The sequence below is a fragment of the Stenotrophomonas sp. genome, from assembly GCF_050737575.1.
Classification (GTDB): Bacteria; Pseudomonadota; Gammaproteobacteria; order Xanthomonadales; family Xanthomonadaceae; genus Stenotrophomonas.
This window is the reverse complement of the sequence record NZ_JBOHXW010000003.1, coordinates 1-115343: the sequence shown is the minus strand read 5'-3', so window position 1 is coordinate 115343 and position 115343 is coordinate 1. Positions and strand designations below refer to the sequence as shown.

The window sequence follows — 115343 nt, the reverse complement described above, 5'->3', positions numbered from 1 at the left end:
CGGGTCTGCCTGCGAAACACTGGTTCGCGCCCCGTTTGAGCGCCCTCGCGTAAGCGAGGGCCGGGGCGCGGAGCGGGGGTTGAGAGGAAAGCGTTTCTCCCAATCACTCCAACAACAAACGGTTGTTCCGCAGCGTCACTTCACTGCCCTCGCCTTCCTGCATCACCCGCACGCTGGCGCCTTCGCGCTTGAACCCCGCAGGCAGACCCAGCTCGACCACCACCGTTCGCGGCTGCAGATCCAACGGCGCTTCCAATGCTGGAATCGCCACGCGTGCCACTTCACGTCCCCGCGCGTCTTCAATCACCGCGTGACCGGCCGTCGTGGCGATATGCCCGAGGCTGTGCACGGTCAGCTGTACGTGCTTGCCCTCCACGCGTAGATCACCGCGACCAATGCCAAGATCCGCGCGCGTTTCCACCGGCGTGCCCGGTGTCACCAACTCAAACTCGAACACCTGCGTCTGCTTCGGCATGAAGCGCAACGCCGTGCCCACACTTTTCTCCAGCGGCACCTCGCGTACCTGCGGGGTGCCGTCGATGACGCCGTCGCCGTCACGGTCCACGCCGCTGCGGATCTGCCACATGCCGGCGGCGATATTCCAGCCGGTGAGGGTCGCGTCCTGTGCTTTGTCACTGACGTTGTATGCGATCACCTTGAAGCGTTCGCGCGAAGGTGCGTGCACCGCCAGCGCCACTTGTTCGGCGCCCGCAGGCTGTGCGAATTGCCAGCTCACGGTGTGGCCAGGCCAACTCTGGTTGCGCTTGAGTGCAATACCGCCCAGCCGTACCCGCTGCAGGAACTCGCTGGGGGCTTCGACACGGTCACTCCACCAGTGGCCTTCGGTGTTCATGTACTCGCGTTGCGCCTTGGCCTGGATGCCGTCGGCGTGCAGCTGCTGCAGGTAGCGCAGGTCACCGGTGAGCTGCCATGCGGTGATGTTGGCGAAGCCAGCGCCGCCCTTGTCGGCATCGGCGATCAATTGCTTGCCCCAGTCCTGTTGCCTGCCGAGCGCATCGATGTAGTTTTCGCCAAGGTTGGCCAGCGCGCCGGGGCCTCCGCGCAGCACGCGGTAATCCAAGGCCTTGAGGTACCTGTCATCGCCGCTCCAGCGCCATGCCGCCCAGAACGTATGCATGATGTCGCCGCTGCCCGAGCCTTGATTCAACTCGCCGCCGCGCGTTTCGCCGGTCGCCCAGTTGATTTCATTGGGCAGCGCCCAGCGGCCCTTGTCGTCGGTGTACGCATGGGCGAGATAGCCATCGGCCAGGCCGGTGACCAGTTTGCGGCCGGTCGGGTCGGCGTTGTAGTCGCCGATCAGAAACGCCGGGTGCAGTGCCGGGAAGGAGTACGGCTTCTGCCATTGCCAGTTCGGCTCGCGGTAGACCTTGTTGCCGCCAAACCAGTTGCTGGAGAACAACAGGTTGCCCTGCGGGTTGCGCAGGATGATGCGCTCATCGAACGCCTTCACCGTTTCCATCAGCCGCTCGACCGTGAGCGGATCGCCCCAGTTGAGGTAGAGCATCGCGCTGTTGGCGTTGATGCCTTCCTCGTAGGCGTGCAGCTCGTCGGTTTCGATGGTGCTCAGGCCGTTGGCGAACATGCCGTTCTTGTAGACCGCATCGGACAGCGCGGTCAGCGACGCATTCAAGCGTTCCGGTTGCACGCCCATCAAGGCCAGGCCGGGCCATTGCTGGGTGAGGTCGGTGTCATCGGAAATGCCGCCGCCGAAATCGCCATACGGCACCTGCCGCTCGTCAATCCACCAGTCGACGAAGCGGCGCACCAGCTTCAGGTCTTCCAGCTGATTGAACGCCCACGCTGGCACGTCCTTGGGCGCTTGCGGTGCGCTGAACGGTGGTTTGCCCTGGCTGTTGTAGCTGATGTAGTTCCAGTACAGGCGGCCCAGTTCGTGGTCCGGGTCCACCCGCAGCAAGTCACTGAGGTCGGCGTAGACGCGCGCGTACAGCCGTTGGCGTTTGGACGTGGTGTGTTCCTCGACCAGGAAACCCCAGTTGTCGCGCACTTGATTGAAGCGATCAGCAACGTGTTCCTTGATCGCCTGCTTGCGGTCCTTGAACACCAGCCGCACTTCGGCGCCGTCCAGCGACGCGGCATGGAAGCCCGGCGCGGCCGAGGCAATCGACAACCACAGGCTGTCGGCGGTGAGGATGCGGTCGCGCAGATCCAGCCACAGCGTGCGCGCTTCACCGGGCTTCACTGAGACCGACACGTCGATCATGTCGCGCGCCGGCCAGATCGGATCCTTGATGCGGATGTTGAGCGGGATCAACCCATCATGCGTGGCCGGCAGATCCAGTGCGGGAAGGTCGATGGCCACGCCGTCCAGGCCGTCGTGCATGTTTTCCCAACTGTGTGCCCAGCTGCGGATCAGCGGCTGCGCGGCCGGGGCGTCGCCAACGCCGGAGGGAATCAGCACGTGCACGATCGGCATCGGCGTGGCCGGCAGCGGATCGGCCGTGCGCTTGCGTGAGCCCGCGCCCTTGGGCAGCGCCATCACCGTACTGCGCTCAGCCGGCGCGAAGCGGCCGTTGATGTAGTCGCGCAGCGTGGCGACGTTGCGGTAATCGGGCAGCACGTTGCTGTCGATCAGGTAGCGCTGTTTGACCGTGCCTTCCGGCTCGGCGGTGTTGCTGACGTGATAGCCCCAGATTTCCTGGATCGGCGTTTCCTGTTCCACGTTGTGGAAGTGCAGCGCTCCGCCCTGCTGCTCGGCAAACGTATCCACGCTGCGCACCACGCCCTTGGGCCGGGTGAACAACGTGCCGGTGGTGCCGTCCAGCGTGCCGAACGCCGCACCGCGGATTTCGACGCGGTTGATGCGTTCGTCCTCCGGCACCGTCAGGTCCAGCTGCTGGCCGCCTTCGACATACGTGTTCCAGTCCGGCAGTTGGAAATAGTCATTGCGACCAGCCAGGCGCGAACGGTTGTAGACACCCGGCCAGGTGGTTTCGGCGATGCCGTCGGTGCCTTTCCACATCCACTGCTTCTTGTCCTTGACGTCGCCGAACTCGATCTTGCGCACCGTCGTCACCGGCGTGGACAACGCCGGCGGCGCGGCGCCTTCCCAGCCATAGCGATGCCACCACGCACGTTGCGAGGTGGCGACCTCGGCACTGCTGCGCGGCTCGGCATTGCGGGCCAGGGCGGCGATGCCGGCGCCGTCGAGCATGTGGTCGTAGACGCGGATCTCGTCGAAGTCACTGCCGCGCAGGAAGTTGTAGCGGCTCTGCACCTGATACGGCGCCATCACCCGCCCGGCCAGGCCCAGTTGATCGAGCGCGGCATCGTAGTCGCCGGTGGTTTGTGCGCGGGCCACTTCCCTGCCATCCACAAACAGCTTCACGCCGTGGTCTTCGTCCCAGGCGAAGGCGATGTGCTGCCATTGGCTCGGTGGCGGAATGTGGTCCAAGGCGAAGGAGACGCGGGTGCGTGCGAGGTTGGCATCGGTCACGAAGGCATCAAAGCCGTGGCCGTTCCAGTCGATGCGCAGCCACGCCATGTCCCAGCTGCTGTGGTCGGCATAACCGACGCGGAAGATCACGAACGGCGCTTCACCGGCCGCGTAACGCGCGCGCCAGAAGAACGACAGCGTGCCGCGTTCGGCCTGGATATTGCCCGGTGCATTCCACGACAGCACGCCGTCGTCCTGCCACTGGATGGCGCGGCCATGCGCACCGTCATCGATCAGGCGGACCTTGTCCTGGAAGTTGGGGACCGGGTCGCCCTGTGCGTGGTCGGCAACAACGCCCTGTTCGGCGGAGACGCGGAACAGCAGCTGCGGTGAAGGGTTCTGCGCTGCTGCAGGGAGAGCCGCAAGCAGCGCGGAAGCCAGAATCAATGTGCGAAACGTGGAACGGTCGGAGCGTGGTGACATCGTGCGTCTCTTGGAGACGTGCGGGAGTGAACGGTTCCGCACGCGGTGGGCCAAGTTAGCGACGCCAACGCGTCTGCACATTCTGCGTCGCACCATCATTGCCCTGCCCCGGCATTGCGCCGGGGCAGGTTTACCGCATCAGAACTTGTAACGCAGGCCCAGCGTGTACTGGCGGCCGGTCTCGCTGTATTCCAGCGGCAGCGATACCGACGGGTTGGACACCCACGACTCCTGCGCCTCGTTGGTCAGGTTGGCACCTTCCAGGCTGATCTCCAGCTGGTCGCTGATGCGGTAGCGGATGGACGCATCAATGAAGGTGGTGCCGGTCTGCCCATGTACGCCGCGACCGTCGCTGTCGAAGCCCTTCTCGGTACCCGGCACCTGGATCAGGTAGTCGTCACGGTTGGTGGCCGACACGCGCCCCGACCAGGTCTCGCCTTCGTAGAACAACGTGGCGTTCCACGAATTCTTGGACAAGCCGGTGAGGTCGGTCTTCTGCGCCATGACGCCTGCGCCGGTCACGTACTGGATCTTCGATTCCACGTAGGTGTAGTTCAGCTGCGTGCCGAAGTTGGACCACTTGCCCGGCAGGAAGGTGAACGGCTGCGTGTAGTTGAATTCCACACCGGTGAGATCGCCGCCGGGCGTGTTGACCGGCGTGCTGAACACGAAGTCGTCGGTGACGCTGACGTTGAGGTCGTCCAGCAGGCTGGCCGGCAGGCCGCTGCTCGAATACGGACGGGTTTCGCGGGTGTTCTGGATGAAGCTCTCGATGTCCTTGTAGAACAAACCAACACCGAGCATCGCGCCTTCGTTGAAGTACCACTCAAAGCCAAGGTCGGCGGTCTTGGCGCGCACCGGATCCAGCAACGGATTGCCGCCGCTGACCGTCTTGGCACTGCCGCTGACGCTGACGTTTACACCCGGGGTCAAGCTGCCCAGACCCGGACGCGACATCACTTTGGCCGCGCCAAAGCGGATCAGGAAATCCGGGGTGATTTCCGCCACCAGGTTCAGCGACGGCAGGAAATCGTTGTACTCACGGCTGACCGTGGTGGTGATCGGCGTGCCGCTGGCCGATGCCACACCGGTGGAGCTTTGCTTGGTTTTGACGTAACGCGCGCCGATGTTGCCCGACACCGGGATCGAGCCGATATCGAAGTTGAACTTGCCCATCAACCAGCCGCCACGGTCCTGCTCTTCCACGCTGCGGATGCTGGCCGCGTAGTCCGCCAGCGCATAGATGCCCTCGCCGCTGAGGATGTCGAATTCATTGGCGATGCCGTTGAAGTTCGGCACTACCCACTTGCCCGGCGAGCCGGACATGCCGCTCAGACTGGCCAGCTGGGTCATGTTGACCGGAACGATCTTGCTGCCGTTGAACGTCGGCACGGCGGTTTCGTTGCCAACGCGACGGCGCTCCATCGAATCGAAGCTGAAGTTCTTGGCCTGTACGCCACCTTCCAGCGTGAACGACGGGCCGATCACCCAGGCAAATTCCACCTGGCCGTTGTCGAAATCGTTGGTGACGTAGTTCTGGCGCAGGCGGATCGTGGACAGCGTCCAGCCATTGGGATCGGTCGGGTCGATGCCGTAATTGAACACCGGCTTGTTGGCGTTGCCACGGTAGTCGTAGCTGTAGCCAGCGACGTTGAGCTTGTCCATCATCACCGTGGCCTGGATCGGGTTGTCGTGCTTGGAGCGCGACGTACCCACCTTGCCGGTGATGGTGAAGTTGTCGGTCAACCGGTGTTCGCCATCCAGACTGATCTGATAGAACTCGGTGGTCCATTCGTCGTGGCGGTTTTCAGCGCGGATGTCGACGTTGTCCATCTCCGCATAGACCAGCGCGCCGTTGCGGACTTCGCCGTTGTTGACCAGGATTTCCTTCTTACCCTTGTCATCGGACTTGCTCAGGCCATTGGCCTCGATGTACTTCTCATCGCGCTTGGCGTCGATCTTGGAATACAGCGCGTCCAGGCTGAAGGTGGTGCGGTCGCTGGGCTTGAACTGCAGCGCACCGGTCACGCCCAGACGCTTCTGGTCATGCTCCATCAACGTGTAACGCGGGAAACGCGGCGCGTAGACATCCGAGCGCAATGCATCCTTGAACGGCGAAGCGGCGCTGAAGCCGCCGTTGGTGTTGCCACCGGCCCAACGCACGGTGCCGGTGCCCTCTTCCACCGTCTCACGCTCGGAATACGCCACCGACAACAGCGCGCCGAACTTGCCATCGGCCCAGCTGTTGGAAATCAAACCGGCAAAGCGCGGCATCGCCGACTGCGAGGCGTCGTTGTAACCGGCCTGCACGTTGCCGACGATGGTCAGCCCGTCATAGTCGAACGGGCGCGCGGTGCGCAGGTCCACGGTGGCGCCGAGCGAGCCTTCTTCCACATCGGCCGAGGCGGTCTTGCGCGCGATCAGCTGGGTGAACAGGTCCGAGGCAAACACGTTGAAGTCAAAACCACGGCCGCGGTTGGTGCCGCCCTGCCCGTCGCTGCTGCCAACCGTGCTCAGGGCTTCCAGGCCGTTGATGCGCACGCGGGTGAAATCCGGGCCCAGGCCGCGCACCGAGATGTTGCGGCCTTCACCGCCATCACGGGTGATCACCACGCCGGGAATGCGCTGCAGCGATTCGGCCAGGTTGCTGTCCGGGAACTTGCCAATGTCTTCGGCGACGATGGCATCGACCACGCCGGCCTCGCCACGCTTGATATCCAGCGCTTTCTCGACGCTGGCGCGGTAGCCAGTGACGGTCACGGCGTCCAGCTGGGTGGCGGCTGGGCCGGCATCCTGGGCGCCAACCGTGCCCGCCTGCAGGGCCAGACTGATGCCCAATGCCAGCAAGGTAACCGGTGTCTTTTTCTGTGCGTTACGTGGATACATATGTTTCCCCTCTCCAAGGTCTACATGCGAATCGATTGTTCTGGTATGTGCTGCTGATATGCGAATCGACGTTCGAAATAGGCGGCTGATGGCGGATGACACCGCTAGTCAAAACGGAAAGTAACAGCTGCGTGAAAGGGGAGCATCTTGCAGTGCAGCAGGGCATAAAAGCGCTGGAAACCCCTGTCCCAAGGACATTCCGGGGCAATACGGCGACCAGGCCGAGGGACAAACCACTCCGAATGACACCGCTAGTCAAACGTCCATGCCATCATGCCGGCCGGATCGACGGTGAGCAGGAGTCCTGATGAGTTCCACCCGCATTGTCTGTTTTGGCGAACTGCTGCTGCGCTTGGGTGCCCCCGGCAACCAGCTGCTGCTGCAGAGCCCTTCCCTTGATGTGCATGCCGGCGGTGCCGAGGCCAATGTCGGCGTGTCGCTGGCGCACTTTGGCCACGACGTGGCGATGATCAGCGTGGTTGCCGACAACCCGCTGGGCGCTGCCGTGACGGGCGAACTGCGCCGCCACGGCGTGGACACCGGCCGCGTGCGCCGCGTTGACGGCCGCATGGGCTTGTACTTCCTGACCACCGGCGCCGGCCACCGGCCCAGCGAAGTGGTGTATGACCGCGCCGACTCGGCCTTTGCCAACGCCCGCGCCGACAGCTACGACTGGCCCGCGCTGCTGCACGGCGCGCACTGGCTGCACCTGTCTGGGGTGAGCCCGGCACTGGGCCTGGAAGCCGCACAGGCGACGCTGGCGGCAGCGCGCGCGGCCTGTGCGCTGGGCATCAAGGTGTCCTTCGACGGCAACTTCCGGCCCAAGCTGTGGGAGCGGTGGGGCGGGGATGCCAAGGCGATCCTGCGCGACCTGTTTGATTGCGCGCACATCGTGTTTGCCGACTATCGCGACATCGGTGTGGTGCTGGGCGGCGAGTTCGCACAGGCCGACGCACAGGCGCGCGTGGACGCGGCTGCAGCGATGGCCTTCGCCGCGTTCCCGCGCCTGCAGTACATGACCTGCACGCAACGCACCACGCACAGCGTCGGCCACCATTCGCTGGGCGCGATGCTGCTCGGCCGCGACGGCACCCGTGCGGTGGCACCGCAGGAAGAGCTGACCGATATCGTCGACCGCATCGGCGGCGGTGATGCATTCGCTGCCGGCGTACTGCACGGCCTGATCGAAGGCCTTGATGCCGATACCACCATCCGCTTCGGGCTGGCCGCAGGCTGCTTGAAGCATTCCATTCCCGGTGATTTCAACCCGGTCGGCGTGGCCGACGTGATGGCCCTGATGGGCGAAGGAAAATTCGATGTCCGGCGCTGATCCACGCGTACGCGCGATTCTCAAACTGGCGCCGGTGATTCCGGTGTTCACTCCAGACAACATCGACGATGCGGTGCAAGTGGCCAACGCATTGCTGCTTGGCGGCTTGCCGGTGATCGAAGTAACGCTGCGCACGCCCAATGCGATGGAAGCGATCAAGGCGATGGTCGAAGCGGTGCCCGATGCGGTGGTCGGCGCCGGCACGGTGCTCAATGCCAAACAGCTGGAACAACTCAAAGCCGCAGGCGGGCGCTTTGCAGTATCGCCGGGCGCAACCGACCGTCTTTACGCGGCAGCGCGCGACGTAGACCTGCCGTTTTTGCCGGGCGTTGCAACGTCATCGGAACTGATGCGCGGCCTGGAACACGGGCTGGATACGTTCAAGTTCTTCCCGGCGGTGCAGGCCGGCGGCGCGGCCATGTTGTCTGCATGGAACGGCCCATTTGGCGACGTGCGTTTCTGCCCGACCGGCGGCATCAGCGCACAGACCGCGTCGCAGTTTCTGCATCTGCCGAATGTGTTGTGCGTGGGCGGCTCATGGTTGACCACGCGTGAGCTGCTGCAGGCGCGCGATTGGAAGGGGATCGAACAATTGGCGCGTGAGGCGGCGGTGTTGCCGGGTTGATGGTGACGCGGGGTAGGGTGCTGCTGCATATGGTTGATGCAGCTTCGCCCACACCAGAAGGCCTGCTTCTAAAGCTTCAACCGCCGATACAAGGTGCTGCGGTTCACGCCCAAGCGCTTCGCCGCCCGGCTGACATTGCCATCGCACGCATCCAGCGCATGACGCATCGCCTCCAGCGTCAACGCCTGCAGATTGCTTTCGTTCTGCAGGGCAGGGGACATACGCGGTGCATCGCGCAGATAGTCCGGCAACATCTCCACCTCGATCTGCGCATCGGCATCGGTCAACGCCACCAAGGTGCGCAGGCAGGCCACCAGTTGCCGCAGATTGCCGGGCCATTCGTATGTCGCCAGCAACTGCATCGCATGGGCCGAAAGCACACGTCCTTGCGCGAGTGGTTGCCACAAGGCCTGCACCAGCGCCGCGCGATCCTCGTTCTCGCGCACCGGCGACAACCGCAGTACATGATCGGCAATGCGGTAATACAGATCCGAACGGAAACGTCCTTCGGCCATCGCCTGCTGCAGGTCGCAATGGGTGGCGCAGATCAGGGTGAAATCCAGTTTGACCGGCTTGCCACCGCCCAATGGTGACAACTCGCGGTCCTGCAATACACGCAGCAACCGCGGCTGCAATGCCAGCGGCATGTCACCGATTTCGTCCAGGAACAACACGCCGCCCTGCGCTTGCCGCAACAGACCCTGGCTGCCTTGACGACGGGCGCCGGTGAACGCGCCTTCTTCGTAGCCGAACAGTTCGGCTTCGATCAATCCTTCCGGCAACGCCGCGCAGTTCACTGCAACGAAGGGTTTGGCTGCGCGGCTGCCCTGTGCATGCAGCGCGCGCGCGGCCACTTCCTTGCCGGTGCCGGTTTCGCCCTGCAGCAACACCGGCAAGCCGGCTTCCAGCACACGGCCGGCGCGGAGGAGTTGTTCGCGTTGTTGCGCATCGAACACCGTGGCACTTGCCGGCGCCAACAATGTGCGTCGCGGGGCGGACATCGGCACGCGCGACGTGGCCGCCGGTTGCCGCGCACGCACGTCATCCACGCTGCCGCGCAGGATGCGACCGCTGCGATCCTGCAACAGGCCGTCATCGCGCATCCGCGACAGCGGTGCGTCGAACAAGGCTTCGTAGGACGCGCGGCCGATATCGCCATGCTCCAGTCCGAACAAACGCAGGCCAACGCCGTTGGCCGCTACCAGGCGGCCATTGCGGAAGCCGAGCACGCCTTCGCCTGCGGTATCGAGCAGGGCAGGGTCGTGATGCAGCCGCAGCAGTTCACATTCGGCCAAACCGTCCTCAAAGAAGCGGTGCTCGATGCGGTTGGCGGCCAGCCGCGCCAGCCCCAGCGCATGCTGCTGTTGCACGCTGGCCGGGCCGGTGATATCGAGCACGCCGGCCACCTGCCCGTAAGGATCGAAGATCGGCATGGCCGAGCAACTGAGGATGCCGTGCGGGGCGAAGAAGTGTTCGCCGCCGCGTACTTCCATCGCGCGGCCTTCAACAATGGCGGTGCCGATGGCATTGGTGCCCACCGCAGCCTCGCTCCAGCACACGCCCGGCATCAGCGCCACGCGCCCGGCCTTGTCGAGAAAGCCCGCGCTGCCTTCGGCGTTGAGGATCCAGCCGGCCGCATCGGTGAGCAGCACGATGCTGTCGGTACTGGCCGCATGCGTGCCCAAGCCGTCGATCTCGGCGCGTGCCAGCCGCCACAACCGTTCATGGCTGTCGCGCAGTTCACGCAGGTTCTGGCCGGGCAGGGGCTCCAGCTGCGGCTCTGCGTCCACCGCCAGACCGCTGCGCTGACAGCGCCGCCACGATTGCAGGATGGTGTCGGGCACGGTGCCCACGGGCAGAGTGCCGCGCTCGAAGAACGAACGTCGGGCATTGCCCACGCGGTGTTGCGGTGCCAGCGCCATGACAACTCCTGTGTCGCAAATTGCGACAGGTGTTCAACCCTGTGTCCCGATTAACAACACACCCGGCAGCTAACTGCAACGCGGGCACCCGCAGCGGTACAGCAAGGCCCGGGCAAGAAGCCCATCCCCACGGCGTTTGCCGGATGACGCGGCGCAGCACAACGAAGTTGGCATCGACCTTGCGCCCTGTGTTGACCACACCGCCGCGTGCGGCCCCGATCAACGCAATCTGGAGATGCCCGATGAATGCTGTTCCTTCCGCCAAGCCCCTGGCCACCGATCCGCAGTCGCTGTTCAAGCCGCGCTACGGCAACTACATCGGCGGCCAATGGGTGGCGCCGCGCAGCGGCCAGTACTTCGACAACGCCACGCCGGTCACCGGCAAGGTGTTCACCGAAGTGGCCCGCTCCAATGCTGACGACGTTGAACTGGCGCTGGACGCCGCGCATGCCGCCAAAACCGCCTGGGGCGCGACCTCCACCACCGAGCGCGCCAATATCCTCAACCGCATCGCCGACCGCATCGAGGAAAACCTTGAGCTGATCGCGCATGCCGAGACCTGGGACAACGGCAAGCCGATCCGCGAGACGCGCAATGCCGACATCCCATTGATGGCCGACCATTTCCGTTACTTCGCCGGTGCGCTGCGTGCGCAGGAAGGCAGCCTGTCGCAGATCGACAACGACACCGTCGCGTATCACTTCCAGGAGCCGCTGGGCGTGGTCGGGCAGATCATCCCGTGGAACTTCCCGCTGCTGATGGCGGCGTGGAAGCTGGCCCCGGCGCTGGCCGCCGGCAACTGCGTGGTGCTGAAGCCGGCCGAACAAACCCCGGCCTCGATCCTGGTGCTGATGGAAGTCATCGGCGACCTGCTGCCGCCGGGCGTGCTCAACATCGTCAACGGCTTTGGCCTGGAAGCGGGCAAGCCGCTGGCCAGCAGCCCGCGCATCGCCAAGATCGCCTTCACCGGCGAAACCGGCACCGGCCGCCTGATCATGCAGTACGCCAGCCAGAACCTGATCCCGGTGACGCTGGAACTGGGCGGCAAATCGCCCAACATCTTCTTCGCCGACGTGATGGCCGAAGACGATGATTTCCTCGACAAGGCGGTGGAAGGCTTCGTGATGTTCGCCTTCAACCAGGGCGAAGTGTGTACCTGCCCGTCGCGTGCGCTGGTGCAGGAATCCATCTACGAAAAATTCATGGAACGCGTGCTGGCCCGCATCGCCGCGATCAAGCAGGGCAACCCGCTGGACCCCAACACCATGGTCGGCGCGCAGGCATCGGAAGAGCAGCTGAAGAAGATCCTGTCCTACATCGAGATCGGCAAGGCCGAAGGCGCCGAAGTGCTGATTGGTGGCGAGCAGAACCACCTGGGCGGCGACCTGGCCGACGGTTTCTACGTCAAGCCAACGGTGTTCAAGGGCCACAACAAGATGCGCGTGTTCCAGGAAGAAATCTTCGGGCCGGTGGTGTCGGTCACCACGTTCAAGACCGAGGAAGAAGCCCTGGCCATCGCCAACGACACGCCGTACGGGCTGGGTGCCGGATTGTGGAGTCGCGATGCATCACGCCTGTATCGCATGGGCCGTGGCATACAGGCAGGCCGGGTGTGGACCAACTGCTATCACGCCTATCCGGCGCACGCGGCGTTTGGTGGCTACAAGCAATCAGGCATCGGCCGCGAGAACCACAAGATGATGCTCGACCACTACCAGCAGACCAAAAACCTGTTGGTCAGCTACTCGCCGAAGAAACTGGGTTTCTTCTGAACCGCACACCGGCACGCGTGCCGGTTTGATGACGATCAAGGCACCGGCAACGGGCCGGTGCCAGAGTTCACTCCACGCCGTAGAAGGAGATGCATGCATGAACAGAACCATGAAGGCTGCTGTCGTACGTGAGTTCGGCAAACCGTTGGTCATCGAGGAAGTGGTGGTGCCGCGCCCGGCAGCGGGCGACATCCTGGTCAAGATCGAAGCCTGTGGCGTGTGCCACACCGACCTGCACGCGGTGGAAGGTGATTGGCCGGTCAAACCCAATCCGCCGTTCATTCCCGGCCATGAAGGCGTGGGCCATGTGGTGGCGGTGGGCGCCGGTGTCAGCCACATCAAGGAAGGCGACCGCGTCGGCATTCCGTGGCTGTATTCGGCCTGCGGTTATTGCGAGCACTGTCTGGGCGGCTGGGAAACGCTGTGCGAAGCGCAGCAGAACAGCGGCTACTCGGTGAACGGCGGTTTCGCCGAATACGCGCTGGCCAATGCCAATTACGTCGGTCATCTGCCCAAGGAAGTGGGCTTTGTCGAGATCGCGCCGATCCTGTGCGCAGGCGTCACCGTCTACAAGGGATTGAAGGTCACCGACACCAAGCCCGGCGACTGGGTGGTGATTTCCGGCATCGGCGGTCTGGGCCACATGGCGGTGCAATACGCCAAGGCGATGGGCTTGAACGTGGCCGCGGTGGATATCGACGACGGCAAGCTCAAGCTGGCCGAACGCCTGGGCGCGACCATCACCGTCAACGCGCGCAACACCGATCCGGCGGCATTCCTGAAGAAGGAAATCGGCGGCGCGCACGGTGCATTGGTGACCGCGGTATCGCCGAAGGCCTTCGAGCAGGCGCTGGGCATGGTCCGTCGAGGCGGCACGGTGTCACTCAACGGCCTGCCGCCGGGTGATTTCCCGCTGGACATCTTCGGCATGGTGCTCAACGGCATCACCGTGCGCGGCTCCATCGTCGGCACCCGCCTGGACCTGCAGGAATCATTGCAGTTCGCCGCGGAAGGCAAGGTCGCCGCGACGGTCAGCACCGACAAGCTGGAGAACATCAACGACGTGTTCAAGCGCATGCACGCTGGTGCGATTGAAGGTCGCGTGGTGTTGGATTTGAGTGCTTGATTTGAGTGTTTGAGAGAGGTGGCAGGGTCACGTTGTTGAGGCGGTTGTATTGCCGACAAACGTGAAAGACGCACCCCTCTCCCCAACCCCTCTCCCGCAAGGGGAGAGGGGCTAAAGCCAGCCCGCTTCAGCTGTTGCTGTTGCTGTTGCTTTGGCTACTGCTCTACTCCTCTCCCCTTGCGGGAGAGGATGCCGAAGGCAGGAGAGGGGAAGCGGCAAAGCCGCGCACTTAATGCTGCAGCACTTCAAGCCAATGTGAAGCACAACTTCTCCCACAAACGTGGAGAGAAATTAGAAGCAGCGGCACGCCTCATCCACTATCCAAACCTAACGCACATGCACCGCCGCAGTCGGCATGCGATCCAACGCCAACCACGCGTCCTCGATCACATCGCGCACCTGTTCCCAGCGCAATCGCGATTCCCCGCGTGATTGTTCCCAGTGCTCCGCCAACTCCACTCCGGTATCGGCACTACCGCGCGGCCAATCCGCCGCATGGGTCACCAAGGCAAATGCATACGCAGGTTGCAGATCGCGCCAGCGCTGTGCGCCGCGCCGTCGTCGGGCGTAATCATCCAGGCTGTACTGCACGAAGTCCTGGGCGACTTCACCTGCATCGTGCTTGTTGCGGCTCAGGCGCGCGCGGCGCATCACCGTGGGGTCCGCGCTGAACAGCGTGGGCGGGGCCCGGTACTCCGTACGGTCAAGACGAAACATGGCACTAATCTCCTGCTGGGGGGACACAGTTACCCCCGCCTCCGTCAGCAGGCCGTGATACGCCCGTTACCGGTTGGTGAAGCGCTCGTGGTTGGGGTGAGTGAATGGGCGTTGATGATGAAGAACGAGAGCAACCTCACCCCTCCCCAATCCTCCCCTTGCCTGCGACAAAGGGAGGGAGCGGCTGTACCTGCACTGTCAGTTCGCAGTGAGGGCAGCCTCTGCCCCCTCTCTTGCGCATCGCGCAGGGGAGGGCTGGGGAGGGTGCGGTTGCTTCAAGCCTTACCCCCAAACCCCCACCTACCGCCCCCATTCCCACTGCAACCCCAGCGTATAGCTGCGATCCGGCCCCGGCTCGAAGTAACGCTGGTTGCCGTCGTTGACGATCACCGAGCCGATGTAGCGTTGATCCAGCGCGTTATCCACACGTGCAAACACCCGCAGCGGGCCGTGTGCGGTGGGCCACTGGCGGGCTGCTTCCAGGTTCAACAGGCCGTAGCCCGGCGCGCGGGTGTCGCCTAGATCACTGACGCCGATGTCGCTGGCGGCCACCACTTCGGCCGCCCATTGCCACGGGCCCGGACGCCATTGCCAGCGCGCGCTCAATTGCTGGCGCGGTACACCGGGCAAGTCGGTGCCGGCGGCCACCGGATTCAGCGGCACGGGGCAGGGCGCGGGCAGGCCAGTGCAGGTCAGGTAGCCGGCGCGCACCGTGGCCTGCAGCCAGGTCCAGGCCAGCTGCAGTTGCTGGTCATGCGCCAGCGGCTGCCACCAGCCCAGCTCCACGCCTTGGCGCCGGGTCGCGCCGATGTTGCGATAGCTGCTGCGGCCGCCGCTGTTGCGGGCTACGGCCAGTTCGTCGTCGGTGTCGGCGCGGAACAGCGCCAACTCCAGCCGCGCGCCACTCTGCGAGCGCCATTTGCCGCCCAGTTCGTAATTGCGACTCAGTGCCGGCGACAGATCCAGCGCCAGCCCGGCGCCGCCATCGGCGCGATAGCCCAGCTCGTTGAAGGTCGGCGTTTCAAAGCCGCGACCGGCCGAGGCATACAGGCGCAGGTTGTCGTTGGCGCTGAACACCACACCCGCCACCGGCGTGGTCGCCGAGTAGTCGCGGCGTCCGCTGTCATCCGGGTTGCTGGCGGTGATGTAGCGGTCATCGGAACGGAACCGCACCTGGCTGTGCCGCGCACCCACCAAGGCCGACCATCGCGGGCTGAACTGCCACCACGCCTGCGCGAACTGATCCACGTTCTCGACCCGATCATGCTGGTTGCGGCGCAGTTTTCCTTTGATGCCCTGCGCGTCGCCGATGAAATTCTCGTAGCCGCTGCGGTGCTGGCGTTGACGGTCGACGTTGGCGCCGATCACCAGTTCCAGCGGCTTGCCGGCCAGTGCACCATGCCAGGCCCAGCGCGCGTCCAGTCCGCCGTAATCGCTGTCCAGATCAATCACGCCGCCGGAATGCAGGGGGCTGTTCTGCGGCCCCGGTGGAATCGCCAGGAATTGCTCGACGCTGCGCTGCCCGGCGTAGCCCATCAATCGCCAGGTCTGCTGCGCGCGGTCGAGCGTGTAGACCGCACCGGCCTGCGTCTGCTGCACCGACTTGCGGGTGTTGTACTGGTTGGCCACCGCCGTGGCCTGGCGTGGGTTCGCACGCACCTGCTCGCGGCTCAGGCCCAGCGGGTCCTGCGCGTGCGGCGCGTCGAAAGCGTTGATCAGCAGCTCCAGCCGCTGGCCGGGTGCCAGCTCAAACCCCAGCCGCGCATTGAGCGATTCGCGCCGCGCCGCGCTGTGGTCGCGCCAGCCATCGGTGCGGAAGTGGTTGGCCGCCACGTTGTAGTGCATGGCCGCCGCCTGACCGGTGAGCTGCACGCCGGTGCTGAGCGTGTTGTTGCTGCCGACGCTGCTGCGCAGCCGCCACGGATCACCGCGCTGGCCGTCGGCACTCCACAGCTGCAGCACGCCCCCGGAGGAATTGCCGTACAGCGCCGAGAACGGCCCACGCAGCACGTCGACCCGCTCGGCGCCCAACAGGTTGAAGTGCGACAGCTGGCCCTGGCCGTCGGGCATGGTCGCCGGAATGCCATCCACCAGCAGCCGCACGCCGCGCACGCCGAACGTGGAACGCGCGCCGAAGCCGCGGATCGACAGCTGCGTGTCCTGTGCATAGTTCTGCCGCTCGCGCGCCAGCAGGCCCGGCACGCCGCCCAGCGCCTCGGATATCAGCGCACTGCGGCCGTTGCCGTCGGTCTCTACCGTGGTGGTAGAGGCGGGCAGATCGAAATCGTCCACCGCATGCACCTTGGCGGCCTGCACTTGCACAGTGCCCAACATGGCTGGCATTGGCTCGGCGGCGTGCGCAGGCAGGGCCAGCAGCAGTCCAAAAAAGGCGAAAAAGCGTTTACCTATTCCCATCGCGCCATGATCACCGAAACTGCGTGACCGCCGCATCCGGCCGGCAACCGAAGTTCCACCTGAAACCCCTGCGGCCAGCAACGCCCGGCCCTGCTACGATGGCGCGGTTCTGGCCGCCGTTTGTACTTCCAGCGCCGAACGCCCTCACTCCCCGCCACTGATACGAGTACCGCCGTGTCCTTCTTTGCAAACGTCGAACAGGTTCCTGGCGACCCGATTCTGGGTCTGACCGAGGCTTACAACGCTGACAGCCGCCCGACCAAGGTCAATCTTGGCGTGGGCATCTATTACGACGAGAGCGGCCGCATTCCGCTGCTGCGCGCCGTCAAACAGTACGAGCAGCAGTTGGTGGCTGAAGGCAAACCGCGCGGTTACCTGCCCATCGACGGCCTGCCGGCCTACACCTTGGCCACCCAGAAGCTGGTGTTCGGCGAAGGCTCTGATCTGCTTGCCGCTGGCCGCGTCGCCACCTCGCAGACCATCGGCGGCAGCGGCGCACTGCGCATCGGCGCCGACCTGCTCAAGCGTCTGCTGCCGCACGCCACCATCGCCATCAGCAATCCGAGCTGGGAAAACCACCGCGCCGTGTTCGGCGCCGCCGGTTTTGACGTGGTCGATTACACCTATTACGACGACGCCAGCCACGGCCTGAATTTCGCCGGCATGGTTGCCGACCTGCAGAAGCTGCAGCCGGGCTCGGTGGTGCTGCTGCACGCCTGCTGCCACAACCCGACCGGCGCTGACCTCAGCACCGAGCAGTGGAAGCAGATTGCCGCGCTGCTGAAAGACCGCCAGCTGTTCCCCTTCATCGACATGGCCTACCAGGGCTTCGACAAGGGCATCGAGCAGGACGGCCAGGCCGTGCGCATCATTGCCGAGGCAGGCATCGACAGCTTCATCGTCGCCAACTCGTACTCCAAGTCGTTCTCGCTGTACGGCGAGCGCGTGGGTGCGTTGTCGGTGGTGGGCCCGGATGCCGCCTCGACCAAGGCCGTGCAATCGCAGGTCAAGCGCATCATCCGCACCATCTACTCCAGCCCGTCCACCCACGGCGCCGCCCTGGTGGCCGGCGTGCTGGGCAGCGCCGAGCTGCGTGGCGTGTGGGAAGCCGAGCTGACCGAAATGCGCGAGCGCATCCACGCCCTGCGCGCTGGCATGGTGCAGAAGCTGGCCGCGCTGGGCGCGCCGGAATTCGGCTTCATCCAACAGCAGGCCGGCATGTTCTCCTACTCGGGCCTGAGCAAGGCACAGGTAGACACGCTGCGTGACGACTACGGCATCTACGCCGTCGGCACCGGCCGCATCTGCGTGGCCGCACTGAGCCAGAAGAACCTGGACTACGTGGCCAAGGCCGTTTACGAAGTCAGCCGCGGCTGAGGTTTCGTAGCGCCGATGTAAGCAAAAGCTCGGGGAAACCCGGGCTTTTGTGTTTTCCGGGTTGGAATCCGGGGTGTGGATGGTTAGTGGATAACGCCACAGAAGCATCCACCCCGCGCCGAAGGTGCAGGGAAGGGCCGGGGAGGGATCAGCTTTTACCCACAGCCCCCTGTGGATATCTCCCCAACCCCGCGCGTCTGCTCTGACCAGACACTTATCCACAGCGCAATCGCCGATACGGCGCACTCCCCAAGCGAACCCAGCCACGCCTGTGGATAAAATTTGCAGAACCCCGCAAGCGCCGATGTCCTTTCCTGTCCAGAACAGGACAACCCAACGCCATCGGCTCGTAAAAAAACGGACAACCCGCGACAATAGCGCCCCTTTCGTCTGAAGGTAGCTCCCGTCCATGTCCCGTACGTCGCTCACCCGCTTCCTGATCGAAGAACAGCATGCCCAGCGCATCAATGCCGACCTGCGCCAGTTGGTGGCCGTGGTGGCGCGCGCCTGCACCAGCATCTCGATCGCGGTGAGCAAAGGCGCCTTGGGCGGCGTGCTGGGCGATGCCGGCACCGGCAACGTGCAGGGCGAGGCGCAGAAGAAGCTGGACGTGATCTCCAACGAAATCCTGCTCGAAGCCAACGCCTGGGGCGGTCATCTGGCCGCCTGCGCATCGGAGGAAATGGACCACAGCCAGCTGGTGCCGTCGGAATATCCACAGGGCGATTTCCTGCTGTTGTTCGACCCGCTGGACGGCAGCTCCAACATCGACGTCAACGTCTCGGTGGGCACCATTTTCTCGGTGCTGCGCGCGCCCAAGGGTGTGGATAAGCCTGGGGATGAACACTTCCTGCAGGCCGGCACCCAGCAGGTGGCAGCCGGTTATTGCATCTACGGGCCCAGCACGATGCTGGTGCTGACCGTCGGCCACGGCACCCACGCCTTCACCCTGGACCGCGAAACCGGCGAGTTCGTGCTGACCCAGCGCGGCATGCAGGTGCCGGCGGACACCCAGGAGTTCGCCATCAACATGTCCAACCAGCGCCATTGGGAAGCGCCGATGCAGGGCTATGTGGCCGATCTGCTGGCCGGCAAGGAAGGTGCGCGCGGCAAGAACTTCAACATGCGCTGGATCGCCTCGATGGTGGCCGACGTGCATCGCATCCTGACCCGCGGCGGCATCTTCATCTACCCGTGGGACAAGAAGGATCCGACCAAGGCCGGCAAGCTGCGGCTGATGTACGAAGCCAACCCGATGTCGCTGCTGGTCGAACAGGCCGGCGGCGCCGCCACCAACGGCCGCGAACGCATCCTCGACATCGCCCCGGACCAACTGCACCAGCGCGTGCCGGTGTTCCTCGGCTCCCGCAACGAAGTGGCCGAAGCCACCCGTTACCACCGCGAGCACGACACCAAGGCCTGATAGCGTCGGCTTTGGCTTTGGCTTTGGCTTTGGCGTCGGCTTCGGCGTCGGCGTCGGCTTCGGCTTTGGCTTCAGCTTCGGCTTCGGCTCAAGCCCCTCTCCCGCTGCAGCGGGAGAGGGGTTGGGGTGAGGGCGCTCTACCGCTCCACTACTGAAACACCCCGATAAAGCCCGCCAAGCACCGCCCGGCACTACACAGACATCGTCATTCACGCCACCATTGGCGTCAGTTCCCCAGAGAACCTGCCGATGCGTTCATTGACCATCGTATTGCTGTCGCTGTTGCTGGCTCCCGCACTGGCCTGGGCACAAACGCCCGCCACGCTCGAACAAGCCGACGCCGCCTGGAACCAACTGCGCCTGCAGGGCGATGCCCAATCACTGGCGCCATTGCTCGCCGAAGACTGGCTGCTCACCCACTCCGACGGCCGCATCCAGCACAAAACCGACTACCTGCAGGAACTGGCCACGCGCCAGCGCCGCAATAGCCGCATCGACAACGAAGACGTGCAGATGCGTCGCTACGGCGACACCGCCATCATCACCGGCACCAGCGTCCAAGCGGCTGTCAGCGACGGCAAACCGTGGCAGGGACGCTTCCGCTTCACCCGCGTGTGGGTGCAGCGCGACGGGCACTGGCAGATGGTGGCCTCGCATTCGTCGCGGCTTGCGGAGGCCGCGCCATGAGCGGCGTGGATTTCATCGAGGTCTACGAACAAACGCGGTCGGCCGACGACGATTTTGACGAAGGCGAAACCGAGTTCCTGTTCCAGCAGCGCAAGGTCACGCCACGTATCGGCAACCTATTGATCGCCCCAACCGTGTTCACCCTCTCCCATCGCGGCAATCGCCCGTAGGCGGGGGATAAGTTCATCGCGACGAGCTGGATGTTGTTCCAGTCGGCGCAGCCGCTTTACGGCCAATACCACCGGTTCCCATCGCAGTCTGTAGGAGCGGTACTGGCCGCGAAGCTGACCAGAATTCTCTCAGCATGGCACTGCAATTGCAGATGCATCGTCGACTACCGGCTTCGCGGCCAAGGCCGCTCCTACCCGGCTCAGAACAACTCACCCTGCAATGAAGGCTTTTTCGGCGCCAACGGTGCGACGAATTTGCTGCAGTCCAGCCACGGCCATTGCTGACGCGATGCGTTGAAGCCCAGCCGTCGGCTGGCGAGTTTGAAACGGTTGGCCAATAGCTCCGCATACGCACCTTCGCCGCGCATGCGCTTGCCGAACGCGCTGCTGTAATCCTTGCCACCACGCAGTTGGTTGATGGTGCTCATCACGTGATCCGCGCGCTGTGGGTAATGCGCCTGCAGCCAATCACGGAACAGCGGCGCCACTTCATACGGCAGGCGCAGCAGCACGTAACCGGCACTGCTGGCACCGGCATTGCGCGCTGCTTCCAGCACGGCTTCCAACTCCGCATCGTTGATCCACGGAATCACCGGCGCCACCATCACGCCCACCGGAATGCCGGCATCACTGAGCCGCCGCATCGCGCGCAGACGTGCATGCGGCGCAGACGCACGCGGTTCGAGTTTTGCCGACAGGTGCGAGTCCAGCGAAGTCACCGAGAAATGCACGCTCACCAGCTTCTGCTCGGCCAGTGGCGCAAGCAGATCGATGTCGCGTTCGACCAGTGCGTTCTTGGTAATCAGCGAAAACGGATGCCGGGTTTCCTGCATCACTTCGATCAATTGCCGGGTGATGCCCAACTTGCGTTCGATGGGTTGGTAGGCGTCGGTGTTGATACCGAGCGCGATGGGTTGCGGCACGTAGCCCGGCTTGGCCAGTTCGCGACGCAGCACGTCGGCGGCGTTGGTCTTGGCGAAGATCTTGGTTTCAAAATCCAGCCCCGGCGACAGGTTGAGGTACGCGTGCGTGGGCCGCGCGAAGCAATACGAGCAACCGTGCTCGCAGCCCCGGTACGGATTGACCGATTGGCTGAAGCCCACGTCCGGCGAGTTGTTGCGGCTGATGATGCTGCGCGCGATTTCCGGGCGCACGTCGGTGCGCAGGCGCGGTTCGGCGAACTCCTCGCTCTCGTCCACCGACCAGCCGTCGTCAACGGCTTCGGCTATCTGGGTTTCAAAACGGCCGGCGAGGTGACTGGTGGCACCGCGGCCTTTGATCGGGGTAGGCATGCGCCTACGCTACCGCGCGCCTGTCGCAGATTCCGCGACGGGCCGCATTCAGCGGCTCCCGGCTTCAGCCGGTCTTGTGCTTGGTGGCGCCGCTGCCTTGGACGATCAACGTGACCCTGATCCGGCCGCTGAGCGCCGCACCTTCCCACGCTACCGTGCTAAGGGAATCCACCGAGTTATCCACAACATGATGAATGTGCTCGGCGCGGTTCTCTCGCTGGGCAGCAATGACGCCAGCAGTGAGCCTGGCGAGGATTCTGCTGCTGAGAGGCCTGCAATCTCAGGATTGTCCGAGATTGGATCGCTGATCCGCGCCGTGTCGACGGCAGTTCCCTCCGCAGCGCCCCGGTTATCGGGTACGGCCGCTGAAAAGTTACCCACAGCGTTGTCCACGGCACGCGTGACCGTCGGTGATGGCTAGAATCGGCGCATGCGCGAAACCCTGCAGGTCCTCTGGACCACCCTCACCAGCATTCCCCACCTGGCCCAGATTCTGGCCGCCACCTATGTCGTCTATCTGCTGGTGCTGGCCTGCTACATCGTCCTGCAGAAGCGCGAACCGGTGGCCACGCTCAGTTGGATCCTGTCGCTGGCGGCATTGCCTTACATCGGTCTATTCGTTTTTTACCTGTTCGGGCCGCAGAAAATCGTGCGCCAACGCCTGCGCCGTGGCCGCTCCCGCGAAGGCATGAGCACCTACGAAACCCTGTGTCCGCCCGACCAGCACTGCGCCGAGCTGGCCCGGGTTGGCCAGGCCACCACCGGCCTGTCGCCCAGCAGCGCCACCGACGTGGATTGGCTGGTGGACGGTGCAGCCACATACGCGGCCATCATCGACGCCATCGGTCAGGCGCGCCGTCATGTGAATCTGGAGTACTACATCTTCGAGCCCGACCACGCCGGCACGGCCATGCGTGATGCCTTGGTCGAGCGCGCCAAGGCTGGCGTGAAGGTGCGGCTGCTGCTCGATGCGGTGGGTTCGGCGCGTATCCGCAAGCACTTCCTGCAGCCGCTGTTGGACGCCGGTGGCGAAGTGGCCTGGTTTCATCCACGACAACTGCTCAAGCCATTCAAACGCCCGTGGTTGAACCTGCGTACCCACCGCAAACTGGTGGTGATGGACGGCGAGGTAGCCTTCACCGGCGGCATCAATGTCACCGACGAGGAAGACGACAGCCGCAACCCCAACGCCTATCGCGACCTGCATATGCGCATCCGCGGGCACGTCGTGCACAGCCTGCAGCTGGTCTTTCTGGAGGACTGGATCTACGCCACCGGGCAGAGCGACAGCGTGTTCCAACGCACCGATTTGTTCCCGCCCGACGTTCCCACCCGCGCGCAGGGCAGCATCCAGGCGCAGGTGCTGATTTCCGGCCCGGATTCGGCGTGGGAACCGATCCACCGCCTGCATGTGGCCGCCATCCAGGAGGCCAAGCGCCGCGTCTGGTTGGTGACACCGTATTTCGTGCCCGGCGAAGCCGCGCGCATGGCGCTCACCTCGGCCGCGCTCGGCGGGCTGGACACGCGGTTGATGGTGCCCAAGCAAAGCGATTCCAAATTTGTCACCTTGGCCGCACGCTCGTATTTCGACGAGCTGCTGGAAGCCGGCGTGCGCATCTTTGAATACGGCCCGCGCATGTTGCACAGCAAAGCCTTCATCGCCGACGACCACACCTGCATCGTCGGCACCGCCAACTTCGATCACCGCAGCTTCCGCCTCAATTTCGAGCTGTCGATGATGTACACCGACCGCAAGCTGACTGCCGAACTGGACGCCATCCTGCGCGAGGAATTCAACAGCGCGACCGAAGTGCGATTGAACCGTCGCCGCCCGCTGTGGCGCGAACGCCTGCCTGAAGCCTTCGCACGGCTGGCCTCGCCGCTGCTCTGATCGGATTCGCCGCTTCAGGAAATACCGTTTGTCCACAGCCATCTGTGGACAACTCTCTGGACATGGTGCGCCGGGGTTTTCCCTTCCAGCGCATCATCGACTCCGCGAATTCGCATGGAAACGATGGGGCAGGGCTCGGCTGCATGCAGGCAATCTTTCCGCCGCATGCTGCATTACAGATATCCACAATTACCTGTGGACAACTGCTTGAGCGAGCGGGCGCGACCGCCTCGTCCAGCAGCAGCGTCATCCAGACGCGCGTCCACATTGGGTTTCGCGAGTACGCACTGCACGGCGCGGCCCTTCGGCCGACGCCGTGCATCATGGATATCCACAATCAGCTGTGGACAACTATTTGGACGGATGCACGCGATCTCTACTGCCGACGGCAACAGCGCGGCATGCGCGTTTTTCCGCAGGGAGTTCCACGGGCATGGTCCGTTGCATGCAGACGCTCCAAGCCGGGTGGTGAAGATATATCCACAGCGGCCTGTGAACAACTGCTTGAACGAAGCGGCAGCCGCGCTACTACTCACTTCAAAGCACATCTCACATGGAACTTCTTTCCGGGAGATCCGCTTTCGCGGCACAACGCCCTGCCGCACATGCCATGCATTGCGGATATCCACAGTTCCCTGTGGACAGTTTTTTGAACAACGTCGGCTCATGCGCTCGGCCCGAGTAAAGCCCGTACGCGACACGTTCCCGCTTCGAGTAACGCTGAGCATGCCAATCCCGATGCCTGCGTGCCGGAACCCGCGACGCGCGGCTGCAGTGCTCAATGTGATGGGCGCAAAGGCGCATCCGCCTCCCGTGTGCTGCCGCCAAGGGGGAACCGTCATCCTTCCTCGCTCGGCAACTCGCGCAGGCCAAACAACAGAGTTATGCACAGCTGCCCCGACCAACGGTAGGGGTTCGGCGCGCAGACGGCACACGCCCGGAAACTGCAATTCAGCATCTCCAAAATCAGCTCGAAATCACGCCATAACACGTGGAACAGCAGCGCCCGGCGCCGTTACACTGCACCTCTCTACGGGGAGGTCGTGTCCATGTACTGGCTGTTTCTGCTGCTCGCACTCGGTGCATTCGTGCTCGCCATTTCGACAACACAGATGTGGCTGTTGGTGCTGTCGTTGTTCGCCTCGCTGCTGTTCACGGTGCTGTGGGTAAAAGGCTTGTTTGCCGCCCGCGTTGGCGGCGTGGTCAGCGACGCACCTCGGCCGTTGCATGCGGCCGAATTGCAGGCACTGCGTGATCAACTGCGTAGCCAGAACGCGGCGCAGGAACCGGCGCAGGACAGCCCGACAACAAAGAACGATCCCGCACAGCCATGACCAGTCTCAGCGTCAACGTCAACAAGATCGCCGTGTTGCGCAACTCGCGCGGCGGCACCGATCCGGATGTGGTGCGCGCGGCGATGACTTGCCTGCGCGCCGGCGCCCACGGCATCACCGTGCACCCGCGACCGGACCAACGCCACATTCGCGCCGATGACGTGTTCGCGCTATCCGAACTCACGCGTCAGCACGGCGTCGAGTTCAACATCGAAGGCAACCCGTTCGCGCCACCGCGCGAGGGATATCCCGGCCTGCTGCAGCTGTGTGAGCAGACCCGCCCGGCGCAGGCCACTTTGGTGCCCGACACCGACGGCCAGCTCACCTCCGATCACGGGTTTGATTTCGCCCGCGATGGCGAACGTCTGCGCCCGTTGATCACGGAATTGAAGAGCTATGGCTGCCGCGTCAGCCTGTTCGTCGATGCCGGCAACGCAGACATCGCACAAGCGGCCGCACTCGGTGCCGACCGCATCGAGTTATACACAGGCCCGTATGCCGAAGCCTTCGCCAACGGCAACCTGGAACAGGCACCCCCCCAGTTCGTCACCGCCGCGCGCCGCGCACAAGCCGCCGGTCTGGGCGTCAACGCCGGCCACGATCTGTCGCAGGCCAATCTCTACCATTTCCTGTCGCACGTCCCCGACGTGCTGGAAGTTTCCATCGGTCACGCCCTGATCGGCGAAGCGCTGTACGACGGCCTGGAAACCACTGTCACCGAGTACCTGAAACTCATCACTCAGGCCGACAGCCCCGCCACCTGAGCGATACCGCAGGGCAGCGGGGCAGGGCGGCCCACGCTTCCACGAAGAACACGGCGTATCCGCCCGTGTTCCAGCCCAGAGATCCACAACCACTCACAACCTCGGCCGCAGACCGCGCGGCGGGATCAACTGTGGATAACTGAGAGGCTGTGGATAAATTCCACATCTTCGCGGCTGAAGCCGCACCTACAGATCACAACAAACCCTTCCGCCGCGAGCGCTCACTGCCGCTGGAGGAGCGGCTTCAGCCGCGAAGCCGACAATGCTTATCGCGCGCTCAGCACCTAGCACGCGGCCGATGGATACCTGCAGTAACCGAGCCATGCGCAGCATCGCTCTCACCCAATCCACCAACGCGTATCCGTTCAAAAACCGCAAAAAAAAAAAGACGCCTCCGAATAACGGAGGCGTCTTCCAGTCGCGTCATGACTTGGTGTTACGTCACTGCACGAAACCGATCTTCTTCATCTGAGCATTCTTCGCCTGGGCAAGAATCTTGGCCATGACGTCGTACTCCGAATCCGGGCTGGCTTCGATGCGAAGTTCCGGCTGGTTGGTCGGATCCTTCTGTACTTCTTCTTCCATCTTCTGCTGCAGGTCGCCCACGTTCACCGGACTGTTGTTCCAGTAAACCTGGTTGCTCGCATCCACACGCAGATCAATCGGCGGCGGCGGCTCGCGCACCTGCGGCGGCGGGTTGATAACCCGCTGCGGCAGATCCACGGCGATCGGGTACGTCATGATCGGCGCGGTCACGATGAAGATGATCAACAGCACCAGCATCACGTCCACGAGGGGCGTGACGTTGATGTCGGCCATTGGGCCCTTGTTACCACCACTACTGAATGCCATCGCTTATTGCCCCTTTACTTTGGTAGCAACGAAGCCGACGTCCAACATGCCCTGACCCTGCGCGATCTTTGTTACTTCATTGATCACGCTCATCTTGGTGGTTTTGTCACCACGAAGATTCAGCGGCGGCTGCGGCGTTTGCTGGGCAGCGGTAGCGAAACGCGATTCCAAGGTCTCCTTGGAGACCTTCTCGTCGTTCCAGTAGAGCGTCCCGTCTTCCGTGACGGCAACCGTGATCGGATTCGGACGCTTTTCAGCATCTTCCGGATTCTGAATCAGGTTGGCCTCGGGCAACTCCACCTTGACCTTGTGGGACATCAGGGGAGCCGTGATGATGAAGATGATCAGCAGCACCAACATCACGTCCACGAGGGGCGTCACGTTGATGTCGGCCATTGGGCCGCTGCTGTTGCCACTACTGAAAGCCATAACGGGCTCCGTCTATATCGTTGCGATGACTGCTCGGCTTACTGGATTAGCGAACGCGCGAACCAGTGGCGAAGAAGTCGTGCAGGTCGTGAGCGAACGTATCGAACTTGCTGATCGTGGCGCTGTTGATCTTGCTGAAGAAGTTGAAGGCGAACACGGCCGGGATAGCCACGAACAGACCGATGGCGGTCATGATCAGTGCTTCACCCACCGGGCCGGCAACGGCGTCGATCGAGGCAGAACCGGTAGCACCGATCTTGATCAGCGCGCCGTAGATGCCCCACACGGTACCCAGCAGACCAACGAACGGAGCGGTTGCACCGACGGTAGCCAGAAGGATCATGCCGCCCTGCAGACGGTTCGATTCGCGGGTCACGGCCTGACGCAGGGCGCGATCAACGAATTCCGAACGGCTCAGGGTTTCGCCGGCACCAGCCTGCTGGTGATGGGCAGCGGCCTGGGCAGCGTCCAGAGCGATCTTGGAGAACGGCTCCGAAGCCGGCTGTTCTTCCATGGCGCGGATTGCGTCCTGAGCGTTCGGGGCATCCCAGAACAGGCCCGGCACGCGATCAGCGGCCGACTTCAGGCGGGTGGTACGGAAGATGTTGATGACAGTCCAGTACCAGGACATTGCCGACATCGCCACCAGGGTGATCAGCACGACCCAGGAGACGGCGAAATCGCCCGGCTTGGAGGTCATTTCGTGGATCAGATGCTCGAAGCCCATCTGCGAGAGCGCGTTGTTTGCGTTGCCCCCGGCAGCGGCGGCGATGAAAATTTCCTGCAGCATGACGCTTACCTTTGTTGTGTGTGGTGTTAAAGGGTGTTGCTAATGTCGAGCTGTTGGGCGGGCGACCGCAAGGGCCGCCACGCCGATCAGCTCAGCGCAAAGTTGACTGGGACGCGGACGCGACCAGCTGCCTTCGACCCACCACTCTGGGCGGGGTTGAACTTCCACTTGCGCGCCGCTTCCATTGCAGCTCGGTCGAGGTCGCGGTTGCGGCTGGATTTCTCGACGGACACATTGGTGACGTTGCCGTTGGCATCGACATCAATGATCAGGATGACCTCGCCCTGAATACCTGCGCGGAATGCGGCCGGCGGGTAACGCGGCGGGTTCATTGCCTTGGACGAGATGTCCACGCTGGCCTGGATATCGACCGGCGGTGAAGGCGGCGACGGCGGCGACGGCGGGGTCACCACGTCGTTGGGACGCGGCTCCGGTACGTCGATCACCGGGGCTTCCGGCGGCGGCGGCAGCGGCGAGGGCTTCGGCGGCGACAGGTTCTTGACCGGCGGCGGCGGAGTGTCCTGCGGCGGCGGCGGCGGCGGCGGCGGCGGTGGCGGCGGCGGTGCGTCGACCAGCGTCACCATGACGTTGCGTTCCTTTTCCGCTGCGGCCTTTGGGGCCACGGCAGGAATAAGAAGCATCATCAGAGCTGCCAGATGAAGTGCGATTACAAAGGCGATACCGGCAATGCGAGGCCAGCTGAGCCCCGTATCTTTTTCGCCGTCATGCCTGTGGTGGAAGACCAGTTGTTCCGTCATGCGCCAAGAACTCGTTAGTGGGGCCGGAACGACGCTGTTTTGTCGCCCCTGATTCAGCGGTGCATGACACCGCAGGAACCTCCAAGCTTATACCAATCCTGACCAGCTGCGCATCACAAATACAGCTGTTCAGGCGTTATTCCTGCTTACTTCAGGTTGATGATTTTGTCAGCATCGCCAGGGTTTTTGACACCCTTTGCCTTCGCATCGCGCGCGGCCTGCTTGGCTTCGGGAATACGACCTTCCGCATGCAGAACACGTGCCAGATTGAGATACGTCTCGCCATCCTTGGACAACGGCGCGGCGTTACGCCATGCCTCGATCGCCTGCGGCACCTGATCGGTGTAGTAGTACGACTGCGCCAGTGCCAGGTAGGTCTGGTAATCCGGCTTGAGGATGCCCTTGGACATGCCCTCGTTGATCACCGCAATGACGTCCCGTTCCTTGTTCTCGGTGTTGGCATAGATCGAATACAACTGCTTGTATTCGCGCTCTTCGGTGAGCTGTCCAGCCGCACGCAGTTTGTCCATCACTGCAGCAGCCTTGTCCATCTGATCGGCCTGCATGTACATGCTGGCCAGGTTGAGCTGGGCTTTCTTGTCGGCCGGGTTCTTGGCCGCCAGTGCCTCGGCTTCCTTCACCGCTTCACCGGTCTGGCCAGCTTCAGCGTAGGCCGCCATCAGCAGCTGGTTCCAGTTGTCCTTCGGCTCGGGCGAGGCGGCGATGGCCGCTTTCAGCACCGGAATGGCCTCGGCGTACTTTTCGCTCTGGTACAGCGCCTGACCCTTGATGATCAGTTCTTCCGGCTTATTCGACTTGGACTCGGCGAAGTACTTGTCCAGGTTGGCCAGGCCTTCGGCGTACTGATCGTCCTGCAACTGCAACTGGGCCAGCATCAGCAGGGCTTGGTAGTGGCCGTTGTTGTCCAGCGCGTTGAGGGTGACGGCCTGCTGCAGGTACTGCTTGGCTGCGGCGGAGTCTTCCAGGTTGTACGCGGCCTGCGATGCCAGCTGGTTGGCAACAGCCTTGTCGTAGTCGTTGGCATCGGCAGCGGCGATGATTTCATCGGCCAGCGTGCGGGTTTCTGCGTACTCGTCCTTGTTGTAGGCGGCGAACAGCTTGTTGAGCTTGCTGCCCATCTTCGAGGAGGCCTTGCCCTTGGGTTCTTCGCGGGTGGCTTCCGGGAACAACACTTCGGCCTTGGCCGAACCACGATTGCCACGTTCACCGCGTTCGCTGGAACGCGACTGCGCCGAAGCGTCAGCCACCACAACACCACCAAGCGCGGTCGCGATGAGGACGGAAAGCACGGCTTGTTTAGGGCTGCGGAAGATCATGGTTCACCTCATTGAAACCGCCGGGGCGGCAAGAATTCAGACAATCGGAAAGAAACCGAGCTCGCAAACGTATCAGAAAATATTTAACGGAGAAATCACTTCCGTTGGTGTACTGCAACAATCTCCCGTTTCATCCGCATCTCGGGGTTATCCCGGATTGCCGCGCTTGCCGGTAAATCGGCTCCAGTGCGGGCGCGTCACGTTGTAATTCGCGGATGCGATTGGCCGGGTCGGGGTGGGTCGACAACCATTGCGGAGAACGGTTTCCACTGGCCGCCATCATGTTCTGCCACAGGTTGACCGCCTGCGCCGGATCAAAACCGGCCTGGGCCATCAGCCGCTGGCCGACCACGTCGGCCTCGCTTTCCTGGGTGCGCGAGCCGGGCAGCAGCACCAGGGTCTGCGCACTCATGCCGCCGAGTTGGCTGACCGTGTTGGCGGCCGTGTTGCCGTAGGCGGCGCCGGCCAGCGCGCTTGCCACCTGCAGCAGACCCGAAGCGCCGAGCTGCTTGGTGATGCGTTCTTCGTGATGGCGCGAAATGACATGACCGATTTCATGGCCGATGACTGCAGCGAGCTGGTCCTGGTTGCGGGCCACGGTGAAAATGCCGGTATTCACACCAACCTTGCCGCCGGGCAGGGCAAACGCATTGGGTTCTTTGTCGGCAAAGACCACTGTTTCCCAACGTACGCCACGGTACTGAGGAGGCAACTGGGCGATAAGTGCGTTGACCACGCACTGCACATACGCGTTCTGTTTGCCGTCGCGGTTGACGGTCTCCTTGGCCTTGGTCTCGGCGAATGCCTGTGCACCCAACTGATCCAACTGCTGCTGGGAAACGCCACCTACCACCTGACGTCGCCCAGTGGGAGACGTGGTGGTCGCACATGCGCTGAGAAGCAGCGCGGCAACGGTGGCAAGGATGACGGCTTTCATGGAAGAACCCCCACATTCATGACTGCAGTGTGCGAGTGCAGTGCTTAATTTTTCGTCAATCGCAATAGAGAATCATTGCGTACCGAAAATAACCAAAGCCGCCAACGCGATCGCGTTGTTGATCGAATGGGCGCCGATGGCTGCCCAAAGCGTGCCGGTGCGGCGATACAGCCAGGCAAATGCCGCGCCCATTCCGCCATAGATCAGCCACAACTGGATCATCGCCGGCAGTGTGTTGGGGCTGGTGCCGGGAATTTCGTGGACCAGCGCGAACGCAGCACTGCTCAACAGCATGCCCAGCCACGGCCGGTCTGCCGCCCACAGGCGCCCAAACAACACGCGTCGGAACAGCAGCTCTTCGTAGGCCGGCGCCAGAAACACCGCGAATGCCACCAGGAAAGCGGGGTAGTTGGCCAGCGCCTGCTCCATCAGCGGCAGGTTGGTCGGAACCGGTTCAATACCAAACTGCTTGGCGATCATGCCGATCAGGCTGCTGCCGGCAAATACGCATGCGGCCACCAGCACGGTCCACCCCCACGTTGCCGGCCGCAACGCGGCCACCCGCGATTGCGTGCGCTCGGCTGGAGTTGCGCGACGGCGCCAGAAATACAGCAACAACGCTGCGCCACCGGTGCCGATCAAAGCGATCAACATCTGCGCCAAGGCACCGGGTTGACCCAGCAGGTCGGCCATGTCCGCTGCGGCCGGCGTCCCCGCACCAGTGCGCGCCGCTTCCATGCCCACTTCGATACCGCGCCACAGTCCCCACACCACGCTGCAAACCAAGCTCAACGCCAACAAGGCGCCGATGGCAATCAGCAGATCCAGGCCAAAACCTGCCACCGGCGAACCGGGACGGCGGGTGGCAGGCGGCAAGGAAGCCGTAGGGGAAGTAACCGGAACCGGGGGAGGGAGGGACATCGCAGGCCTGTGGGTAGCAGCTGACGGGCAAAAAAAACGGGCGCCGCGAGAAGCAGGCGCCCGCTGTTGCGTCTGGATTGTGTCAGATATCCAGATTCATGACTTTCAGCGCGTTGTCCTCGATGAAATCACGGCGTGGTTCAACCACGTCCCCCATCAAGGTGCTGAAGATCTGATCGGCTTCCACCGCATCTTCGATGCGAACCTGCAGCAGACGGCGTGTATCCGGGTTCACGGTGGTGTCCCACAACTGCTCCGGATTCATTTCACCCAGACCCTTGAATCGCTGGATCTGGCGGCCCTTCTTGGCTTCTTCCATCAACCAGGCCTGCGCCTGAGCGAAGCCGCTGACCTCGGTGCTCTTGTTGCCACGGCTGATGCTGCCGCCTTCGCGGATCAGACCATGCAACAGCTGCGATGCTTGGTGCAGCGGACGCAGTTCGCCAGATTCAAATGCCGACAGCGGCAGCACCTGGATGTGTTCTTCGCCCATGTGACGGCGGGTGACCAGCACGGCGGCCGGACGGTTTTCGTTCGGCTCCTGCAGCACCAAGCTGAAACGTGGCGTGCCGAGGCTGCCCTGGTTCAAACGCTTGGCCAATGCATCCAGGCCTTCGCCTTCGCCGGCAGTGCGCAGATGCTGCAGATCCATCGGCGTGAAATCGACCAGCGCCTCCAGCACTTGGCGATCGTAGCGGTGCGCATTGCGATCAATGGCGGCCTGCGCGCTGGCGTAGGTCAGCAGCAGTTTTTCCAGTGCCACGCCTTCGATCGGCGGCTCGCCGGTGGCCGGCGTCAACGCGGCGTTTTCCACTGCACTGTTGGCCAGGTACGCATCCAGCGCCGGGTCGTCCTTGAGATACAACTCGGTCTTGCCCTGCTTGATTTTGTACAGCGGCGGCAGGCCGATGTAGACGTAACCACGCTCGATCAGCTCAGGCATCTGACGGTAGAAGAACGTCAACAGCAGCGTGCGGATGTGCGCGCCGTCGACGTCGGCGTCGGTCATGATGATGATCTTGTGGTAACGCAGCTTGTCCGGGTTGTATTCGTCGCGGCCAATGCCGGTGCCCAGTGCGGTGATCAGCGTACCGACCTGGTCCGAGGCCAGCATGCGATCGAAACGGGCACGTTCCACGTTGAGGATCTTGCCGCGCAACGGCAGTACCGCCTGGTTCTTGCGGTTACGGCCCTGCTTGGCCGAGCCACCTGCCGAGTCACCCTCGACGATGAACAGTTCGGACAGCGCCGGATCTTTTTCCTGGCAGTCGGCCAGCTTGCCGGGCAAGCCGGCGATATCCAGCGCGCCCTTGCGGCGGGTCAGATCGCGCGCCTTGCGGGCGGCTTCACGGGCACGGGCGGCATCGACGATCTTGCCGGCGATGATCTTGGCTTCGTTCGGATTTTCCTGCAGGAACGCTTCCAGACGCTGGCCGAAGGCATTTTCCACCGCCGGACGCACATCGGAGCTGACCAGCTTTTCCTTGGTCTGGCTGGAGAAGCTCGGATCGGGCACCTTCACCGACAGCACCGCGATCATGCCTTCGCGCATGTCATCGCCGGTCAGGCTGATCTTGGCCTGCTTAGCAATGCCGTTCTGCTCGATGTAGTTGTTCAACACGCGGGTCAACGCAGCGCGGAAACCCGCCAGGTGGGTACCGCCATCCTTCTGCGGGATGTTGTTGGTGAAGCAGTACATCGACTCCTGATAGGAATCGGTCCACTGCAACGCAACTTCAACCGTGATGCCGCCGTGCTCGCCGGTGACCGAGATGACATTCGGATGCAACGGGGTCTTCAGCTGTGCCAGATGCTCCACGAAGCTGCGGATGCCGCCTTCGTAATGGAAATCATCATGACGGCCTTCGCCGCGCTCGTCGGTCAGCGAGATCTTGACGCCGGAGTTGAGGAACGACAGTTCGCGCAGGCGCCGGGTGAGAATTTCGTAATGGAATTCAACGTTGTCGTTGAATGCCTTCACCGACGGCCAGAAGCGCAGTGACGTACCGCGCTTGCTGGTTTCTTCCAGCTTCTTCAGCGGATACACCGCGGCACCGTCGCTGAATTCCTGCTGGTAGTGGTAGCCACCCTGGTAGATATCCAGCACCAGCTTCTGCGACAGGGCGTTGACCACGCTGACACCAACGCCGTGCAGACCGCCGGAAACCTTGTAGCTGTTGTCGTCGAACTTGCCGCCGGCATGCAGGACGGTCATCACCACTTCGGCAGCAGACACTTCGCGATCGAGCTTCTTGCTCATCTGCTCGTGCTTGCCGACCGGAATACCGCGACCGTTGTCCGATACCGACACCGAGCCGTCGGCGTGGATGGTCACCGACACATTGTCGGCGTGACCCGCCAAGGCTTCGTCGATGGAGTTATCGACAACCTCGAACACCATGTGGTGCAGACCGGTGCCGTCATGGACGTCACCGATGTACATGCCAGGACGCTTGCGGACCGCTTCCAGACCTTCCAAAGCGGTAATGCTGTTTGCGTCGTAGTTGCCGTTATTGGCCGGGATGTTCTGTTCTTCGGTCATTGCGCTGGCCATGGGCTCCGCAGGTCACACACCCGCCCCGGTTGGGGCAGATGCACGAGAGATAGGGGATTGCGTCCCGATTATACCCGCCGGGCAGATTTCCGCCCTGAAGCGTCAGTTCAACGCCAGAACCGCGCCATGTTCCACGTGGAACACCGCCGCGGGGCGCAATTCGGACTCCAACGCAGGAGGGACTTCCGTCGCGGTAATAAAAACCTGCGCCGGTGTCGCCGCCAAACGCTGCAATACGCGCTGCTGGTGATTGCGATCCAGCTCCGATCCCAGATCGTCCAGCGCAATTACCGGCCATTCGCCGCGTTCGGCCGCGTAGTCGTCAGCCTGTGCCAGCAGACAGGCCAATGCGGTCAGCTTGGCTTGGCCACGCGAAAGCGCGTCGCGCCCCGGAATCTGCGCAAAGCCTACCGTCCAATCGGCCCGATGAGGACCGACCGAGGTGTAACCCGCCATCCGGTCGCGGTCGCGAGCCAGCAACAATGCGTCGGCCAGGGACATTTCGTTGCGACGCCACCCCGGCTGCAGCTCCATCGTCTGCAACTGCAGGCCTGGCGCCAACTCAGCGGCAAGCGTGACGGCGCGCTCCTGCAAGCGCTCCAGATACTGTTGACGACGGGAAGTGAGGGGCGTTCCGGCCTGTGCCAGCTCCAAATCCCAGGCATCCAGCTGTTTTCCGGGCGCTCCTGCCTTGAGCAGCGCGTTGCGCTGCTTCAGGGCACGCGTGTAACGGCGCCAAAGCGGTAGGAAGTCAGGTTCCACGTGGAACAATCCCCAATCGACGAAACGTCGACGCGGCTCGCTGCCACCACTGACCAATGCGTGGCTTCCGGGCTCGAACGTCACTACCGCCAAAGCGGCACAAAGGGTGCCCAGCTGGGGAACATCTTCGCCATCCAGCCTGCCTTTCCAGGTTTGCCCGCTATGACGCAGCCCGGCGCGGCGCGTTATGCCCCCCGAATCGGTGCCTTCCTGCCATTCCACGAACACATCCAGGCCTTCAGCACCTTTCTGCACCAGGCCATCACGCACCCGCCCGCGAAAACTGCGGCCGTAGGCCATCAAATGCAGGGCTTCAAGCAGGCTGGTCTTGCCCGCGCCATTGGCGCCGGTGATCAGGTTGATACCAGGGCGGGGCGATAACTCCACCGAATCGAACCGACGCACGCGGTTCAAGGCAACACGGACGATATGCATTGACGCTCGAAAGAAATCGCGATGCCGCTACGACGCTCGTGGCTGGCAGAGGCGCAGCTTAAAGCATCCGCATGGAGCACGTTCTTCAAACGCGGGGGCGGCAGATCCACTCCACGTGGAACAACCCAAGATTTCTTCAAATCTGAAGAGCGATGCCGTCCACACCTCTGCAGATTTCACGAAATCGCGCCTTAATTTCCAAAAGGGCAGCTCTGGGGGTAAGCCCTGTGTATAAGTAGGGCGACCTGTGGATAAAAAAGCCTCTTAGCGGGTCCAACCCAGTTATCCACAGATATCCACAGGCCCAAAGGGCAGTTTTACAGGGGGTTTCAAGGCTAATAACCTTATTTAGAACAATAACTTAGGGTAGTTCTACATAAAATCTGGCCCTACCATCACCACCATGCTTTAGATTTATTCTCAGATTTAAAGCATAGAGCTACGGGAAACGGTCAGCAGAAGCAGGGCAAAAGCCGATGCGTGTTTCTTTGAATCCTGCGAGGCTGAGGGCTGCTCCCTTGCTCAGATTTCACGAAATCAGAGGCACGTTTGGCCGCGAGATTGGGAGACGATCTTTCATGCCCCGAGTGATCGCGCCAACTGGATCGTTCGGGCTTTGGATTTGTTGAGATCTGCAGGAAGTCGAGGGCTCAACGCAGTCAAATGCTCGAAACTTCAGCGCTTCTATCGACGGCTTACGTCCACCTCCAACTGCGCTATTTCTTGCAAGCTGGTTTTGTAGAAGCCGCAAGAAAGCCTGAAACCGGAAGCAGGCCCTAAAGCAGTAGCGACACCAGCAGAACCAGCTGATCCCAGCCATTACGACGCGGTCTTGCGGAGACATTCCCAGCGCCAGCGCTTGAAACGTTGAATCCGGTCGGGTGATGTCAGGGCAGAGCTCTCGAATGTGCGCTCAATGCTTCGGCTGATTACAGGGAAATCGCCACCGTTCGCCGTTTACGACAATCAGCAGGTCCAATCGGAATCAACGCGCTGGCTCACTTCAGGTCTACGGTTCCACGTGGAACATAGCTCCGCGCGGGAGAATTCCTGTCCGACAGGAGGGCGATGCCGAGCATGGCTCGGCACTACATGGCTCCGGTTTCATCCAAACCCCACGGCCACAAAAAAGCCCGGCTTTCGCCGGGCTTCTTCGTGTTCCACGTGGAACGTCGGTCAGAGACGCAACGGCATCACCACGTGACGCGACTTCTCGCTACTGGCTTCGCGCACCAGCGCCGAGGAGTTGGAATCGCGCAACTGAATCACAACGTGCTCATCGCGCAATGCCGAAAGGGCATCCAGCAGGTAGTTCACGTTGAAGCCGATGGCCAGGTCGCTGACCTCGGTGTCGGCTTCGATTTCTTCCTGCGCTTCTTCCTGCTCCGGGTTGTGCGCGCTGAGCTTCAGCTGCCCCGGGGTCACTTCAACGCGAACGCCGCGGTACTTTTCGTTCGACAAAATGGCCGCACGCTGCAGCGAAGCCCGCAGCATCTCGCGATCCACCTTCACTTCGCGGTCGGCGCCAATCGGAATCACCGCTTCGTAATCCGGGAAACGGCCGTCGATCAGCTTCGAGGTGAAGGTCACATCGTCGCGCTTCACGCGGATGTGGCTACGGCCGACTTCCAGCTCAACTTCACGGTCGCCGCCTTCCAACAAGCGCTGCAATTCGGTCACGCCCTTGCGCGGAACGATGATCTGGCGCTTGCCGGTGCTGGTTTCCAGCGAGGTTTCGCACAAGGCCAGGCGGTGACCATCGGTGGCCACGCAACGCAGGGTTTTGTCGCGAAGGTCGAACAACAGGCCGTTGAGGTAATACCGCACGTCCTGCTGCGCCATCGCGAACGCAGTGCGCTCGATCAGTTCCTTCAACGCCGCTTCCGGCACGGCAACGCGCTCGGTGGCTTCGACTTCGTCAACCGACGGGAAATCATTGGCCGGCAACGTTGCCAGGGTGAAGCGGCTGCGGCCGGCTTGAACGGTGATCTTGTCGCCCGTCTGCGAAACCGTGATGCGGCTGCCGTCGGGCAGGGCACGGATGATTTCGAACAGCTTGCGCGCCGGAATCGTGGTTTCACCGTCCTGGGCGTCTTCGACCGCGATGCGGGAGACCATCTCCACTTCCAGGTCGGTGCCGGTCAATGAGAGCTGACCGCCCTGCACCTGAACCAGAAAATTGGCCAGAACCGGGAGAGTCTGGCGGCGTTCAACCACGTTGACGACCTGGGCCAACGGCTTGAGAAAGGCTTCGCGCTGCAGTGTGAAACGCATGTGGTTTCGTGCCCCTATGCTCTTAAAAGATGTGGGTTAAATCTAAAGCTTGGTGGTGCTGGTAGGGCCAGATTTGGCCGAAAACCAGCTTAACTATTTGTTTATAAAGGGTTTCTACGCTTTGAAACCCATGTACTACTGGCCCGGAACCAGAGGGTGAAGCTGTGGATAAATTTGGCCTCGAAAAGAAACCAATTTTTATCCACAGATTCTCCCGTGGTTACCCCCGAATCATGCACCGTTTTGTGCGATGACGCCCGTGTGGCGTCGGTGCATCATTCGTCTCGCTTCCTGCCCTGACCTCCGGTGACCTGATGACTGACCCACGCAAATCGGCAATGCGCCTGTCTTCCGATCACCCCAGAACCGCTACTCGCTGAGTTTGCGAATGAGCTTGTCCCAGTCCTCACGCAGCTTGCCGTCGGCTTCCATCAGCGTTCTGATCTGGCGGCAGGCATGCAGCACGGTGGTGTGGTCACGGCCAGCGAAGGCATCGCCGATTTCCGGAAGGCTGTGTTCGGTCAGTTCCTTGGTCAGCGCCATCGCCACCTGGCGCGGACGGGCCAACGAACGGGTACGGCGCTTGGACAACAGATCCTTGATCTGCAGCCCGTAGTAATCGGCCACGATCTTCTGGATGTTGGGAATGCTGATCGCCTGCTGCTGGGCACGCAGCAGGTCGCGCAGGGTTTCCTGGGCAAACTCGGTGGTGATGGCACGGCCGGTGAAGTTGGCGCGCGCGGTCAGCGTATTGAGTGCACCTTCCAGATCGCGCACGTTCGAGCGCATCTTCTTGGCGATCAGGAACGCCACGTCATCCGGGATTTCAGCACCACGTTCCAGGGCTTTTGCCAGCACGATGGCAGCACGGGTTTCAAAATCCGGCGGCTCGATGGCCACCGACAAACCCCAGGCCAAACGCGATTTCAAGCGCGCTTCCAGGCCTTCCACCTCACGCGGATAGCGGTCGCAGGTCAGGATGATCTGCTGCTTGCCATCGAACAACGCGTTGAACGTGTGGAAAAACTCTTCCTGGGTACGGTCTTTGCCGGCAAAGAACTGGATGTCATCGATCAGCAGCGCGTCCACTTGCTGGAACTGGCGCTTGAACTGGTCCATGGTTTTTTCCTGCAGCGCACGGATCATCGCGCTGAAGAACTGTTCCGACCGCAGATACAGCACTTTCGCAGCCGGATTGGCCTGCCGCATCGCATTGCCGGCGGCCAGCATCAGGTGGGTTTTACCCAGACCGGTGCCGCCGTACAGCAACAGCGGGTTGTGCGAACGGTCGCCCGGCTTCTGCGCCGCCTGGAACGCCGCGGCCAAACCGAGCTGGTTGCTGCGGCCTTCGACGAAGTTGGCGAAGGTGTAGTGCGAATCCAGGTTGCCGTTGAACGGCACCACCGGCGGGGCCGGTGCCGCCGGGAACCCGGCCGGCACCGCCACGGGCGCCGGTTCCGGTGCGCGCGGACGCGAACCGATTTCCAGAATCACCTCGCCGAAACCGGCGAAATGGGCCAGCAGTTCGGAGATGCGTGACAGGTAACGTTCGCGCACCTGCTCGACAATGAAGGCATTGGGCGCGTACAGCACGAGGCTGTCGGCACGTTGGTCGGCCTGTAACGGCTTCAACCAGGTGTGGACATCTTCGGGCGGGAATTCCGCCTCCAGACGTTCAAGGCAAAGGGACCATGCATCCATCAGAAATAATCATCAAAGGCCTTGTCAGCCGGGCGCAGAAAGCCGCCGGGTCACAGACCGGAAAGGGGGGAAGTGGATGGCGCAGACTACCACCGCCGGCCGGATGCGGGAATGCTTGTCCCCGATTTATTCACAGGCTCATCCACAAGCTATGCACCGGCCTGTGAACTTTATCTGCTGGCCACGCTTGACGAGGTGGGGGGGCGGTCTATAGGATTGCCGGTTCTTTCCGTCTCTTTCATACAGGTGCCCCCATGGCCACCAAGCGCACGTTCCAACCCAGCAACCTCAAGCGCAAGCGCGATCACGGCTTCCGCGCTCGTATGAAGACCGCTGACGGCCGCAAGATTCTGTCGCGTCGCCGCGCCAAGGGCCGCAAAGTCCTCAGCGCTTGATTGCGTTGCCGCTCATCGCGGCAAATGCAAATCCGATTGTGAGCAGTGACTTCCCGCGCAAGCGATTCCCTCGCTCTGCGCGGGTTCGTACGCGTGCCGAATATTCAACGGTCTTCAACGGTGCCCGCCGTGTATCTGATCCGCTGATGACACTCCACTGGCTGAAAGGGGAATCCCCCGCTCGGCTGGGCATGGCTGTGTCACGGAAGGTCGATACGCGTGCGGTCGGCCGTAACCGTATCAAGCGTGTGTTGCGCGATGCAACACGCCATCTTTTGCCGTGTCTGGCGCCTGGCGATTTTGTCGTCGTGGCCCGTTCCGCGGCAAAAACCGCTGACAACCAACAGATCCGCGAGGCGTTTGAACGCCTGTTGCGCCGTGCAGGTGCATTGCCCCCTGCGGTTGCGGGCGGCACAATGCCGCCGCGCGAGGGCGTCAGCCCTCTTCCTTCTTTGAACGCGCCGGAAACCCCATCCGGTGGAGCCGAGCCTGCCTGCTGATGAACCAGACCCGTGTATTCCTGATTTTTGCCTGGCTGATGGTGGCAGTGCTGTTGTGGATGGAATGGGGTCGCGAGAAGAACGCGCCGGATCCCGCCACCGTTGCGGCAGCCCAACTTGCTGTGCCTGCCGCCACCGATGCGGATCTGGCCCCGCCAACCGCCGGTAACGTGCCGCAGGCCGCTGTACCGGGGCAGGCGCCGGCCGTCGCCGGTGTGGAAGCGACGACCACCGTCAATGCCGCGCCGCGTGTGACCGTCACCACCGACGTGCTCAAGCTGGTGCTGGATGGCCGCAGCGTGCTCGATGCCGATCTGCTGCAGTTCCCGCAGACCAAGGCCGCCGGCAGCCCGCCGGTGCAGCTGCTGACCGAAGACAAGGCGCATCCGTACAGCGCCACTGCCGGTTGGGCCAGCCAGGCCAACTCGCCGGTGCCGGGCGCGACCGGCTTCCAGCCGGCACAGCCGGTTACCGACGTGGTGCTGGCCGATGGCCAGGCCGAAGTGCAGGTGCCGTTCGTGTGGAATGGCCCGGATGGCGTCAGCATCCACCGTACCTACACCTTCAAGCGTGGCGATTACGCCATCAGCGTGAAGGATGAAGTGGTCAATGCCGGCACCACGCCGTGGCAGGGCTATGTGTTCCGCAAGCTGGACCGCGTGCCGCCGGTGATCACCAAGGGCATGACCAATCCGGATTCCTTCAGCTTCAACGGCGCGACCTGGTACAGCCCGGAAGAAGGCTACGAGCGTCGTGCGTTCGCCGATTTCCTCGACGACGGCAAGCTCAACCGCACCATCACCGGTGGTTGGGCGGCGATGCTGCAGCACCACTTCTTCACCGCGTGGATTCCGCAGGCTGACCAGTCCTCGCTGTACCTGCTTGAGCAGAACGGTCCGCGCCATGTGATCGAAGCGCGCGGCCCGGGTTTCACCGTGGCCCCGGGCCAGAAGGTGAGCACGCAGGCACGCTTGTGGGTGGGCCCGAAGCTGGTCAACCAGATTGCCAAGGAAGACGTGAAGGGCCTGGACCGCGTGGTCGATTACAGCCGCTTCTCGTTGATGGCGGTGATTGGCCAGGGCTTGTTCTGGGTGTTGAACCAGGTGCACAAGCTGGTCGGCAACTGGGGCTGGGCGATTGTCGGCCTGGTGATCCTGCTGAAGATGGCGTTGTTCCCGCTGGCCAATGCGCAGTTCAAGTCGCAGGCCAAGATGCGCAAGTTCCAGCCGCGCATCGCGCAGCTGAAAGAGCGCTACGGCGACGACAAGCAGAAGTTCCAGACGGCAATGATGGAGCTGTACAAGAAGGAAAAGATCAATCCGCTGGGTGGCTGCTTGCCGCTGCTGATCCAGATGCCGATCTTCTTCGCCCTGTACTGGGTGCTGGTGGAGTCGGTGGAGCTGCGTCAGGCGCCGTGGTTTGGTTGGATCCAGGACCTGACCGCGCGTGATCCGTACTTCATCCTGCCGCTGATCAACATTGCAGTGATGTGGTTCACCCAGAAGCTGACGCCAGCGGTGGGCATGGACCCGATGCAGCAGAAGATGATGCAGTTCATGCCGCTGGTGTTCGGCGTGATGATGGCCTTCATGCCGTCCGGCCTGGTGCTGTACTGGGTGGTCAACGGTGGCCTGAGCCTGCTGCAGCAGTGGGCGATGATCAAGAAGCACGGCCAGGATGTTCCGGCCAAGGTCGAAGCCAAGTAATCGTGAAAGCCCGCCGCAAGGCGGGCTTTTCGCATGCGGCGTTAGAATCGCCGGCACCGTCTGTTGCTGAAGCCTGAGTCCGCCATGCCCCGTGTGTCGTTGTCGCCCCGCCTGTTGTTGCCCTCGCTGCTGCTGACCCTGGCCATTGCCGCCTGCAGCAGGAACGAAGGCGCGGCCCCGGCGTTGGAGACGGTGACCCAGCCCAGCGCGCAGGCCGCTGCGGCAGCCGATCCGGCGGCGGCGCCGTTGCTGACATCGCTGCAGAAGCAGTTGGATGGGCATCGCCGGATCATCGTGTTGTTGGCCGATGAAACGCAGCAGTCGGCAGCAGACCGCAACACGTCCAGCCGCGTGGGGCAGCAGTTGTTCCATGACGGGCTGGAGCAGCGCGTCGCCATCGCCGGCCAGTTCGACACGTTGCTGCGCAGTGCGAGTCCACAGCGTTTTGCCACGCTGGGCACGGTGCTGGATTACGTTGAATCGTCGCCGGAGTTGTACGACGCGGATCGGTTGGCGTTCCGCGAAATACTGCGCGATCTGCATGAGCGCGTCGGTGCGGATTCGTCGCTGCCGGCAGTGAAGCTGCACCAGCGCATCGGCGAAGACCTGGAAGCGCTTGATGAGATCGAGCGCAACTACAACCAGGAAATCACCCGCATTTTCAGCCGTTTCGAGCGCACCCGCGCCATCGAACTGAAGCGCGAAAAGTGGGACGACTACATTGCGCATCTACAGACGCAGTACAGCCGCGAGGCGATCCTGCGCGACTACGGCGTGATCGAGCCGTATCCGATGTCGATGAAGGACAGCGAGCGCGAGATCTTCGGCCGCGACCTGCCGGCGAAAACCGTGGTGCTCACTTTCGATGATGGCCCGCACAAGGCCTATACCGATGAAGTGGTGGCCATCCTCAAGCGTTACGACGTGCCCGGCGTGTTCTTTGAAGTGGGCCGCAATCTCGGCGCGGTGCAGGCCGATGGCAAGGTGAAGTTGGGGCCGATGGCCGGCATCAGCCGCAATCTGATGGAACAGGGCTATGCGGTGGGCAACCACAGCCTCACCCATGCGCAGTTGTCGCGCACCAGCGGCGACGCGCTGCGCGAACAGGTGCTGGATACCGACACCTTGCTCAAAGGCGTGGATAACCGGCGTGCGCCGCTGTTCCGCTTTCCGTATGGCGCGCGCAATGCAGAAGGCCTGCAGTTGCTGGGCGAGGCCGGGTTGAAGTCGATCATGTGGAACATCGATTCGATGGACTGGGCCGACCCGGTGCCGGAGTCGATCGTGCAGCGCGTGGTGGACCAGGTGCAGAAGGAACAGAAGGGCATCATCCTGTTCCATGACATCCACGACCGTGCGGTAAAAGCGCTGCCGCAGATTCTGGATCGGCTGATTGCCGACGGCTATCAATTCGCCGGTTGGAATGGCCGCGATTTCAGCGTCAGCCGCGCGCGCAAGGGCGCGAGCAATGATGCCACCGTCACCACCGGTTACGAAAAATCGTGGGCGATCGTCATCGGCATCGATGAGTACGCCAAATGGCCGCAGCTCGAATACGCCAGCCACGACGCGCAGGCCATCGCCGATACATTGACCGGCAGGTTCGGTTTCCCGTCGTCGCAGGTGATCGTGCTGAAGAACCAGCAGGCCACGCGCAACAACATTCTGGCCGCGTTCCATGACCGTCTGGCTGATGAGCGCACCGGCAAGAACGACCGTGTGTTCGTGTTCTTCGCCGGCCACGGTGCCACCCGCCAGCTCGCCTCCGGGCGCGACCTGGGTTACATCATTCCGGTGGATTCAGATCCCAACGAATTCGCCACCGACGCCATCGCGATGACCGATATCCAGAACATCGCCGAAAGCATGCAGGCCAAGCACGTGATGTTTGTGATGGACGCCTGCTACAGCGGCTTGGGTCTGACCCGCGGTGGGCCATCGTCGTCAGCATTCCTGCGTGAGAACGCACGCCGCAGCGCGCGGCAGATGCTGACTGCCGGTGGCGCCGATCAACAAGTGGCTGACAGTGGCCCGAATGGCCATTCGATCTTTACCTGGGTGCTGCTGCAGGCACTTGGCGGCAAGGGTGACCTCAATGGCGACGGTTTGATCACCGGCACCGAACTGGCGGCGTATGTGGCACCGGCGGTATCGGCCGTGTCGCGACAGACGCCGGCGTTCGGCAGTTTGCCGGGTTCGCAGGGCGGTGAATTCGTGTTCCAGGTGCCGGACAGCCAGGAATACCTCACCGCCGATACGCGCCAGCTGTCGGCCGATGCCATTGCCTTGAACAACCGCGTCGACGCGGTGCAGGACGCCAAGAGCGAAGGCGAAACGCCGGTGACCGTGGCCGATCTGCAGGGCGGCAAGAACACCTTGGTGGTGCCGGCAGCCGCGCCGACATCGGACCGCCAGCGCGCGCAGCAGGCCAATGATCGTGGCCTGCAGTTGTACCGCGAGAAGCGCTACGACGAAGCCGTCGCCCAGTTCACCGAAGCCTTGAAGTTGCGCCCGGATTTCGCCCAGGCGGCCAACAACTTGGGCTTCGTCTACTACCGCCAGCAGCGTTACGCCGAAGCAGCGCGTTGGCTGGAGAACACCTTGAAGATCGATCCCTCGCGCGCGGTGGCGTATCTCAACCTGGGCGATGCGTACTTCAACGCTGGCGACAACGCCAAGGCCAAGCAGGCCTATAGCACCTACCTGGAGCTGCAGCCGCAGGGCAGCGGCGCGGCGCAGGCCCGTTCGCAACTGCAGAAGCTGTAAACCATGAGCCACTTGTCCACAGGCGAAACCATCGTTGCCATTGCCAGCGGCGCGGCCGCTGGCGGCGTCGGCATGCTGCGTGTATCGGGCCCGCAATCGCTGCCTATCGCGGTTGCGCTGGGTTGCCCACAACTCAAACCACGGCACGCGCACTACGCAAAATTCCGCGATGCGTCCGCTGATGTGATCGATGACGGCATCGCCCTGTATTTCCCGGGTCCGCGCAGCTTTACCGGCGAAGACGTGGTGGAACTGCAGGGCCACGGCAGCCCGGTGGTCTTGCGGCAACTGCTGGCGCGCTGCATCGAACTGGGCGCACGTCAGGCGCGTGCCGGTGAGTTCAGCGAGCGCGCATTCCTCAACGGCAAATTGGATCTGGCCCAGGCCGAAGCCATTGCCGATCTGATTGCTGCCGGTGATGTGCGTGCAGCGCGCGCGGCACGGCGTTCGCTCGATGGCGTGTTCTCACGCCGCGTGGAAGAAGTGGGCGAGCAACTGGTGCGTCTGCGCATCCATGTTGAAGCGGCCATTGATTTTGCCGACGAACCGCTGGATACCCTGGGTGGCGCGCAGGTGCGTGCCGGTGTGGAGCAGGCGCGCGCCTTGCTGGCGCAACTGCGCGTGGATGCCGAGCGTGGCCGCAAGTTGCGCGATGGTTTGCACGCAGTGCTGATCGGCCCGCCCAACGCCGGCAAGAGTTCGTTGCTCAATGCGCTGGCTGGCAGCGAGCGCGCCATCGTCACTGATATCGCCGGCACCACCCGCGACACGCTGCGCGAAACCATCCGCATCGACGGGCTGGAACTGGAGCTGGTGGATACCGCCGGCCTGCGCGAAGGCGGCGACGCCATCGAACGCGAAGGCATGCGTCGCGCCCGCGCGGAAATGCAGCGCGCGGACCTCGCCATCGTGGTGCTGGATGCACGCGATCCCGAAGCCGGTCGTCAGGCGATTGGTGATGCGGCGGCACAGGCCGCGCGGCAGCTGTGGATATTCAACAAAAGTGATCTGTTGCCGCAGTGGCCACAGGCACTGGGTGAAGACAGCATCGCGTTGTCGGCCGCCAGCGGCGAAGGCCTGGAACAGCTGCACGCGCGCCTGCGCGAGATTGCCAGTGATGGAGCAGGCGAGGGCATGCAGGGGGAGTTCTCTGCACGACTGCGCCATGTCGAAGCCATCATGCTTGCGGCCGAGCATCTGGAAATGGCGGCCACACAGCTGCAGTACGACCACCTCGAACTGGCAGCCGAAGAACTGCGGCTGGCGCACGACGCACTGGGCGAGATCACCGGGCGGATGACCGCGGATGATCTGCTGGGGAAGATTTTTTCGAGCTTCTGCATCGGCAAGTAGGGGCACGGACCCCGATGCACTGCTCTGAAGCCCCTCTCCCCTGGCGGGAGAGGGGTTGGGGAGAGGGGAAGGGAGCGCAGAAAGCCATCTCTGGGCGCTCAGCTGGAAAAGCTTTTGATTCGGTTCTGACGAGTTTTTCCGAGGCCGCTACGCGGGCAGCTTCGCTGCTCCCCCTCTCCCCAACCCCTCTCCCGCCAGGGGAGAGGGGCTTCAAGCCGAAGCGCCGTAGTTCCGGCCCGAAGTGACACATTCAGCCTCCCCGCAGTAGCCTATCCACCGTTACGGGATCCCCCCGCCTGCGGAGTCAGTCCAATGCGCCATTGATGCCACCGTCTGAATGACGGTCCCTTTCAGTCCCTGCTGCCATTGAGCGGCCGGGTGCTTTAGGCATCGATGGAAACAACGCATGACTACGACCGTATCGGTGACGCTGGACAGCGTCGCTTGGCACACGCCTGATGGGCGCTGCCTTTTCTCCGACCTCAACGCGCAGTTCGACGCCCGCCCCACGGGCCTGGTCGGACGCAATGGTGTGGGTAAATCCGTCTTGGCACAGCTGCTCGCAGGCTTGCGCGAACCCAGCGCCGGGCAATGCCGGCGCATCGGTCGGGTGCATTACCTGGCCCAGCAGGTGGCTGCGCCCGTCGGCCAACGCGTAGCTGAACTTGCTGCTGTGGATAACGTGGTGGATGCATTGCGCAGGATCGAGGCGGGCAGCACGCAGCAAGCCGATTTCGACGTCGTCGGCGAGCAATGGACCATACGCGACAACCTGCAGCACGCCTTGGCCGAAGCGGGCCTGCAAGGTGTGGATGTTGATACGCCTGTGGACAACTTGAGTGGCGGGCAGCGTATGCGCGTAGCGCTGGTCGGTGCACTGCTGCAGCCGGCGGAGCTTTTGATTCTGGATGAGCCCAGCAATCACCTCGATCTGACCGGCCGCTACTGGCTGCAGCAGCAATTGGCACTGCGCGGGCAGGGCTATCTATTGATCAGCCACGACCGGCTGCTGCTGCAACAGGTGCAGCGCATCGTCGAGTTGTCGCCGCAGGGGCTGCGCAGCTACGGCGGCAATTACGAAAGTTATGCACAGGCGCGCGCTGCCGACAGCGCCGCCGCGGAAACCCAGTTGCAGCAACGGCGGCAGGAACGTCGCAAAGGCGAGCTCGCATTGCAGGCACAGCGTCAACGCTTGGAACAGCGCAGCGCGCGCGGCAATCGCGAAGCGGCCACGGCCAACCAGGCGCCGATCCTGCTTGGCCTGCAACGCCAACGCGCGCAGGCCAGCGTAGGAAAGGCCAAGCAACAGCTGCTGCAGCGGCACGAAACGCTGCACGATGCGGTGCGTCAGGCGCAGGCGCTGATCGACGAACCAGCACCGGTGCTGTTGCCGCCCGTGCTGGAAAAGACCGCGCCCGAATGGGTCGCTCGGCTGCAGCAAGTACAGCTGCCGTATGTCGCCGAGCCGCTGCGTGTTTTGGACCTGGCGGTGCGCCGGGGCGAGCGCGTCGCGGTCAGCGGCATCAATGGCGCCGGCAAATCGACGCTGTTGAAAGTACTCGCCGGCCAGCTGGCGCCACGCGCAGGTGAAGTGCAATTGCATGTGCCGGTGGCATTGCTGGATCAACAACTGCAGCTGCTGCCCGGCCACCTGAGTGCCTTGCAAGGCGTACGCGCGCGCAATCCACAGATGGACGAAGGCGAGCTGCGCAGCCGGTTGTCATTGCTCGGCTTGGATGCAACCCAAGTGCAGCTGCCTTCGGCGCAGCTCAGCGGTGGGCAACGACTGAAGGCCGCATTGGCGTGTGCGTTGTATGCCGACCCACCGGCGCAGTTGTTGCTGCTGGACGAGCCCGGCAATCACCTCGACCTGGATGCGCTGGCGGCGCTGGAATCGCTACTGCGGCAGTACACCGGCACCTTGGTGGTGGTGTCGCATGACGAAGCCTTTCTGCAGGCCGTCGGAATCAGCGCGCGGTTGCAGGCCACGGCGGACGGTTGGCAGTGGCAACCGTCCTGAAGCTGCGCCGCGCAAGGACATCGTGACGTCATATGTCGACGACACACTGCCGCCTCTTTCTGCAGGTGGCGCCGTTGTGCGCGATGGAGTGAACGGGTGTCCAAGTGGCGTGGGTGGTTGCTGGTGAGCGGGGTCATGGCATTCTGCGGGGCAATGGAAACCCACGCCGCGCCACGTTATCCACAGGTCTCGGTGTACGCGCACCGGGGCGCCAGCGCCTTGCTGCCGGAGCACACGCTGGCCGCTTATGCACAGGCCATCGCCGACGGCGCCGACTACATCGAGCCGGATCTGGTGATGACCAAGGACGGGGTGATGGTGGCCCGTCACGAGAACGAAATCGGCTCGACCACCGACGTCGCCACGCGCGCTGAATTTGCCGACCGTCGCACCCGCAAGGTGATCGACGGGCAGACCGAGGAAGGCTGGTTCACCGAAGACTTCACCCTGGCCGAGTTGAAGACGCTGTACGCCCGCGAGCGCTTGCCGCAGGTACGCGGCACTGCGTTCGACGGGCAGTTCCGCATCGCTTCACTGGACGAAATCATCGCCTTCCTGGTGCAGCAGGCCGGGCGCGCAAACCGCGGCATCGGCCTGGCACCGGAGATCAAGCACGGCAGCTATTTCCAGGGCATCGGTCTGCCGATGGAAGACAAGCTCCTGGCGACGTTGCGAGGCAATGCCTACACCAAGGTCGCGCCGATGCTGCTGCAGTCGTTCGAGACCGCCAACCTGCGCGCGCTGCGGGCCGAGCTGGGCGCCAGCTCCAACATCCGCCTGCTGCAGTTGCTGGGCGACCCCAAGGACAGGCCGGCCGATGTCGCGCTGGTCAATGGTTCACTGACGTATGCACAGATGATGACGCCGGCCGGGCTGCGCGATATCGCCACCTACGCCGACGCGATTGGCGCGGAGAAGGGCGCGGTGGTGCCGGTGGATGCACAGGGCAAGCTGGCCGCGCCGACGGCATTGGTCGCCGATGCACACGCGGCTGGCCTGCAAGTGGTGGTCTATACGTTCCGCCCGGAGAATCCGTTCCTGCCGTCGGCGTTGCGCCTGGGCGAGGAGACCGCGCGCAATCCGGAGGCATCCGTGGCCGAGATGCGGGTGTTTCTGCAGGCGGGGATTGATGCCTTGTTTACCGACGATCCGGCGCTGGGGCGTCGGGCGGTGGATGGCGTTCTCTAGGGAGCGGGGTGTTTGGGTTGAGGGGCGTAGAAGCTACCCCTCCCACCAACCAGCACCAACCTACTGCGGACCATCCGGCTCCCGCCGCCGCAACGGCACCACCACGTCGTAGTCCCGGCCTTCGCGCGGTTGCCACAGCACGGGCACCTGGCCCGGCGCCGGTGGCTCCAGCTCGTTGTCTGCCAGCGGCTGCACGTCATCCTCTTCCTCGTCTTCCCAGCTGTAGCGCTTGCGCGCGGCCATCGGGTCGGCGTGGCGGAACATCAATGCGGCGATCAGGCCGGCGGCGGCGCCGCCCATATGCGATTGCCAGGACACGCCCGGCTCGTGCGGCAGGATGGTGATCAGCATGCTGCCGTAGAACAGGAAGCCGATCATGCTCGCGGCGATGGCCTGGCGGTCACGGCGCAACAGGCCCAGCACGAACACCAGGAACATCAGGCCGTGGGTCACGCCACTGGCGCCCAGATGGTGGCTGCCGATATCGCCCAGCAACCAGGCGCCCAGGCCGGAACCTATCCACAGCAAGGGCAGCGCGCGCAGCGTGGCCTGTGGATAAACACTGCCGGCCAGCGTGCCCAGAATCAGCAGGGCCACCGCATTGGCGGCCAGGTGTTCGATGGAGCCGTGCAGCAGCGGCGCGCCCAGCAAGCCGAGCAGGCCGCTGGTTTCCAATGGCGCTACCGACCATGCCCGCCAGTCCCAGCCACTGCTTTGGACGGCGAATATCGCCACCAACAGCAGCACGAAACCCAGGCTCAGGTTGAAGGCGCGCAGCACGCGGCTGCGGTCATTGCGGGCCGGCGCGGTGCCGGTGTCAGGCGCGATTTGCGTATCCATGACATCAGAACTTGCGGCAGCCCCCGCGATTGCAAGGGGGCCGCATTCGGGAACAGGCGTGCCACCAACGGGACAATCCCGCCGGTGGCACGAGGCATCAGCCGTGATTCTGCTTCGGCGGAATCTTCAGGCTCAGGACCATGGTGGCGACCAGGATCGCTGCAACCACGCCCAGCGACACCGGCACCGGGATCTTGTACAGGTCGATCAGCAGCATCTTGGTGCCGATGAACGCCAGGATCACCGCCAGGCCGTACGGCAGCAGGTGGAAGCGGTCGGCCATGCCGGCCAGCAGGAAGAACATCGCGCGCAGGCCCAGCACCGCGAACACGTTCGAGGTCAGCACGATGAACGGGTCGGTGGTGATGGCGAAGATGGCCGGGATCGAGTCCACCGCGAAGATCACGTCGGTGACCGCGATCAGGATCAGCACCACGAACATCGGGGTGAACCAGCGCACGCCGTCCTTCTCGGTAACCAGGCGGTTGCCGTTGTATTCGTGGCTGATGCGCAGGTGCTTGCGCATGAACTTCAGCGCCGGGTTGTTATCCAGGCTGGGTTCTTCGCCCGCGGCAGTCCACATCTTCCAGCCGGTAAACAGCAGGAACGCGCCGAACACGTACAGCAGCCAATGGAACTGGCTGACCAGCACGGTGCCGGCAAAGATCATGATCGTGCGCAGCGCGATGGCGCCCAGGATACCGATGATCAACACGCGCTGGCGCTGTGTCTCAGGCACCGCGAAGTAGCCCATGATCAGCAGGAACACGAAGATGTTGTCGACCGCCAGGGCCTTCTCGATCAGGTAACCGGTCAGGAACTGCAGGCCCACTTCATTGGCCACGGCCACGCCGGCGGTTTCATGCAGGTAGTACCAGAGGCCGGCATTGAAGGCCAAGGCCAGCGCCACCCAGCCCAGCGACCACAGCAGGGCCTCCTTGAAGGTGACCTTGTGCGGGCCGCCGTGGCGCATCAGCACCAGGTCGATCAACAGGGCAGCGATGACGACGGCAATGAAGCCGCCCCAAAGCCAGGGGTTACCAATTGTCTGAATCATGGGGATTTCCGGTCATGTGAGGGTTCTTGGGGCCACATGGGCCAAGAGCTGGACACGGAATCAGAGGAGACCGGGGACAGAGCTTCGCCAATGCGGCGAAGGTCTTGCTCACAGTTCCGGCGGTCGGAACTGCCGTTGCACCGGAGCCTTGCGGCTCGAATTGACGGCGACAACGTCTGGGAGCTACTCCCCTTCTGGGGCTGAATACTGCGGCCTGTGCCCGCTACAGTCAATGAATGCCCCTCGGGACAGAGGCCCGGCACGGCTACAATAGCGCCATGAATACCCCACTCCCCGTCGTACGCCTGAAGAACGCGTGGCGCTCCAGCCACCCGTGGATTTTCCAGAAACTGGTTGAGAAGCCGACCGTCAAGCCCAAGTCGGGCACCATCGTCGACGTGGTCGGCGTGGACGAGGTGTGGATCGGCCGTGGTTTCTATAACGGTCATTCGCGTATCGCCGTGCGCATTCTGGAAACCGATCCGGATGTGGCGGTGGACCAGGCCTGGTTCTCGCGCAAGATCGCCAATGCCGTGTCGTTGCGTCGTGACGTGCTCAAGCTCGATGCGGTGTCCGACGCGTGGCGCGTTGTCCACAGTGAAGGCGATGGCTTGTCCGGCCTGGTCGTGGACCGTTATGCCGATCTGATCGTGGTCGAGTTCTTTGCCGCCGGCATGTTCCGCCACCGCGAGTGGATCCACGAAGCGCTGCGCGAACAGTTCCCGGGCTGCCGTTTCCACAGCTTCGCCGACGAACATGTGCAGAAGCAGGAAAGCTTTGATTTCCACGGCAACACCACCACCGAGCCGTCGGTGATCACCGAGTACGGCATCAAGTTCCGTGCCGACCCGGCCGGCGCGCACAAGACCGGTTTCTTTGCTGACCAGCGCGAAAACCGTGAGTGGCTGAGCCAGCAGGTGGAAGGCAAGTCCGTGCTGGACCTGTGCTGCAACACCGGTGGCTTTGCGGTGTACGCCGCCGCGCGCGGCGCCAGCGAAGTGCTGGGCGTGGACATCGACCAGGACGTGATCCAGATCGCCAAGGGCAATGCGCGTTTGAACAACGCCAAGCCCAAGTTCGTGCAGGCCGACATCTTCCCGTGGCTGCGTGACGCGGCCAACCGCGGCGAGCAGTACGACGTGGTGATTCTGGACCCGGCCAAGATGACCCGCGACCGCGACCAGGTCATCACCGCGCTGAAGAAGTACCTGGACATGAACAAGCTGGCACTGGGCGTGGTAAAGCCGGGCGGCTTGTTCGCCACGTTCTCGTGCACCGGTCTGGTGGCCGAGGATCAGTTCCTGGACATGCTGCGTCGCGCGGCGTTCTATTCCAACCGCACCATCCAGATCCTCAAGGTGGCCGGCGCCGGCCCGGATCATCCGTTCATGGCGCACGTGCAGGAATCGCGTTACCTCAAGGCCGTGTTCTGCCGCGTGGTGGATTGATCGCTACGCAGCGGTAGAGCGGAGCCATGCTCGGCAGCGGCGTCGCCAGCGAAAAGCCGCTCTCACCCCAACCCCTCTCCCGTGTACGGGAGAGGGGTTGAAGCCCCAGCTCCCATGCCGTCCGTCACTGGCCGGCTGCGGCTTCACAGCGCTAAGGTCGGGCCTTTCCATTTACGGTGAGGCCTCATGACGCTGCGTCCCCTGTCTTTGTTGGTATCCCTGTCGCTGTGCTGGCCGTTGGCTGCCTCGGCGGTGGAGTTCAGCCAGGCCGAACTGGCCAAGGCCAGTGCGTTGCAGCAGACGCTGCTCACCCTGGATTCGCATCTGGATACGCCGGCCAACTTCGCCCGGCCGGATTTCAACATCATGCAGCGGCATGACCACAACGCGCTGTCGCAGGTGGATTACCCGCGCATGGTGGAAGGCGCGCTGGATGGTGGTTTTTTCGCCATTTACACCGATCAGGGCGACCGCACGCTGGCCGCGCACCGCGCCGAGCGTGACCACGGCCTGCAGCGGATGATGCAGATCCACGAAATGCTGGCCGCCAATCCGGACAAATTCCAGCTGGCCCTCACCGCCGACGATGCGGCGCGCATCAAGGCCGCCGGCAAGCGCGTGGTCTACATCAGCATGGAGAACGGCAGCCCGTTGGTGGCTGACCCGTCATTGCTGAGCTTCTACTACACGGCCGGCCTGCGGCTGTTGTCGACGGTGCACTTCGCCAACAACGAATTCGCCGACTCGGCCACCGACCCCAAGGGCGCCGAATGGCAGGGCCTGAGCCCGGCCGGCAAAGCGCTGGTCAATGAAGCGGTGAAGCTGGGCATCGTCATCGACCAGTCGCACGCCTCCGATGCGGTGTTCGACAACCTCGTCGAGATGATGCCGGTGCCGTTCATCCTGTCGCACAGCTCGGCCAAGGCGATCTTCGACCACCCGCGCAATCTGGATGACGCGCGTCTGCGTCAGCTGGCGGCCAAGGGCGGGGTGGTCCAGGCCAATGCGTACGGCGGTTATCTGGTGGACGAAACCAAGAGCGCCGAACGCAAGCAGGCCGAAGACGAACTGGAAAAGCGCCTGGGCGGTTGGGACAACATGACCATGGCCAAGGGCGTGGAGTTGGCCAAGGCGATGGCCGAACTGGATCAGAAGTTCCCGCGCCGCAAAGCCACGCTGGAGGATTTCTTCGAGCACTTCGGCCACATGCTCGATGTGGTGGGCCCGGACCACGTCGGCATCGGCATGGATTGGGATGGCGGCGGCGGCGTGATCGGTATGGAAGATGCCGCCGACCTGCCCAAGATCACCGCGTGGATGCAGCGCCGGGGTTTGAGCGATGCGCAGATCGCCAACATCTGGAGCGGCAACGTGCTGCGGGTGATGCGTCAGGCGCAGGATTACGCAGCGAAGCATGCTGCCAAGTGATGTTCGTGGGGGGCGGTGAAACTCCGCCTGCTGAGCGAAGCGCAGCCCTCCCCAAGCCTCCCCTTGCCTTCGGCAAAGGGAGCGGACGGATCCCGCGATCTTTCTGATCCGGCGAACGTTCAGATGGCAGCGAACCCGCTTTTCCCCCTCCCTTGGGCCGAAGGCGGAGGGGAGGGCCGGGGAGGGTGCTCTTGAAGTCATCCCACATGTAACGGCGCGCGATAAATCGCCCGCCACTACTGAGATAAATGACCCCCGGCCTGAATTGCCGGGGGCGCAATGAAATTGCACAGGGGGAAATTCTACCCCGGGCTCAGAGCAAGGCCGCCTGCCGGTCATCCCATGACTTGATGATCAACTCCCCGGCGACCGTGTCCCGTCCCTCCCGGCCGAGGGTGTAGCGCAGCTGCAGGGGGATCAGGGCAAAGCCATCGAACACCCGCCTGATCTCCGGGTGGTCGTTGATCGACAGCACGACCTTGCCCTGGGCGGCCCGCATCCAGTCCGCCATGCGCTCGTACTCGCTGAAGGGGAAGTCGACGCCATAGCCCTCGGTCTCCCAGTACGGCGGGTCCAGGTAGTGCAGCGTCGCAGGCCGGTCGTAGCGCTCCACCACCTCATGCCACGGGCCATGCTCAACGATGACGCTGGCCAGACGTAGGTGGACGGCACTCAGCTCCTCCTCGATGCGCAGCAGGTTGAGGCGGGGACCACCGCTGGCCACGTAGCCGAAGCTCTGCCCGTGAACCTTGCCGCCGAACGCCAGCTTCTGGAGGTAGTAGAACCGGGCTGCACGCTGGATATCTGTCAGCGTCTCAGGGCGCTCCATCTGGGCCCACTCGAACATCTGCCGGCTCACCAATGCCCAGCGGAACTGGCGGATGAACTCCTCCAGATGGTGCCGGAGACACCGGTACAGGCGCACCAGCTCGCCATTGATGTCGTTGATGACCTCCACGGGGGCTGGATAGGGACGCATAAGCAGCGCGGCCGCCCCGCCTGCGAACGCCTCGACGTAGCACTCATGGGCCGGAAAGTGTGGGTATAGGTGCTTGATCAACCGGCGCTTGCCGCCGGGCCAAGGGATCACGGGATTGGGCATGTCTCATCCTTTGCGATAGAAGTCACCGAGACTGCAGTCGCTTCGCGGAGCAGCAGGGCCTCGGCTAATGCCAGGTGGTGAGATCACCTGTGTTGCGGTGGTGGCCCGACACTTGCCGGTGTCGGGCCACCGCCCTGTCTTGCGTTACGGCGGTGGTGCCGGGGTATATGCGGCCGTGTGTTTGAAGGCCTGCAGGCTGGTGATCCCGTCACGCTCGCTCTCGACCTCGATGCGTACCTGGCCAGCTGCAGCCGGGACATAGCTGGCGCTCGTTCCGGTAATTCCGGGCGTCGTGTTGACCAGGACATCATCCAGATACCAGCGGACCGTGTACGTGGTGCCAGGCTCGGGCCCGATGCTGGGCAGTGTCTGGTCGACCAGCTGGTCGACCTGGGCACGCCGGTCTCGGTGGGCCCAGGCCACGTCGGCCGTTGCCTCAATGGCTACCGGCGACGCCAGGCCGTTGATCAGCACCGCTGCCGGTGGGTAGGGCCGGGCCGCACGGCCCACAAAATCGACTGTCATGGGAACTGCTGCGGCCAGATCCAGCTGCGCAGTGCCGGTGTTGGTGAGCAATTTGATTTCGAGGGAGTCGCCGTCGGAGTACTCGACCATGTCGGACCCGGCGAAGTCGTCATAGGCCCAGATGCGAGATCCAGCGGCGTGTGCCACCGGCACCGTGTCCGCGCAGCCCCGGCCAAGGGTGATCGTGCTCGCTGCCAGGTTGATTGCGTCAATACGGACGATCTCAGCATCCCAGAGTGCGGCCGAGCCCAAGGTGATCTGAGCCTCGCGCATGAACACCCCAATGTGGACCACCGTTTCCTGAGCACCGATCCAATCGCTCCCCGGTACGCCGGCAACAATTGCCGAGGGACACCAGTCCGCTGTTGCGCTGACCTCAAATGCCGCACCACCGGCAGACACGGCCAGGCTGTAGTTGAGCCCGCCCTGAGACGGCTGGTGAGCTACGGCGAGCAGGTAGCCAACGTCCGCCGGCAGCACGTCGAGGTTGGCCCGATCCAGACTCTGGGCAAGCTCGACATACGGCGCTTCCATCGCAGCCTGCGCCGTGGCGGGGTAAGGCGTCGGATCCGGGCGTGTATCAACGCCTGGCTCAATTCCGATGAATGAGGTCTGCGGCAACCTGTAGATGTCCTGGGTGACCTTGACCCGCATAGCCCCGCTCTTGAGCGTGCCTGCCTGCTTGTCACCCAGCAGGCACACCATGTCGGCGACGCCGTACTTAGGGGTCTGCAGGCGGAAATACATGTTCGGGCGAAGGGCTCGCACCGCATCGGGCATACACACCAAGTCGAAAGCGATCTTTGGCGTTGCGGATGTACGAACGTCACGTGTGGCAATGATGAGCGCAAGTACTCCGCTCGGTATCTCGGGGTAATCCATCGATTGATGGATCACGCCGAACGCATCAATGAGCCCCAGAGCTTGCACCGCAGGCGTCATCACGCTCTCTTTCCGGCACGGGTCGAAGTACTTCACGCTCACCGAGTTGACCGCCCCATCGAGCGTGGCCGGCTGTGCCTCGAACGAAAGGATGTCGTCGTCGGTGATCACAGGCAGGCTGTCGAGGTCGTAGTCGCCCCGTGCGAGGTCGAGGTAGTACTGCCCGTCGACAAGGCTGCGGCTGACGCTGCCGCCGATCAGACGACAGATGCGCTGCTCGAACTCCTCGACGCTCTCTGCCTTTGATTCGTAGGACGTGCAGATGCCGAACCCCTCGTCGAACAGCTTGTCCGCTGCAGCCCGATAGCTCGCATCGTTCATGTTGGCGATGGGCTCACGGCCGATCTCGGGATGCGTGCGGACGTAGTAGAGCGCGTGGGCCGGGTTCATCGCCCAGTTGTCGGTGTTGAGGAACTTCCACTGCACGCGCGAACCGGCGTTCATGCTGACGTGCAGCAGTGGCTTGTTCGGTACGCTCAGCGGCGCGCCGCCGTCCCCGACCGGCGGTGTGTGCTCGGTGCCGAAGCGCTCGCGTTGGATGCGATAGCGGAGGATGTTGTCGCGGACGTAGGACAGCACGACGTCTGATGCCCCGATGTTGAACTGGCGGGCATCGTCCAAAGTAAGTTGAGGATAGAGCGTGCCGGCAGCTAGCGCAGTGGTCACCATCCCTGGCACAGTCGGGTCATACCAGCGCAGGTGCGCCGTGCCGGTGTCGTCCACCAGTGACAAGTGGGGATTTCCAACTTGGTCAAAGCTCAGGGAAAGTTCGCGCACCGGGGCCGTATGCGTGTGGAGGACCACCTCGGGCACTCCCTCGGCAGCCAAGTACACGACTTCATCGTCTGCCCTGGCTTGCCAGAGCCGGGCGAATAGGCCCTCAGAAGGATCTTGGATTGCTATTGGCCCCCAGTGTTGCGACACATCCTTCCTGCCGGTCCACGGGTGCAGTGTTCGGAGACCAATAGTGACGTCGGAGAGTCGGTTCTCGGGGATCATTTCAGAACCTGTAATCGAGGTTGAGCAGGTCGCCGCGATAGAACTCTGAAACCGCTCCCTTCAGGTCGGTATCGAAATAGCCCCGGTAGGGCTCCCGGTCACTGATGTTCACTCGGGGCAGTTCATCCAAGTCGATCTGCAACCGGTCCGCGATGTCGGCAATAGCCTCGTTGATCTGCTCGAACCGGTAGACCTTCGACACTCCTTCGATGAAAGTGGCCTGCGGCACTAGCCAACGATTTTCGCCTTGCCGCGCCAATTCCAGTGCATGCCACAGCGTGGCGCCTGGATTGATTGCGAAGCCGTCCAAGTGGCCTGCGCAGTAGCTGACAAAGCGATCGAAAGGGTTACGCACGAACGCGAAAGACCAGTAGTTCTCCAGTGGCAGATGAGTCACGGCTTCTGCTTCGCGGAGGGTGGCATGGAAGTCGCACATCGACTCTGCCTCGTAGGGCACGTCGTCTGCTTTGAGGCGGCGGTCCAGCAACAGGGAAAGCGACTGCGATGCGGTCTTCGGGACGGCAACATAGATCACGCCATATGGCTTAGAGATGATCATGGGCGGTTGGCCATCGCGTAAGTGAAAAGAAGATCGAGTTGCTTTGTCGAGATCTTTGGAATTTTGGGGGTGAAGCCTATTTGCCAGTCAGAATGGCCAAGGTTCACGTGCACCAGCCCGATGCCGCCAGCAATATTCCCTTCAAGGGGGAGCCAGGTCATCCGAAAAGTGCGCTGTTTTGAGTTCGCGACATATGCATCCGTGGTCATAGAAAACGGGATGTTGGCCGCTGGAGGACCCCGAAGTGCATCACCAGTTATTGCACCAATTGGACCCGCCGCCGCGTTGCTGGCGTACTGGGATCCGTAACCACTTTTTATAGCGTTCGGGGAGTAGCCGGGAATGACGAGGTTTGTCGCCGGCCCCCATCCGGCGTAGTTGTATGACCCGCCAAGGTTGTCGAAGTAATAAGGGCGGACCTCATAGTCAAAATTTGTGGGGGTTCCGTCGATGGTCAGTGACACGGTACCGGTGACTGAAGCCGGAACCCACTCGGTGTATTCCCAGATGATGTCCAAGTACTCAACCGCATTGTTCACCGCAATAGCGGTCGGGTTGGTGCTGGCATCGACCAGCAAACCACGTGCTCCAACCTGTGTGCCGGCACCAACGCCGCTGAGGGAGGTGCCAAACGAAATGGCGGCCTCGGCCACATTGACGTTCCCACCCCCCAAGGAGCCTGGCCCGAAGGTCATCCGATAGACAGTGCGCCAATAGACCTCGTTGTTCGCATTTGGAATGGTGCTTCGCGTCGTTACTTGAGAGACGACTGTGGCGGTCTTCCCCTTATACGACGCAAGCACGGTGTCTGTTTCCTGCGGCGGGGTATTCCCTTGGCCTGCGACCATCACCATCGTGGAAGCCGTGCCCTGCAGGAGCCGTGCGAATCCGGGCAGCGTGATTTTGTTGCGACCGAACGGGGCCTCACGAAGGATGCGACCAAACTGAACGATGTTGCCGAACCGGTCGTACACGTGCCCGGTATGGACCACCGGGCGGAATCGCCCCGTGCTACGCACCTTGATGGGCTTCAATCGGATTTGTTGGTTAGGGGACATAGAGAGCGCCTCCGGTAATTGTGAGGGTGGTGTTGGCTTCGTCAGCGTCGAACGTGCCAATGGGCGGGGTCGCCACAATGCCGCCTGAAACGCTCAGGCCAAGATTGGTGGCGTCGTATGTGTGTTGGGGAAGCGGAGTTAACAGTTGACCGCCGGTAACTGTCAGCCCTTGCTCAATGGCGTCCTGGAATTTCGGAGGCTGAACCTCAAACAGCTCTCCAGCGTTGATCGCTAGGCCCATCTCAGTCTCACTGGGCTGCATCGGCGATTCGTACAGCAACGTGTCCAACGACCCGCCTGTCACGGCCAGGCCAAGGCGCGCGTCGTCTGTGAGCATCGATGGGTACGGCAGCGACGTCGCATAGATGTACGGATCGCCACCGCTGCAGCTAGGCATCGGAATCGCGGCTTTGCCTGGATACCAGCATTCGCCATCCCACCCGGCCCGGATCTTCTCGATCTTGTGGCTCGCCTTCTGCGGATACCCAGGTAGTACACGTTCTGGCCACCCGCAGACTTTGCGCTGGCAGCGATCAGCACATCATCAGCAGCCTCGGCCCATGTCAGGCCTGTGCGACGGCCCTTCTCGCAAATCTTGAGCGGCGAGGGATCGGCAAGCCAACGCTGCTGGTAAGGCAGCAATACCGCCGGCACATCTGTGCTGGCGGTATCGGGGACGAGCGTTCGTGCCAGGTCCGTCATGCGGCGATGCCAAGGATCTTGGCGCGCAGTGCTGCCGCCGCTTCAGCGGAAAGACCGCCGCTGCTGACGATCTGATCCACTGCCGCAGCAGCTGCTTGGACCTTGGCCCGCACTTCCATGCCCCACTTATTCCGGGCCACGCTGGCGCGGGTCAAGGTGGCGATGTTCTTGGCGGCCTTGCCAAGGATTTCTACACGCTTGGCGGCATCGTCTTCCTCGGTCGCTTCGTCCAGAGAGAGCAAGGCTTCGAAGATCCCAGTCTGCAGCAGGCTGATGATCGCGCCGCTGCGTTCGTCCGCATCGTCCGGCGCTGCCTGGGCAATGAGTCGAGCGGCCTCTGTGCTGGCCGTGATGGTGGCCAGCTTGCGCTTCAGCTGCTTGCCGCGTTCACCGATAGCACTCTTGCCGATCTCATAGCCTTGCTCGGCAAGCCATTCGGAGAGCTGGACATAGCCGGAGAAGCCGCTGGCAACGAGCTTAGTTTCCAGCTCGGCGCGCACGCCTTCTGGCAGTTGGTCGATCTTGCTCGGCGGTGGCATGGCGTCACCAGTACTTTTCGGGCCGGGCAATGCCCGGCTCGCAATCGACGGTGTATTCAACGATGTCCGTACCCAGTCGGGTCAGATCAGACCACCAGCGACCGGATGGCTCCTTGCGCAACTTCACCAGGCGGCGGTCTTCCAGATAGTCCAGAATTCGCCGGAGCTCCAGAGCGGTGGCATCCGGATACATCGTTTGTGCGGTCGCCAGGAGAACCTCCTCATACGCGCCGTAGGGCCGAGCATGGTTGAGGGCCAGCAACATCAGCCAACGCACCGTTTCGCGCCGTAACTTTTCCGTGTCAACTCTCACGCTTAGCCCCCTGTATCTGAACGTTCCGAAGCTCGCTGCTGATGGCATCGAGCTTGGCTTCGATGACCGTCTGCCCTCTTATGTAGTCCTCCCGCCGCACATACTTCTCAGCGAGTTCCGCTTTCAAAATAAGCAGGTCGCGTGAGGTTTCGCGCCATTCCCTGCTGTCCTCGGTGAAGCTCCCCAAGCGGTCGTCAATGCGCCGCTCGAACTGCATCAGCAGCAGCTTGCCCAGACCGGTAAACATCCCGATCAGCGTCAGCGCCAGGGTGATCAGGTGCCATAGCTCGAATTCCACTTTCACGGTTCGGCCCCGCTCGCAGTGATAGCCCCATGCTGGCTCACCTGGTGCGACAGAAACGGTTCCAACCTGCGTGGATTCAAGGGTGGTTGGAGAGTTGCGTTCAGGGTGATCTTTGCGGTAGTCGCCCTGTCCTCATTGGCCCGGTCAAGCACGGCTTGCCACGCTGCTTCGCGTAACAGTGTGTCGAAGACACACGGCGTCGCCTTGCCGGTCGGCAGTTTGCAATCGAGAGGCGGCGGCGCTGGTGCCACCAGCGGCGCGGTGAGCGCTGCGGGTATCGCCGCGTATTCCACGACTGGAACTTCGATCAGCTCAGTCCGGACGAGGGGCTGTTGAGTCGCCCCACAGGCGGTCAGCAATAGCAGCGCACACAGGAAGGCGCCGAAGCGCATTGCAGTTTTCATCGTTGGAAGCCTCGGTCTTGATGCGTTGCTGAAGCTGCTCTGCCTTCAGTTTTAGTCCGGCGATGCGGTCGGCACGTGTAGCCAATTCCTCTTGAGCCAATAGCCCAATCCGATTTCGGCGCTCCCGCTCCGACCGCAACGTCTCCTTGAGGGTGCGCAAAGTTGCGACCTCGCCATTGGCGCGCAAGGTTTCTGCAGACTTCTCCGCGTCCAGCTTTTCCACCTGGGCAACCAGATCCGCGACCTCGCCATTGCGAGAGGCGTGGCCGATAGCGGCACCACCGCCGATCAGGGCCGCAAGGACCAGAAACACACCCACAATCTGGCCGCCCAAGTTCACGGTGCTACCGCCCGACGGGCGCGACGCAGCCGCAGAAATGCATACAAGCTGGCGCCGATGCTGACCGCCACGGCGACAATGACCGCGACGCGGACTGCACCTGGAAGCCCGCCTGTGGCTGATGCCACTGCGTTGAAGGACTGAAGCGCAGGAAGAAGCGTGTTGACGCCTTCGACCACTGCAGCGGTACCACCTGCAGTCAATGCCGTGACGGTGGCGGCTTGAGCTGCCTTGGGTGTTGCAACCAAGGCTTCGCCGCCAGGCTTGATGACGCCGGCCAGCCGCAGGCCTTCCTCGATCACATCGGCGCTGTACGGCTGCACCCCGTTTTCGTGCTTGATGATGGCCTCTACCAGGGGCCGCAGAACGGCATAGCTGTGCGTGTTGATACGTTCGCCGGGAGCGACGCCAACGGCGCGAGCCACCTGCGCCACGTAGGCGCCCGTGTCGTTCTCCGAGGGAGGAGCCCAGCGATTGATGATCTGCTGGACGGTGTGGCAGTTGTGCCGATCCTGATACGTGATCAGCAGAATGCACATCGCACGGATGCCCCACTGAGCTGACGCGAACACCTCGAATCGCTTCTCGGAACGCTGCTCATTCGTCATCTTTTCGACCGGCATGCGGCCCTGCCACTTGTTCAAGGGGCTGCGGTCGATGTTGCCTGGATTGAAATTGCGAATGCCGCGCGTTGCCATGACCAGCTCCTGTTGGAAGGTGGCCGACGACACGGGACGAGGACCGTGCCGCCGACCTGGTGCGCCCCCCACGAACGCACCAACAGGCATCAGTCTCTGCGCCGGTCAGGCGCAGGTCATTTGAACGAGTTCACAGGATTTCTTCGCGCGCGCGCGAGAGAGTGCGCGGGAACTGAGGTGATCGAAGCAATGATGATCTTCTTGATTTCCGGTCTGAAACGACGAAGGCCACCGCTAAGCGGTGGCCTTCAGTGGGTATCGGCAAAGGGTTATGCCGAGAGCTTGTAGTCGAAGGTGATTCGTTGGCTCAGCTTCCCCGGCGCGGAAAGCAGGAAGGACACCCTGCCTGGACCTGGAATATCTGGTCTTCCAGGTGTTTTGCTTTTGAAGGACAGACTGATAGCGCTTGCCGTCTCTCCAACCTCAAGCCCTTCGATAGCTGGCTTGTCGTCAACCCACACGAACTTAAAACTCCTCACTGTTCACCATTCCTTTGCAAAAGCACTGTTGCTTCGATCGCGGGAGTTGTCATCAATCGCTGCTGCTCGCTAGGCGGCAACGTCACTCCATCCAGTTGGAGGATGCGCTGGAAAGTCCCATCCGTGTTGAACACCAGCACAGCGCGTCGGCTGGTCGAACTGCTCTTGCCAGTCCACATGCTGCCTTTGGCTTCAACGTACTGCCAGGTGTAAGCAACCGCACCGCTTTGGCCCACAGCGGAACCGACCGGCTGCGTTCCGAGCAGCACGACAGCCTGCGGCAGCGTCGTTTGGTTGATCTGCAGCTGAGTGAGGTTGTTGGTATTGAAGTCATCGCCGATGGTCGACTTGGCACCCGCCAAGAGAATCACTGCCACCAGGGCCAGAAGAATCTTCTTCATTTCGTTGCTCCTTTCGTTGTGCGTTTCCGTTCGCGGTTTGGCTTTGGTGCTTCCTTAGCAACTTCGTTTTTAGAGCGCTCCGCGATCTCATCGATGACAAAGCCGTTGATCGTGGCCATGAGCAATGCGGACTGTCCAAGGGCGGCGCCTACCAGCACATCCCTGACAAGTACCTGGTAACGAGGCGGCAGCTCCAGCGACGTCGCCTTCTGCGATGCGTCCGATAGCAACTGCATCCGCTCACCCAGCGCCACGTCTTCGGGCCGCTGGAATATCGGCAGCTCGCCCGTCGTGAGGAACACCGGCCGGACGTGCAGTTTTTCCACCAAGTCGCGCATCTCCTGGGAGGAGAGCTTTTTAACCCGGCCGCTGGTGAGGCTTTTCACTCGATCGATAGACACGCCAAGGGCTTCAGCCAGATCGGCCTGTCTATGCCCCCCTTCTTCCATGATTTGGCGGATGAGTGAAGAAATCACACGGAACCCCTTGCAAGGTGTAGTTTTTACACTTAGGATTGTTCGCAAGGTGTCAAAGGCGCTTTTCAACCCCCGGAACAAGAAACAAAAGGATAACCCATGAGTTCTACGGCTCCCGGCTTCGATCTTCACAACAGGGTTCGTGCCGGCTTCCTTCTGCAGGGCACCTCGTTGACGCAGTGGTGCCGATCAAACGGCACCCACATCTCCAATGCGCGCGGCGCTCTGCTGGGGACTTGGAACGGCCCGAAGGGCAAGGCCATGCGCAGCAAGATCGTCAAGGCCGCGCGCATCGAGAACATCGAACGGCAGGCGGTGGCGTCATGAGCGCGACCAACCAATCTGCGGTCCGTCGTGTCTTGCACCTGTTGTTCGTCCTGCAGGGCCACACGCTCGAAGGACTGCGGCTAAAGCAGATCGCCGATGCGATCAAAACCACACCTTCCACAGCATTGCGCGACCTCGAAGTACTTGCCGATGAAGGCATCGCCGAGCGTATCCCCGGTCGTGATGAGTACTGGCGTCTCTCCCCCCGATTGATCCAGCTGGCTCGCGCCCATGAGCAGGAAATTGCGCGTCACCGGCAGCGCCTGGAAGAGACCGAACAGCGTTACTCCCGCAACCCCAACTGACCAAGACGAGGCAACAGATGACTGACGTGAAGACGAGCGGCCGCAAGGCGGTAGCCAAGGCAGAGAAGGTCGGCCCTGAGTTCATCGGCAAGACGCCGGACGACGAGGCCCAGCAGCTGGAGGCGCTGCACGTGCGGCAGACACAGCTGGTGGAGCAGTTCGGTGATGGGCTGCCTTGGCACCCGGATCACTATGAGGCAGCAATCCGCAGCGAGCTGCGTCGCGGTTGCGAAGCTTTCCTCCGCGCCGGTCGCTACCTGATGGTGGCGCGCGAGTGCGCTGCGCACGGTGAGTGGGCGGGCATGCTGGATCGCCTGAGCATGGAGCCACGCCAGGCACAGCGGATGATGGAAGCCGCCCGCCGGGTTGCGCTGCTCCCAAATGCGTCGCGGGCGACGCATTTGATCGAGGCGACAGGCTCTCAATCGAAGCTGATCGAGCTGCTGTCTCTGCCTGAAGACCAGTTCGTCGAGCTGGCCGAGACCGGTACCACCGGGCAACTGGAGCTAGACGACGTCGACAGCATGACCCGCGATGATCTGCGGGCTGCCGTGCGCGAAGCACGCGCTGACAACGAGGCCAAAGACCAGCGGATCAGCCAGCTGTCGGACAACCTCAACAAGGAGCATGAGAAGACCGCCAAGGCGCAGCGCAAATGGAAGCAAGCCACGCCAGACGAACAACAGCTCCTGTTGGAACACGCGGTTACCGACGCTGAAGCCGCGATCATCGCCGACCTCGGCGGTGCGAAGAACGGCTTGTTGGCAGCGGTCGTTTTGCTGGGCGAGCACTGCGACACGAACAATCTCGACTGCAGCGCCTTCCTGGGCGATGTGTTCGGGCGGCTGCTCAATGCAGTCCGCACCGTGCGCGATCACAACTCGGTTCCGCTGTCGATCCCGGTCGTGCATGACGTTGGTGCGGAGGACTGATCATGTCCGCCGAGACTCTCATCAATGCGGCCGCCAGCGAATTGCTGATGGCACCGCACGGAAGCAAAGGCCGCATCGCGGCACAGCTGGCCGAGCAGATGGGTTGCTCGGTACAGACCGCCTACCGTCGTCTCAGCGCGGTGATGGGCAGCATCAAGCCCCGCAAGCGCCGGAGCGATGCAGGCGACATGTCGCTCACCCGCGAAGAGGCCCGCACCATCGCCGCCCTGGTTGAAGAGACGCGGCGCTTGACCGGCACGGGTGCGCTGCCCGTTGAGGATGCCGTGGATATTCTCCGCGCCAACGGCAAGATCGAGGCGGCGCGCATCGATAAGGGCACCGGTGAATGGTGCCAATTGAGCACGTCATCGATCTGCCGCGCTATCCGCCACTACGGCTTCCACCGCGATCAGCTCAGTGCTCCTTCTCCGGCCGCCAGGCTTTCTAGCCCTCACCCGAATTACCTGTGGCAGATCGATGCATCGGTCAGCCGCCAGTTCTATCTGGCTGACGATGGCACGCAAGTCATGGACAAGCGTGAGTTCTATCGGGGCAAGCCGGCGAACTTCACCAAGATTGCTGACCGCCGCTTGTGGCGCTACGCCTGCACCGACCATGCCAGCGGCTGCATAGAGCTGTTCTATGTCCTCGGGGCTGAGTCCAGCGCGAACCTGCTCACCTCGTTGATCCATGCGATGACGCAGCGCAGTGGCGGAACCATGCACGGCATTCCTTTGATGCTGATGATGGATCCAGGCAGCGCTGTAACCGCTGGGCCGACCCGCAACTTCATCAACGCATGCGGCATCGAGCTGATCATCAACGAAGTGGGCAATGCCCGTGCGAAGGGACAGGTCGAGAACGCCAACTACATCATTGAAATGCACTTTGAGGCTGCGCTTAAGACCCGCAAGCCTGTGACCTCATTGCAGGAAATCAACGAACTGGCGCAGCAGTGGTCCCGCGCCTTCAATGCCACGCGCATGCATACACGCACTGGCATGACCAGGCGTGACGGCTGGCTGCGCATTACCCAAGAGCAACTGGTTTTTGCACCGGCAATGGAAGTCCTGCGCCAGCTGGCAACGTCGGCGCCGAAGCCATGCACCGTGCGCGACTGCATGGTGCGATTCAAGGGTGAGACCTTCGATGTGCGGAACGTACCAGGGCTGATCAACGGCCAGCGCGTCGACGTCGTGGCGAACGCCTTAGATCCCGCAGGCAGCGTGCGAGTGCTGATGCCAGGTGAAACCAACACAGCTCCCGTCCACTACATCGCCCCGCGAATCGGCCGGGACACTTGGGGCTTCCTGGACACCGCCGCGCGCGTCGGAACCGAGTTCAAAGCGCCTCCGGAGACGCCCGCAGATGCAGCCCGCAAGGAACTCGAACGCGTGGCTATGCAGGTGGAAACCGATGCCGAAGCCGCCGTTGCGCGCAAGGCGAAGCGCTTGTTCATGGGCGGCACGATCGATCCGATGAAGCACCTGCGGGAATTGGAAATCGCCCCGAGCCTGCCGCGTGCTGGACGCACCTCAAGCGTCACTGCACCGGTTGTCGCGGAGCAGCGCATCGAGCCGGCGCCAGTGCGGGCTGAACTGCAAGCGCTGAACCACGTGGAAGCAGCCATGCGCCTCAAGCCGCTGGTCGAGCGTGCTGGCGTGACATGGACGTCGGAAATGTATGTGCGCACCGAACGGCGCTGGCCGCAGGGCGTACCTGTTGAACAAATCGAACCCTGGGCCGCAGAGCTGTCCACACCAGAGCGTGGCGGTCTCCGCATGATCGAAGGAGGTGTTGCATGAAAGACATCTATGAACGTCAGGGCTTTGCCCCGAACCAAGTGCCGGTCAACGAACAAACGCTGCCGACGGCTCAAAGCGTGGAGCGCATCCGCAAGGACATTGAGCGGATGACTGGACGCCCGATGGAAACCCGCACGCCGACGCAGGAGGACGGCCAGGCATGACCCTGCGCCTCAAAGCGATCCTGGTAGTCGCAGGCATCAAGCAGGGCGAATTGGCCGACGCCGTTGATCTGAGCCGCCCCGCATTGAGCGGATTACTCAACCACGACCACCTTCCTGCGCGATACGACCGTGACGTCGTAACCGCCGCGATCACCAAGTACCTGCAGGACCACCGCGCCCCCAACGCTGCGGATTGGAACAAAGAAGAGGCACCGCCGTGCGTCAACACGGCGGGCCTCGAATCCCCGACTGAAAACCCCGCTATCAACGAAATCACCGACGAGGACATCCAGATGCTACTCCGTAAGCACACCTTGACGCCGCAGGCCCGCCGGCACTTTGGCCTGAATGCAGATCCGTTCGCCGAGCCTACTTCGATCGACGAAGTGTTCCTGAGTTCGGCAATCCGCTACGTGCGGGAATCCATGTACCAGATTGCAAAGAATGGCGGCTTCATGGCGGTCGTGGGTGAGTCCGGCGCAGGTAAAACCACGCTGCGCGAAGAGCTGGTAGACCGCATACAGCGCGAGACGGCAGGCATCACCATCATTGAGCCCTACATGCTGTCCTCTGAAGACAGTGAGCAGAAGGGTAAGCAGTTGCGCAGCCAGCACGTCATCGAAGCCATCATGGCGAACGTTGACCCAATGGCGAAGACCAAAAGCAGCCCCGAGGCACGTTCCCGCCAGGCGCACGAATCGTTGCGCCAGAGCAGCCGCTCAGGTCACAAGCACGTTCTGATCATCGAAGAGGCACATAGCCTCTCGATGGTGATGCTGAAGCACTTGAAGCGCTTCATGGAGCTGAAGGATGGCCTGCGCCCACTGCTGTCCATCTTGCTGATCGGCCAACCCGAATTGTTGGTGAAGCTGAGCGCGCAGAACCCGGAGATCCGGGAGGTAATGCAGCGCCTTGAGATCATCACCTTGCAGCCGCTGGATGCAGACCTGGACGCTTATCTTCGTGCCCGCTTTGGCCGCGTAGGGCAGGTCTTCGACAAGGTTGTTGATGCAGCGGCGGTTGACGCTCTGCGTTCCAAGCTGACCCCGGCCAAGGCCGGCGCAGCGGGGACCATGCTCTATCCCCTGGCCGTTCACAACGCGCTCGCTGCAGCGATGAATAGAGCGGCAGACCTGGGCGTGCCAACCGTCACCGCTGACGTAATCCGGGGCGTCTGACATGCCGGTTCTCAACTACCACGCGGACCTGCCAAGCCAGCGCCAGTTCATTCGAGCGTTGATGCGCGACGCCGAGCTGCCCACGCGCCAAGTGACCGTCATGCACCGCGACATCTTCCGGCGTGCTGGTGTGTCTTGGACCGACGGGCAGGCGATGGACAACCTGCTGGATTCGCTGAACCTCCACGACCTGCATCGCCTGACCGACGAACTGCGCGATGACGACATCGAGGAAGACGACTGATGGCCATTCAAGGCTGGGGCTGGCCGATCCGTGCAGCCAAACCGCACTACTTCAGCGATGGCACATCGCTGTGCGGCAAGTGGGATCTGTATGGCGGGCCGCTCGAAAGCGGGCGCGCACGAAAAGACCACGACTGCCAGCTCTGTGCCAAGGCGTTCAACAAGAGCCCTGTCATGTCGGACGTGGTGATCGTCAGGACGTCCACCAGTTTGACCTGCAGCCAACGGTCGGAGGTCCGCCACTGATGCAACTTGCCCTGCTGCCCCAAGAGCTCTCCCCGGATTCGGTGCTCTCGGTGCTACAGGGCCGACGCGGCGCCGCCAATGGCATCACCGCCCGCGACCTGGTCCAGATGCTGACCCACCGCATCAACCAAGCCGACGAGCGAAAGCTGCGCCAAATCATCGAGAAGCTGCGCCGCGATGGTCACCCGATCTGCGCTCACCCCGCCTTCGGATACCACCTCGCTGCAGACCCCAAAGAACTGGATCGCGCCTGCTCCTTCCTGGTGGGGCGCGCCATGACATCGCTGCAGCAAGTAAGCGCCATGAAGCGCGTGGCGATGCCCGACTTGTACGGACAGATGGGCCTTCAAGCGCCTACTACAGACGAGGATCAGGATCATGAGTAACGATGCAAACGTGACCGCCGCAGCCTTGCGCGACGCCGCAGTCATCGCCGACGAAATGACCAACATGGGCGTGACCGTGTTGGGCAGTTACAGCAACGGCCGCCGGATCGTGCTGGTTGTCGACACGCCGCCGGTGTTCGTGCGCGGCGTGATGCGCCGCTCTTCGCCCAACGGCGTCGGCACCGACCGCGTGATGGCTGCGCCCTACAAGGGCGCCCAGTTGGAATGGATCGAACGTGATGGCCCCAGCGAATTGCAGCTGGCGGAGGTGGCACATGGCTGATTCCACCGAGTACCTGGTCATCCCGCTGGTGGCACTTGGCGCGGGCTCCCCTTTCTCCGACGAGAAGGCCGCATTGGACGCGGCTGCTACGAGGACCAGCAGCGACCGGACCCCCCGTGCAGTGGTCCAGGTCGTTGCCAAGGTGAAGCCGGATCCGCGCGTTGCCTTGGTGGTATCCCGTCCTGGCACCAGCGAGATCGCGCGCGAGGTGGCTCCATGAGCCGGATTTCCGCTGACAACGTAGAGCAGCTGCGCGAGGTGCTGGCCGACGGCGTTCTGTTGGGTGCGTCGATGCTGCTCAACCGCCTGGAAGACAAGGGCGTGCCGCGTTTCAAAGGGCACGCACTGGTCACCAAGGCAGCAGCTCTGGGCCTGATCAAACGTTTGGGGCTCGGCACGCCGTACCGGTACCAGCTCTGTGAGAACTGGACGCCCCCGCCTGCAGGAGTTGGTCGGGATACATACCAGCAGGCCGCCAGCCAACAGTACCAGGGGCCAGCATTCGGGCCTGCACAGCTGATACCCAGCGTCGGCTTGGTGTGCGGCTCGGCGGAGGAAGAAGAAGGCGAGCTGCCGCCAATGATCGGCGCACGGATCGCGGAGAGCATCCATCGCAACTTCGACGAAATTTTCCAACGGTGCGAGTGACGTATGCGCGCCGGAGGCCACCCGAGAAAAAGCAGGCTGCGCACCATGCGCTTCGTTCTTTGGGCGCAGCAACAGCCACCAAACAAGTTAACCCCGCAACTGATCTCGGGCGCTCTCGATATCAGCTTGCCAATGGCCCGCGAATGGCGCGCCGACTGGTTTGAAGCCATCAGTCCGATCAATGCCGGCGACCTCCCGGCCTACCAGCAACCCAAGGAAATGCACCATGACCGATAGAACCATCCACGAAGGATTCCGGCGAAACACACAGGGTCACCTGGTGCCGGAAGACCAGATCCGCCCCGTTGACCTCCTGCGCGATGCTCTGGTCCAGGAGTTGGTTGAGGGCGCAAAGCCGCTTCGCAAGAGGCTGGCCGAATACCGTCGCAAGGCTTTTGATGACATCGATGCGCTCGTCCAGATCAGTGGGGAGCAGTACGACGTCAAGCTCGGCGGCAACAAGGGCAACCTGACCTTGATGAGCTACGACGGCGAGTACAAGGTCATTCGCGCGATCTCCGAGACGCTGGTGTTCGATGAGCGCCTGCAGGCGGCAAAAGAGCTGATCGACGAATGCCTACGCGAGTGGACCGTTGACGCCAACCCGAAGGTCGCGGTGCTGGTGCAGGACGCCTTCCGGGTCACCAGCAATGGCGACATTCGCACCGGCAGTGTGTTGGGCCTGCGTCGCCTCAACATTCAGGACGAACGCTGGCTGCAGGCCATGCAGGCGATCAGCGAGGCCGTTTCGGTCATCGGCAGCAAGACCTACCTGCGTCTGTATCAGCGCGACTCCAAAGGCGCTTACCAGCCTATCTCCCTCGATATCGCGGCGGTGGATCATGAATGACAGGAACGATAGCTGGCTGGTGGAGCCGGTGCTGCTTGTCCTGCAGCAGCAGATCGCTGACAACGCGGTGCGTGCCGACATCGAGTGCTACGCGGCCTCCGTGATCGACGCCGACGGGAACCGGCTGTTCAACCTCCATCAGCCGCTGGAGGAAGGGGTGGATATGCAGATTGTCCATCAGGCGGCGACGTACATCGAGTTGCGAGGAGACGTGTTCCCCTGGCAGATGAAGCGTCGCATCGACGCACCGAACCTGGTGCAGTTCGTGGAAAAGGAGACGCAGTAATGGGTCAGGTCACGCTCAACTTCGATGACTCCATGAAGATCATCAACAACCCGGACGCAAGCCCTGATGCACGCATGATCGCTGCGGCCTTCATTGCATTCCATGAAGCCAACGGAAGCGCTGTAGATGCTGATTCCTCGACCAGGGCCATCGTCTTGAAGCTCAACCACATGACTGCCGCTGCGGTCTATGACGCAGAGGGAGGCTGACCATGTTCTTCAAGAACCTGACGATGTTCCGTTTCCCGGCGCCGCTGGACTTCAGCGCGTTGGCGGAGCTTCTGCCCCTTTGCGCCATAAAGCCGGTGGGGCCGCTGGAGATGTGCTCACGCGGCTTTATTTCGCCCTTCGGCCGCGAAGAAAAGGAGGTGCTGTTGCACCAGGTGGGCAACGCTATATGGATCACCACCGGAGCCGAGGACAAGATCCTACCGGCCACGGTCGTCAATGAGGCGGTGGCAAAGCGCCTGGAAGAAATCGCCGCCCGCGAAGGCCGGATCCCCGGCGGCCGTGCCCGCAAGAACCTGCGCGATGACGTGCTGCTTGAGCTGATGCCACGCGCCTTCGTGAAGCCGTCGCGGATCGACGCCATTGTCGATCTGACGCACCACCTGCTGGTGGTGGATACCGCCAGCAAGAAGTCCGCCGAGGCTGTTGCTTCGGACCTGCGCGGGGCGCTGGGCTCCTTCCCGGCCGTGCCGCTCAATGCGGAGGTCGCGCCACGCTCAATCCTCACGGCGTGGATTGCTGGCGAGCCACTGCCCGAAGGCCTGAGCCTTGGCGAAGCAGCCGAGCTGCGCGATCCGGTCGAAGGCGGCGGGCGCGTCAAAGTGACCGACAACGAGCTGCTCAGCGACGAGATCGAAAAGCACCTCGACGCCGGCAAGCAGGTCACCAAGCTGGCCCTGGTGCTGGAAGACCGGGTCAGCTTTGAGCTGGGCGACGATCTGGTGCTGCGGAAGGTGAAGTTCCTGGACGGCGCGCTTGATCAGTTGCAGAACATCGACGAGGACGGTCGTCGCGCTGAACTTGACGCCCGCTTTGTACTGCAGAGCGGTGAGATACGCCGGTTGTTCACCGTGCTGGAACAGGCGTTCAAGTTGTCCAAGGCGGAGGTCTGATCGTGCACACGCTGAGCAAAGCAACCGATGTGCTGGAAGTGGTGGACGCCGGAGGAAAGATCGTCCCTGGCGAACGCGATGGGCTGCTCCAACTGGTGGATAACGCCGGCAACCATGTCCCGGCCTGGCAGACGGCACTGAAGGCCGTGGCGAAGATCCGGAGCGGTACCACCGCCGGGGAGAGCGACCGTGGCTGAGAACATCATCGAAACCGTGGACCTGCCGGCCGACGTGGCACCCGGCGCGATGGGCCTGATGCAGCTGTCGGACATCTTCCAGCGTGCCGGCCACGTCAAGCTGGCGGCCTACCTGCGTCGCTGCGGCGATGTGGTGGCTGTGGCTCCAGCATCGACCTCGATGTCAACGGAGAGGCGCCATCGCATTCACGCGGCTATCGAGAATCTGCGTGCAGCGCTGGCCAACGACAACAGTCTGTGGCCGGAGCTTTGCGCGGTCATGGATTACCCAGGATTGGATCTGCTCTGGCAGGCGGTGCAACAGGAGGGCGCACGTGTCCGTTAAAACCCGCAACCGCCCGGCACCGGCCGAACAGATCCGCAAGCGCACGTTGGCGGCAATCCATGCCGGCGCCAACAAGCTGGGTCTGGCCGAGGATGTCTACCGTGACCTGGTCGAGCGGGTATCGGGCGAGCACGGCACGGCCGTGCGCAGCGCGGCCAAGTGCGACAAGCGCCAGCTCGATGCGATCGCCAACGAACTGCGCCGCCTGGGCGGCATGCCGGCACGGGCCGAGTACGCGGCCAAGAAGTGGTCCGGGCGCCCGAAGGGTGACCTGGCGCCGCAGGTGGCTAAGGTCGAGGCTTTGCTGGCCGATGCCCAGCGGCCTTGGGCCTACGCCCATAGCATGACCAAGCACATGTTCAAGGTGGCGCGGGTCGAATGGTGCAATGCCGATCAGCTCCAGAAGCTGATCGCCGCCCTGGAGTACGACGCCAAGCGGCGCGCTGCCAAGGCAGAGGGCGTGTCCTGATGCTGGCCAGCTGCCCGCATTGCGCCTTCCAGGCCGAGGTTGAGGCGTTCTTCATGGACGACGATGGCAAGCGCCTGGCGGCTGTTGTGGCTGAACTTCCCCCGGAGTGCGGCCGCGCCGTGCTTGCTTACCTGCGGCTGTTCAAGCCGCATAAGACCAGCCTGCGCGCAGCGCGGGCCGTCAAACTGTCCCGCGAAATCGCGGACCTGATCAAGACCGGCAGCGTCTGTAAGGACGAGCGCAGCGGAATACGTCGCCCCGCGACGCCTTCCATGTGGGCCCTCGGGATCGAGCAGATGCTCTCCCAGCGCGATCGCCTGAGCTTGCCGCTGGAAAGCCACGGGTACCTGCGTGCGGTGGTCTACGGCATCGCCGACTCGGCCGATGCCATCACCGAACGCCAACGGGAAGAGGATGCCCGCAAGGGCAAGCACCTTTCTCCAGCGATGGGCATCACGCCGTCGCCGAACGAGGAAACGCCCCTGCAGCGCCAACTGGCGTGGATCACGCGCAATGCGGAGCTGGGCATGATCACCCCCGAGCAGGCCGAACAGGAGCGGGCCAGCGCCCGCCAGAGGTACGGAGTCCAGGCATGAACCCGATGGCAATCCGTCGCAATGAGCTGTTAACCGAAGCCGCCGAGCAGGCGGCTGATGCTGCTCGGGAGCTGGGATTGACCAAGGAGCGAGCCGACCAGATCGGCGCCGCCGTCGCAGACCGGCTCGCGGAGAACTGGGCGGGCCAGGTGCTGTCCTTCCCCAAGGACCACGCCTACAGGCTGAGCCTGCGCGACCGTGAGATACTCGCCGCCCGCCGCAATGGCGCTGGCTACGGCGAGCTGTGCAGGCAGTACGACATGACCGAGCGCGGCATGCGCAAGCTGATCGAGCGCGCCCAGCTGCGCGACCGGGACTTCAATCAGATGGGCCTTTTCCAGGACGCTCCTTAATTGCATGTCCTGCAATGATGTTGCACGGCGGCTTTTTTTCTTCCGCCTTCTTCCGGGTTCTTCCGGCTAGATATCCCAACATCACCCCTGATATATCTCACCCCTGAACACCCACAAAAAAAGAGCGGGCCGAAGCCCGCTCTTTCACCTTATCCACAAACCGCTGTGGATTATTTTCGGCCCAGCACCGCATTGCGGCGGCTGTACAGCACATAGACCACCAGACCCAGCGCGTTCCATACCAGGAACCACAGCTGCGTGCTGGAAGGCAGGCTGAAGAACAGGTAGATGCAGCCCAGGATCGCGACCGGGCCGATGATCCATGCCAACGGCGCGCGGAACTTGCGCACGCGGCCCGCCTCGCGCTTGCGCAGCACCAGCAGGCACAGGCCCACGGCGGTGAACGCGGCCAGCGTGCCGGCATTGGCCAGCGCGGCAATTTCATCCAGACGCGCTACGCCCGCCATCGCCGCCACCAACACCGCGGTGAACAGGGTAATCACCACCGGCGTGCCGGTGCGCTGGTTGACCTTGGACAGCCCGCGCGGCAGCAGGCCGTCGCGCGACATCACGAAGAAGATGCGGCTCTGCCCGTAGAAGAACGCCAGCAGCACGGTCGGCAACGCAATGATCGCCACGATGCCGATCACCAGTGCCGCGGTGCCATGACCCAGTTCGCGCATGATCAGCGCCAGCGGCTCGGCGCTCTTGCCGAACACCGTGTAGCTCATCGCGCCGACCGCAGCGAATGCCACCAGCAGATAGATGATGGTGCAGCCGATCATCGAACCGACGATGCCGATGGACAGATCACGGCCCGGGTTCTTGGTTTCCTCGGCGGCGGTGGAAATGGCATCAAAGCCATAGAAGGCGAAGAAGATGATTGCCGCCGCCGCCATCACCCCGCGCTCGACGCCATCGGCGCTCAGCGATTTGGGGAAGCCATAGGGCATGAACGGCTGCAGGTTTTCCGGGTTGAATGCCGGCAGCGCCACGGCCACAAACACGCCCAGTGCGACCAGCTTCAACACCACCAGCACCGCGTTGAGCGTGGCGCTTTCCTTGGTGCCCACCATCAGCATGCCAGCCACCAGGAAGGTGATGACGATGGCCGGGACGTTGATGAAGCCGCCTTCCACGTGCGGGCCGGCGGCCAAGGCCTGCGGCAGCATCACATTCCAGCCGAAGGAGGTGTGCAGCCACTCCAGGAAGCCGACGAAGTAGCCCGACCAGCCCACCGCCACGGTGCTGACCACCAGCGAGTATTCCAGGATCAAACTCCAGCCCACCACCCAGGCGACGGTTTCGCCCAGCGCGCTGTAGCTGTAGGTGTAGGCGCTGCCAGCGGCCGGCATCATCGTCGACAGCTCGGCATAAGCCAGCGCCGCACAGGCGCAGATCACGCCGGCGATGATGAAGGACAGCAGCACCGCAGGGCCGGCCTTGTCCGCACCCACGCCAATCAGCGTGTAGATGCCGGTGCCGACAATGGCACCAATGCCCAGCGCAACCAGGTGGGGCCAACTCAGTGTGGGGATCAGCCGACGGCCTTCCTCATGTTCGGTGAGCTGGTCGATGGACTTGCGCCGGAGCCAGGATTGCATGCGGACCTCGCGGTTCGTGGTGATTCAAGAAGTCGGCGAGTGTCGCCGAATGCAGTGCAGCAAAGCCAGAAACATGCACGGTTTTACGGCCCCTTGGCGGCTGGCCCTGTCAGCAGTGACGGAATCGGCACAAAACCCGGAAGCGACCGCCACTATGAATGGCGGGGGTGAGCCAGCAAGTAGTCGCGCAGCGCCACGGCCTGGTTGCAGCGGGTGTCGCGAGCACCATAGACCAAGGTGATCGGCCCGGCGTCGAGCGCGTCCCGCAGCGGTTTGAGGTGCTGTGGACAAGTGGCCAGTTCCTGCCAGTAACGCTGCTGGAATTCGTCCCATCGCTCGGCGCGATGGTCGAACCATTGCCGCAGCTCGTTGCTGGGCGCGACGTCCTTCAACCAGGTGGCATCCAGGGCCTCGCGGCTGACACCCCGAGGCCACAGCCGATCGACCAGGAAGCGCGGGCCATCTGCGGCACCGGCTGCTTCGTAGGCGCGCTTGCAGTGGATGTGCATGGTGGGCCTCCGTTTGACGGCGGAATGGCGATGATCGCACCACGGAAGGCGCAGGGCTTGGCTTTAGCCCCTCTCCCTTTACGGGAGAGGGGTTGGGGAGAGGGTGGATCGAGGTGGAGATGCCTAAGTAGTCGCTTCATAGATCAGCTAAAAAGCAGCGCGCGCTGCGCGCCTTCCCCTCTTCCGCCCTACGGGCACCTTCTCCCGCAAGGGGAGAAGGGAAGTGCAAACCCAAACCCAAACCCAAACCCCTACTCAACCCCCAACCGCACCCCAAACACCACCAGGCAAACGCCTACTCCCCGGCGCAGCCATACACCAACACGCGGATACCCCGCCAAACGCCGTGCGATGAACTGGCCGCCGAAGATCAGCACCGAGCACCAACCCACGCTCAGGACTGCGATCAACACCGCCATCGTCGCCAAGGTCAGTGCGCCACGTTGCGTGGCCGGGTCGATGAACAGCGGGAAGAAGGCCATGTAGAACAGGATGGCTTTGGGGTTGAGCACGCCTACCAGCAGCGCCTGCCGGAACCAGCGTCGGCCGTGCTGCACGGCATCGCTGCCACTGCTCCCGGCGGCCGGCTCACGCAGCAGCTGGATGCCCACCCAGATCAGGTACGCCGCGCCCACATAGCGCAAGCCGGCGAACAACATCGGGTGCGCCTGCAGCAGCGCGGCCACGCCGGTGGCGGCAATGGCGATCAGGATCTGGTCGCCCAGCATCAAGCCGGCCAGCGTCGCGTAACCGGCGCGCACGCCGCCGCGTGCAGTGGCGGTGAGCAGGGTGAAGGTGCCCGGGCCGGGCAGCATCAGAAACAGGATGACGGCCACCACAAAGGTGCCCAGGTCGTTGATACCCATCCACGGCATGGTGTGGCTCCGGACTCAGCGCGCGCGCTGTTCGGCGATGCGCTGCTTCACCGCAGTGATCAGCGCCGGCAGGTCATCAAAACGCGGCACGCCATAGCGATCGCCGGTGATGTCCAGATTGCCCTTGCGCCAGAAACCGGCCGGCGCGGCCACCAGCAGTTTTCCCGAACGCGCGTACAGGCCGAATTCCAGCAAGGTGATCGGGCTCTGCGTGCCGGGCGTGAAATACATCAGCACGAGGTCGGCCTGCTCCAGCGCGGCCAGTTCCCATTCCACCTGGCGGCGGAACTCGGGTTCGTCGGCGTCCGGCCGCCAGGCCGGATTCCAGTCGGCGCGGCGCGGGTTGAGCATCAACACGCCCTCATCGGCCAGCGCCTGTTGCACCTGCTGCTGCCAGTCGCCGGCCTTGCCCATCTCGATGCTGCCGGCCAAAAACACCTTGGGCCGTGTGTCGTTGGCGGGCAACGCATCGGGCGAAGTGACGGTTTGCGAACTGGCGGCCCATGCCGACAACGGCAACAGGCCGTACAGGCCCAGCAACAGGGACGGTAGCAACTTCATGGGAATGGGCACTGCGTGGGGGCGTACATGATCGCAGATGCGGCGCAGCCGTTGAGACGCGGGAGGCTAAACTTCCCCCATGCAAACTGAAACCCTGATCCTGGCCGGCCTGTTGGTCGCCGTCATCGTGCTGCAGCTGGTGCTGCTGTTCCGTCGTGCCGACAACACCGTGCTGGAAAACGCATTGCGCGAAGAACAGCGCAACGGTCGCGGTGAACTGCGCGAGCACCTGGAGGCGATGACCCGCCAGCAGGACGCGCGCATGGATGGCTTCGGCCGCAACCTCACCGACTTGTCCACACGCACCGACCAGCGCCTGGATCTGCTGCGCGACAGCCTGACCGATGACGCCCGCAAGGGCCGCGAGGAAAACAGCAACGCCCAGCAGCAACTGACACAGCTGCTCGGTACGCGCCTGCAGGAAGTGCGCGACCAACTCGATGTCTTCGGCCAACAACAGCAGGTGCGGATGGAAGCCTTCGCCCGCCAGCTCGCCCACCTGCAGCAGGCCGTGCTGGAAGAAACCCGCAAGGGGCGCGAAGAAGGCGCACAGGCGCAGCAACGTTTCGGCGATCTGCTTGGTCAGCGGCTGCTTGAACTCACCCAACGCAATGACACCGGCATCACCGAAATGCGGAAGACGCTGGAAGCGCGCCTGAAAGACCTGCAGGGCGACAACGCGGCCAAGCTCGAACTGATGCGGCAGACCGTTGATGAAAAATTGCAGAGCACACTCAACACCCGCCTGGATTCTTCGTTCAAGCTGGTCTCCGAGCGGCTGGAGCAGGTGCAGCGCGGCCTGGGTGAAATGCAGCAGCTGGCGACCGGCGTGGGCGACCTCAAGCGCGTGCTGAGCAACGTCAAAAACCGCGGCGGCTGGGGCGAAGTGCAGCTGGACAACATCCTCGAACAAACCCTCACCGCCGAGCAGTACGCGCGTGGTGTGAAAGTGCGTCCGGACAGCGGCGAGATGGTCGACTTCGCGGTGCGTTTGCCGGGCCGTGGCAATGATGAAACGCCGGTGTGGCTGCCCATCGATTCCAAGTTCCCGCGCGAGGATTACGAGCGCCTGCTCGACGCGCAGGAAGCGGGCGATCAGGAAGCGGTGCGCACCACCGGCAATCAGCTGGAGCGCGCCATCCGTGTGCAGGCCAAATCGATCAGCGAGAAGTACATCGTGCCGCCGCACACCACCGATTTCGCGGTGATGTTCCTGCCCACCGAAGGCCTGTATGCCGAAACCATTCGCCGCGCGGGGTTGGTGGATGCCCTGCAGCGCGAGCACCGCGTGGTCCTCGCCGGCCCGACCACGTTCACCGCCTTGCTCAACAGCCTGCAGATGGGCTTCCGCACCTTGGCCATCGAACAGCGCTCCTCGGAAGTGTGGAGTCTGCTGGGCGCAGTGAAGGGCGAGTTCGGCAAGTTCGCCGGCATCCTCGAAAGGGCCGAAAAGCAGATCAACACGGTCGGCAAGAGCCTGGGCGATGCCAGCCGCAAAACCCGCACCATCGAACGCAAGTTGCGCGGTGTGGAGTCGTTGTCGTCCGACGCCTCACAGGCACTGCTGGGCGACCTTGGCGGCGATGAGGAAGGCGAAGAAGAAACCAGCGAGAGCTGAGCCGGCTGCCCGGTTGTGCCGGGCCATGTTCGTCACGGAGCGCTACCGGCAATGCCGCTGCCGAGCATGGCCTGGCGCTATTGAAAGTCGCACCAAGCGTGGTGTCAGCAAGCGTGCGTGCCAGCTATGCTTGCGCTCCATCACCCCACCAGGAACCTGCCATGACCGCTTCCGTATACGACACCGCACTGACCACCATCGACGGCGCTCCGGCTTCGCTGGGCGACTACCGCGGCAAGGTGCTGCTGGTGGTCAACACCGCCTCCAAGTGCGGCCTCACCCCGCAGTACGAAGGTCTGGAAAAGCTGTACCGCGAGAAGAAGGATGCCGGCCTTGAAGTGCTGGGTTTCCCGGCCAACAACTTCAATGGCCAGGAGCCGGGCAGCGAGGAAGAGATCAAGCAGTTCTGCGCGCTCACCTACGACGTCAGCTTCCCGATGTTCTCCAAGATCAGCGTCGCCGGTGCCGACACGCACCCGCTGTACCAGCAGCTCACCGCCGCGCAGCCGGCCGCCATCGGCGAAGGCCCGATGCGCGAGAAGCTGGTCGGCTTCAACATCGAACCGAATCCGGCACCGGGCGTGCTGTGGAACTTCGAGAAGTTCCTGATCGGCAAGGACGGCACCGTTGTTGCCCGCTTCTCGCCGGATACCGCCGCCGATGATGCAGGCCTGCGCGCCGCCATCGACACCGCACTGGCTGCGTAAGTTGTGTGCAGGAGCGGCAGACGCCGCTCCTGCCAACGGCAATGACCATCGCGAAAGTCGACGCAGTCATGTAGACCGCCGCCGTTGTTGCCACCGCTCCGTGGAAGATCGAAGCAACATGCAGATCCGCGCGTATCGACCTGAAGACTGGCCCCGGCTGTGTTTGATCCACGATCAAGCGCGGATGGACGAGCTGTGCGATGCCGGGCTGGCCGACGCATTCCTTCCGCTGCAGGTTGCCGCCGAGCGTGAAGGCCTGTTCGACTACACGGTGCTGGTCGCCGAGGACGCGGATGAAGTGTTGGGCTTCGTGGCTTTCAGTGACGATGAATTGTGTTGGTTGTACGTGGACCCGGCGTGCTATCGGCGAGGCGTTGGTGCTGCGTTGGTCAACGCGGCGGTTGCGTCGGCAGCTGGTGCATTGACCATAGAGGTGCTGGAAGGCAATGCGACAGCGCTGGCGTTTTACCAAGCCTGCGGCTTCCACGCGGTGCGCACGGCGCAAGGTTGGATGCCGGGCAACGAATCTTTTGCGGTGACCGTGCAGGTACTGGAGCAGACGCCGCTTCGTGGCCCAGCGCGTTCCTGAAAACAAGGACGTACAAAAAAGCCCGGGAAATCCCGGGCTTTTTGCGTGCAGACACCGTCGCGATCAATTGCCCCAGTTGGGCATCGGCATCGCATCGACCGGAATGGTCTGCTGCTCGTCATCATCATGCCTGCGGTCGCGGCGCAGATCCTTTTCGATCTGGTAGCTGCGGCGTTGCAGCCACGCATCGCGGGTGAGCGAGTACTCATCCACCGCGCTGTCACGCAGCGAATCGATCGACAGCAACTGCGCGCGCATGTCCACCAGCTGCAGGCCCTGCAGACCGATACGCACCTTGTCCATTTCGATCTTGCGCACCGGCGAAAGCGGGATGTCGCCGGCCAGGCCGAGCACGTCGCGCACGGTACGTGGGCCGAAGAACGGCAGCTCCACATAGCGCGACTGACGCCAGCCCCATGCGCCGAGCGTCTGGCCGAAATCTTCGCTGCGCTTGGGCACCATCGCCTTGCTGGCCGGATCGAACAGACCGCCGATACCGAAGGTGGAGTTCATCAGGAAGCGGCCCAACGTGTCCCATGCATCATCGGCATGGCCCTGCAGCAGTTGGTTGACCATGGTCAGCGGCGAACGCAGGTTGCTGAAGAAGTTGGTCACGCCGGTACGTGCGAACTGCGGCACCGCATGGGTGTACGCCGTTGCCAGCGGACGGGCGACCGCACGGTCGACTGCGTTGTTGAAACGGTGCACGCCGCGGTTGTACTTCTCCCACGGGTCGTAGGCCGGCGGTGCATCGCTGTCGCCATTGCCGGTCGCAGTGGACACCTGGCCGCCATACAGCGCGGCAAAGTCGTCTTCCGCAGCGGTGGGTGCGACGTCGCCGTTGGACGCGGCGTTGTCGGCCTGGGCAACGGCAACGCTGCCGGCATCGGCTGCAGCGCTCTGCACGTCGGCAGCAGGCTGCGGCGCGTCAACGGTGGCGGCCGTTGCAGCTGCAGGCGTCACCACGGTGGCGACCGGCGGTGCGGCGTCGCGTGCCGGCTTGCCGGCGCAGGCGGCCAGCAGGGCAACGCTGACAAGGAGGGGGAGGGTGCGGAGAAAACGCATGTCAGCTTCCTGCTGAAGAGGCATTGAAATCGAGGGACGGTGACAGCCGGTAGGCGGCACACAGTTCGTGCAGGCCAGCAGGCGTGCCGGTGATGCCGCCGCCGCCCTGCGTGTGCAGGCGCGCGGCCACTTCACTCAACAGCGCCAGGCCGGCGCTGTCGATGCGTTCGACCGTCTGCAGATCCAGCTGACGCAGCGGGCTAAGCCCTCGCGTCAGCTGCGGCCACAGCTCGGTCACCGCGTCGCGGTCGAGCACGCCGGCAAGATGCAGCGTGTCGCCCTCGACGCGGAAGGTCGCGTTACTTGCCACGGGGAGCCGGGCCTGCAGCGGCCTGCATGCTGCCGCTGCGCAGTTCGGTGGCCACCTGCTTGATCGACTTCTGTCGCAGCGGGGCATCGAACTGGTTCTTGAAGGTCTGCACGTAGGAGATGCCTTCGATCATCACGTCGAAGATCTTCCACTGGCCGTTGACGTCGCGCATCAGGTACTCGACCGGCGTCGGCTCGCTGCCGCCGCGCACCAGTTCGGTGGACACCTTGACGCCGCGGTTGCCCGGCAGCGCGGTTTCCGACTTGTAGCGGAAGCTGGGCTTGCCCTGGATGTCGAGCAACGTGGAGCCGTAACGCGACATCAGGTTGTCGGCCATCGCATCGGCAAACAACTTCACGTCGGCATCGGCGGCGCCACGACCATGCACGCCCAGCACCAGGCGGGCGGCGTAGTCACGGTCGAACGTGCGGCTCAGTTCGCTGTCGATGAAGGTGCGCAGGGCGGCCGGATTGGCGCGGAACTCGGCGCGACGGCTTTCCAGCGTGGTGAGGATGCGGCTGCTGGCATCCAGCACGGTGCGGCCGGCAGCCGACGGTTGTGCCGCCGTGGCGGCCGGGCGCGCCTGCGCCATGACCAGCGACGGTGCGGTGGCCAGCAGGGCCGAAGCGAGCACGGCGGTGAGCAGTTTCACTTTCATGGTTGCGGTTCCATTGCGGGCGCGTCTGCGCCGGGGGTTTCGTTGCCAGTGGCACCGGCAGCGTTGTTGCCGCCGCCGCTGAACATGTACTTGCCAACCAGTTGCAGCAGATCCACCGCCTGCTGGGTGAAGGCGATCTCGTCACCGGACTTCAGCGGCTCCGGATCACCGCCCGGCTGCAGGCCGATGTAGCTCTCGCCCAACAGACCGCTGGTGAAGATGCCGGCCGAGGTGTCGCCGGGCATGTCCTTGAACTTGCCGTCCAGCGACAGAGTGACGATGGAGTCGTATTTAACCGGGTCCAGCTGAATATCAGCCACTTGGCCGATGGTCACCCCGCCAATTTTCACTGGTGCCTGCTTGCGCAGCTGGCCGATCTGCGAGAAACGCGCAGTGAGCACGTAATCACCGCCGCCGGCACCGAAGCGCTGGTTGGTGGAAGCGACCGCCAACACCAGCAGCGAGGCCAACGCCAGCAGCAGGAAGGCGCCTACGGAAAATTCGAGTCGTGGTCCACGAATGGCCATGTTTTTTCACTCCTGATCCATCTGATGCTTCGCAGTGGGCGAAGCCGTTGTGTTTCTGCTCCCACGCAATCTGCGCGTGGCGTGGGTTGATTACTGGAAGAGCAAGGCCGACAGCACGAAGTTGAACATCAGCACCAACAGCGAGGCATTCACCACCGCGCGGGTGGTGGCCACGGAGGTGCCTTCGATGGTGGGCTCGGCGTGGAAGCCGACATACGCCGCCACCAACGCCGCGGTGCCGCCGAAGATCGCCGACTTGAGCAGGGCCACGGCGAAGTCGTCCCAGAAGTCGACGCTGCCGCGCAGGCCCGACCAGAACGTACCGTTGTCCTGGCCCAGCACATGCACCGCTTCAAAGTAGCCGCCGGCGATGGCCAGCGAGCAGAAGATGCCGGTCAGCAGCGGCACGGTCAGCACCGCCGCCCAGAAGCGCGGGGCAACGGCTTTGGCGATCGGGTCGATGGCCATCAGCTCCAGCGCCTTGATCTGGTCGGTGGCACGCATCAGGCCCAGCTCGGCGGCAATGGAACTGCCGGCGCGGCCGATGAACAGCAGTGCGGTCAGCACCGGCGCCAGTTCGCGGTACAGCGACAGGCCCAGCAGCGTGGACAGCGCATCGGAGGCACCAAACGTGGTCAGCGTGCGGTAGCCCTGCAGGGTCAGCACCAGCCCGACGAAGGCGCCGCCGACGGCGATGATCGGCAGTGAACGTGCGCCGATCTTGTAGATCTCGCGGGTCAGTTCGGCCAGGAAATCGCGGGTCGGCAACGAACCGCGGAGCACGGTCAGTGAGAACAGACCGGCGCGGCCGAGCGAGCGGATGGAGGAGGCGAAGGGCATCAGAGAGCGGCTCCTGGAGCGCGGAGGCTGCAGTGCTGGTTTCCCTTCTCCCGTTTACGGGAGAAGGTGCCCGAAGGGCGGATGAGGGGAGCTTTTGCTCCACGTGCTTTAAAAGCGCCCTCACCCCAGCCCTCTCTCGCAATGCGGGAGAGGGGGCAGGAATCACGCATTTCGCGCACCGTCGTCATCACGCGTTCTCCAACCCGTAGTTGCGCGTCGGCGCATCGAATGGAATCGGGCCGTCCGGCTCGCCGTGCAGGAACTGGCGCACCAGCGGGTCCTGGCTGGCCTGCAATTCATCCGGCGTGCCGGAGAAAACAATGCCGCCATTGGCGATCACTACGGCCTGATCGCAGATCGGCAGCGTTTCATGCACGTGGTGGCTGACGATGATGCTGGTCAGGCCGAGGCTGTCATTGAGGCGCTGGATCAGGCTCATGATCACCCCCGAGGCAATCGGGTCCAGCCCGGTCAGCGGTTCGTCGTAGATCATCAGCGGCGGGTCCAGCGCCAGCGCACGTGCCAGCGCCACGCGCCGCGCCATGCCGCCGGACAACTCACGCGGCCAGGCATCGGCAGCGGCCAGCAGGCCCACCGCATGCAGCTTCATCTGCACCAGGCGATGCAGCACCGGCTCGGGCAGTTTGGTGTGTGCACGCAACGGCAGGGCCACGTTGTCAGCCACGCTCAGGTCGGTCAGCAGGCCATTGCCCTGCAGCAGCACGCCGACGTTCTTGCGCATTTCCAGCAGCGCGCGGTTGCCATGAGGAATGTCCTGACCAAACAGCTGCACGCTGCCGCTCGTCGCGCGCAGCTCGCCGGTCAACGCTGCCAGCAGGGTCGACTTGCCGCTGCCGGACGGGCCGAGCACCGCAGTGATGCTGCCGCGTGGCACCTGCAGCGAAACGTCGCGCAGGATCGTGCGACCGCCGCGATCAATACGCACGTTGGACAACTGCACCAGGGGAGCCCGGGAGGAGGACATGGCGGCCTTTAACGGAAAACCAACGTTGTAGGATTGTCAGTAGCGCCTGAATAAAAGCGAACTGGACCGTGCAGTATTGTCGCATCCCCTTGCCGTAAGGGAATGTGGGCGCCACACACGATGCCCGAAACACTGTGTCTGGCGAATGCAGCGTCGCTGCCGCCCGTTGGCCGACCGGCGCATTCATTTCTCGGCGAATGCGACACGGCTACGGCAAGATGGCGCGATGACAGCCGTGCCCGACTTCCGCCTCTACCATTCCAATTCACTCGATGTGCTGGCCTCGCTGCTGGCGCATGCCCTGCGCGAGCCTGCGCCGGGGCAGCCGCTGCTGGCGGCTGACACGGTGCTGATTCCGCAGGTGGCGATGCGGCGCTGGCTGCAATCCACCTTGGCGGCCGAGTACGGCATTGCGGCCAATCTGGAGTTCCTCACCCCCGGCGAGTTCGTGGCGCGGGCGCTCAAGGCCAATGTCAGCGGTGAGCGCGATGACCTGGGAGCGACCGGCCTTCACTGGCGTTTGTATGCGGCGTTGACCGACACGCAGTTGATGCGTCGTCCGGCGATGGCCGGCCTGCGGGCCTATTTGGATCGGGGTGATCCGCTACGCCCGTGGGCGCTGGCAGCGGAACTGGGCGGGGTGTTCGAGAAATACCAGGCCTGGCGCCGTGACTGGTTGCTGCGCTGGGAGGACGGTGCCGAGCCGGACGACCCGCAGGCGATCCTGTGGCGGCATATCGCCGGCGGCCAGCAGTACCGCGCGCGCCGCATCAATGACTACCTGGCGCGCTTCGAGGGCCAGCAGCAGCCGTTGCCGCAGGGCTTGCCGGGGCGCTTGTTCGCCTTTGCCACGCTCAATGTGTCGCCGGACGTGCTGCGGGTGATCGCCACCCAGGCGCGGGTCGGCACGCTGCACTTCTATATGCCTACGCCCACCCGCTCGTATTGGGGCGACCTGCAGACCTTGGGCGAGAAGCTGCGTAGTGGCGTGGACGATCCGTTCGGCATGGAGGCGGGCGAGAACCCGTTGCTGCAGGCCTGGGGCGCGGCCGGGCGCGATTTCATGGCGGTGCTGGGCAGCTACGAAGTGGTACACCCGACCGGCGAAATCGCCGCCTATGTCGATCCGGAGGAGCATGCCGGGCCCGGTCTGGAGCAGGGCGGCCTCGGCGACAGCCTGTTGCATCGCCTGCAGGCCGACCTGTTCCATCGCCGCGCGCTGCCGTCGCCGTTGCGGCCGGCGCTGCGGATGGACGACCCCAGCATCCAGATCCACGCCTGCCACACGCGCCTGCGCGAAATGCAGGTGCTGCACGACCAATTGCGCGCGCTGCTGGAAGACCCGCGCTTCGATCCGCCGCTGCAGCCGCGCGAGATCGCGGTGCTGGCGCCGGACATTGATCCTTACGTGCCGTACCTGGAATCGGTGTTCGGCGGCCGCAGTGGCAGCGACGAGCACATTCCGTGGGCGCTGGCCGATGCCAGCCCGTTGCAGGGCGAGCCGCTGGCCGAAGTGTTCGTGCAGTTGTTGGGGCTGCCAGTGTCGCGCTTCGGCCTCAACGAAATTCTTGATCTGCTGGCCAGCGCGCCGTTGGCCAGCGCCGCCGGGTTGGATGCGGCCGCGTTCGAGCGCCTGCACGGCTGGTTGCAGGCCGCTGGCACCCGCTGGGGACTGGATGCCGCGCATCGCCTGCAGCATCAGGCGCCGCAGGACGACGCCTACACCTGGCAGTTCGCGCTCGACCGGCTGCTGCTCGGCCACGCCAGCGGCAGTGATGAAGACATTGGCGGCGTCGCGCCGTGGCCGGAGCTGGAAGGCGGCGCATTGGCCGCGCTGGATGCCCTGATCCGCCTGCTGCGGGTGTTGGCCCGCCACCAGAAGACGTTGGCCGATGCGCTGACGCCCACGCAGTGGCGCGAGCGCCTGCTCGGCCTGCTGCTGGCGCTGCTGCCGGAAACGCCCACTGAACCGGCCGGACAGCGCGCGCTGGACCGGCTGCGCAAGCTCATCAACGAATTTGCCGATGAAGCCGAGAAGGCCAGCTTCGACGCCGCCGTACCGGCCGAGGTGGTGCGCGCGCACTTTGCCTCGGTGCTGTCCGAAGCCGACACCCGCGCGCCGCTGCTCACTGGCGGCATCAGCTTCGGCCGCATGGTGCCGATGCGCCTGCTGCCGTTCCGGGTGATCTGCGTGCTGGGGTTGAACGATGGCGACTTCCCGCGTCGCGACCCCGGTGCCGGCCTGAGCCGGCTCACCGCTGAACTCGGCACCCAGCATCGCCGGCACGGCGACCGCTCGCTGCGCGAGGACGACCGCTTCCTGTTCCTGCAGCTGTTCGCCTCGGCGCAGGACGTGTTCTACCTGAGCTACCTCGGCGCTGATGCGCGCGACGGCAGCGTGCGTGAGCCGTCGGTGCTGGTCAGTGAGCTGGTGGATGCAGCCTCGGCGTATCACGACGAACCGGCTGCGGTGCGCAAGCAGCTGGTGATCCGCCACCCGCTGCAGCCGTTCGCGCCGGCCGCGTTTGGCGACGCGGCCGAGCCGCGTCGTTTCAGCTATCGCCGCCAGTGGTATCCGGCGGCCGGCGCGGTCGGCGGGGATCGGCAGCCGCTGGCGCCGTGGTTCAACGGCCCCTTGCAGGCGCCGTTGCCTGAGGTGCTCGGCGATACGCGGTTGTCGCTGGATGCGCTGCGGCGCTTCCTGTCTGACCCGGCTGGCCAGTTCCTCAACCAGCGCCTGGGCCTGCGATTGGCCGGCGATATCGACAGCAGTGACGACATCGAACCGCTGGTGGTGCCCGGTGGCGGTCGCGAGCATTCGGCCATCCAGCAGCAGGTGCTGAGCGCCCTGCTGGAAGACCGCGAGCACGGACTGTACGAACGCCTGCGTGCCCGCGCGCTGTTGCCGTCCGGTGCGCTGGGCCGACAGCAGTTCACCCGGTTGCTGGAGCGCGTCCGACCTTGCGCCGAGGCCTTTTTGCAGTGGCATGACGGGCAGTCAATGTCATCGGAACTGTACGAAGTTGAGCTCGATGGAATACGCCTGCACGGACGTGTCGATCAAATTCATCCACAGGGGCTGGTGCGCCTGCATGCAGGCGCCGCAGGCGTGGCCTATGTGGTGCGCGGTGGGCTGGATTGGCTGTTGGCCAACGCGGCGGGCGCCAGTTTGCCGCTGCTGCAGTTCCACGACGGCGGAACCGCCGGACATGGCCCACACACGCTGCCGGCGTTGCCGCAGGAACAGGCAAAAAAGGCCTTGAAAGCATTGCTGCAGCTGCGTTCTGATGGATTCGACGCGCCGCTGTTGTTCGCCCCGTACACGGGCTGGGACATCTACAACAGCGACGCTGATGGCCGCGAAAAGGCCGCGCACGCGCGCTGGTACGGCGGCGATTACAGCTGGGGCGAGCGCAATGGCGAAGCGCTGCAACTGGCGCTGCGCGGGCACGATCCGTTCGCCAGCGAAACCACTACTCACAGCTTTATCCACAACAGCCTGTTGATATTTTCCGCGCTGCGCGAGGGCCGTGTGTTGCCTGATTTCGATGTCATCGGCGGCACGGAGGGCGCGGCATGAACGACACATCGCACGATCCGTATCTGGACCTGCCGCTGGACGGATTGCGGCTGATCGAGGCCAGCGCCGGCACCGGCAAAACCTTCACCCTGGCCACCTTGTTCACCCGTTTGGTGGTCGAGCAGGGCCTGCGCATGGGCCAGATTCTGGCGGTGACCTTTACCGATGCGGCCACCCAGGAACTGCGCAAGCGCATCCGCGAGCGGCTGGATCTGGCGGCGCGACTGGTGGGCGTGGAACCGGACGCTGCCGACAGCCCGGAAACCGCACTTACCCACCGCATCCTGCAGCGCCACCTGCAGCAGGGCGGCGAAACCGACGTGCAGTTGGGCCGGCGCCTGCGCGTCGCCGCCGAGGAAACCGACCTCGCCGCCATCTTCACCATCCACGGCTTCTGCACCCGCGTGCTGGGCGAGTACGCACTGGAAAGCGGCCACACCTTCGCCGCGCCGGAGCTGCTGGCCAATACCCGCGAACTGCATGCCGAGCTGGCCGCCGACTTGTGGCGATTGCATAGCGGGCAGGGCCGTAACCTGGATGCCTTGCTGGGCCTGTGGAAAACCCCGGACGTGTTGGCCAAGGATCTGCCCGCATTGGCGTCCGACTTGCCGCTGCTGCCGTCGCCGCCCGAAACGGTGCTGGAGGACACCCGCCCGTTCCGCGATGCCGCCGCACAACGGTTGGCCGCCGGCATTGGCGAACACGGCGACACCTATCTGCAGCAGCTGCGTGGCGCGCTGGAAGCGGGCGTGATCAACAAGTCCAGCTACAAAAGCGAGTGGATCGAACCGCTGTTCCAGCAACTGCAGCAGTGGAGCCGCCATCCAGACCCAACCGCCGAGCTGGACGAAAGGCTGGAGCGGCTCACGCTGGAGGCGCTCACCGCCAAGACCAACAAGGGCAAGACCACGCCGCAATCACCGCTGCAGCCGCTGATTGCCGATTTCATGCAGGCCAGCACTCAGGTGACGCAGTGGCAGCGCCAGCAATCCATCCTGCTGCTGCACCAACTGCGTGGCGAAGTGCGCCAGCGCCTGGCCCAGCTCAAGCAGCAGCGTCGCGTGCAGACCTACGACGACCTGATCGACAACGTTGCCAATGCCCTGCAGGGCGAGCACGGCGCGCTGCTGGCCGAGCGCCTGCGTGCGCAGTACCGCTTTGCACTGGTAGACGAATTCCAGGACACCGACCCGCGCCAGTGGGACATCTTCCGCCGCGTATTTGCCCCGGCAGATGCCGAGGCCGCCGCTGCGTTGTTCCTGATTGGCGATCCCAAGCAGGCGATCTACGGCTTCCGTGGCGGCGACGTACACACCTACCTGCAGGCCAAGGCCCTGGCCGACGCGGCACCGGCGCTGGACCGCAACTTCCGTTCACGCCCCGGCGTGCTGCGCGCCATCCAGGCGCTGTACGACAACGCCGGCAGCAGTGCCTTCCTCGACGAACGCATCCAGTTCGAGCCGGTATTGCCGGGCAGCAAGCGCAGTGATGACGACTACCTGCTCGACGGCCACGCCGCGCCGGCACTGACGGTCTGCGTGATTGCCGGTGACGAACAGGGCAAGCCGCTCAAGGCCGACGCCGCGCGCGATGCGGCCACGCTGGCCTGCGTCACCGATATCCACCGGGTGTTGCTGGCCGCACGCGAAGGCCGCGCATTGGTTGATGGCAAGCCGGTGCAGCCCGGCGACATCGCGGTGCTGGTGCGTTCGCATAAGGAAGCGGCACGCATCCAGCAGACCTTGGCGGCGGTGGGCATCCCGGCGGTGGCGGCCGGCAAGCAGAGCCTGTTCGCCAGCAGCGAGGCCCACGACGTGCGGCTGCTGTTGTTGGCGTTGCTGCAACCGGCCGACGAAGGCCGGTTGCGCGCGGCGTTGTCCACCGTGTTGCTGGGCGAAGGCGCCGCCGCCATTGCCGCGCTGGAACACGACGGCGACCGGCAGCGCGCACATCAGGAGCGGCTGCTGCAATGGCGCGAACGCTGGCAGCGCGGCGGCGTGTTCGCGCTGCTGTCAGACCTGTGCGCCGAACAGGCCGAGCGCCTGCTGGCGCTGGTCGATGGCGAGCGCCGCCTGACCAACTACCTGCAACTGGCCGAACAACTGCAGGAAGCCAGCAATCGCAGCATCGGCCTGCACGGCCTGCTGGACTGGCTGCAAACCCAGATCGCCCACGCCGATGAAGGCGACGAAGCCCAGCTGCTGCGGCTGGAATCGGATGCGCGCCGCGTGCAGATCATCACCCTGCACAAGAGCAAGGGGCTGGAATACCCGTTGGTGTACCTGCCGTTTGTCGGCATCGCCACCAACGCGCCGGACGCGTCCAACCACCGCACCGTGCACGACGGCGAACAGCGCGTGCTGCATTGGAAGATCGACAAGGACGATGCGGGCTGGAAGGCCATCGGCCAGCAGGTCAACGCGGAAGACGAAGCCGAAACCGCGCGCCTGCTCTACGTCGGCCTGACCCGTGCCGAGCACGCGCTGTGGATAAGTGGTGGCGCCTTGACCGGGCTGGCGTCATCGCGACTGGGGCCGATGCTGCGTGACATGGCCGCGCTGGCCGCGCACGCCGATATCGACATCGTTGCCAGCGGCGCTGCCACGTTGCCGCCGCGTCTGCCGGCCGAACGCGATCAAGCCTTGCCGGCCGTGCGCACCGTCCGCCGCGCCGTGCCGCACGACTGGTGGGTCTACAGCTTCACCCAGCTGGCGCACGCCGAAGGTGGCCACGACACCTCGGCCGCCGCCACCGAAGACAAAGGCGGCGCGGCCGACGAACCGGCGCAGGTGGATGTTGAAGCCGAGCCCGCCGTCGCCGTGGCGGACGTGCAGCCGGAAGTGTTCGACCCGCGCTTTGCCGGCAGCCGCTTCGGCAACGTGCTGCACGCCGCGCTGGAGAACGTCGACTTCGGCCTGTGGCACACCTGGAAGGCCGGCGACGCCGCACCGGAAGGGCAGGCGGAGATCATCGCCAAGACCTTGCGCAGCGATGGTTATGTGGAAGACGACATCGCCGATGGCGTCGCCCTGCTCACCGGGCTGATCGGGCAGACGCTCACCGTGACCCTGCCAGAAGGCGGCGCCCTGCACTCGCTGGACGCGGGCGAACGCCGCGCGGAAATCGAATTCCACTTCGCCATGCAGCCGACCACCGTGCCGGCATTGCTGCGCGTGCTGCACGCCCACGGCGTGGTGGCCGGTCGCCACGGCTTCGGCCTGCGCCGTCAGCTGGAAGGGCTGATGACCGGCAAGATCGATTTGACCTACGTCCGTGACGGGCGCTGGTACGTGCTCGACTACAAGTCCAACCGCTTGCCGGACTACGCGCCATCGCAGCTGGAAGCGGCCATGCGGCATAGCGAATACGACCTGCAGGCGCTGATCTACACCGTGGCCCTGCATCGCTGGCTGCGCTTCCGCATCGGCAGCGGTTACGACTACGCGCGTGACTTTGGCGGCATTCGCTACCTGTTCTGTCGCGGGCTGGATGCCGCGCGCGCGCAATCGCCGGGCCTGTACGCGCACCACTTCGCGCCGGCACTGGTAAACGCGGTGGATGAATTGTTTGCCGGCGGCGCGGAAGGTCACGCCGCGTTGTTGGCACGTCTGGAGGACCGGGCATGAGCCTGTTGGCTGCATTGAACAAGGCCGGTGCGCTGCGCCCGTTGGACCACGCGCTGGCGCAGAGCCTGCGCCGCTTGGATGCAGACACGCCGGACAGCGTGCTGGCTGCGGCCGCGCTGGCGTCGCTGGCGGTATCGCAGGGCCACGCGGGTTTCGACCCGGCCCAGCCGCAGCGCCTGGTGGATGCCGCATTGCCGTGGCCCGCGCCGGAACAGTGGAGTGCACAGCTGGCGGCGTCGAAGTGGATATCCACAGCTGTGGATAACGCCGCGGAATCGCAGCAATCGCCATTGGTCTGGGAGAACGGGCTGCTGTATCTGCGTCGGTATCGCGAATACGAGCGCCGTCTGGCGCTGGGATTGCAGCGGATTGGGCGGGCATCAGTTGCAACGGGCGATGTTGCTGGCTTGGCGGCGGTGTTTGCGTGCTTGTTTCCGGGGCAGGCAGCGTCTTTCGTTCAGCAGGCAGATCTGTTCGGCGCACCCTCACCCCAGCCCTCTCCCGGAGGGAGAGGGGGCAACAGCCGTGCAGATCAGCTTGATACCTCCCTTCTCCCGCCTGCGGGAGAAGGTGCCCGAAGGGCGGATGAGGGGAGGCCTTTCGACTTACAAGCCCGCGCAGCCGCCACCGCCCTGCGCCACCACCTGCTGCTGGTCACCGGCGGCCCCGGCACCGGCAAAACCACCACCATCACCCGCCTGCTGGTGCTGCTGGCCGCGCAGGCACAGGCCGAAGGCAAACCCGCGCCGCGCGTTGCCCTGGCCGCGCCCACCGGCCGCGCCGCCGAGCGCATGGCCGAAAGCCTGCGCAACGCCGTGCAGCAACTGCCCGCCGCCGGCATCGACGCCGCGCTGTGCGAACAATTGCCCAGCACCGGCACCACCCTGCATCGCCTGCTCGGTGTGATCCCGGATTCGCCGCGCTTCCGCCACCACGCAGACAACCCATTGCCCTACGACGTGGTGGTGGTGGACGAAGCCTCGATGATCGACCTGCCGCTGATGACCAAACTGGTCGAAGCCGTGGCCGACGGCACCCGCCTGGTCTTGCTGGGCGATCCCGACCAGCTGCCGTCGGTGGAAGCCGGCGACGTGCTCAGCGCCATCCTGCGCGCCGCCGGCGACGGCCAACGCATCGCGGTTGAAGACGCCCGCGCGCTGCAGCCGCTGCTCGGCAAACTGCCCGCCGACGCGCTGGAAACACAGCCCGCTCCGTTCGCCGGTGCCCGCGTGCAGCTGCAGCGTGGCTACCGCCAAAGTGATGCCCTGCAGCTGGCGCCACTGGCCACCGCCATGCGCCAGGGCGATGCGACTGAAGCGCTGGCCTTGCTGCGCGAAGGGCAACTGGCCGGCGTGCACTTCCACGAAGGCGATATCGACCCGCTCAGCGCGTGGCGCGGTCCGCTGCAGCAGTACTGGGATGCGCTGGCCAGCGCCAGCAACCCGGCCGATGCCCTCGCGCTCACCGGCCGCCTGCGCCTGCTCACCGCCGTGCGCGAAGGCCCGCAAGGCGCGCGCGGCCTCAACGCGCGTATCGAGGAACGGCTGGCCGGCGCGCAACGTCGCGGCAGCAGCGGCCCGGGCTATTTCCACGGGCGGCTGCTGATCGTCACCGAGAACAGCTACCGCCACCGCCTGTTCAATGGCGACATCGGCATCTGCCTGAGCGATGGCAGCGCTCGCGGCACCACCGCCTGGTTCCCGGGCGACGACCCGACCAGCCCGCGCGCCTTCCACCCCGCGGCCTTGCCCGCGCACGAAAGCGCCTTCGCCATGACCGTGCACAAGGCACAGGGTTCGGAGTTCGACCAGGTCTGGCTGCAGCTGCCGCGCAAGGACAACCGCGTGCTCAGCCGCGAGCTGCTCTACACCGGCATCACCCGCGCCCGCCACGGTCTGCATATCGCCGGCAGTGCCGAGGTCATCGAAGCCGCCCTGGCCCGCCACGCCAGCCGCTGGTCGGGCTTGGCGGAGCGGTTGGCGGGTATAAAGGCGCCAAAAGCAGGCACATGAAAATTCTGTGGATGATAGCGATAGCGATAGCGATGGGCCTGATGGCCTGCCAACAGCAACCCAGCGACGCTGCCAGTCCGCCCGCTGCCAGCACTGCCACCGACGACACCACCTCGGCCCGCACCTTCCTCAGCCACGTCTACGCCAGCTACCACCCGGACGCGCCGCTGCACGCCATGCTGCCGGACGAGCAGGTCTACGCACCGGCACTGTTGGCGGCGATGGAGGCCAACCGCAAGGCCTACGACGGTGAAGTGGGCTATCTGGACAGCGACCCGTTGTGCCAGTGCCAGGACACCGCACAGGACCTGCGCGCGCTGGACTTTGAGATCACCCCGCTCGGCGCTGGCCGGCTGCGCGCCGCCGCCACGCTGGCCGATGTGGATAACCCGCTGGCGCTGGATCTCACCCTGAGCCGCCACGGCGACCAGTGGCGCGTGGCCGACATCGCCAGCCCGCGCGCGCCCAGCCTGCTGCAGGCATTGGAGCGGGATACCCGGCGAGCCACGGGAGAGAAATAAAGCAGGCGTTAGTTTTTGTTGAAGTCGCGCTGTTTAGTTTGAATTTATAATGCCTACTTTAGATTTTCTGCTCGAATAGCTCGTTTCCACTGAAATATAAAGCCTGCTTTAGTTTTCAATGGCTCTTGTCAAAAAGACGGCGTAATCTAACGCTGGCTTTAGAATCGGGGTGGCACATGCAAGTGCAAATCGATAGCGCGTCCGACATCGGTCAATACATCCGTGCCATACGCAAGGCACAGGGGTTGCGTCAGGATGATCTGGCGGCAATGGCGGGTACCAGCCACGTGGTTCTGGGCAATGTGGAACGGGGCAAGGACACCGTGCAGATCGGTCGTGTGTTCGAGCTGCTGCGGCAGCTGGGCATTCAGGTGCACTTGGATCTGCCGGTGGATGTGCCTCAAGCCAGCCCGGAGCGACCCTGATGGTTATCGAGGTGGAGCCTCGCCTGCTTGAGGTCTGGCTGGAGCGTGAGCACATCGGCCAGTTGCATGAGCAGGGCAATGTATGGGCGCTGGACTATGACGCGACATGGCGTGAAATGGGCTTCGACCTGTCCCCTGCATTGCCGCGAGGTGCCGGGCAGATCATCGACGGCGGCAGCCTGCGCCCGGTGCAGTGGTTCTTCGACAATCTGTTGCCCGAGGAAGCGGGGCGACAACTGGTGGCTGACGATGCAGGCATCAATGCGGCGGATGCGTTTGGTTTGTTGCAACGCTTTGGGCCGGAATCGGCCGGCGCGCTGACCCTGCTTTCGCCCGGTCAGGAACTACCGCCCGCTGAGCTTCGCCCTTTGCCGGATGCGGAGCTTTCAGCGCGCATCAAGGCCTTGCCCAGGCTGCCGCTATCGCACGGTGCCCCCAAACGCATGTCGTTGGCGGGCGCCCAGCATAAGTTGGCCGTCGTGCTGGACCAGGGCCAGCTGTGGGAGCCGGTGGGTCAAGCCGCCTCCACCCACATTCTCAAACCCGACCATGAACTCGTGGAGGACTATCCCCACAGTGTGGTCAACGAATGGTTCTGCATGCGCCTGGCAGGTGCATGTGGGCTGCCGGTGCCGGAGGTGGCGGTCCGCCGTGTGCCAGAGCCGGTCTACCTGGTGCGCCGCTTTGACCGCGAAGGGGAGGGGTTGCAGGTTCGCCGCCGTTACGCCCTTGATGGCTGCCAGCTGCTGTCGTTGGATGCGGTGTTCAAATACCAGCAAGCCAACAGTGGCGCTCTGCAACGGTTGTTGGATATCACCCGTACACCGGCGTTCACTCGACTGGCGCTGCTGAGATGGCAGATTTTCAATTTCTTCATCGGCAATGCGGATGCCCATCTCAAGAACCTGAGCTTCCTGTGGGGGCCGAGGGGGTGGGAACTGGCACCGCACTACGACCTGCTCGCTACCACGGTCTACCGGGCACCGGATTGGGCCGATGAAGCGCTTGTCTTCCCCATGGGCAACGCCCTTCGATTCAGGGAGGTGAAACGGGCCGAGGTGGCCGCTTTCGGCCAGAGTATCGGCGTACCTGTGAGTTTGGCGCTGAATGAACTGGACCGACTGGCCAAGGACCTGTGGCGGGAAGCGCAGGCGCTGCTGCAGGCCTATGAGGCTGGTGTCACCGATGCCGTTGATCCGGGAGAGGCACGGTTGCTGCGCCAGATCGTCTACGGGCCCATCACCGATGCCTTGGCCTCGGTGATCCAATGGCGGGGTGGTTAAGCCTGCAAAGGCTGCTTAGGGGGAGTTTCCAAATCAACGGGTTATGAGAAGCCGTCGACAACGGACCCGGAGTGCTTGTCCGGGCCGTGCTGCCCCTGCACACGCTGGCTGGTAGCATGTCCACCCCGTAATCCAAGCGCTGTCTGTAATGACCGACTCCAAGAACCCCACCGTCACCCAGACACAGGCCGAAGAGGCCGTGCGCACGCTGTTGCGCTGGGCTGGCGAAGATCCCGCCCGTGAAGGTCTGCTGGACACCCCGCGCCGGGTGGCCGAAGCCTATGGCGACTGGTTCAAGGGCTACCAGGACGATCCGCGCGAGTACATGGAACGTACCTTCGAGGAAGTGGCCGGCTACGACGAAATGATCGTGCTGCGCGACATCGAGTACGAAAGCCATTGCGAACACCACATGGCGCCGATCCTGGGCCGCGTCCATATCGGTTACGTGCCCAATGGCCGCGTGGTCGGCATCTCCAAGCTGGCGCGCGTGGTCGAGGCCTATGCCCGCCGCTTCCAGGTGCAGGAAAAGATGACCGCGCAGATCGCCGACTGCATCCAGGACGTGCTGCAGCCGCTGGGCGTGGGCGTGGTGGTGGAAGGCTCGCACGAGTGCATGACCACCCGCGGCATCCACAAGCGTGGCGTGTCGATGGTCACCTCGCGCATGCGCGGCACCTTCCATGACGACGCACGCACTCGCGCTGAGTTCCTGCGGTTCATCGAAGTCGGCCAAGCCCGCCGTTAATCCAAGGACCTGCGCGCGCTCGATGAAGTATCCCCAACGCATTGCCGGCTATCAGCGCCTGCGCGAGCAGCCGCTGTGGAAACTGCTGGCCTCCGACCGCGCGCCTGTCCTGATCGGGTTGCTGCAGGGCCTGTTGCTGGAAGCGGACCGGCGCGTGCCGGGTTCGATCCTGGCCGAGCGCCTGCAGCAGCAGCTGGACGCGCTCAACGCCGACGAGCTGGACGTGGAGCTGCCGCGTACCGCGCAGGCCTATATCGCCTACTGGCTGGCCCAGGGCTGGCTGGAACGGCGCCTGCCGGAAGGTGCCAGCGAAGAGGAATACGAGCTGTCGCGGCAGGCCGTGCAGGCCATCCGCTTCATCGCCGGTGTCGAGCACAACGCCAGCCTGGCCACCGAAAGCCGCTTGGCGATGGTGATGCAGCAGATCTCGCAGCTGGCGCAGCAGACCGAGGCTGATCCGGAAGCGCGACTGGCCGCACTGCGTGCCGAGCGCGAGCGCATTGATGCCGAAATCGCCCAGGCCGCGACCGGCAAGGTCGCCACGCTGGACGGCAAGCGCGCGCTGGAACGTACCCGCGACGTGATCCGCCTGGCCGATGACCTGGCCGAAGACTTCCGCCGCGTGCGCGACGACTTCGAGCAGCTCAACCGCCGCTTCCGCGAGCGCATCATCGACGACGAAGGCGCGCGCGGCGACGTGCTCGACCGGCTGTTCAACGGCGTCGATGTGATTGGCGAATCCGATGCCGGGCGCAGCTTCCAGGCGTTCTGGGATCTGCTCAACGACATGCAGCGCAGCGCTGAACTCGACGCTGCGCTGGACACCGTGCTTAACCGTGGCTTCACCCGCAAGCTTGACCGCAACGAGCGCAACTTCCTGCGCAACTTCACCAGCACGCTGCTGGAACGCGGCGGCCAGGTGCATGAAGTGATGCAGCATTTCGCGCGCAGCCTGCGTGGCTTCGTGCAGAGCCGTGGTTATCTGGAACAGCGCCGCCTCAACCAGCTGCTCAAGCAGGCCCAGGGCCAGGCGCTGTTGCTGCGTGATGAGGTGCGACCGACCGCGGCCACCGGTTTCGTGCTGCCGCTGTCCTCGGCGCGCGTGCGCTCCATTGGCCAGTGGCGCCTGCACGACCCGCGCAGCCATCAGGTGGAAACGTCCATCTTCATGGCCGAGGCGGCGGAAATTTCGCTCGACAGTGTCGGCGACCTGGTCGCGCAGTCGGAAATCGACGTGCGCACCCTCAAGGACAATCTGTTCATGCTGCTCGGCACGCGCCCGCAGCTGTCCATCTCGCAGGTATTGCGCGAGCGGCCAGCGCGGCAGGGCCTGGGCAGCGTGATCGGCTATCTCTCCATCGGCACCCGCCACGGCATGGTGGTGCGCGATCAACTGGAAACCGTGGAATGGACCGGCGGTGACGGCAAGGTGCGTCGTGCACGCGTGCCGCTGGTCTGGTTCCTCAAGGAAAGACGCGATGAACTGGTCTGAGACCGAAATCGAAAACGACGACGAGGGCACCGCCGCCGCGGCCCCGGTTGCCGCACCCGCCGCCAGCAAGGGCAATGGCCCGTTGTTCCACGGCGACACCGGCAATCTGCCGGCCGAAGCGCGCCGCGCGCTGTGCCAGCTGCTGGCCGGCCCCAGCGTCGATGCGCAGCGGCAGCCGCTGCAATGGACCGCGTTGCTGCGTCACGAAGACGCTGTGCGCAGCTTGTTGAGCGAGCTGTTTCTGGAATTGGTGCTGGACCGCGACGGCGGCATCGCCTTCACCCGCCAGGCCGATACCGCCGAACTGGATTCGCCCACCTTGCTGCGCAGCGCGCCGCTGACCTTCATTGAGTCGGTGCTGTTGCTGTTCCTGCGCCAGCAGTTGGCCGAAGCCGACACGCGCGGCGAACGCGCGGTGGTGGAAGAGCTGCAATTGGTGGAAGCGATGAGCATCTACCAGAAGAACGTCTCCACCGATCAGGCCGGTTACGGCAAGCGGGTGAGCGCGGCCATCGCCAAGATGCGCGAGAACCAGCTGCTGTCCAAGCTGCGCGGCAGCGAAGACCGTTATGAAATCTCGCCGGCATTGAAGCTGCTGTTCTCGGCCGAGGATGTGCAGGTGTTGGCCGATGCCTATCGCCAGCTGCGCGACGGTGGCGCGGTTGAAACGCTTGAAACCGTCAGTGACGACGCCGACGAATGATGCGTTCGCGCGTCGCCCCAACTGTGTTTGCTGCCGCTGCGCACTGCGCGGCGGTTGAAGGATAAGCCGCATGGAAACGACTACCCCAACCCTGCTTCCCGCTGCCGCGTTGTTCAACGACCCGGCCAGCGATGCCCGCGCAAACCAGTTCCGCATGCGCCGCTTGCAGGTGCTCAACTGGGGCACGTTCTCCGGCCTGACCGAAGTGCCGATTGCCGAGCGTGGCTTCCTGTTCGTCGGCCGTTCCGGCTCGGGCAAGTCCACTCTGCTCGATGGCATGAGCGCACTGCTGACGCCGCCAAGCATCGTTGACTTCAACGCCGCCGCGCGCGAAGCCGAACGCTCTGGCCGCGATCGCTCGCTGGTGTCGTATGTGCGCGGTGCCTGGGCCGACCAGCAGGACAGCGAGTCCGGCGAAATCGCCACGCAGTACCTGCGCAAGGGCGCCACCTGGACCGCGCTGGCGCTGGAATATCACAACGCTCGCGGCGACGCGGTGTCGATCGTGCGCATGTTCTGGGTCAATGGTGCCGGCACCGCCGCCAACGATGTGCGCAAGCACTACATGGTGATCCCGCGCCGTTTCGATCTGACCGAACTGGACGGCTTCGACCTGGACCTGCGCAAGCTGCGCCTGCGCCTGGGCGAGGACGTTGCCCACTTCGACAGCTTTGCCGGTTACGCCGAGCGCTTCCGTCACCTGCTGGGCATCGGCAACGACATGGCGCTGCGGCTGCTGCATAAAACCCAGTCGGCCAAAAACCTGGGCGACCTCAACGCCTTCCTGCGCGGCTTCATGCTGGAAGAGCCGCGCACGTTTGAAGCGGCCGATCGCCTGGTCGAAGACTTCTCCGAATTGGATGGCGCACACCACGCTGTCGTCACCGCGCGCCGTCAGGTGGAAACGCTGACCCCGGCGCGCGAGTTCCATCACGATCTGACCGAGCTGCGCAAAGGCGTGGCCAACCTGCGCGACCTGCAGATCGGCATTGACGGCTACCGCGAAGAAACGCGGCTGGAGCTGGTCAACGAGCGCATGCGCGAAGTGGAAGTGGTCGATCGCGGCTTGATGGGCGAAGAAGGCCAGCGCCGGCAAGCGCTCGACAATCACGAACAGAAACTGGTCGAACTGGAGCGCCTGCAGCGCGAGCAGGGCGGCGAGCGCATCGAAGAACTGGAACGCGAGCGCACCCGCGTCGAGCGCGAAGTCGAAGAGCGCGCGCGTCGTCGCAAACAACTGGAAAGTGCCTGCCGCCAGTTGGGCATGGCGCTGGCCGATACCGCTTCGGTGTTCTCCGAACAGGTGGAACAGGCGCGCGGTTTGATCGACGGCAGCCGCGATGGCGCAGGCACCGTGGACGACGCCATCGCCGAGCGCATGGCCGAACGCCGCGACGATGAAAAGCGCTTTGCCGCCTTGCGGGTGGAGCTGGAATCGCTGAAATCCGCGCCCAGTTCCATCCCGGCACCGCTGCAGCAGATGCGCGCACGTCTGTGCGACGACACCGGCCTGCCGGAATCGGTGCTGCCGTTTGTCGGCGAGTTGATCCAGGTGCGCGAAGACCAGATTGGTTGGCGTGGCGCCATCGAACGCGTGCTGCACGGTTTCGCGCAGTCGCTGCTGGTCGATGAAAAGCACCACAGCCAGGTTGCCGAATGGGCCAACCGCACCCACCTGGGCACCAAGCTGGTGTACTTCCGCGTGCGCGACAACGAGTTGCTGCATGCACGCGAGCCGGAGAAGCGTTCGCTGATCCACAAGCTGCAGCTGCGTGACCACGCCTTCGGCGATTGGGTTTACAACGAGTTGCTGCGTCGCTTCGATTACACCTGCGTGGAAAACGCCGGCCAGCTGCGCAACGAAGACCGCGCACTGACCCGCGAAGGCCAGATCAAGCATCCCGGCGACCGTTACGAAAAGGACGACCGCCATGCCGTCAACGACCGCAAGCGTTGGATGCTGGGCCACGACAACCGCGACAAGCGCCGCGTGTTCGAGCGCGAAGGCCAGGAGCTGGCGCAGCGCATCGCACGCAGCGAAGCCGATGTCGCCATGCTGCGCAAGCAACGCGAAAGCGGGCAGGAAAAGCAACTGGCCGCGCGCGTGCTGGTGGAGCGCGACTGGGACGAAATCGATCTCGGCCCGCGCCTGCAGCGCCTGAGCGATATCGACGAACAGCTCACCGACCTGCGCGAAGGCGACAACGCGCTGGCGCGTGTCGGTCAGCAGATTGAACTCACCCGCGGTCTGCGTGACCAGGCCAAGCGCACCTATGAAGACGTGCGCTTGGAGCGCGCGCAGCTGTCGCGCGAACGCGTGCGGCTGGAGCAGCAGCGTGACAACGGCGCCGCCCGCGTCGCCAGCACGCCGCTGACCGAGGCCCAGCGCGAAGGACTTGGCGAGCGCCTGCAGGTGCTGCCGGGCTTCAACCTGGATACGTTGGAAAGCCACTTCCGGGTGATCGAACGTGGTCTGGGCGAAGAACTGGGGCAGAGCCAAAGCCGCGATGCCAAGCTCACCCAGCACCTGCTCGATTGCTTCCGTAAATACTGCCAACAGTGGCCGGAGGATTCCGGCGACTTCACTGTGTCGCTGAGCAGCGCCGATGATTTCCTCGCGCGTCTGCAGCGTTTGGAAAGCGATGGCTTGCCGCGTCACGAAGGCCGCTTCTTCGAGCTGCTGCAAACGCAGAGCAAGAACAATCTGCTCGCCCTGCAGCGTCACACTGCCGAAGCGCACAAGGCGATCAAGCAGCGCATGGACGAGGTCAACGCCTCGTTGGATCAAGTGGCGTTCAACCGCGGCACCGTGCTGGCCATCGACGTGACTGATCGTCGCTTGCCGGAAGTGCAGGATTTCCAGCTGCAGCTGCGCGCGGTGTTGACGCACCAGCAGACCGAAGACCGTTCACTGGCCGAAACCCAGTTCAACGTGCTGCGTGACCTGGTGCGTCGTCTCGGCGCACAGGAGCCGGAGCTGCGTCGCTGGCGCGAGCAGGTACTGGACGTGCGCCAGCATGTGGAATTCATCGGCGTCGAGCTGGACGGCGAAACCCGCGAGCAGGTTGAAATCTATCGCAGCGGCGCCGGCAAGTCCGGCGGTCAGCGGCAGAAGCTGGCGACGACCTGCCTTGCCGCTGCGCTGCGTTACCAGCTCGGTGGCGAAGACGGCGAACTGCCACGCTACGCCGCCGTGGTGCTGGACGAAGCCTTCGACAAGGCCGACAACGAATTCACCGCGCTGGCGATGAACATCTTCGAGAACTTCGGTTTCCAGATGGTTGTCGCCACCCCGCTGAAATCGGTGATGACGCTGGAACCGTTCATCGGCGGCGCCTGCTTTGTCGAGATCAGCGGCCGCCACGATTCGGGTGTGTTGCTGATCGAATACGACGATGAAGCCAACCGCCTGAAACTGCCAGCCCGCGCACGTGGTGCCGCCGCACGCGCGCAGGACGACGCCGAACACGCAGCCAAGCACGAGCCGCAGGCGGAAGACGTGGTGCCGGAAGTGGAAGCGGAGGTTGTCATCGCGGCGGTTGTGGAGGCTGATGCAGTGGCCGAAAAGCCCGTGAAGAAGTCGCCGAAGAAAGCCACCAAAAAGAAGGTCGCTGCCACTGAGCAGTGATCTCAGGCGGAGCGAGCTTAAAAGCCCCTCTCCCTTTGCGGGAGAGGGGTTGGGGAGAGGGGAGCTCTTCGCGGTAAAAGCACCCCTCCTGCCGCTCCGCTACAGTCGCGCCATCCGCATTCAAGGAACGCACCATGCATTACGTAGAAATCGTCGCCATGTTGGTCGTGGTGCAGTACCTGTTCTTCATCTACCAGGTCGGCCGTGCACGCGGTCGTTACGGAGTGAAGGCGCCAGCGGTCAGCGGCCATGAAGGCTTCGAGCGCGCCTACCGCGTGCAGATGAACACGCTGGAGTTGATGGTTGCGCTGCTGCCCGCATTGTTTGTCGCCGCGCGCTTCTGGCCGGCGGAATGGGTCGCCGCTATCGGCGCGGTGTACCTGGTCGGTCGCTTCATTTACTGGCGTGCGTATATCAGCGCACCGGCCAGTCGTGGCCTTGGCTTCGGCCTGTCGCTGCTGCCGGTCATGGCGCTGCTGACGATGGCGCTGGCCGGTGCCGTCCTGCGCTGAACCTGCACTTCATTGGCCAATGACAAAGGGAGCCTCGCGGCTCCCTTTGTTGTTTCTACTCACGGCCGTCTTTAGAAATCCAGACTCAGCTTTGCGTAGCTGTAACGCCCCGGCAGGTCATACGTGCCCGGGTCGTAACCATTGAGCGTGCAGCTCAGGCAGATCGGCGGGTTCTTGTCGAACACATTGTTCACGCCGACGCTGATCTTCACGCCCTTCATCCACGCATCGGTGCGCCAGCTCACCTGTGCGTCGTGGTACGTGGTCGCGCCCAGCCAATGTTGATCGGCAACACTGTCGGTGCAGATAGGGAAGCCATTGGCGCCAGCACAGCGTTCACGCAGGCGGTCGATGTAGCGCATCGTCCAACTCGCATTCCAATTGCGGAAATCCCAATTGGTGGTCAGCGTGGAGGTCCACTCCGGAATGGCGCTGTCGTTGACCTCCACGCCCGGGCCCTTGGGCTCGGCCTGGCCGGATTCGTTGATCAGCTCGTAGCGCGTCACCCAGGTGGATTTCCAATCAAAGCCGAGCTGGCCCCAGCCGGTTTCCGGCAGCAACCAATGCGCGGTGAAATCCCAACCACTGGTGTTGATGGTGCCGAGGTTGGCCAGGATGTCCTCGAAGCGAACGATCTGACCACGGTCGTTGCGCGTGTAGCTGGCGCAGGCCACCGCATCGCGGGTGTCGATGCAGCGGTCCATGATCGACTGCGCATCCGGTGCCTGGATGGCCTTGTCGATGGTGTGCCGGTAGAAGGTCACGCCCAGGTCCAGCTTGCTGGCCCAGCGGCTGTCCACCGCCCAGCCGGGGCTCCAGACAAAGCCGGCCATGAACGAGCGGCTTTCTTCCGGATCCAGGTCGCGGTTGCCGGCAGTCACCACGGAAATCTGCGGATTGGCCTGCTCGTAACCGGGCGGCACGCCATCGGCCACGCACTTGGGTGTGGTGGATGCGGCGTTGTTGCAGGGGTCCACCAGCGTTGCGTCGAAGCGGCTCAGCGTGCCGTACAACTCACCGATGGACGGTGCGCGGAAGCCCTGTGCGAACGACATGCGCAGCAGCAGTTCGTCAGCCGGCTGCCAGCGCAGGCCGATCTTGCCGGTGCCGGTGCCGCCGAAGGTGGAGTAGTCCGAGTAGCGCCCGGCGATGCTCATGTCCAGGCTCTTGCCCCAGAAGCCGCCGCGCGCCAGCGGAATGTCGAACTCGGCGTAGGCTTCCTTCACCGAATAGCTGCCAACCGTCACGCCCGACGGCACGCCGTTGTATTCGCCGGCGATGGTGATCGGATCGGGATGGTATTCGCCCTTGTAACGACGCCACTCGGCGCCGGCGGCAAACGACAACGGTCCAGCCCACATGTCGAACAACTCACCGGTGATGTTGGCCGAGGCCTGGCTCAGCGTGTTCTTGCTGCGGTCACGCACGATCGGCGAGATCCACGCCAGCATGTCCGGGGTGATGGTGCCGGGCCCACCGAAGATGTTCAGCGGCACGCAGCCGGCGATGGCGGCACACGCGGCCGGGTCACCCAGCGCCTGGTTGATGTGCTTGATGTTGTAGCTGCCGGTATTGGTCTGGGTGGCCTTGCTCTCGCTGGTCATCGCATTGATGTCCCAGTTCCAGGTGCGCTGGTTGACCTCGAACATGCCATCCAGCCCGGCTGCCGCGTACCAGGTTTTTACGTCCTGCTCGTAACGGCGTGGCCCGCCTTCCACCGGCCGGCGACCGATCAGGAACAGGTTCGGATTGCTGCCCATCGTGGTCAGGTCGAAGCCGAACGGGTTGTACGGATTGTTGGCGGAGATCACCAACTTGGTTTCGGCCCAGTCGTTGTACACACCGGCATCGGTGCCAAGGAAGAACGGTTCCGGCGCGGCCTGGTTGGCCGACTTGCGCTCGCTGTACAACCCACGGAACCAGCCACTCACATTCGGCGTGAATTCAAACCGCACCTGGCCGAATACCGATTTGCGTTCGTTGGGCGTCAGCAACAGGTTGTAGGGGGCGAAGTTGAAGCGGTTGGCGGTGCCGAATGGGATGAAGTCGCCGGGGAAGGCGGGATTACCGGCAAAGCTGGCACCGTTGGGCAACGTGATGTTGCAGGTTGCCGAACCGGGGATGGGATTGCCGGCATCGTCTTTGCCCAGCGGACACAGCCCGCCATAGGTGTTGTTGCCATCCACGGGTGCAAACACCGCGCGCCCACCGGGCGTCGCCGAACTGCCGTTGGCCAAACCAGTGCCGGGCACCGGTTCGTTGGCCCATTTGTATTCGGTTGAGGAAATTTCCTTCTGCTTGAACCACGACGCACCGACGATCCACTGCGCGCGTTCGCCACTCTTGCCGAAGCTCATGTCGACGCTGGTGGTGTCGCCGCCTTTGAGGTTGTAGTCGCCGTACTGCACTTCGATGTGGCCGCCGTCGGCGTTCTTCTTGGTGATGACGTTGACCACGCCGGCAATCGCATCGGAGCCGTAGATCGACGACGCGCCGTCTTCCAGCACTTCGATGCGGTCCACCAGCGCCAACGGAATGGTGTTCAGATCCACCGACGAGCCCACGCCCGAGCCGGAGGATTCGTTGACCCAGCGGATGCCATCCACCAGCACCAGCACGCGCTTGGGGCCGAGGTGGCGCAGGTCCACCGTGGCCGCGCCTGCACCGACGCCGCCGCCATCGGGCGGGAAGCCGAAGTTGCCGCTGGAGTTGAGTTTGGTGCTCAGCGAGGCACCGCTGGCGGTGAGGTGCTGCACCACGTCGGCCACCGAGGTATAGCCGGTGCGGTCGATGGCTTCGCGGGTGAGTACCTGCACGGGTACCTGGGTTTCCAGCTCAGCCTTCTTGATGCGGCTGCCGGTGACCTGGACGGTGTCCAGGGTTCTTGCACTGCTACCGGGTGCGGCGTCCTGTGCGGCAGCGACGGCGGGCAACAGGCACAACAGGGAAAACTGTACGGCGAGCGTGAGGCGGTGCGTGCGTAGCGGTAACGACGTCATCGGGAAGCTCCTATGAATGCCGGACTACTTGCCCGCCGAAACGACGGGTGCTTGGCGGTTGTAAACAGTTCGTTGGAGGCCAGCAAGCAGAGAAGTCCCGAAAATCGGGTCTCTCAACAGACAGCAAGATGAACCGGTTACGTTCTTCATCAGCACGTCAACATCTGCCTGCCGATGCGGCTCCGCGCTCTGTTGCTGCCAGTTCGCAATGGGCAGCAAGTTGCCCAGGCCGGGTATTGGCGGCCACAAACGCGAACAGATCCGCAGCGCCCATCGGCCGACCAAACAGATAGCCCTGTCCATACCGCACACCGCAGCTGCGGAAGAACTCCGCCTGCCTCGGGCTTTCGATGCCTTCGACCAAGGTCTGCATGCCCAGCGTGCGGGCGAGTTCGAGAATGTGCACCGCCACCTGGCTGGTGACCGCCTGGGTGCATGCGGTGGAAGTGAAACTCTTGTCGACCTTGAGAATGTCGAACGGGTAGGTGGCCAGATAGGACAGGCTGGAATAGCCGGTGCCGAAATCATCAATGGCGATTTCGATGCCCAGTTCGCGGATCGCGTTGACCACGCCCAGCGCACTGGTTTCCTCCAGCATCCCGCGTTCGGTGACCTCCACCACCCACTGCCCGCAGCCCGGGCCGATCCGCTGCAACATCGCGGCCAACAGATCGGGAGTCTGCTCTGATTGCAGATCGCTGGCCGCCAGATTCACTGCCAGCCGGAAACCCGGCATGCGCTGCAGGAAGCGGCCCATGTCCTGTTCGGCCAGCGTCAGCACCTGTGCGGTAATCAGGTGGATGATTCCGCTTTCTTCGGCAACGGGAATGAAGCTGTCGGGCTGCAGGATCGTGCCGTCTTCATACTCCCAGCGCAGCAAGGCCTCGGCGCCGATGCAGCTGTCATCGTGCAGATCCATGATCGGCTGATACAGCAGAAAGAACTGGCCCTTCTTGAGTGCGCGCAACAACTGGCTGCGCGGCGAGAGCTGGTAGCGGGTCAGCAGCAGCGCGATGACCAGCACGCTCAGCCCGATCACCGCGCCGGCGGGAATGAACCAGCTGCCGAACTCGGCCATGCGCCGGTCGATGGTGGCGATCGGCGTGGCGACGATCACGCCGGTGTTGCTGGTCTGCATGATGTGCCGCACCACCACGAAGCCGGCCTCGTCATCGACGAAATGGTTTTCCGTTTCGGTTGCTGCATCCGGTGCTATCCAGCGGTCCAACAGCATGCCGTTGCGTGCGCCGTATTGGCCGTCGCGTGGGGTGAAAAAGCCCAGCGACAGATCGGGACGCACGAAGGGGGCAATCATTCCTTCCGGGTACACCAGCAGCGCGTAGCCTTCTTTCTCCATCACCGCGTAACGGTGGTCCGGCATGCTGGGCAATCGCGCATCGGTATGGATGCGGATACCGTCGGCGCGCTTCACCGAGGCTGCGCCCAACAGCAGCTGCTGCATCAGCGGATCACTTGAAGAACACAACACGCGCTGGTCTTCCATGTACAACGCGGCGATGGATATCTGCGTGCGCGCGGCAACCTGTTGCAACTGCAGGATGCCGGCCGGGCTGCAGGGCGGCGTATCGCTGGAGGACATCTCACTGTGCATCGAGGGCAGGATGGCCAGTGCGCTGCGCACCCGCCGATCCAAGCCCAGCCCCACTTCATCCAGTGCCTGGTATTTCTCGCCGATGGCCTGCACCCGCGCTTGATGCAACGCGTACAACACCGGCAGGCAAGCAAGCAGCAAGCCGGCCAGCAGGACGGTCGTGGCGATCCTGTGACGGGATTTCATGGGTGTGCCACCCGGGGATTGGCAGGAAGCGGGTGCCGCTACGCGCGGTGATTCGGCGCAAAAACAATACGCGATCCACTTTCCGCGCCCGCAACAGGGTCACACCGTGCCCAGGGTGTCCCACGCCATGCGTGCGATCAGCACCACCACCAACGCCAGGAAAAGCTTGCGGATCAACGGCGTTCCACCGCGCAGCGCCATCCGCGTGCCAACCACCGCGCCGCTGATGTTGGCCGCTGCCATGGGTACAGCAATGGCCAACAACACGTTGCCGCTGGGCACGAAGAACGACAGCGCGGCCACGTTGGTCGCCACGTTCACCACCTTGGACGCGGCCGAAGCACGCAGGAAATCCAGGCCGAAGAAGCGCACGAACAGAAAAATCAGAAAGCTGCCGGTGCCCGGGCCAAAGAAGCCATCGTAGAAGCCGATCACACCGCCCATGATCAGCGCGATGGTCAACTCCTTGCGGCCGACTTCACGCGGCCGATGCAGCGCGCCGAAATCCTTCTTGGCAAGCGTGTAACCCAGCATCACGATCAACAGCGTCAACACCAGCGGCCGCACCGCATCCTTGGACAACAGCGTCACCGCCGTCGCGCCCAGGAACGAACACGCAAACGCGGCCGCCGACGCCAACAGCACCGGCCGCCACGGAAACTTCACCGAGCGCGCATAGCGCCATGCCGCCGCACCGGTGCCGAATACCGAACTGAATTTGTTGGTGCCCAGCAACGCCGCTGGCGAGTGTTGCGGCAGCGTGGTGAACAAGCCGGGCAACTGGATCAAGCCACCGCCGCCGACCGCCGCATCCACCAGCCCGGCGATGAAGGCGATCACCAGCAACCAGGGCAACTCGGGTGGCAGCAGTTCCAGCATGGGGATTCCAGCGCGGGGCGCGACAGAATACGCGCCTTGCCCGGCATCGGCAGCGCGGCTGGAGCCGTTGCCGTGATCGGTGGAGAATGCCCACATGCAGATATCCCCAACTTCCCCGTGTCCCTGCGGCAGCGACCGCCACTACAGCGCCTGCTGTGGCCGCTATCACGCAGGCGACGCCGCTCCCGATGCCGAAGCCCTGATGCGCTCGCGCTACAGCGCTTACGTCATCCAGGACGCCGATTACCTGCGCGCAACGTGGCACCCGGACACCCGCCCGGAAACCCTGTCACTGGAAGACGCCCCCGGCCAGCGCACCCATTGGCTGGGCCTGAGCGTGAAGCGCCACGTGGTCACCGGCGAAGACACCGCTGAAGTCGAGTTCGTTGCCCGCTACCGCATCGGCGGCGGCAGCGCGGTAAAGATGACCGAACACAGTCGCTTCCAACGCATCGACGGCCGCTGGTATTACCTCGATGCCACAGGCGAAGCCTGAGCCTTGAAAGCCCCTGCTTGAAAGCCCTTGCTTGAAAGCCCCTCTCCCGTTCACGGGAGAGGGGGTGGGGTGAGGGCAGCTCTCGCTCCATGCCGCATCCCCAACCACAACCAGCAACCCCACCCACACCGCTTATCATCAAGCCCCACAGCAAGGAGCTCGGCGGATGAAAGCAACCCACCTGATGCGCACCGCCGCCACATTGGCCGCCATCACCCTGGCCGCGCCCAGCTTCGCCGCCACCGCCGACTTCGGCACATGCGGCAACAGCTTGAAGAGCGCAGCCATCGCGCAAGGCATCAGCGCCGAGCGCTTCGACCAGCTCTTCGCCGAGGTCACTCCCGACCTCAGCGTGCTGCCGCTGCTCAACGCGCAGCCGGAATTCACCACGCCCATCTGGGATTACCTCGCCGCGCTGGTCGACACCCAGCGCATCAACGACGGTCGCGCCCGGCTTACCCAGCACCGCGCCTTGCTTGACCAGGTGTCCGCCCAGTACGGCGTCGACCCAGCCACCATCGTCGCGGTCTGGGGCGTGGAGAGCGATTACGGCCGCGTGTTCGGCAAGCGCCCGCTGCTGCAGTCGCTGGCCACGCTGTCGTGCAACGGTCGCCGCCAACCGTTTTTCAAAGGCGAGTTGCTGGCCCTGCTCAAGCTGATCAACAAGGGGGATCTCAATCCCGCCGGCCTCACCGGCTCCTGGGCCGGTGCCTTCGGCCACACCCAGTTCATGCCATCGACTTACGCGCGCATCGCCGTCGATGGTGACGCCGACGGCCGCCGCGATCTGGTCGCCAGCATTCCCGATGCACTGGCCTCCACCGCCAACTACCTCAAGCAGTCCGGCTGGCGCACCGGGCAGCCGTGGGGTGTGGAAGTCCGCCTCCCGGCCGGCTTCAACGCCGCGTTGGCGGGCCGCACTCAACGCAAGCCACTGGCCAACTGGCGCGCACTCGGCCTCACCCTGGCCGATGGCACGCCGCTGCAGGTGCCGGCCATCGCCGACGACGCCAACGCCGCGCTGTTGCTGCCAGCAGGCGCCAAGGGTCCGGCTTTGCTCGTGTTCCGCAATTACGACGCCATCTATTCCTATAACGCTGCCGAAAGCTACGCGCTGGCCATCGCCACGCTCGCCGACCGCCTGCGCGGCGGCACCGGCCTCACCGCCGCCTGGCCAACCGACGACCCCGGCCTCGGCCGCGACGAACGCCGCCAGCTGCAGACCCTGCTGCTCGCGCGCGGTCACGCCATTGGCAGCGCCGACGGCATGGTCGGCAACGCCACCCGCCGCGCCATCCAGGCCGAACAGCAACGGCTGGGCTGGAAGAACGCCGATGGCCGCGCCGGCATGCGCATCCTGCAGGCACTGCGCGATGCCAAACCGGCGCAGCCCACCGCATTCGGCCTGCCGGGCAATTACACGCAACTCATCCAATCACCGATCGTACGGAGCAAGGTTTCAATGAAGGATGTGCAGGGCCTGAGCACAGGCGACTTCAACGGCTTCACCGCCTGGAAGGTGGAAACCCCGTTCTCCACCGCCGCCATCAGCGTGTTCGGCGGCCAGCTGCTGTCGTTCGTGCCCAAGGGAGGGCAGGACGTGATGTGGCTCTCGCCCAGCGCCAAGCAACCGCCCACGCCCATCCGCGGCGGCAGCCCGGTGTGCTGGCCGTATTTCGCGCGCCAGGGCCAGAGCAACGACGTGCCATCGCACGGTTTCGTCCGCACCGTCTCGTGGGAACTGCGTGATGCCCGCAAGGAAGCCGACGGCACCCTCGTGCTGACCCTCGCACCGCCGCCGCTGGACACCCTCAGCCTGCGCCTGCAGATGGTGCTGCGCATCGGCCGCACGCTGGAGCAGGAGTTGATCACCGAAAACACCGGCACCCAGCCGGCCAGCATCACCCAGGCACTGCACAACTACTTCAACGTCAGCGACGCAATGAAAGTGGATGTTACCGGCCTGGACGGCCTCACCTATCTGGACAAGCTCGACGGTGGCAACGCCCACGTTCAACAGGGCGACTGGAACCTGCGCGATCCCCGCGACCCGGGCCGCAGCGACCGCATCTATACCGAGGCCGGCGGCCATTACGTGCTGCGTGATCCCGGCTTCAAGCGCGCCATCGACATCACCACCAGCGGCAGCCGCACTGCGGTGGTCTGGAACGCAGGCGAAGCCGCCGCCGCGAAGATGGACGACATCGGCATCGGCTGGCGCAACTACGTCTGCGTCGAAGCCGGCAACGTCGGCCCGGACGTAATCGAAATCGCCCCCGGCGGCCGCCACACCCTCAAGCAGGTCTTCGAAGTCAAACCGCTCTAAGCCTTCGCTCCCGCTCTTGCTCAAAGCCCCTCTCCCGCAAGCGGGAGAGGGGTTGGGGTGAGGGCAGCCGTTAGAAGACTCTCGAACGCCCCCGCACCAATAAAAAACCAGCGCCAAGAACCCGCAACAAACAGCCAACCCCAGCACCCCAAAACTTCAGACACATCCCATAGCCATACCCCGCACACATCACTAGATTCAGCGCCCCAGCATGCCGCTGAACATCTGCGCGCTAGGCGCAGCTCAAGGAAGAAGTGATGAACCAAGTGCAGTGGTACTACTCCGATTCGCAACAGCAACGTCAGGGCCCAGTGGCCGCTTCGCAGCTGCGGCAACTGCTCGAGCATGGCCATCTGAGTCTGTCCTCCGTCATTTGGCGCGAAGGGATGGAGCAGTGGCAGCCGTTGCAGAGTTTCGCCGAAGAATTTGCATTGCCGGCCGCCAACGACAGCGACAACCCTTACGCCACACCCACGGCGGCGATACTGCCGACGACGGATGTGTACGTGGATCCCAAGCTGGATGAGCGCCTGCAGCCCTACGCCGCTTTCGTTGGCAAGAACTTCGAGACCTACCGCCGCAAATGGCGCCTGGATGAGCGCGTGCCACAGGCCGGCGAAACCTGGCATTGGCCCGCATTCTTCTGCGGTGTGTCATGGATGCTTTATCGCAAGATGTACGGCGTGGCCGTCATCTGGGCCAGTGCGGCACTGGCATGGGGCGCGCTGAATATCGTCCTTGAGCTTTCGGCTGGGCTTGTGATCGCGATCAACATCGGCATCAGCATCCTGGCCGGCTGCATCGGCAACTGGCTGTACCTGCGCCACGCACAGAAAGTGATCGCCCAGGTCTCCGCCAGGCACAAGAGCAGCACGCGTAGATTGCGTGCCGAGCTCGGTATGGCCGGTGGCACCAATGGCGCTGCGGTGGTTATCGGCATATTGGTGATGATCGGTGCGAACCTGCTCGTCGGCGCTGTTCTGAGCTAAGCGCGGTTTGCGGTGGGGGGCGTGCGCAACAACAACAGGCACGCCACCCCCGCCACCAAACCCCAGAACGCCGACCCGATCCCGGCCATCGACAATCCCGACGCCGTCACCAGAAACGTCACCAGCGCCGGCTCGCGCTCGGCCTCCTCACGCATCGCCACCGCCAGGCTGTTGCCGATCGTGCCCAGCAACGCAATGCCGGCCAGCGCCGCCACCAGCTCTTTCGGGAACGCCGCAAACACCGCCGCCACCGTCGCCCCGAACAGGCCCACCACGATATAGAACACGCCCGCGCTGACCGCCGCCGTATAACGCCGCGCCGGATCCTCATGCACATCGCGGCCCATGCAGATCGCTGCGGTGATCGCGGCCAGGTTCAGCGCATAGCCGCCGAACGGCGCCAGCACCGCATTGACCGTGCCGATCCAGCCCACCACTGGCGACACCGGCGCGTCGTAGCCGGACGCCTTCAACACCGCCACGCCCGGCACGTTCTGCGAGGCCATGGTCACGATGAACAAGGGCAGGGCGATGCCGAACAACGCCGCCCACGACAGCGTCGGCATCGTGAACACCGGCCGTGCCAACTGCAGCTGCACCTGCTCCATGTGCATCAGCCCTTTGCCACCGGCAATCGCCACACCGATCAGCAAGGTCGCAATCACCGCATAACGCGGGAACAGCCGACGCCCGCAGAGATAGGTGAAGAACATCGCCAGCACCAACAGCGGCTGCGTCCCCACCGACACAAACACATCCAGCCCGAAGCGCAGCAGTACGCCGGCCAACATGCCCGACGCCAGTGACACCGGAATCCGCCGCATCGCTTTTTCAAATATTCCCGAGAACCCGGCCACCGCCGCCAACACCGCCGCCAGCACGAACGCGCCGATCGCATCGGACAGCGGCAACGTACCCACGCCGACCACCAGCATCGCCGCGCCCGGCGTCGACCACGCCGTCACCACCGGCATCCGGTAGCGCAGCGACAGTGCAATGCAGGTCACGCCCATGCCGATGCCCAACGCCCACATCCACGACGCGATTTCCACCTGGTCGGCACCCACCGCCTGCGCCGCCTGGAACACGATCACCGCCGAACTGGCAAACCCCACCAGCACCGTGATGAAGCCGGCAATCACCGCCGGCAATGAAAGGTCTTTAAAGAACGAGCGGGCAGGGGAGTCGGTCATCGTGCAGGCACAGTCGGATCAACCCGCATTGTGGCCGACGAACGCGCAGTGCAGCGCTCGAACAACCCTCCAGGCGATGACATATAAGGGAGCACCCGCTTCAAGCCCCTCTCCCCTCCAGGCGATGACATATAAGGAAGAGTCCGCTTCAAGCCCCTCTCCCCTTGCGGGAGAGGGGTTGGGGAGAGGGGGCAACGAAGGAGAGAGCATCCAATCCGTCCCAGATGTATGCCGCGATATAGGCGCAGCCTCCTTCAAAGCCCCATCAGAGCCCAAAACCTTGCCGAGTCTGGCCTCAGCAAACGATTTGCTGCAGAAGCACACAAAGTGATTGCACATTTCACAAAGATGTCTAGAATTCGCTTCCTCGCTGCACGGCGCCGGCCACTTCGGTGACCACCGCCCCAAAGCGACGTCAACAACCTCTCAAAAAGGTGTTGACGGAAACGAAAAGCCTGACATAATAGGCGGCTCGCTTCGGAGAAAAGCCCCTCGGGGTTGGATCAGAAGCAGCAGCGTCAACCGCCTCGAAATGAGGTGTTGACGAAGCGGAAAAGCCGGCTATAATGGGCGGCTCGCTACGACGGAAACGTCGCAGCCTACGAAGACGGCGTTGAGGCCTGATTCGAAGTTCTTTGAAAGTATGCGCAG

General features: G+C 63.7%; 103 protein-coding genes and 2 pseudogenes. 60 read left to right on the top strand and 45 right to left on the bottom strand.

Annotated elements, in window-relative coordinates:
* Nucleotides 1–103: 103 nt before the first annotated feature.
* Together ACREP4_RS06860 and ACREP4_RS06855 are read right to left on the bottom strand one after the other, a co-directional pair.
* Nucleotides 104–3898 carry a LamG-like jellyroll fold domain-containing protein gene (locus ACREP4_RS06860; RefSeq protein ID WP_431595429.1) on the bottom strand — a complete coding sequence of 1265 codons (3795 nt, stop codon included), beginning with the start codon at nt 3896–3898 and terminating at the stop codon, nt 104–106.
* 138 nt (nt 3899–4036) lie between these two features.
* Nucleotides 4037–6784, bottom strand: a complete 2748-nt coding sequence (locus ACREP4_RS06855; RefSeq protein ID WP_431595428.1) for a TonB-dependent receptor — start codon at nt 6782–6784, stop codon at nt 4037–4039.
* A 307-nt stretch (nt 6785–7091) separates the two neighbouring features.
* On the opposite strand from ACREP4_RS06855, the gene ACREP4_RS06850 reads away from it, so the two are divergent.
* Nucleotides 7092–8114, top strand: a complete 1023-nt coding sequence (locus ACREP4_RS06850; RefSeq protein WP_431595427.1) for a sugar kinase — start codon at nt 7092–7094, stop codon at nt 8112–8114.
* Nucleotides 8101–8739, top strand: coding sequence for a bifunctional 4-hydroxy-2-oxoglutarate aldolase/2-dehydro-3-deoxy-phosphogluconate aldolase (eda, locus tag ACREP4_RS06845; protein ID WP_431595426.1), 639 nt, complete (start codon nt 8101–8103; stop codon nt 8737–8739). Before ACREP4_RS06850 ends, eda begins: the two co-directional genes overlap by 14 nt.
* 68 nt (nt 8740–8807) lie before the next feature.
* Here eda and ACREP4_RS06840 read toward each other — a convergent pair whose 3' ends face one another.
* A complete protein-coding gene (locus ACREP4_RS06840; RefSeq protein ID WP_431595425.1) occupies nt 8808–10661 on the bottom strand; it encodes a sigma-54-dependent Fis family transcriptional regulator in 1854 nt (617 codons plus the stop codon).
* Between the two features lie 242 nt (nt 10662–10903).
* Here ACREP4_RS06840 and adh point away from each other — a divergent pair, with 242 nt between their 5' ends.
* Complete coding sequence (adh, locus tag ACREP4_RS06835; protein ID WP_431595424.1) at nt 10904–12433, top strand: aldehyde dehydrogenase; 1530 nt, start codon at nt 10904–10906, stop codon at nt 12431–12433.
* A gap of 97 nt (nt 12434–12530) precedes the next feature.
* A complete protein-coding gene (gene adhP, locus ACREP4_RS06830; RefSeq protein ID WP_431595423.1) occupies nt 12531–13559 on the top strand; it encodes an alcohol dehydrogenase AdhP in 1029 nt (342 codons plus the stop codon).
* 327 nt (nt 13560–13886) lie between these two features.
* Here adhP and ACREP4_RS06825 read toward each other — a convergent pair whose 3' ends face one another.
* Nucleotides 13887–14276: a hypothetical protein gene (locus ACREP4_RS06825; RefSeq protein WP_431595422.1), complete on the bottom strand. Its 390-nt coding sequence runs from the start codon at nt 14274–14276 to the stop codon at nt 13887–13889.
* Nucleotides 14277–14576: 300 nt separating this feature from the next.
* A complete protein-coding gene (locus tag ACREP4_RS06820; protein WP_431595421.1) occupies nt 14577–16691 on the bottom strand; it encodes a TonB-dependent receptor family protein in 2115 nt (704 codons plus the stop codon).
* 174 nt (nt 16692–16865) lie between these two features.
* Between ACREP4_RS06820 and ACREP4_RS06815 the strand changes: the two genes are divergently transcribed.
* The 4 genes and pseudogenes from ACREP4_RS06815 to ACREP4_RS06800 form a co-directional block, all read left to right on the top strand.
* Nucleotides 16866–18068, top strand: coding sequence for an aromatic amino acid transaminase (locus ACREP4_RS06815; protein WP_431595420.1), 1203 nt, complete (start codon nt 16866–16868; stop codon nt 18066–18068).
* A 409-nt stretch (nt 18069–18477) separates the two neighbouring features.
* A complete protein-coding gene (locus ACREP4_RS06810; protein ID WP_431595419.1) occupies nt 18478–19491 on the top strand; it encodes a class 1 fructose-bisphosphatase in 1014 nt (337 codons plus the stop codon).
* 249 nt (nt 19492–19740) lie between these two features.
* Complete coding sequence (locus ACREP4_RS06805; RefSeq protein ID WP_431595418.1) at nt 19741–20178, top strand: nuclear transport factor 2 family protein; 438 nt, start codon at nt 19741–19743, stop codon at nt 20176–20178.
* A 44-nt stretch (nt 20179–20222) separates the two neighbouring features.
* Nucleotides 20223–20633, top strand: a pseudogene (locus tag ACREP4_RS06800) (hypothetical protein); the annotation flags it as partial.
* On the opposite strand, the gene ACREP4_RS06795 reads toward ACREP4_RS06800, so the two are convergent.
* Nucleotides 20549–21640: a PA0069 family radical SAM protein gene (locus tag ACREP4_RS06795; protein WP_431595417.1), complete on the bottom strand. Its 1092-nt coding sequence runs from the start codon at nt 21638–21640 to the stop codon at nt 20549–20551. The pseudogene ACREP4_RS06800 and the gene ACREP4_RS06795 overlap by 85 nt on opposite strands.
* Nucleotides 21641–22070: 430 nt before the next feature.
* Between ACREP4_RS06795 and cls the strand changes: the two genes are divergently transcribed.
* The 4 genes from cls (at nt 22071) to ACREP4_RS06775 (ending at nt 25629) form a co-directional block, all read left to right on the top strand.
* Nucleotides 22071–23531, top strand: a complete 1461-nt coding sequence (gene cls, locus ACREP4_RS06790) for a cardiolipin synthase (protein WP_431595416.1) — start codon at nt 22071–22073, stop codon at nt 23529–23531.
* 44 nt (nt 23532–23575) lie between these two features.
* Entirely contained in the window at nt 23576–24184 is a 609-nt protein-coding gene (locus tag ACREP4_RS06785; protein WP_431595415.1) for a hypothetical protein, read from the top strand.
* Between the two features lie 396 nt (nt 24185–24580).
* Nucleotides 24581–24865, top strand: a complete 285-nt coding sequence (locus tag ACREP4_RS06780) for a hypothetical protein (protein ID WP_431595414.1) — start codon at nt 24581–24583, stop codon at nt 24863–24865.
* Nucleotides 24862–25629, top strand: coding sequence for a pyridoxine 5'-phosphate synthase (locus ACREP4_RS06775; protein ID WP_431595413.1), 768 nt, complete (start codon nt 24862–24864; stop codon nt 25627–25629). Before ACREP4_RS06780 ends, ACREP4_RS06775 begins: the two co-directional genes overlap by 4 nt.
* Nucleotides 25630–26070: 441 nt before the next feature.
* Here ACREP4_RS06775 and ACREP4_RS06770 read toward each other — a convergent pair whose 3' ends face one another.
* From ACREP4_RS06770 to dnaA, 11 genes are all read right to left on the bottom strand, one after another.
* Entirely contained in the window at nt 26071–26481 is a 411-nt protein-coding gene (locus ACREP4_RS06770; RefSeq protein WP_431595412.1) for an ExbD/TolR family protein, read from the bottom strand.
* A 3-nt stretch (nt 26482–26484) separates the two neighbouring features.
* Complete coding sequence (locus tag ACREP4_RS06765) at nt 26485–26910, bottom strand: ExbD/TolR family protein (RefSeq protein ID WP_431595411.1); 426 nt, start codon at nt 26908–26910, stop codon at nt 26485–26487.
* A gap of 46 nt (nt 26911–26956) precedes the next feature.
* Nucleotides 26957–27700 carry a TonB-system energizer ExbB gene (gene exbB / locus ACREP4_RS06760; protein WP_057636103.1) on the bottom strand — a complete coding sequence of 248 codons (744 nt, stop codon included), beginning with the start codon at nt 27698–27700 and terminating at the stop codon, nt 26957–26959.
* Between the two features lie 86 nt (nt 27701–27786).
* Entirely contained in the window at nt 27787–28458 is a 672-nt protein-coding gene (locus ACREP4_RS06755) for an energy transducer TonB (protein WP_431595410.1), read from the bottom strand.
* 146 nt (nt 28459–28604) lie between these two features.
* Nucleotides 28605–29795 carry a tetratricopeptide repeat protein gene (locus ACREP4_RS06750; protein ID WP_431595409.1) on the bottom strand — a complete coding sequence of 397 codons (1191 nt, stop codon included), beginning with the start codon at nt 29793–29795 and terminating at the stop codon, nt 28605–28607.
* Between the two features lie 130 nt (nt 29796–29925).
* Nucleotides 29926–30732 (bottom strand): M48 family metallopeptidase, encoded by an 807-nt coding sequence (locus ACREP4_RS06745; protein WP_431595408.1) that lies wholly within the window; start codon nt 30730–30732, stop codon nt 29926–29928.
* Between the two features lie 72 nt (nt 30733–30804).
* Nucleotides 30805–31653 carry a CPBP family intramembrane glutamic endopeptidase gene (locus ACREP4_RS06740; RefSeq protein ID WP_431595407.1) on the bottom strand — a complete coding sequence of 283 codons (849 nt, stop codon included), beginning with the start codon at nt 31651–31653 and terminating at the stop codon, nt 30805–30807.
* A gap of 82 nt (nt 31654–31735) precedes the next feature.
* Nucleotides 31736–34195, bottom strand: coding sequence for a DNA topoisomerase (ATP-hydrolyzing) subunit B (gene gyrB, locus ACREP4_RS06735; RefSeq protein ID WP_431595406.1), 2460 nt, complete (start codon nt 34193–34195; stop codon nt 31736–31738).
* A gap of 114 nt (nt 34196–34309) precedes the next feature.
* Nucleotides 34310–35404 (bottom strand): DNA replication/repair protein RecF, encoded by a 1095-nt coding sequence (gene recF, locus ACREP4_RS06730; protein WP_431595405.1) that lies wholly within the window; start codon nt 35402–35404, stop codon nt 34310–34312.
* Nucleotides 35405–36580: 1176 nt separating this feature from the next.
* A complete protein-coding gene (dnaN, locus tag ACREP4_RS06725) occupies nt 36581–37678 on the bottom strand; it encodes a DNA polymerase III subunit beta (RefSeq protein WP_057635976.1) in 1098 nt (365 codons plus the stop codon).
* A 369-nt stretch (nt 37679–38047) separates the two neighbouring features.
* On the bottom strand, nt 38048–39379 hold the full coding sequence (gene dnaA / locus ACREP4_RS06720; protein ID WP_431595404.1) for a chromosomal replication initiator protein DnaA: 1332 nt from the start codon (nt 39377–39379) through the stop codon (nt 38048–38050).
* A gap of 254 nt (nt 39380–39633) precedes the next feature.
* Between dnaA and rpmH the strand changes: the two genes are divergently transcribed.
* From rpmH to ACREP4_RS06685, 7 genes are all read left to right on the top strand, one after another.
* Complete coding sequence (rpmH, locus tag ACREP4_RS06715) at nt 39634–39774, top strand: 50S ribosomal protein L34 (RefSeq protein WP_006404565.1); 141 nt, start codon at nt 39634–39636, stop codon at nt 39772–39774.
* Nucleotides 39775–39812: 38 nt separating this feature from the next.
* On the top strand, nt 39813–40274 hold the full coding sequence (gene rnpA, locus ACREP4_RS06710; RefSeq protein WP_431595751.1) for a ribonuclease P protein component: 462 nt from the start codon (nt 39813–39815) through the stop codon (nt 40272–40274).
* Nucleotides 40274–41980 carry a membrane protein insertase YidC gene (yidC, locus tag ACREP4_RS06705; protein WP_431595403.1) on the top strand — a complete coding sequence of 569 codons (1707 nt, stop codon included), beginning with the start codon at nt 40274–40276 and terminating at the stop codon, nt 41978–41980. Before rnpA ends, yidC begins: the two co-directional genes overlap by 1 nt.
* 84 nt (nt 41981–42064) lie before the next feature.
* The gene (locus ACREP4_RS06700) at nt 42065–44746 is read left to right on the top strand and encodes a polysaccharide deacetylase family protein (protein WP_431595402.1); all 2682 of its coding nucleotides are present in this window, start codon (nt 42065–42067) and stop codon (nt 44744–44746) included.
* Nucleotides 44747–44749: 3 nt separating this feature from the next.
* Complete coding sequence (gene mnmE, locus ACREP4_RS06695) at nt 44750–46099, top strand: tRNA uridine-5-carboxymethylaminomethyl(34) synthesis GTPase MnmE (RefSeq protein WP_431595401.1); 1350 nt, start codon at nt 44750–44752, stop codon at nt 46097–46099.
* Between the two features lie 406 nt (nt 46100–46505).
* The gene (locus tag ACREP4_RS06690) at nt 46506–48119 is read left to right on the top strand and encodes an ATP-binding cassette domain-containing protein (protein ID WP_431595400.1); all 1614 of its coding nucleotides are present in this window, start codon (nt 46506–46508) and stop codon (nt 48117–48119) included.
* A 135-nt stretch (nt 48120–48254) separates the two neighbouring features.
* Nucleotides 48255–49307 (top strand): glycerophosphodiester phosphodiesterase, encoded by a 1053-nt coding sequence (locus ACREP4_RS06685; protein ID WP_431595399.1) that lies wholly within the window; start codon nt 48255–48257, stop codon nt 49305–49307.
* A 60-nt stretch (nt 49308–49367) separates the two neighbouring features.
* On the opposite strand, the gene ACREP4_RS06680 is transcribed toward ACREP4_RS06685, so the two are convergent.
* Both ACREP4_RS06680 and ACREP4_RS06675 read right to left on the bottom strand, forming a co-directional pair.
* Nucleotides 49368–50147, bottom strand: a complete 780-nt coding sequence (locus ACREP4_RS06680; protein ID WP_431595398.1) for a rhomboid family intramembrane serine protease — start codon at nt 50145–50147, stop codon at nt 49368–49370.
* A 97-nt stretch (nt 50148–50244) separates the two neighbouring features.
* On the bottom strand, nt 50245–51201 hold the full coding sequence (locus tag ACREP4_RS06675) for a TerC family protein (protein ID WP_431595750.1): 957 nt from the start codon (nt 51199–51201) through the stop codon (nt 50245–50247).
* 281 nt (nt 51202–51482) lie between these two features.
* On the opposite strand from ACREP4_RS06675, the gene ACREP4_RS06670 reads away from it, so the two are divergent.
* Together ACREP4_RS06670 and ACREP4_RS06665 are read left to right on the top strand one after the other, a co-directional pair.
* Nucleotides 51483–52652 (top strand): class I SAM-dependent rRNA methyltransferase, encoded by a 1170-nt coding sequence (locus tag ACREP4_RS06670; protein WP_431595397.1) that lies wholly within the window; start codon nt 51483–51485, stop codon nt 52650–52652.
* Nucleotides 52653–52838: 186 nt separating this feature from the next.
* A complete protein-coding gene (locus ACREP4_RS06665; RefSeq protein WP_431595396.1) occupies nt 52839–54080 on the top strand; it encodes a dipeptidase in 1242 nt (413 codons plus the stop codon).
* A gap of 313 nt (nt 54081–54393) precedes the next feature.
* Here the strand turns inward: ACREP4_RS06665 and ACREP4_RS06660 are convergent, their stop codons facing one another.
* The 12 genes from ACREP4_RS06660 to ACREP4_RS06605 form a co-directional block, all read right to left on the bottom strand.
* Nucleotides 54394–55182 carry a DNA adenine methylase gene (locus tag ACREP4_RS06660; protein WP_431595395.1) on the bottom strand — a complete coding sequence of 263 codons (789 nt, stop codon included), beginning with the start codon at nt 55180–55182 and terminating at the stop codon, nt 54394–54396.
* A 144-nt stretch (nt 55183–55326) separates the two neighbouring features.
* Nucleotides 55327–57381, bottom strand: a complete 2055-nt coding sequence (locus ACREP4_RS06655; RefSeq protein ID WP_431595394.1) for a phage tail protein — start codon at nt 57379–57381, stop codon at nt 55327–55329.
* A gap of 268 nt (nt 57382–57649) precedes the next feature.
* Entirely contained in the window at nt 57650–58207 is a 558-nt protein-coding gene (locus ACREP4_RS06650) for a sulfotransferase family 2 domain-containing protein (RefSeq protein WP_431595393.1), read from the bottom strand.
* Nucleotides 58204–59265 (bottom strand): hypothetical protein, encoded by a 1062-nt coding sequence (locus ACREP4_RS06645; protein ID WP_431595392.1) that lies wholly within the window; start codon nt 59263–59265, stop codon nt 58204–58206. Before ACREP4_RS06645 ends, ACREP4_RS06650 begins: the two co-directional genes overlap by 4 nt.
* Nucleotides 59255–59554, bottom strand: coding sequence for a hypothetical protein (locus tag ACREP4_RS06640; protein WP_431595391.1), 300 nt, complete (start codon nt 59552–59554; stop codon nt 59255–59257). The genes ACREP4_RS06645 and ACREP4_RS06640 overlap by 11 nt, the downstream gene beginning before the upstream one ends.
* 409 nt (nt 59555–59963) lie before the next feature.
* Nucleotides 59964–60506, bottom strand: coding sequence for a DUF3486 family protein (locus ACREP4_RS06635; RefSeq protein ID WP_431595390.1), 543 nt, complete (start codon nt 60504–60506; stop codon nt 59964–59966).
* 4 nt (nt 60507–60510) lie between these two features.
* Nucleotides 60511–60771: a hypothetical protein gene (locus ACREP4_RS06630; RefSeq protein WP_431595389.1), complete on the bottom strand. Its 261-nt coding sequence runs from the start codon at nt 60769–60771 to the stop codon at nt 60511–60513.
* Nucleotides 60772–60808: 37 nt separating this feature from the next.
* Nucleotides 60809–61123: a hypothetical protein gene (locus tag ACREP4_RS06625; protein WP_431595388.1), complete on the bottom strand. Its 315-nt coding sequence runs from the start codon at nt 61121–61123 to the stop codon at nt 60809–60811.
* Nucleotides 61124–61435: 312 nt separating this feature from the next.
* Nucleotides 61436–61867, bottom strand: coding sequence for a hypothetical protein (locus tag ACREP4_RS06620; RefSeq protein WP_431595387.1), 432 nt, complete (start codon nt 61865–61867; stop codon nt 61436–61438).
* The gene (locus tag ACREP4_RS06615) at nt 61864–62565 is read right to left on the bottom strand and encodes a hypothetical protein (RefSeq protein ID WP_431595386.1); all 702 of its coding nucleotides are present in this window, start codon (nt 62563–62565) and stop codon (nt 61864–61866) included. Before ACREP4_RS06615 ends, ACREP4_RS06620 begins: the two co-directional genes overlap by 4 nt.
* Nucleotides 62566–63040: 475 nt before the next feature.
* Nucleotides 63041–63445, bottom strand: coding sequence for a hypothetical protein (locus tag ACREP4_RS06610; RefSeq protein WP_431595385.1), 405 nt, complete (start codon nt 63443–63445; stop codon nt 63041–63043).
* Entirely contained in the window at nt 63442–63921 is a 480-nt protein-coding gene (locus ACREP4_RS06605) for a helix-turn-helix domain-containing protein (RefSeq protein WP_431595384.1), read from the bottom strand. Before ACREP4_RS06605 ends, ACREP4_RS06610 begins: the two co-directional genes overlap by 4 nt.
* Nucleotides 63922–64020: 99 nt before the next feature.
* On the opposite strand from ACREP4_RS06605, the gene ACREP4_RS06600 reads away from it, so the two are divergent.
* From ACREP4_RS06600 to ACREP4_RS06495, 22 genes are read left to right on the top strand one after another with little or no spacing between them, the layout of a single operon-like run.
* Nucleotides 64021–64248, top strand: coding sequence for a hypothetical protein (locus ACREP4_RS06600; RefSeq protein ID WP_431595383.1), 228 nt, complete (start codon nt 64021–64023; stop codon nt 64246–64248).
* Nucleotides 64245–64553 carry a helix-turn-helix domain-containing protein gene (locus ACREP4_RS06595; RefSeq protein ID WP_431595382.1) on the top strand — a complete coding sequence of 103 codons (309 nt, stop codon included), beginning with the start codon at nt 64245–64247 and terminating at the stop codon, nt 64551–64553. The genes ACREP4_RS06600 and ACREP4_RS06595 overlap by 4 nt, the downstream gene beginning before the upstream one ends.
* Nucleotides 64554–64570: 17 nt before the next feature.
* Nucleotides 64571–65485: a hypothetical protein gene (locus tag ACREP4_RS06590; protein ID WP_431595381.1), complete on the top strand. Its 915-nt coding sequence runs from the start codon at nt 64571–64573 to the stop codon at nt 65483–65485.
* A 2-nt stretch (nt 65486–65487) separates the two neighbouring features.
* Nucleotides 65488–67290 carry a hypothetical protein gene (locus ACREP4_RS06585; RefSeq protein WP_431595380.1) on the top strand — a complete coding sequence of 601 codons (1803 nt, stop codon included), beginning with the start codon at nt 65488–65490 and terminating at the stop codon, nt 67288–67290.
* Entirely contained in the window at nt 67287–67454 is a 168-nt protein-coding gene (locus tag ACREP4_RS06580; RefSeq protein WP_431595379.1) for a hypothetical protein, read from the top strand. The genes ACREP4_RS06585 and ACREP4_RS06580 overlap by 4 nt, the downstream gene beginning before the upstream one ends.
* Nucleotides 67451–68632: an ExeA family protein gene (locus tag ACREP4_RS06575; RefSeq protein ID WP_431595378.1), complete on the top strand. Its 1182-nt coding sequence runs from the start codon at nt 67451–67453 to the stop codon at nt 68630–68632. The genes ACREP4_RS06580 and ACREP4_RS06575 overlap by 4 nt, the downstream gene beginning before the upstream one ends.
* A gap of 1 nt (nt 68633) precedes the next feature.
* Complete coding sequence (locus ACREP4_RS06570) at nt 68634–68876, top strand: hypothetical protein (RefSeq protein WP_431595377.1); 243 nt, start codon at nt 68634–68636, stop codon at nt 68874–68876.
* Nucleotides 68876–69121 (top strand): hypothetical protein, encoded by a 246-nt coding sequence (locus tag ACREP4_RS06565; protein ID WP_431595376.1) that lies wholly within the window; start codon nt 68876–68878, stop codon nt 69119–69121. The genes ACREP4_RS06570 and ACREP4_RS06565 overlap by 1 nt, the downstream gene beginning before the upstream one ends.
* A complete protein-coding gene (locus ACREP4_RS06560; protein WP_431595375.1) occupies nt 69121–69507 on the top strand; it encodes a hypothetical protein in 387 nt (128 codons plus the stop codon). Before ACREP4_RS06565 ends, ACREP4_RS06560 begins: the two co-directional genes overlap by 1 nt.
* Nucleotides 69500–69790 (top strand): hypothetical protein, encoded by a 291-nt coding sequence (locus ACREP4_RS06555; protein WP_431595374.1) that lies wholly within the window; start codon nt 69500–69502, stop codon nt 69788–69790. The genes ACREP4_RS06560 and ACREP4_RS06555 overlap by 8 nt, the downstream gene beginning before the upstream one ends.
* A complete protein-coding gene (locus tag ACREP4_RS06550) occupies nt 69783–70010 on the top strand; it encodes a hypothetical protein (RefSeq protein WP_431595373.1) in 228 nt (75 codons plus the stop codon). The genes ACREP4_RS06555 and ACREP4_RS06550 overlap by 8 nt, the downstream gene beginning before the upstream one ends.
* On the top strand, nt 70007–70438 hold the full coding sequence (locus ACREP4_RS06545; protein WP_431595372.1) for a hypothetical protein: 432 nt from the start codon (nt 70007–70009) through the stop codon (nt 70436–70438). Before ACREP4_RS06550 ends, ACREP4_RS06545 begins: the two co-directional genes overlap by 4 nt.
* A gap of 45 nt (nt 70439–70483) precedes the next feature.
* Nucleotides 70484–70675 (top strand): hypothetical protein, encoded by a 192-nt coding sequence (locus tag ACREP4_RS06540; RefSeq protein WP_431595371.1) that lies wholly within the window; start codon nt 70484–70486, stop codon nt 70673–70675.
* Nucleotides 70665–71288 (top strand): DUF3164 family protein, encoded by a 624-nt coding sequence (locus ACREP4_RS06535; RefSeq protein WP_431595370.1) that lies wholly within the window; start codon nt 70665–70667, stop codon nt 71286–71288. Before ACREP4_RS06540 ends, ACREP4_RS06535 begins: the two co-directional genes overlap by 11 nt.
* Complete coding sequence (locus ACREP4_RS06530) at nt 71281–71574, top strand: hypothetical protein (RefSeq protein ID WP_431595369.1); 294 nt, start codon at nt 71281–71283, stop codon at nt 71572–71574. Before ACREP4_RS06535 ends, ACREP4_RS06530 begins: the two co-directional genes overlap by 8 nt.
* Nucleotides 71574–71783 carry a hypothetical protein gene (locus ACREP4_RS06525; RefSeq protein WP_431595368.1) on the top strand — a complete coding sequence of 70 codons (210 nt, stop codon included), beginning with the start codon at nt 71574–71576 and terminating at the stop codon, nt 71781–71783. Before ACREP4_RS06530 ends, ACREP4_RS06525 begins: the two co-directional genes overlap by 1 nt.
* Nucleotides 71784–71785: 2 nt before the next feature.
* Nucleotides 71786–72694 (top strand): recombination-associated protein RdgC, encoded by a 909-nt coding sequence (locus ACREP4_RS06520; RefSeq protein WP_431595367.1) that lies wholly within the window; start codon nt 71786–71788, stop codon nt 72692–72694.
* 2 nt (nt 72695–72696) lie between these two features.
* Nucleotides 72697–72891 (top strand): hypothetical protein, encoded by a 195-nt coding sequence (locus ACREP4_RS06515; protein WP_431595366.1) that lies wholly within the window; start codon nt 72697–72699, stop codon nt 72889–72891.
* On the top strand, nt 72884–73216 hold the full coding sequence (locus tag ACREP4_RS06510; protein WP_431595365.1) for a hypothetical protein: 333 nt from the start codon (nt 72884–72886) through the stop codon (nt 73214–73216). Before ACREP4_RS06515 ends, ACREP4_RS06510 begins: the two co-directional genes overlap by 8 nt.
* Nucleotides 73206–73685 carry a phage protein GemA/Gp16 family protein gene (locus tag ACREP4_RS06505; RefSeq protein WP_431595364.1) on the top strand — a complete coding sequence of 160 codons (480 nt, stop codon included), beginning with the start codon at nt 73206–73208 and terminating at the stop codon, nt 73683–73685. Before ACREP4_RS06510 ends, ACREP4_RS06505 begins: the two co-directional genes overlap by 11 nt.
* Entirely contained in the window at nt 73685–74281 is a 597-nt protein-coding gene (locus ACREP4_RS06500) for a hypothetical protein (RefSeq protein WP_431595363.1), read from the top strand. The genes ACREP4_RS06505 and ACREP4_RS06500 overlap by 1 nt, the downstream gene beginning before the upstream one ends.
* Nucleotides 74278–74634 (top strand): Mor transcription activator family protein, encoded by a 357-nt coding sequence (locus ACREP4_RS06495; protein ID WP_431595362.1) that lies wholly within the window; start codon nt 74278–74280, stop codon nt 74632–74634. Before ACREP4_RS06500 ends, ACREP4_RS06495 begins: the two co-directional genes overlap by 4 nt.
* Nucleotides 74635–74804: 170 nt before the next feature.
* Here the strand turns inward: ACREP4_RS06495 and ACREP4_RS06490 are convergent, their stop codons facing one another.
* From ACREP4_RS06490 to ACREP4_RS06475, 4 genes are all read right to left on the bottom strand, one after another.
* Entirely contained in the window at nt 74805–76238 is a 1434-nt protein-coding gene (locus tag ACREP4_RS06490) for an amino acid permease (RefSeq protein WP_431595361.1), read from the bottom strand.
* Between the two features lie 152 nt (nt 76239–76390).
* On the bottom strand, nt 76391–76747 hold the full coding sequence (locus ACREP4_RS06485; protein WP_431595360.1) for a DUF488 domain-containing protein: 357 nt from the start codon (nt 76745–76747) through the stop codon (nt 76391–76393).
* A gap of 251 nt (nt 76748–76998) precedes the next feature.
* Complete coding sequence (gene leuE, locus ACREP4_RS06480; protein ID WP_431595359.1) at nt 76999–77622, bottom strand: leucine efflux protein LeuE; 624 nt, start codon at nt 77620–77622, stop codon at nt 76999–77001.
* Between the two features lie 15 nt (nt 77623–77637).
* Complete coding sequence (locus ACREP4_RS06475) at nt 77638–78183, bottom strand: nucleoside 2-deoxyribosyltransferase domain-containing protein (protein WP_431595358.1); 546 nt, start codon at nt 78181–78183, stop codon at nt 77638–77640.
* Between the two features lie 79 nt (nt 78184–78262).
* On the opposite strand from ACREP4_RS06475, the gene rmuC reads away from it, so the two are divergent.
* The 3 genes from rmuC to ACREP4_RS06460 all read left to right on the top strand — a co-directional run bounded on the left by rmuC (nt 78263) and on the right by ACREP4_RS06460 (nt 81097).
* On the top strand, nt 78263–79801 hold the full coding sequence (gene rmuC / locus ACREP4_RS06470; RefSeq protein ID WP_431595357.1) for a DNA recombination protein RmuC: 1539 nt from the start codon (nt 78263–78265) through the stop codon (nt 79799–79801).
* A 161-nt stretch (nt 79802–79962) separates the two neighbouring features.
* Nucleotides 79963–80508 (top strand): glutathione peroxidase, encoded by a 546-nt coding sequence (locus ACREP4_RS06465; RefSeq protein ID WP_431595356.1) that lies wholly within the window; start codon nt 79963–79965, stop codon nt 80506–80508.
* A gap of 118 nt (nt 80509–80626) precedes the next feature.
* Nucleotides 80627–81097, top strand: coding sequence for an N-acetyltransferase family protein (locus tag ACREP4_RS06460; protein WP_431595355.1), 471 nt, complete (start codon nt 80627–80629; stop codon nt 81095–81097).
* Nucleotides 81098–81160: 63 nt separating this feature from the next.
* Here ACREP4_RS06460 and ACREP4_RS06455 read toward each other — a convergent pair whose 3' ends face one another.
* From ACREP4_RS06455 to ACREP4_RS06430, 6 genes are all read right to left on the bottom strand, one after another.
* Entirely contained in the window at nt 81161–82162 is a 1002-nt protein-coding gene (locus tag ACREP4_RS06455; RefSeq protein WP_431595354.1) for an MlaA family lipoprotein, read from the bottom strand.
* 1 nt (nt 82163) lies between these two features.
* A complete protein-coding gene (locus ACREP4_RS06450; RefSeq protein WP_431595353.1) occupies nt 82164–82472 on the bottom strand; it encodes an STAS domain-containing protein in 309 nt (102 codons plus the stop codon).
* The gene (locus ACREP4_RS06445; RefSeq protein ID WP_431595352.1) at nt 82462–83130 is read right to left on the bottom strand and encodes an MlaC/ttg2D family ABC transporter substrate-binding protein; all 669 of its coding nucleotides are present in this window, start codon (nt 83128–83130) and stop codon (nt 82462–82464) included. Before ACREP4_RS06445 ends, ACREP4_RS06450 begins: the two co-directional genes overlap by 11 nt.
* On the bottom strand, nt 83127–83657 hold the full coding sequence (gene mlaD, locus ACREP4_RS06440) for an outer membrane lipid asymmetry maintenance protein MlaD (protein ID WP_431595351.1): 531 nt from the start codon (nt 83655–83657) through the stop codon (nt 83127–83129). The genes ACREP4_RS06445 and mlaD overlap by 4 nt, the downstream gene beginning before the upstream one ends.
* A 90-nt stretch (nt 83658–83747) precedes the next feature.
* Nucleotides 83748–84497 carry an MlaE family lipid ABC transporter permease subunit gene (locus ACREP4_RS06435; protein WP_057635999.1) on the bottom strand — a complete coding sequence of 250 codons (750 nt, stop codon included), beginning with the start codon at nt 84495–84497 and terminating at the stop codon, nt 83748–83750.
* Between the two features lie 187 nt (nt 84498–84684).
* On the bottom strand, nt 84685–85482 hold the full coding sequence (locus ACREP4_RS06430) for an ABC transporter ATP-binding protein (RefSeq protein WP_431595350.1): 798 nt from the start codon (nt 85480–85482) through the stop codon (nt 84685–84687).
* A 226-nt stretch (nt 85483–85708) separates the two neighbouring features.
* Between ACREP4_RS06430 and recC the strand changes: the two genes are divergently transcribed.
* From recC to ACREP4_RS06375, 11 genes and pseudogenes are all read left to right on the top strand, one after another.
* Nucleotides 85709–89062 (top strand): exodeoxyribonuclease V subunit gamma, encoded by a 3354-nt coding sequence (gene recC, locus ACREP4_RS06425; RefSeq protein ID WP_431595349.1) that lies wholly within the window; start codon nt 85709–85711, stop codon nt 89060–89062.
* On the top strand, nt 89059–92688 hold the full coding sequence (recB, locus tag ACREP4_RS06420) for an exodeoxyribonuclease V subunit beta (protein WP_431595348.1): 3630 nt from the start codon (nt 89059–89061) through the stop codon (nt 92686–92688). Before recC ends, recB begins: the two co-directional genes overlap by 4 nt.
* A complete protein-coding gene (gene recD, locus ACREP4_RS06415; RefSeq protein WP_431595347.1) occupies nt 92685–94700 on the top strand; it encodes an exodeoxyribonuclease V subunit alpha in 2016 nt (671 codons plus the stop codon). Before recB ends, recD begins: the two co-directional genes overlap by 4 nt.
* The gene (locus tag ACREP4_RS06410) at nt 94697–95221 is read left to right on the top strand and encodes a DUF3828 domain-containing protein (protein WP_431595346.1); all 525 of its coding nucleotides are present in this window, start codon (nt 94697–94699) and stop codon (nt 95219–95221) included. The genes recD and ACREP4_RS06410 overlap by 4 nt, the downstream gene beginning before the upstream one ends.
* Before the next feature lie 176 nt (nt 95222–95397).
* Entirely contained in the window at nt 95398–95646 is a 249-nt protein-coding gene (locus ACREP4_RS06405) for a helix-turn-helix domain-containing protein (protein ID WP_431595345.1), read from the top strand.
* A complete protein-coding gene (locus tag ACREP4_RS06400) occupies nt 95646–96929 on the top strand; it encodes a HipA domain-containing protein (RefSeq protein WP_431595344.1) in 1284 nt (427 codons plus the stop codon). The genes ACREP4_RS06405 and ACREP4_RS06400 overlap by 1 nt, the downstream gene beginning before the upstream one ends.
* A 148-nt stretch (nt 96930–97077) precedes the next feature.
* Entirely contained in the window at nt 97078–97677 is a 600-nt protein-coding gene (folE, locus tag ACREP4_RS06395; RefSeq protein WP_269789520.1) for a GTP cyclohydrolase I FolE, read from the top strand.
* 22 nt (nt 97678–97699) lie between these two features.
* On the top strand, nt 97700–99169 hold the full coding sequence (locus ACREP4_RS06390) for a DUF3375 domain-containing protein (protein WP_431595343.1): 1470 nt from the start codon (nt 97700–97702) through the stop codon (nt 99167–99169).
* Entirely contained in the window at nt 99156–99872 is a 717-nt protein-coding gene (locus tag ACREP4_RS06385) for a DUF4194 domain-containing protein (RefSeq protein ID WP_431595342.1), read from the top strand. The genes ACREP4_RS06390 and ACREP4_RS06385 overlap by 14 nt, the downstream gene beginning before the upstream one ends.
* A gap of 70 nt (nt 99873–99942) precedes the next feature.
* A pseudogene (locus ACREP4_RS06380) lies at nt 99943–103446 on the top strand (ATP-binding protein); the annotation flags it as partial.
* Nucleotides 103447–103634: 188 nt separating this feature from the next.
* Complete coding sequence (locus ACREP4_RS06375) at nt 103635–104012, top strand: MAPEG family protein (protein ID WP_431595341.1); 378 nt, start codon at nt 103635–103637, stop codon at nt 104010–104012.
* 71 nt (nt 104013–104083) lie between these two features.
* Here the strand turns inward: ACREP4_RS06375 and ACREP4_RS06370 are convergent, their stop codons facing one another.
* The 3 genes from ACREP4_RS06370 to ACREP4_RS06360 form a co-directional block, all read right to left on the bottom strand.
* A complete protein-coding gene (locus ACREP4_RS06370; RefSeq protein ID WP_431595340.1) occupies nt 104084–107011 on the bottom strand; it encodes a TonB-dependent receptor in 2928 nt (975 codons plus the stop codon).
* 157 nt (nt 107012–107168) lie between these two features.
* Complete coding sequence (locus ACREP4_RS06365; RefSeq protein WP_431595339.1) at nt 107169–108809, bottom strand: EAL domain-containing protein; 1641 nt, start codon at nt 108807–108809, stop codon at nt 107169–107171.
* 99 nt (nt 108810–108908) lie between these two features.
* On the bottom strand, nt 108909–109688 hold the full coding sequence (locus ACREP4_RS06360; protein WP_431595749.1) for a sulfite exporter TauE/SafE family protein: 780 nt from the start codon (nt 109686–109688) through the stop codon (nt 108909–108911).
* 94 nt (nt 109689–109782) lie between these two features.
* Here ACREP4_RS06360 and ACREP4_RS06355 point away from each other — a divergent pair, with 94 nt between their 5' ends.
* The 3 genes from ACREP4_RS06355 (at nt 109783) to ACREP4_RS06345 (ending at nt 113499) form a co-directional block, all read left to right on the top strand.
* Nucleotides 109783–110184, top strand: coding sequence for a YchJ family metal-binding protein (locus ACREP4_RS06355; RefSeq protein ID WP_431595338.1), 402 nt, complete (start codon nt 109783–109785; stop codon nt 110182–110184).
* Between the two features lie 184 nt (nt 110185–110368).
* Nucleotides 110369–112510 carry a lytic murein transglycosylase gene (locus tag ACREP4_RS06350; protein WP_431595748.1) on the top strand — a complete coding sequence of 714 codons (2142 nt, stop codon included), beginning with the start codon at nt 110369–110371 and terminating at the stop codon, nt 112508–112510.
* 257 nt (nt 112511–112767) lie between these two features.
* Complete coding sequence (locus ACREP4_RS06345) at nt 112768–113499, top strand: GYF domain-containing protein (RefSeq protein ID WP_431595337.1); 732 nt, start codon at nt 112768–112770, stop codon at nt 113497–113499.
* Here the strand turns inward: ACREP4_RS06345 and ACREP4_RS06340 are convergent.
* Nucleotides 113496–114692: a benzoate/H(+) symporter BenE family transporter gene (locus ACREP4_RS06340; RefSeq protein WP_431595336.1), complete on the bottom strand. Its 1197-nt coding sequence runs from the start codon at nt 114690–114692 to the stop codon at nt 113496–113498. The two genes, ACREP4_RS06345 and ACREP4_RS06340, sit on opposite strands and share 4 nt — an antisense overlap.
* Nucleotides 114693–115343 lie beyond the last annotated feature (651 nt).

Coding starts and splice junctions, on each gene's coding strand:
- ACREP4_RS06570 (WP_431595377.1), top strand. CDS start 68,634: ATGCCGGTTCTCAACTACCACGCGGACCTGCCAAGCCAGCGCCAGTTC.
- ACREP4_RS06850 (WP_431595427.1), top strand. CDS start 7,092: ATGAGTTCCACCCGCATTGTCTGTTTTGGCGAACTGCTGCTGCGCTTG.
- ACREP4_RS06580 (WP_431595379.1), top strand. CDS start 67,287: ATGAAAGACATCTATGAACGTCAGGGCTTTGCCCCGAACCAAGTGCCG.
- ACREP4_RS06370 (WP_431595340.1), bottom strand. CDS start 107,011: ATGACGTCGTTACCGCTACGCACGCACCGCCTCACGCTCGCCGTACAG.
- exbB (WP_057636103.1), bottom strand. CDS start 27,700: ATGCTGCAGGAAATTTTCATCGCCGCCGCTGCCGGGGGCAACGCAAAC.
- ACREP4_RS06350 (WP_431595748.1), top strand. CDS start 110,369: ATGCGCACCGCCGCCACATTGGCCGCCATCACCCTGGCCGCGCCCAGC.
- cls (WP_431595416.1), top strand. CDS start 22,071: ATGCGCGAAACCCTGCAGGTCCTCTGGACCACCCTCACCAGCATTCCC.
- ACREP4_RS06465 (WP_431595356.1), top strand. CDS start 79,963: ATGACCGCTTCCGTATACGACACCGCACTGACCACCATCGACGGCGCT.
- ACREP4_RS06520 (WP_431595367.1), top strand. CDS start 71,786: ATGTTCTTCAAGAACCTGACGATGTTCCGTTTCCCGGCGCCGCTGGAC.
- ACREP4_RS06650 (WP_431595393.1), bottom strand. CDS start 58,207: ATGATCATCTCTAAGCCATATGGCGTGATCTATGTTGCCGTCCCGAAG.
- ACREP4_RS06525 (WP_431595368.1), top strand. CDS start 71,574: ATGGGTCAGGTCACGCTCAACTTCGATGACTCCATGAAGATCATCAAC.
- rmuC (WP_431595357.1), top strand. CDS start 78,263: ATGCAAACTGAAACCCTGATCCTGGCCGGCCTGTTGGTCGCCGTCATC.
- mnmE (WP_431595401.1), top strand. CDS start 44,750: ATGAGCCACTTGTCCACAGGCGAAACCATCGTTGCCATTGCCAGCGGC.
- ACREP4_RS06860 (WP_431595429.1), bottom strand. CDS start 3,898: ATGTCACCACGCTCCGACCGTTCCACGTTTCGCACATTGATTCTGGCT.
- ACREP4_RS06680 (WP_431595398.1), bottom strand. CDS start 50,147: ATGGATACGCAAATCGCGCCTGACACCGGCACCGCGCCGGCCCGCAAT.
- ACREP4_RS06600 (WP_431595383.1), top strand. CDS start 64,021: ATGAGTTCTACGGCTCCCGGCTTCGATCTTCACAACAGGGTTCGTGCC.
- ACREP4_RS06455 (WP_431595354.1), bottom strand. CDS start 82,162: ATGCGTTTTCTCCGCACCCTCCCCCTCCTTGTCAGCGTTGCCCTGCTG.
- ACREP4_RS06550 (WP_431595373.1), top strand. CDS start 69,783: ATGGCTGATTCCACCGAGTACCTGGTCATCCCGCTGGTGGCACTTGGC.
- ACREP4_RS06825 (WP_431595422.1), bottom strand. CDS start 14,276: ATGTTTCGTCTTGACCGTACGGAGTACCGGGCCCCGCCCACGCTGTTC.
- ACREP4_RS06700 (WP_431595402.1), top strand. CDS start 42,065: ATGCCCCGTGTGTCGTTGTCGCCCCGCCTGTTGTTGCCCTCGCTGCTG.
- ACREP4_RS06410 (WP_431595346.1), top strand. CDS start 94,697: ATGAAAATTCTGTGGATGATAGCGATAGCGATAGCGATGGGCCTGATG.
- ACREP4_RS06575 (WP_431595378.1), top strand. CDS start 67,451: ATGACCCTGCGCCTCAAAGCGATCCTGGTAGTCGCAGGCATCAAGCAG.
- ACREP4_RS06545 (WP_431595372.1), top strand. CDS start 70,007: ATGAGCCGGATTTCCGCTGACAACGTAGAGCAGCTGCGCGAGGTGCTG.
- ACREP4_RS06565 (WP_431595376.1), top strand. CDS start 68,876: ATGGCCATTCAAGGCTGGGGCTGGCCGATCCGTGCAGCCAAACCGCAC.
- ACREP4_RS06475 (WP_431595358.1), bottom strand. CDS start 78,183: ATGAAGTTGCTACCGTCCCTGTTGCTGGGCCTGTACGGCCTGTTGCCG.
- ACREP4_RS06645 (WP_431595392.1), bottom strand. CDS start 59,265: ATGTCCCCTAACCAACAAATCCGATTGAAGCCCATCAAGGTGCGTAGC.
- ACREP4_RS06840 (WP_431595425.1), bottom strand. CDS start 10,661: ATGGCGCTGGCACCGCAACACCGCGTGGGCAATGCCCGACGTTCGTTC.
- ACREP4_RS06775 (WP_431595413.1), top strand. CDS start 24,862: ATGACCAGTCTCAGCGTCAACGTCAACAAGATCGCCGTGTTGCGCAAC.
- folE (WP_269789520.1), top strand. CDS start 97,078: ATGACCGACTCCAAGAACCCCACCGTCACCCAGACACAGGCCGAAGAG.
- rpmH (WP_006404565.1), top strand. CDS start 39,634: ATGGCCACCAAGCGCACGTTCCAACCCAGCAACCTCAAGCGCAAGCGC.
- ACREP4_RS06630 (WP_431595389.1), bottom strand. CDS start 60,771: ATGTTGCTGGCCCTCAACCATGCTCGGCCCTACGGCGCGTATGAGGAG.
- ACREP4_RS06385 (WP_431595342.1), top strand. CDS start 99,156: ATGAACTGGTCTGAGACCGAAATCGAAAACGACGACGAGGGCACCGCC.
- ACREP4_RS06595 (WP_431595382.1), top strand. CDS start 64,245: ATGAGCGCGACCAACCAATCTGCGGTCCGTCGTGTCTTGCACCTGTTG.
- ACREP4_RS06355 (WP_431595338.1), top strand. CDS start 109,783: ATGCAGATATCCCCAACTTCCCCGTGTCCCTGCGGCAGCGACCGCCAC.
- adh (WP_431595424.1), top strand. CDS start 10,904: ATGAATGCTGTTCCTTCCGCCAAGCCCCTGGCCACCGATCCGCAGTCG.
- ACREP4_RS06490 (WP_431595361.1), bottom strand. CDS start 76,238: ATGCAATCCTGGCTCCGGCGCAAGTCCATCGACCAGCTCACCGAACAT.
- ACREP4_RS06500 (WP_431595363.1), top strand. CDS start 73,685: ATGCTGGCCAGCTGCCCGCATTGCGCCTTCCAGGCCGAGGTTGAGGCG.
- ACREP4_RS06820 (WP_431595421.1), bottom strand. CDS start 16,691: ATGGGAATAGGTAAACGCTTTTTCGCCTTTTTTGGACTGCTGCTGGCC.
- ACREP4_RS06495 (WP_431595362.1), top strand. CDS start 74,278: ATGAACCCGATGGCAATCCGTCGCAATGAGCTGTTAACCGAAGCCGCC.
- ACREP4_RS06855 (WP_431595428.1), bottom strand. CDS start 6,784: ATGTATCCACGTAACGCACAGAAAAAGACACCGGTTACCTTGCTGGCA.
- ACREP4_RS06610 (WP_431595385.1), bottom strand. CDS start 63,445: ATGAAGAAGATTCTTCTGGCCCTGGTGGCAGTGATTCTCTTGGCGGGT.
- ACREP4_RS06535 (WP_431595370.1), top strand. CDS start 70,665: ATGACCGATAGAACCATCCACGAAGGATTCCGGCGAAACACACAGGGT.
- mlaD (WP_431595351.1), bottom strand. CDS start 83,657: ATGGCCATTCGTGGACCACGACTCGAATTTTCCGTAGGCGCCTTCCTG.
- ACREP4_RS06360 (WP_431595749.1), bottom strand. CDS start 109,688: ATGCTGGAACTGCTGCCACCCGAGTTGCCCTGGTTGCTGGTGATCGCC.
- ACREP4_RS06400 (WP_431595344.1), top strand. CDS start 95,646: ATGGTTATCGAGGTGGAGCCTCGCCTGCTTGAGGTCTGGCTGGAGCGT.
- ACREP4_RS06660 (WP_431595395.1), bottom strand. CDS start 55,182: ATGCCCAATCCCGTGATCCCTTGGCCCGGCGGCAAGCGCCGGTTGATC.
- ACREP4_RS06430 (WP_431595350.1), bottom strand. CDS start 85,482: ATGTCCTCCTCCCGGGCTCCCCTGGTGCAGTTGTCCAACGTGCGTATT.
- ACREP4_RS06670 (WP_431595397.1), top strand. CDS start 51,483: ATGAATACCCCACTCCCCGTCGTACGCCTGAAGAACGCGTGGCGCTCC.
- ACREP4_RS06750 (WP_431595409.1), bottom strand. CDS start 29,795: ATGATCTTCCGCAGCCCTAAACAAGCCGTGCTTTCCGTCCTCATCGCG.
- ACREP4_RS06340 (WP_431595336.1), bottom strand. CDS start 114,692: ATGACCGACTCCCCTGCCCGCTCGTTCTTTAAAGACCTTTCATTGCCG.
- recD (WP_431595347.1), top strand. CDS start 92,685: ATGAGCCTGTTGGCTGCATTGAACAAGGCCGGTGCGCTGCGCCCGTTG.
- ACREP4_RS06685 (WP_431595399.1), top strand. CDS start 48,255: ATGGCATTCTGCGGGGCAATGGAAACCCACGCCGCGCCACGTTATCCA.
- ACREP4_RS06555 (WP_431595374.1), top strand. CDS start 69,500: ATGAGTAACGATGCAAACGTGACCGCCGCAGCCTTGCGCGACGCCGCA.
- ACREP4_RS06805 (WP_431595418.1), top strand. CDS start 19,741: ATGCGTTCATTGACCATCGTATTGCTGTCGCTGTTGCTGGCTCCCGCA.
- recC (WP_431595349.1), top strand. CDS start 85,709: ATGACAGCCGTGCCCGACTTCCGCCTCTACCATTCCAATTCACTCGAT.
- ACREP4_RS06740 (WP_431595407.1), bottom strand. CDS start 31,653: ATGTCCCTCCCTCCCCCGGTTCCGGTTACTTCCCCTACGGCTTCCTTG.
- ACREP4_RS06390 (WP_431595343.1), top strand. CDS start 97,700: ATGAAGTATCCCCAACGCATTGCCGGCTATCAGCGCCTGCGCGAGCAG.
- ACREP4_RS06365 (WP_431595339.1), bottom strand. CDS start 108,809: ATGAAATCCCGTCACAGGATCGCCACGACCGTCCTGCTGGCCGGCTTG.
- ACREP4_RS06745 (WP_431595408.1), bottom strand. CDS start 30,732: ATGAAAGCCGTCATCCTTGCCACCGTTGCCGCGCTGCTTCTCAGCGCA.
- leuE (WP_431595359.1), bottom strand. CDS start 77,622: ATGCCGTGGATGGGTATCAACGACCTGGGCACCTTTGTGGTGGCCGTC.
- ACREP4_RS06810 (WP_431595419.1), top strand. CDS start 18,478: ATGTCCCGTACGTCGCTCACCCGCTTCCTGATCGAAGAACAGCATGCC.
- ACREP4_RS06540 (WP_431595371.1), top strand. CDS start 70,484: ATGCGCTTCGTTCTTTGGGCGCAGCAACAGCCACCAAACAAGTTAACC.
- dnaN (WP_057635976.1), bottom strand. CDS start 37,678: ATGCGTTTCACACTGCAGCGCGAAGCCTTTCTCAAGCCGTTGGCCCAG.
- ACREP4_RS06345 (WP_431595337.1), top strand. CDS start 112,768: ATGAACCAAGTGCAGTGGTACTACTCCGATTCGCAACAGCAACGTCAG.
- recF (WP_431595405.1), bottom strand. CDS start 35,404: ATGCATATCGTCCGTGTTGCCTTGAACCGCGTGCGTCGGTTCGATTCG.
- ACREP4_RS06460 (WP_431595355.1), top strand. CDS start 80,627: ATGCAGATCCGCGCGTATCGACCTGAAGACTGGCCCCGGCTGTGTTTG.
- ACREP4_RS06665 (WP_431595396.1), top strand. CDS start 52,839: ATGACGCTGCGTCCCCTGTCTTTGTTGGTATCCCTGTCGCTGTGCTGG.
- recB (WP_431595348.1), top strand. CDS start 89,059: ATGAACGACACATCGCACGATCCGTATCTGGACCTGCCGCTGGACGGA.
- ACREP4_RS06435 (WP_057635999.1), bottom strand. CDS start 84,497: ATGCCCTTCGCCTCCTCCATCCGCTCGCTCGGCCGCGCCGGTCTGTTC.
- adhP (WP_431595423.1), top strand. CDS start 12,531: ATGAACAGAACCATGAAGGCTGCTGTCGTACGTGAGTTCGGCAAACCG.
- ACREP4_RS06405 (WP_431595345.1), top strand. CDS start 95,398: ATGCAAGTGCAAATCGATAGCGCGTCCGACATCGGTCAATACATCCGT.
- ACREP4_RS06765 (WP_431595411.1), bottom strand. CDS start 26,910: ATGGCTTTCAGTAGTGGCAACAGCAGCGGCCCAATGGCCGACATCAAC.
- ACREP4_RS06530 (WP_431595369.1), top strand. CDS start 71,281: ATGAATGACAGGAACGATAGCTGGCTGGTGGAGCCGGTGCTGCTTGTC.
- gyrB (WP_431595406.1), bottom strand. CDS start 34,195: ATGACCGAAGAACAGAACATCCCGGCCAATAACGGCAACTACGACGCA.
- ACREP4_RS06755 (WP_431595410.1), bottom strand. CDS start 28,458: ATGACGGAACAACTGGTCTTCCACCACAGGCATGACGGCGAAAAAGAT.
- ACREP4_RS06560 (WP_431595375.1), top strand. CDS start 69,121: ATGCAACTTGCCCTGCTGCCCCAAGAGCTCTCCCCGGATTCGGTGCTC.
- ACREP4_RS06375 (WP_431595341.1), top strand. CDS start 103,635: ATGCATTACGTAGAAATCGTCGCCATGTTGGTCGTGGTGCAGTACCTG.
- ACREP4_RS06635 (WP_431595390.1), bottom strand. CDS start 60,506: ATGCCACCGCCGAGCAAGATCGACCAACTGCCAGAAGGCGTGCGCGCC.
- ACREP4_RS06795 (WP_431595417.1), bottom strand. CDS start 21,640: ATGCCTACCCCGATCAAAGGCCGCGGTGCCACCAGTCACCTCGCCGGC.
- ACREP4_RS06585 (WP_431595380.1), top strand. CDS start 65,488: ATGTCCGCCGAGACTCTCATCAATGCGGCCGCCAGCGAATTGCTGATG.
- ACREP4_RS06445 (WP_431595352.1), bottom strand. CDS start 83,130: ATGAAAGTGAAACTGCTCACCGCCGTGCTCGCTTCGGCCCTGCTGGCC.
- eda (WP_431595426.1), top strand. CDS start 8,101: ATGTCCGGCGCTGATCCACGCGTACGCGCGATTCTCAAACTGGCGCCG.
- dnaA (WP_431595404.1), bottom strand. CDS start 39,379: ATGGATGCATGGTCCCTTTGCCTTGAACGTCTGGAGGCGGAATTCCCG.
- ACREP4_RS06590 (WP_431595381.1), top strand. CDS start 64,571: ATGACTGACGTGAAGACGAGCGGCCGCAAGGCGGTAGCCAAGGCAGAG.
- ACREP4_RS06690 (WP_431595400.1), top strand. CDS start 46,506: ATGACTACGACCGTATCGGTGACGCTGGACAGCGTCGCTTGGCACACG.
- ACREP4_RS06615 (WP_431595386.1), bottom strand. CDS start 62,565: ATGGCAACGCGCGGCATTCGCAATTTCAATCCAGGCAACATCGACCGC.
- ACREP4_RS06770 (WP_431595412.1), bottom strand. CDS start 26,481: ATGGCATTCAGTAGTGGTGGTAACAAGGGCCCAATGGCCGACATCAAC.
- ACREP4_RS06780 (WP_431595414.1), top strand. CDS start 24,581: ATGTACTGGCTGTTTCTGCTGCTCGCACTCGGTGCATTCGTGCTCGCC.
- ACREP4_RS06485 (WP_431595360.1), bottom strand. CDS start 76,747: ATGCACATCCACTGCAAGCGCGCCTACGAAGCAGCCGGTGCCGCAGAT.
- yidC (WP_431595403.1), top strand. CDS start 40,274: ATGAACCAGACCCGTGTATTCCTGATTTTTGCCTGGCTGATGGTGGCA.